The sequence below is a fragment of the Mesorhizobium sp. P2_C4 genome (assembly GCF_056404575.1).
The window spans coordinates 1,185,871-1,301,213 of the sequence record NZ_JBFUDT010000001.1 but is presented as its reverse complement, the minus strand read 5'-3'; the positions used below and the strand labels follow the sequence as shown (position 1 = coordinate 1,301,213).

The 115,343-nt window shown below is 61.4% G+C and carries 100 protein-coding genes, 1 tRNA gene and 2 pseudogenes (2 of these 103 only partly in view); 50 read left to right on the top strand and 53 right to left on the bottom strand.

Features of this window, described 5'->3' with window-relative positions; all coding sequences use genetic code 11:
* The 10 genes from AC1DX6_RS06185 to AC1DX6_RS06140 all read left to right on the top strand — a co-directional run.
* Positions 1-525, top strand: the 3' portion of a protein-coding gene (locus AC1DX6_RS06185) for an ROK family transcriptional regulator (RefSeq protein ID WP_477311820.1). 657 nt of this gene lie to the left of the window's left edge; 525 of the gene's 1,182 nt are visible here — the last part of the coding sequence; the start codon falls outside the window, past its left edge; its stop codon occupies positions 523-525.
* 110 nt (positions 526-635) lie between these two features.
* On the top strand, positions 636-770 hold the full coding sequence (locus AC1DX6_RS06180) for a twin-arginine translocation signal domain-containing protein (protein WP_477311819.1): 135 nt from the start codon (positions 636-638) through the stop codon (positions 768-770).
* Between the two features lie 197 nt (positions 771-967).
* Complete coding sequence (locus AC1DX6_RS06175; RefSeq protein WP_477311818.1) at positions 968-2,032, top strand: ABC transporter permease; 1,065 nt, start codon at positions 968-970, stop codon at positions 2,030-2,032.
* Positions 2,029-2,814, top strand: coding sequence for an ATP-binding cassette domain-containing protein (locus tag AC1DX6_RS06170; RefSeq protein WP_477311817.1), 786 nt, complete (start codon positions 2,029-2,031; stop codon positions 2,812-2,814). The genes AC1DX6_RS06175 and AC1DX6_RS06170 overlap by 4 nt, the downstream gene beginning before the upstream one ends.
* An 85-nt stretch (positions 2,815-2,899) precedes the next feature.
* Complete coding sequence (locus AC1DX6_RS06165; protein WP_477311816.1) at positions 2,900-3,838, top strand: sugar ABC transporter substrate-binding protein; 939 nt, start codon at positions 2,900-2,902, stop codon at positions 3,836-3,838.
* 281 nt (positions 3,839-4,119) lie between these two features.
* Positions 4,120-4,329, top strand: a complete 210-nt coding sequence (locus AC1DX6_RS06160) for a hypothetical protein (RefSeq protein ID WP_477311815.1) — start codon at positions 4,120-4,122, stop codon at positions 4,327-4,329.
* Positions 4,330-4,439: 110 nt separating this feature from the next.
* Positions 4,440-5,750, top strand: a complete 1,311-nt coding sequence (locus tag AC1DX6_RS06155) for an ABC transporter substrate-binding protein (RefSeq protein ID WP_477311814.1) — start codon at positions 4,440-4,442, stop codon at positions 5,748-5,750.
* A 79-nt stretch (positions 5,751-5,829) separates the two neighbouring features.
* Complete coding sequence (locus AC1DX6_RS06150) at positions 5,830-6,750, top strand: carbohydrate ABC transporter permease (protein ID WP_477311813.1); 921 nt, start codon at positions 5,830-5,832, stop codon at positions 6,748-6,750.
* Complete coding sequence (locus tag AC1DX6_RS06145; RefSeq protein WP_477311812.1) at positions 6,750-7,652, top strand: carbohydrate ABC transporter permease; 903 nt, start codon at positions 6,750-6,752, stop codon at positions 7,650-7,652. The genes AC1DX6_RS06150 and AC1DX6_RS06145 overlap by 1 nt, the downstream gene beginning before the upstream one ends.
* Positions 7,653-7,676: 24 nt before the next feature.
* Positions 7,677-9,818: a beta-galactosidase gene (locus AC1DX6_RS06140; RefSeq protein ID WP_477311811.1), complete on the top strand. Its 2,142-nt coding sequence runs from the start codon at positions 7,677-7,679 to the stop codon at positions 9,816-9,818.
* Positions 9,819-10,108: 290 nt separating this feature from the next.
* Here the strand turns inward: AC1DX6_RS06140 and xylA are convergent, their stop codons facing one another.
* The 6 genes from xylA to AC1DX6_RS06110 all read right to left on the bottom strand — a co-directional run bounded on the left by xylA (position 10,109) and on the right by AC1DX6_RS06110 (position 16,897).
* Positions 10,109-11,434: a xylose isomerase gene (gene xylA / locus AC1DX6_RS06135; protein WP_477311810.1), complete on the bottom strand. Its 1,326-nt coding sequence runs from the start codon at positions 11,432-11,434 to the stop codon at positions 10,109-10,111.
* Positions 11,435-11,543: 109 nt separating this feature from the next.
* A complete protein-coding gene (locus AC1DX6_RS06130; RefSeq protein WP_477311809.1) occupies positions 11,544-12,548 on the bottom strand; it encodes an ABC transporter ATP-binding protein in 1,005 nt (334 codons plus the stop codon).
* Between the two features lie 39 nt (positions 12,549-12,587).
* Positions 12,588-13,418 (bottom strand): carbohydrate ABC transporter permease, encoded by an 831-nt coding sequence (locus AC1DX6_RS06125; RefSeq protein ID WP_027030997.1) that lies wholly within the window; start codon positions 13,416-13,418, stop codon positions 12,588-12,590.
* The gene (locus tag AC1DX6_RS06120) at positions 13,415-14,335 is read right to left on the bottom strand and encodes a carbohydrate ABC transporter permease (RefSeq protein ID WP_477311808.1); all 921 of its coding nucleotides are present in this window, start codon (positions 14,333-14,335) and stop codon (positions 13,415-13,417) included. The genes AC1DX6_RS06125 and AC1DX6_RS06120 overlap by 4 nt, the downstream gene beginning before the upstream one ends.
* Positions 14,336-14,395: 60 nt before the next feature.
* The gene (locus AC1DX6_RS06115; protein ID WP_477311807.1) at positions 14,396-15,664 is read right to left on the bottom strand and encodes an ABC transporter substrate-binding protein; all 1,269 of its coding nucleotides are present in this window, start codon (positions 15,662-15,664) and stop codon (positions 14,396-14,398) included.
* A gap of 45 nt (positions 15,665-15,709) precedes the next feature.
* Entirely contained in the window at positions 15,710-16,897 is a 1,188-nt protein-coding gene (locus tag AC1DX6_RS06110) for a glycoside hydrolase family 30 protein (protein WP_477311806.1), read from the bottom strand.
* A gap of 345 nt (positions 16,898-17,242) precedes the next feature.
* On the opposite strand from AC1DX6_RS06110, the gene AC1DX6_RS06105 reads away from it, so the two are divergent.
* Positions 17,243-18,436, top strand: coding sequence for an ROK family transcriptional regulator (locus AC1DX6_RS06105; protein WP_477311805.1), 1,194 nt, complete (start codon positions 17,243-17,245; stop codon positions 18,434-18,436).
* A 232-nt stretch (positions 18,437-18,668) separates the two neighbouring features.
* Here AC1DX6_RS06105 and AC1DX6_RS06100 read toward each other — a convergent pair whose 3' ends face one another.
* The 3 genes from AC1DX6_RS06100 to AC1DX6_RS06090 all read right to left on the bottom strand — a co-directional run bounded on the left by AC1DX6_RS06100 (position 18,669) and on the right by AC1DX6_RS06090 (position 20,800).
* Positions 18,669-19,301: a class I SAM-dependent methyltransferase gene (locus AC1DX6_RS06100; RefSeq protein ID WP_477311804.1), complete on the bottom strand. Its 633-nt coding sequence runs from the start codon at positions 19,299-19,301 to the stop codon at positions 18,669-18,671.
* Between the two features lie 115 nt (positions 19,302-19,416).
* Positions 19,417-20,016 carry an NADPH-dependent F420 reductase gene (locus AC1DX6_RS06095; RefSeq protein WP_477311803.1) on the bottom strand — a complete coding sequence of 200 codons (600 nt, stop codon included), beginning with the start codon at positions 20,014-20,016 and terminating at the stop codon, positions 19,417-19,419.
* Between the two features lie 31 nt (positions 20,017-20,047).
* Entirely contained in the window at positions 20,048-20,800 is a 753-nt protein-coding gene (locus tag AC1DX6_RS06090) for an SDR family NAD(P)-dependent oxidoreductase (RefSeq protein WP_477311802.1), read from the bottom strand.
* A 219-nt stretch (positions 20,801-21,019) separates the two neighbouring features.
* On the opposite strand from AC1DX6_RS06090, the gene AC1DX6_RS06085 reads away from it, so the two are divergent.
* A complete protein-coding gene (locus tag AC1DX6_RS06085) occupies positions 21,020-21,943 on the top strand; it encodes a LysR family transcriptional regulator (protein WP_477311801.1) in 924 nt (307 codons plus the stop codon).
* 268 nt (positions 21,944-22,211) lie between these two features.
* Here the strand turns inward: AC1DX6_RS06085 and eutC are convergent, their stop codons facing one another.
* The 12 genes from eutC to AC1DX6_RS06025 all read right to left on the bottom strand — a co-directional run bounded on the left by eutC (position 22,212) and on the right by AC1DX6_RS06025 (position 34,533).
* A complete protein-coding gene (gene eutC / locus AC1DX6_RS06080) occupies positions 22,212-23,210 on the bottom strand; it encodes an ectoine utilization protein EutC (RefSeq protein ID WP_477311800.1) in 999 nt (332 codons plus the stop codon).
* The gene (eutB, locus tag AC1DX6_RS06075) at positions 23,207-24,163 is read right to left on the bottom strand and encodes a hydroxyectoine utilization dehydratase EutB (RefSeq protein ID WP_477311914.1); all 957 of its coding nucleotides are present in this window, start codon (positions 24,161-24,163) and stop codon (positions 23,207-23,209) included. The genes eutC and eutB overlap by 4 nt, the downstream gene beginning before the upstream one ends.
* 163 nt (positions 24,164-24,326) lie before the next feature.
* Positions 24,327-25,799, bottom strand: a complete 1,473-nt coding sequence (locus AC1DX6_RS06070) for an NAD-dependent succinate-semialdehyde dehydrogenase (protein ID WP_477311799.1) — start codon at positions 25,797-25,799, stop codon at positions 24,327-24,329.
* Positions 25,800-25,816: 17 nt separating this feature from the next.
* Positions 25,817-26,767 (bottom strand): 2-hydroxyacid dehydrogenase, encoded by a 951-nt coding sequence (locus AC1DX6_RS06065; protein ID WP_477311798.1) that lies wholly within the window; start codon positions 26,765-26,767, stop codon positions 25,817-25,819.
* Positions 26,768-26,773: 6 nt separating this feature from the next.
* The gene (locus AC1DX6_RS06060; RefSeq protein ID WP_477311797.1) at positions 26,774-27,991 is read right to left on the bottom strand and encodes an NAD(P)/FAD-dependent oxidoreductase; all 1,218 of its coding nucleotides are present in this window, start codon (positions 27,989-27,991) and stop codon (positions 26,774-26,776) included.
* 147 nt (positions 27,992-28,138) lie between these two features.
* Positions 28,139-28,492, bottom strand: coding sequence for a cupin domain-containing protein (locus AC1DX6_RS06055; RefSeq protein WP_477311796.1), 354 nt, complete (start codon positions 28,490-28,492; stop codon positions 28,139-28,141).
* An 11-nt stretch (positions 28,493-28,503) separates the two neighbouring features.
* Positions 28,504-29,196, bottom strand: coding sequence for an ABC transporter permease (locus AC1DX6_RS06050; RefSeq protein ID WP_477311795.1), 693 nt, complete (start codon positions 29,194-29,196; stop codon positions 28,504-28,506).
* Position 29,197: 1 nt separating this feature from the next.
* Entirely contained in the window at positions 29,198-29,908 is a 711-nt protein-coding gene (locus AC1DX6_RS06045; protein ID WP_477311794.1) for an ABC transporter permease subunit, read from the bottom strand.
* Between the two features lie 59 nt (positions 29,909-29,967).
* Entirely contained in the window at positions 29,968-30,786 is an 819-nt protein-coding gene (locus tag AC1DX6_RS06040) for a transporter substrate-binding domain-containing protein (protein WP_477311793.1), read from the bottom strand.
* A 44-nt stretch (positions 30,787-30,830) separates the two neighbouring features.
* Entirely contained in the window at positions 30,831-31,631 is an 801-nt protein-coding gene (locus AC1DX6_RS06035; protein ID WP_477311792.1) for an amino acid ABC transporter ATP-binding protein, read from the bottom strand.
* Position 31,632: 1 nt separating this feature from the next.
* Entirely contained in the window at positions 31,633-33,033 is a 1,401-nt protein-coding gene (locus tag AC1DX6_RS06030) for an aminotransferase (protein ID WP_477311791.1), read from the bottom strand.
* Between the two features lie 12 nt (positions 33,034-33,045).
* Positions 33,046-34,533, bottom strand: a complete 1,488-nt coding sequence (locus AC1DX6_RS06025) for an NAD-dependent succinate-semialdehyde dehydrogenase (RefSeq protein ID WP_477311790.1) — start codon at positions 34,531-34,533, stop codon at positions 33,046-33,048.
* A 133-nt stretch (positions 34,534-34,666) separates the two neighbouring features.
* Here AC1DX6_RS06025 and AC1DX6_RS06020 point away from each other — a divergent pair, with 133 nt between their 5' ends.
* The 12 genes and pseudogenes from AC1DX6_RS06020 (at position 34,667) to AC1DX6_RS05965 (ending at position 47,144) form a co-directional block, all read left to right on the top strand.
* Positions 34,667-35,143: an Lrp/AsnC family transcriptional regulator gene (locus AC1DX6_RS06020; RefSeq protein WP_477311789.1), complete on the top strand. Its 477-nt coding sequence runs from the start codon at positions 34,667-34,669 to the stop codon at positions 35,141-35,143.
* Between the two features lie 672 nt (positions 35,144-35,815).
* Positions 35,816-36,241, top strand: a pseudogene (locus AC1DX6_RS06015) (VOC family protein); the annotation flags it as partial.
* Between the two features lie 99 nt (positions 36,242-36,340).
* Positions 36,341-37,216 (top strand): fumarylacetoacetate hydrolase family protein, encoded by an 876-nt coding sequence (locus AC1DX6_RS06010; protein ID WP_477311788.1) that lies wholly within the window; start codon positions 36,341-36,343, stop codon positions 37,214-37,216.
* Positions 37,213-38,013 (top strand): 2-oxo-hept-4-ene-1,7-dioate hydratase, encoded by an 801-nt coding sequence (hpaH, locus tag AC1DX6_RS06005; RefSeq protein ID WP_477311787.1) that lies wholly within the window; start codon positions 37,213-37,215, stop codon positions 38,011-38,013. The genes AC1DX6_RS06010 and hpaH overlap by 4 nt, the downstream gene beginning before the upstream one ends.
* A gap of 362 nt (positions 38,014-38,375) precedes the next feature.
* Positions 38,376-39,341, top strand: a complete 966-nt coding sequence (locus tag AC1DX6_RS06000) for a helix-turn-helix domain-containing protein (RefSeq protein WP_477311786.1) — start codon at positions 38,376-38,378, stop codon at positions 39,339-39,341.
* 104 nt (positions 39,342-39,445) lie between these two features.
* A complete protein-coding gene (locus AC1DX6_RS05995; RefSeq protein WP_477311785.1) occupies positions 39,446-40,852 on the top strand; it encodes an aldehyde dehydrogenase family protein in 1,407 nt (468 codons plus the stop codon).
* Positions 40,853-40,898: 46 nt separating this feature from the next.
* Positions 40,899-42,494, top strand: a complete 1,596-nt coding sequence (locus AC1DX6_RS05990) for a GMC family oxidoreductase (protein ID WP_477311784.1) — start codon at positions 40,899-40,901, stop codon at positions 42,492-42,494.
* A gap of 59 nt (positions 42,495-42,553) precedes the next feature.
* The gene (locus AC1DX6_RS05985) at positions 42,554-43,807 is read left to right on the top strand and encodes an ABC transporter substrate-binding protein (RefSeq protein WP_477311783.1); all 1,254 of its coding nucleotides are present in this window, start codon (positions 42,554-42,556) and stop codon (positions 43,805-43,807) included.
* An 11-nt stretch (positions 43,808-43,818) separates the two neighbouring features.
* On the top strand, positions 43,819-44,691 hold the full coding sequence (locus tag AC1DX6_RS05980) for a branched-chain amino acid ABC transporter permease (protein WP_477311782.1): 873 nt from the start codon (positions 43,819-43,821) through the stop codon (positions 44,689-44,691).
* 4 nt (positions 44,692-44,695) lie between these two features.
* On the top strand, positions 44,696-45,727 hold the full coding sequence (locus AC1DX6_RS05975) for a branched-chain amino acid ABC transporter permease (protein ID WP_477311781.1): 1,032 nt from the start codon (positions 44,696-44,698) through the stop codon (positions 45,725-45,727).
* Positions 45,724-46,440, top strand: a complete 717-nt coding sequence (locus AC1DX6_RS05970) for an ABC transporter ATP-binding protein (protein ID WP_477311780.1) — start codon at positions 45,724-45,726, stop codon at positions 46,438-46,440. The genes AC1DX6_RS05975 and AC1DX6_RS05970 overlap by 4 nt, the downstream gene beginning before the upstream one ends.
* Positions 46,437-47,144, top strand: a complete 708-nt coding sequence (locus AC1DX6_RS05965; protein WP_477311779.1) for an ABC transporter ATP-binding protein — start codon at positions 46,437-46,439, stop codon at positions 47,142-47,144. Before AC1DX6_RS05970 ends, AC1DX6_RS05965 begins: the two co-directional genes overlap by 4 nt.
* Positions 47,145-47,787: 643 nt before the next feature.
* On the opposite strand, the gene AC1DX6_RS05960 is transcribed toward AC1DX6_RS05965, so the two are convergent.
* A complete protein-coding gene (locus tag AC1DX6_RS05960) occupies positions 47,788-48,966 on the bottom strand; it encodes an ROK family protein (RefSeq protein ID WP_477311778.1) in 1,179 nt (392 codons plus the stop codon).
* Between the two features lie 21 nt (positions 48,967-48,987).
* Between AC1DX6_RS05960 and AC1DX6_RS05955 the strand changes: the two genes are divergently transcribed.
* Positions 48,988-49,392, top strand: a complete 405-nt coding sequence (locus tag AC1DX6_RS05955; RefSeq protein WP_477311777.1) for a bacterial transcriptional activator domain-containing protein — start codon at positions 48,988-48,990, stop codon at positions 49,390-49,392.
* On the opposite strand, the gene AC1DX6_RS05950 is transcribed toward AC1DX6_RS05955, so the two are convergent.
* The 8 genes from AC1DX6_RS05950 to AC1DX6_RS05915 form a co-directional block, all read right to left on the bottom strand.
* Positions 49,277-50,266 carry a bile acid:sodium symporter family protein gene (locus AC1DX6_RS05950; protein WP_477311776.1) on the bottom strand — a complete coding sequence of 330 codons (990 nt, stop codon included), beginning with the start codon at positions 50,264-50,266 and terminating at the stop codon, positions 49,277-49,279. The two genes, AC1DX6_RS05955 and AC1DX6_RS05950, sit on opposite strands and share 116 nt — an antisense overlap.
* Before the next feature lie 29 nt (positions 50,267-50,295).
* A complete protein-coding gene (gene ggt, locus AC1DX6_RS05945; protein WP_477311775.1) occupies positions 50,296-51,888 on the bottom strand; it encodes a gamma-glutamyltransferase in 1,593 nt (530 codons plus the stop codon).
* Positions 51,889-51,909: 21 nt separating this feature from the next.
* On the bottom strand, positions 51,910-52,632 hold the full coding sequence (locus tag AC1DX6_RS05940; protein ID WP_477311913.1) for an ABC transporter permease: 723 nt from the start codon (positions 52,630-52,632) through the stop codon (positions 51,910-51,912).
* Positions 52,629-53,342, bottom strand: coding sequence for an ABC transporter permease (locus AC1DX6_RS05935; RefSeq protein ID WP_477311774.1), 714 nt, complete (start codon positions 53,340-53,342; stop codon positions 52,629-52,631). Before AC1DX6_RS05935 ends, AC1DX6_RS05940 begins: the two co-directional genes overlap by 4 nt.
* Before the next feature lie 65 nt (positions 53,343-53,407).
* Positions 53,408-54,253 (bottom strand): transporter substrate-binding domain-containing protein, encoded by an 846-nt coding sequence (locus AC1DX6_RS05930; RefSeq protein WP_477311773.1) that lies wholly within the window; start codon positions 54,251-54,253, stop codon positions 53,408-53,410.
* A gap of 81 nt (positions 54,254-54,334) precedes the next feature.
* A complete protein-coding gene (locus tag AC1DX6_RS05925; protein ID WP_477311772.1) occupies positions 54,335-55,006 on the bottom strand; it encodes a GntR family transcriptional regulator in 672 nt (223 codons plus the stop codon).
* Between the two features lie 54 nt (positions 55,007-55,060).
* Positions 55,061-55,276 (bottom strand): hypothetical protein, encoded by a 216-nt coding sequence (locus AC1DX6_RS05920; RefSeq protein WP_477311771.1) that lies wholly within the window; start codon positions 55,274-55,276, stop codon positions 55,061-55,063.
* 110 nt (positions 55,277-55,386) lie between these two features.
* Positions 55,387-56,145: an SDR family NAD(P)-dependent oxidoreductase gene (locus tag AC1DX6_RS05915; RefSeq protein ID WP_477311770.1), complete on the bottom strand. Its 759-nt coding sequence runs from the start codon at positions 56,143-56,145 to the stop codon at positions 55,387-55,389.
* 198 nt (positions 56,146-56,343) lie between these two features.
* Between AC1DX6_RS05915 and AC1DX6_RS05910 the strand changes: the two genes are divergently transcribed.
* The 6 genes from AC1DX6_RS05910 (at position 56,344) to AC1DX6_RS05885 (ending at position 63,217) form a co-directional block, all read left to right on the top strand.
* Positions 56,344-57,414 carry a substrate-binding domain-containing protein gene (locus tag AC1DX6_RS05910; protein WP_477311769.1) on the top strand — a complete coding sequence of 357 codons (1,071 nt, stop codon included), beginning with the start codon at positions 56,344-56,346 and terminating at the stop codon, positions 57,412-57,414.
* A gap of 345 nt (positions 57,415-57,759) precedes the next feature.
* Positions 57,760-58,752, top strand: coding sequence for a substrate-binding domain-containing protein (locus tag AC1DX6_RS05905; protein WP_477272464.1), 993 nt, complete (start codon positions 57,760-57,762; stop codon positions 58,750-58,752).
* Between the two features lie 80 nt (positions 58,753-58,832).
* Positions 58,833-60,347, top strand: a complete 1,515-nt coding sequence (locus tag AC1DX6_RS05900; RefSeq protein ID WP_477311768.1) for a sugar ABC transporter ATP-binding protein — start codon at positions 58,833-58,835, stop codon at positions 60,345-60,347.
* On the top strand, positions 60,340-61,347 hold the full coding sequence (locus AC1DX6_RS05895; protein ID WP_477311767.1) for an ABC transporter permease: 1,008 nt from the start codon (positions 60,340-60,342) through the stop codon (positions 61,345-61,347). Before AC1DX6_RS05900 ends, AC1DX6_RS05895 begins: the two co-directional genes overlap by 8 nt.
* Positions 61,344-62,369, top strand: coding sequence for an ABC transporter permease (locus AC1DX6_RS05890; RefSeq protein ID WP_477311766.1), 1,026 nt, complete (start codon positions 61,344-61,346; stop codon positions 62,367-62,369). The genes AC1DX6_RS05895 and AC1DX6_RS05890 overlap by 4 nt, the downstream gene beginning before the upstream one ends.
* On the top strand, positions 62,366-63,217 hold the full coding sequence (locus tag AC1DX6_RS05885) for a sugar phosphate isomerase/epimerase family protein (protein WP_477311765.1): 852 nt from the start codon (positions 62,366-62,368) through the stop codon (positions 63,215-63,217). Before AC1DX6_RS05890 ends, AC1DX6_RS05885 begins: the two co-directional genes overlap by 4 nt.
* A gap of 369 nt (positions 63,218-63,586) precedes the next feature.
* On the opposite strand, the pseudogene AC1DX6_RS05880 reads toward AC1DX6_RS05885, so the two are convergent.
* Positions 63,587-64,547 (bottom strand): annotated as a pseudogene (locus tag AC1DX6_RS05880) (DMT family transporter).
* A gap of 305 nt (positions 64,548-64,852) precedes the next feature.
* On the opposite strand from AC1DX6_RS05880, the gene AC1DX6_RS05875 reads away from it, so the two are divergent.
* Positions 64,853-65,801, top strand: a protein-coding gene (locus AC1DX6_RS05875; RefSeq protein ID WP_477311764.1) for an IS630 family transposase whose coding sequence is annotated in 2 segments (ribosomal slippage) — positions 64,853-65,188 and positions 65,190-65,801 — 948 coding nt in all. Because the reading frame shifts where the segments join, the coding sequence is not laid out codon by codon here.
* Between the two features lie 302 nt (positions 65,802-66,103).
* Here AC1DX6_RS05875 and AC1DX6_RS05870 read toward each other — a convergent pair.
* A tRNA-His gene (locus AC1DX6_RS05870) sits at positions 66,104-66,180 on the bottom strand.
* Positions 66,181-66,543: 363 nt separating this feature from the next.
* Positions 66,544-67,002: a phasin gene (locus tag AC1DX6_RS05865; RefSeq protein ID WP_477311763.1), complete on the bottom strand. Its 459-nt coding sequence runs from the start codon at positions 67,000-67,002 to the stop codon at positions 66,544-66,546.
* A gap of 247 nt (positions 67,003-67,249) precedes the next feature.
* Between AC1DX6_RS05865 and AC1DX6_RS05860 the strand changes: the two genes are divergently transcribed.
* The gene (locus tag AC1DX6_RS05860; protein WP_477311762.1) at positions 67,250-71,113 is read left to right on the top strand and encodes a PAS domain S-box protein; all 3,864 of its coding nucleotides are present in this window, start codon (positions 67,250-67,252) and stop codon (positions 71,111-71,113) included.
* Between the two features lie 345 nt (positions 71,114-71,458).
* The gene (locus AC1DX6_RS05855) at positions 71,459-72,274 is read left to right on the top strand and encodes an SDR family NAD(P)-dependent oxidoreductase (RefSeq protein WP_477311761.1); all 816 of its coding nucleotides are present in this window, start codon (positions 71,459-71,461) and stop codon (positions 72,272-72,274) included.
* A 55-nt stretch (positions 72,275-72,329) separates the two neighbouring features.
* Here AC1DX6_RS05855 and AC1DX6_RS05850 read toward each other — a convergent pair whose 3' ends face one another.
* Positions 72,330-74,288 carry an acetoacetate--CoA ligase gene (locus AC1DX6_RS05850; RefSeq protein WP_477311760.1) on the bottom strand — a complete coding sequence of 653 codons (1,959 nt, stop codon included), beginning with the start codon at positions 74,286-74,288 and terminating at the stop codon, positions 72,330-72,332.
* Between the two features lie 307 nt (positions 74,289-74,595).
* On the opposite strand from AC1DX6_RS05850, the gene AC1DX6_RS05845 reads away from it, so the two are divergent.
* Positions 74,596-76,446, top strand: a complete 1,851-nt coding sequence (locus AC1DX6_RS05845; protein WP_477311759.1) for an AsmA family protein — start codon at positions 74,596-74,598, stop codon at positions 76,444-76,446.
* A gap of 26 nt (positions 76,447-76,472) precedes the next feature.
* On the opposite strand, the gene AC1DX6_RS05840 is transcribed toward AC1DX6_RS05845, so the two are convergent.
* The 8 genes from AC1DX6_RS05840 to AC1DX6_RS05805 form a co-directional block, all read right to left on the bottom strand.
* Complete coding sequence (locus AC1DX6_RS05840; RefSeq protein ID WP_056583301.1) at positions 76,473-77,291, bottom strand: ABC transporter permease; 819 nt, start codon at positions 77,289-77,291, stop codon at positions 76,473-76,475.
* Between the two features lie 4 nt (positions 77,292-77,295).
* Positions 77,296-78,264, bottom strand: coding sequence for an ABC transporter permease subunit (locus AC1DX6_RS05835; RefSeq protein WP_477311758.1), 969 nt, complete (start codon positions 78,262-78,264; stop codon positions 77,296-77,298).
* Positions 78,265-78,273: 9 nt separating this feature from the next.
* Complete coding sequence (locus AC1DX6_RS05830; protein WP_477311757.1) at positions 78,274-79,413, bottom strand: ABC transporter ATP-binding protein; 1,140 nt, start codon at positions 79,411-79,413, stop codon at positions 78,274-78,276.
* 201 nt (positions 79,414-79,614) lie between these two features.
* Complete coding sequence (locus tag AC1DX6_RS05825) at positions 79,615-80,712, bottom strand: polyamine ABC transporter substrate-binding protein (RefSeq protein ID WP_477311756.1); 1,098 nt, start codon at positions 80,710-80,712, stop codon at positions 79,615-79,617.
* A gap of 348 nt (positions 80,713-81,060) precedes the next feature.
* Complete coding sequence (locus AC1DX6_RS05820; protein WP_477311755.1) at positions 81,061-81,999, bottom strand: DMT family transporter; 939 nt, start codon at positions 81,997-81,999, stop codon at positions 81,061-81,063.
* 160 nt (positions 82,000-82,159) lie between these two features.
* Positions 82,160-82,366, bottom strand: coding sequence for a hypothetical protein (locus tag AC1DX6_RS05815; RefSeq protein WP_477311754.1), 207 nt, complete (start codon positions 82,364-82,366; stop codon positions 82,160-82,162).
* 72 nt (positions 82,367-82,438) lie between these two features.
* On the bottom strand, positions 82,439-82,735 hold the full coding sequence (locus tag AC1DX6_RS05810; protein ID WP_477311753.1) for a DUF1360 domain-containing protein: 297 nt from the start codon (positions 82,733-82,735) through the stop codon (positions 82,439-82,441).
* Between the two features lie 49 nt (positions 82,736-82,784).
* Positions 82,785-84,329, bottom strand: a complete 1,545-nt coding sequence (locus AC1DX6_RS05805; RefSeq protein WP_477311752.1) for a hypothetical protein — start codon at positions 84,327-84,329, stop codon at positions 82,785-82,787.
* Positions 84,330-84,380: 51 nt separating this feature from the next.
* Here AC1DX6_RS05805 and AC1DX6_RS05800 point away from each other — a divergent pair, with 51 nt between their 5' ends.
* Together AC1DX6_RS05800 and AC1DX6_RS05795 are read left to right on the top strand one after the other, a co-directional pair.
* Positions 84,381-84,740, top strand: coding sequence for a hypothetical protein (locus AC1DX6_RS05800; protein ID WP_477311751.1), 360 nt, complete (start codon positions 84,381-84,383; stop codon positions 84,738-84,740).
* 368 nt (positions 84,741-85,108) lie between these two features.
* Positions 85,109-86,632 (top strand): tyrosinase family protein, encoded by a 1,524-nt coding sequence (locus AC1DX6_RS05795; protein ID WP_477311750.1) that lies wholly within the window; start codon positions 85,109-85,111, stop codon positions 86,630-86,632.
* Between the two features lie 14 nt (positions 86,633-86,646).
* On the opposite strand, the gene AC1DX6_RS05790 is transcribed toward AC1DX6_RS05795, so the two are convergent.
* A complete protein-coding gene (locus AC1DX6_RS05790; RefSeq protein ID WP_477311749.1) occupies positions 86,647-88,089 on the bottom strand; it encodes a helix-turn-helix domain-containing protein in 1,443 nt (480 codons plus the stop codon).
* Positions 88,090-88,335: 246 nt separating this feature from the next.
* Between AC1DX6_RS05790 and aceA the strand changes: the two genes are divergently transcribed.
* From aceA to AC1DX6_RS05775, 3 genes are all read left to right on the top strand, one after another.
* Positions 88,336-89,625 carry an isocitrate lyase gene (gene aceA / locus AC1DX6_RS05785; protein ID WP_477311748.1) on the top strand — a complete coding sequence of 430 codons (1,290 nt, stop codon included), beginning with the start codon at positions 88,336-88,338 and terminating at the stop codon, positions 89,623-89,625.
* A gap of 51 nt (positions 89,626-89,676) precedes the next feature.
* Complete coding sequence (locus AC1DX6_RS05780) at positions 89,677-89,919, top strand: SMc00767 family acetate metabolism repressor (RefSeq protein WP_006202762.1); 243 nt, start codon at positions 89,677-89,679, stop codon at positions 89,917-89,919.
* Between the two features lie 315 nt (positions 89,920-90,234).
* Positions 90,235-90,630: a PleD family two-component system response regulator gene (locus tag AC1DX6_RS05775; RefSeq protein ID WP_477311747.1), complete on the top strand. Its 396-nt coding sequence runs from the start codon at positions 90,235-90,237 to the stop codon at positions 90,628-90,630.
* A 32-nt stretch (positions 90,631-90,662) separates the two neighbouring features.
* Here the strand turns inward: AC1DX6_RS05775 and AC1DX6_RS05770 are convergent, their stop codons facing one another.
* The gene (locus tag AC1DX6_RS05770; protein WP_477311746.1) at positions 90,663-91,379 is read right to left on the bottom strand and encodes an HAD family hydrolase; all 717 of its coding nucleotides are present in this window, start codon (positions 91,377-91,379) and stop codon (positions 90,663-90,665) included.
* Between the two features lie 153 nt (positions 91,380-91,532).
* On the opposite strand from AC1DX6_RS05770, the gene AC1DX6_RS05765 reads away from it, so the two are divergent.
* The 3 genes from AC1DX6_RS05765 to AC1DX6_RS05755 all read left to right on the top strand — a co-directional run bounded on the left by AC1DX6_RS05765 (position 91,533) and on the right by AC1DX6_RS05755 (position 95,575).
* Entirely contained in the window at positions 91,533-92,969 is a 1,437-nt protein-coding gene (locus AC1DX6_RS05765) for a glutamine synthetase family protein (protein WP_477274678.1), read from the top strand.
* Positions 92,970-93,097: 128 nt separating this feature from the next.
* The gene (locus AC1DX6_RS05760; protein ID WP_477311745.1) at positions 93,098-94,384 is read left to right on the top strand and encodes an NAD(P)/FAD-dependent oxidoreductase; all 1,287 of its coding nucleotides are present in this window, start codon (positions 93,098-93,100) and stop codon (positions 94,382-94,384) included.
* Positions 94,385-94,735: 351 nt separating this feature from the next.
* Positions 94,736-95,575 (top strand): SH3 domain-containing protein, encoded by an 840-nt coding sequence (locus AC1DX6_RS05755; protein WP_477311744.1) that lies wholly within the window; start codon positions 94,736-94,738, stop codon positions 95,573-95,575.
* A 38-nt stretch (positions 95,576-95,613) separates the two neighbouring features.
* On the opposite strand, the gene AC1DX6_RS05750 is transcribed toward AC1DX6_RS05755, so the two are convergent.
* Entirely contained in the window at positions 95,614-96,360 is a 747-nt protein-coding gene (locus AC1DX6_RS05750) for an SDR family oxidoreductase (RefSeq protein WP_477311912.1), read from the bottom strand.
* Positions 96,361-96,657: 297 nt separating this feature from the next.
* Here AC1DX6_RS05750 and zwf point away from each other — a divergent pair, with 297 nt between their 5' ends.
* From zwf to edd, 3 genes are all read left to right on the top strand, one after another.
* Positions 96,658-98,127: a glucose-6-phosphate dehydrogenase gene (zwf, locus tag AC1DX6_RS05745; protein ID WP_477311743.1), complete on the top strand. Its 1,470-nt coding sequence runs from the start codon at positions 96,658-96,660 to the stop codon at positions 98,125-98,127.
* On the top strand, positions 98,109-98,825 hold the full coding sequence (gene pgl, locus AC1DX6_RS05740; RefSeq protein ID WP_477311742.1) for a 6-phosphogluconolactonase: 717 nt from the start codon (positions 98,109-98,111) through the stop codon (positions 98,823-98,825). Before zwf ends, pgl begins: the two co-directional genes overlap by 19 nt.
* A 72-nt stretch (positions 98,826-98,897) precedes the next feature.
* Positions 98,898-100,721 (top strand): phosphogluconate dehydratase, encoded by a 1,824-nt coding sequence (edd, locus tag AC1DX6_RS05735; protein ID WP_477311741.1) that lies wholly within the window; start codon positions 98,898-98,900, stop codon positions 100,719-100,721.
* A 68-nt stretch (positions 100,722-100,789) separates the two neighbouring features.
* On the opposite strand, the gene AC1DX6_RS05730 is transcribed toward edd, so the two are convergent.
* The 4 genes from AC1DX6_RS05730 to AC1DX6_RS05715 form a co-directional block, all read right to left on the bottom strand.
* The gene (locus tag AC1DX6_RS05730; RefSeq protein ID WP_477311740.1) at positions 100,790-102,454 is read right to left on the bottom strand and encodes a vWA domain-containing protein; all 1,665 of its coding nucleotides are present in this window, start codon (positions 102,452-102,454) and stop codon (positions 100,790-100,792) included.
* Positions 102,455-102,578: 124 nt separating this feature from the next.
* Positions 102,579-103,580, bottom strand: coding sequence for a GlxA family transcriptional regulator (locus AC1DX6_RS05725; protein WP_477311739.1), 1,002 nt, complete (start codon positions 103,578-103,580; stop codon positions 102,579-102,581).
* A 17-nt stretch (positions 103,581-103,597) separates the two neighbouring features.
* Entirely contained in the window at positions 103,598-104,497 is a 900-nt protein-coding gene (gene folD / locus AC1DX6_RS05720; protein WP_477311738.1) for a bifunctional methylenetetrahydrofolate dehydrogenase/methenyltetrahydrofolate cyclohydrolase FolD, read from the bottom strand.
* Between the two features lie 187 nt (positions 104,498-104,684).
* Positions 104,685-107,093 (bottom strand): GumC family protein, encoded by a 2,409-nt coding sequence (locus AC1DX6_RS05715; protein WP_477311737.1) that lies wholly within the window; start codon positions 107,091-107,093, stop codon positions 104,685-104,687.
* A 200-nt stretch (positions 107,094-107,293) separates the two neighbouring features.
* Here AC1DX6_RS05715 and AC1DX6_RS05710 point away from each other — a divergent pair, with 200 nt between their 5' ends.
* Entirely contained in the window at positions 107,294-108,589 is a 1,296-nt protein-coding gene (locus tag AC1DX6_RS05710) for a lipopolysaccharide biosynthesis protein (RefSeq protein WP_477311736.1), read from the top strand.
* A 106-nt stretch (positions 108,590-108,695) separates the two neighbouring features.
* Here AC1DX6_RS05710 and AC1DX6_RS05705 read toward each other — a convergent pair whose 3' ends face one another.
* The 3 genes from AC1DX6_RS05705 to AC1DX6_RS05695 are packed head-to-tail and all read right to left on the bottom strand — an operon-like array spanning position 108,696 to position 111,582.
* Positions 108,696-109,622: a DUF6492 family protein gene (locus AC1DX6_RS05705; protein ID WP_477311735.1), complete on the bottom strand. Its 927-nt coding sequence runs from the start codon at positions 109,620-109,622 to the stop codon at positions 108,696-108,698.
* Complete coding sequence (locus tag AC1DX6_RS05700; RefSeq protein ID WP_477311734.1) at positions 109,619-110,413, bottom strand: WecB/TagA/CpsF family glycosyltransferase; 795 nt, start codon at positions 110,411-110,413, stop codon at positions 109,619-109,621. Before AC1DX6_RS05700 ends, AC1DX6_RS05705 begins: the two co-directional genes overlap by 4 nt.
* Positions 110,410-111,582: a glycosyltransferase gene (locus tag AC1DX6_RS05695; protein ID WP_477311733.1), complete on the bottom strand. Its 1,173-nt coding sequence runs from the start codon at positions 111,580-111,582 to the stop codon at positions 110,410-110,412. Before AC1DX6_RS05695 ends, AC1DX6_RS05700 begins: the two co-directional genes overlap by 4 nt.
* Positions 111,583-111,756: 174 nt before the next feature.
* On the opposite strand from AC1DX6_RS05695, the gene AC1DX6_RS05690 reads away from it, so the two are divergent.
* From AC1DX6_RS05690 to proC, 3 genes are read left to right on the top strand one after another with little or no spacing between them, the layout of a single operon-like run.
* The gene (locus tag AC1DX6_RS05690; protein ID WP_477311732.1) at positions 111,757-112,755 is read left to right on the top strand and encodes a glycosyltransferase family 2 protein; all 999 of its coding nucleotides are present in this window, start codon (positions 111,757-111,759) and stop codon (positions 112,753-112,755) included.
* Entirely contained in the window at positions 112,724-114,049 is a 1,326-nt protein-coding gene (locus AC1DX6_RS05685; RefSeq protein ID WP_477311731.1) for an O-antigen ligase family protein, read from the top strand. Before AC1DX6_RS05690 ends, AC1DX6_RS05685 begins: the two co-directional genes overlap by 32 nt.
* 59 nt (positions 114,050-114,108) lie before the next feature.
* Positions 114,109-114,924, top strand: coding sequence for a pyrroline-5-carboxylate reductase (gene proC, locus AC1DX6_RS05680; RefSeq protein WP_477311730.1), 816 nt, complete (start codon positions 114,109-114,111; stop codon positions 114,922-114,924).
* A 4-nt stretch (positions 114,925-114,928) separates the two neighbouring features.
* Here the strand turns inward: proC and AC1DX6_RS05675 are convergent, their stop codons facing one another.
* Positions 114,929-115,343, bottom strand: the 3' portion of a protein-coding gene (locus AC1DX6_RS05675; protein WP_477311729.1) for an NAD(P)H-dependent oxidoreductase. The gene runs 902 nt beyond the window's last position; only the last 415 of its 1,317 coding nucleotides appear in the window; the start codon falls outside the window, past its right edge — the gene reads right to left on this strand; its stop codon occupies positions 114,929-114,931.

The window sequence follows — 115,343 nt, the reverse complement described above, 5'->3', positions numbered from 1 at the left end:
GGCGCCGGCGTCGTCATCGACGGCAAGCTCTATGGCGGGCACTCGCATGCGGCGGGCGAGCTCGGCTGGTATCTCGATGACCCCCTTCTCACCGGGCGGCCGTTCGAACATTTGGGCGACAAGCAATCGCTGCGCTTTCTAGGCATCCCCGAACAGGCGACCAAGATGCTCGAAGAGGCCAACACCCGGTATGCGGCGGGAAAGCTCACCCTGGCCGCCGTCACCGACCGGCAGGCGGACAAAATCGCGCCGGTTGTCAGCGAGTTGCTCGACTATGCGACGATGGCGGTGGGCAGTGTTGCTGCCTTCATGAACCCGGAAATCATCGTACTGGCGGGCCGGATCGTCGGCGGCGGTGATCTGGTGCTCGATGTGCTGCGGCACCGCCTCAAAGGCAATGTGTATGACCCGCCAAGCCTCGTGATGGGCGCGCTCGGCCACCGCGATATCGTCTTGGGCGCAGTGCGCCTGGTGCTCGATGCGACGACCCTCAACCCTGCCGACAGCCTCGTGATGGCCGACTAAGATCAAACGATCCCGATTGACAGCGACTGAATCTCGGCATTAAGTTTCTAACTGAAAGAAAAACCGCGCCCTGCGTCGTTTGGGAGCGTATCTTTCGTGGGAGGACTTCAATGACGAAGATTTTCAATCCGCTTGGGCGGATGATGCAGCGTCGTGACTTCTTGAAAGTTGCGGGTGCGAGCGTTGCGGTAGCGGCCCTGCCAATGGCAGTTCGCGCCGCGGACCCCGGCAAGGTGGTGCTGTGATCGTGGCTGCTGGTCGGCGCTTCCGCGAGGTGACCGCGTCGATGCGGCCGCGCCTGTGAGCCCGCACGCGTAGACCGCTCTACATGCTGAACCGCTAATCCGGATTACCGAGACGCTCTGCGCTCGGACGAATGTTAAACGCCAACATTGCCGTCTGGTACTTGCGCGGCACCCGACTCCAAGGAGCAATTGCTCGAATGGAACCACTGACGCCGAGCCCGGACGAGGGTGCCGTCGACGACGAACAGGCGCTGCGACCGAGCAGCCAATTGCTCCTGCTCTCGCTTGGCTTGGGCGCGCTGCGCATTGGGCCGCTCCTCATCCTAATCATCATGGTCATCGTCGTCAGCATCGCAACACCGCTGTTCCTGATACCGCGCAATCTCGGCAACGTGCTGGCACAGACCGCCGTGATCGCGACGCTCGCCCTCGGACAGTACGTCGTGATCGTGGCTCGCGGCATCGATCTGTCGGTCGGCTCCTGCATTGCTCTGTGTACGGTTATCGGCGCCACGGTTTATCACGCGCTGCCAGGTCTCGATTCGGCCGCCGCGTCAATTGTCACCATGTTCGCCATGTTGCTGACCGGCGCGACGGTGGGCCTGATCAACGGCTCGGTGTTCGTTTATGGCCGCCTGCCGCATCCATTCATCATCACGCTGGCGACACTCTCGATCTGCAAAGGCCTCGCTTACGAAATCTCGCATGGCCAGAACATCACCGGCGTGGCACCGGCGGTTCGCTGGATCGGCGCCACGCAGATCTTCGGCCTGCCCTTCTCGGCCTTCATCGTTGCGACGATCGCGCTGATCCTTCTGGCCGGGCGGCAACTGATCTGGGGCCGCTGGGTCTACGCTGTGGGCGGTAACCCTGATGCCGCCGTTCGCTCGGGCATCCCCGTCAACGGCGTTCTCGTGTCGACCTATGTGATCTCCGGCATCTGCGCGGCAATCGGCGCAATCATTGTTGCCGGCCGCACGAACTCCGGTTCGGGTCTGCTCGGCGACCTCGGCGAGCTCGACTCGATCGCTTCGGTGATCATCGGCGGCGCGAGCTTCCTCGGCGGCCGCGGCAATGTCGGCCAGGCCATCGTCGGCGCGCTGATGATCGGCGTGATGCGCAACGGCCTGAACCTGCTCAATGTCAGCATCTTCTTCCAGCTCATCGTCATCGGCGTCATCATCGTACTCGCCGTCGAGTCCGACGTGCTCCGCGCTCATCTCGAAAATCGCTTCCGCGTGCTTCAGGCAGCGAGGGCATGATGGGCGTGGACACCGCCCGGATGACTGACGCCGCCAGGGCCACGCCGGTGTTGCAAGTGCGCAATGCGACGAAGCGCTTCGGCGCCGTGCAGGCACTCGACAATGTCTCGATCTCGGCCTACGCCAGCGAAGTGCTGGCGCTGCTCGGCGACAATGGCGCCGGCAAATCGACGCTCATCAAATGCATCAGCGGCGTGCACCGGCTCGATGCCGGGATCGTCGAGATCGATGGCCTCGCGCACCAGATCCACACGCCGGCAGAAGCCCGCCGCGCCGGTATCGAGACGGTCTACCAGGACCTTGCGCTCTTCGACAACATGGACGCGACCGGCAATTTCTACGCCGGCCGCGAGCTCTCCAAACCCAAATGGCTGCCGCGGAGCATTCAGGCGCTGGATACCCAGCGCATGGAGCGCGAGACGCAGCAATTGCTCGACAGGTTGAAGGTCGTTCTGCCCAAGTTCAATGCTCAGGTCGGCCTCATGTCGGGCGGTCAGCGTCAGGCGGTCGCTGTGGCCCGCGCCGCCGCGTTCGCCCGCAAGGTCGTGATCCTCGACGAGCCCACGGCCGCGCTCGGCGTGCGGGAGTCGCGACAGGTGATGAGCCTCGTCCAGCGCCTGCGCGAAGAGGGGAACGCCGTCATCCTCATTACGCACAACATGGATCAGGTCGTCGAATACGCCGATCGCGCTGTGGTGATGCGCCGTGGCCGAAAGGTTGGTGAGGTTCGTCCCTCCCCCGACACCAAGCAGCACATTGTTTCAATGATCGTCGGCGCCTGACGCGCCGAGGAACAATGGCGGCCGCCGTTCGCGAGGCCGCTGTGATGTTCAGTAACGCGAACAATATCTTGGGGAGGTTTCTACCGTGCTGAAAAACACACTACGTACCGTGCTCGTCACCGCCATGCTGGCCGGTGTCGGTGCCATGACGCTCTCGGGCGCGATGGCCGCCGACAAGGTCAAGATCGGCTTCATCCTGAAGTTCCCGGGCGGCTTCTTCGACATCCTCAAGGGCGGTGGGAAAACGTTCGCCGACGCGCATCCCGACGTCGAGATGTTCTACGCGGAATCGAAGTCGGGCACCGACATCGAAGGCCAGATAGCGCTGATCGAATCCATGATCACCCAGGGTGTCCAGGGCATCGCGATAACGCCGGTCGATCCTGCCGTCGCGACCGCGCTCGATAAAGCTGTCGCCGCTGGGATCAAGGTCGTCCTCATGGACAACGACATCCCGACCTGGGCCGGCAAAACCGCCCTCGTCGCCACCGACAACTTCGCGGGCGGCAAGCTCGCCGGTGAATATCTCAAGGCCCACATTCCGGCCGGCGCCACTGTCGGACAGATCGCCGGCGTGCCGGGTGTGCCCTCGCTCGATGATCGTCTGAAGGGCATGGCCGAGGGTCTCGGGAATGGCTACAAAATTGTCGGTGGCAACGTCTCGACCGGCTGCGGCGCTGAAAAGGCTGTGGGCGCTGCCGAAGACATCTTGACTGCGAACCCAGACGTCGCCGCCTTCTACGGCGCCTGCCAGGGCCCGACCGAAGGCGCCATCTCGGCTCTCGCCAACGCCAACATCGACCCGAAGTCGGTGATCGTCGTCGGCTTTGACGGCGCCGACTCCGAACTCGTCGCTATCAAGGGCGGCACGGAAGCGGCAACCGTCATGCAGTTCCCGTCCAAGATCGGCGAAATCGGTGCCGAGACCACCTACAAGGCGATCAAGGGCGAAAACGTGCCCAAGTTCGTCGACACGGGCACCGCGCTCATCACCGTCGACAACCTTGTCCAATACATGAAGTAAGCGAATAAGGCGGGGTTCGTCTCCCTTCCCGGCCTTGTGGGGTCACATCGAGCATGCTTACGTCTGCCCGCTGCGACTTCAATTGGACCCGGGTCGCGACAGCGATCCGGGTCCCGCCTTTTGGGGTTATACGCCGATCTTGCCGCCGAGTTCGTCCTTGGTGTGAGCGCACTATGCGGCGGGGAAGCTCACCCTGGCTGCCGTCACCGACCGGCAGGCCGGCAAAATCGCGCCGGTCGTGACCGAACTGCTCGACTATGCGACGATGGCGGTGGGCCTTCATGAACCCCGAAATCATCGTACTGACGGGCCGGGTCGTCGGCGGCGGTGATCTGGTGCTCGATGTGCTGCGGCATCGCCTCAAGGGCAATGACCCACCCCGCCTCGTGATCGGCGCGCTGGGGCACCGCGATATCGTCCTTGGAGCGGTGCGCCTGGTGCTCGATGCGACGACCCTCAACCCTGCCGACAGCCTCGTGATGGCCGACTAAGATCAAACGATCGCGATTGACAGCGACTGAATCTCGGCATTAAGTTTCTAACTGAAAGAAAAACCGCGCCCTGCGTCGTGTGGGAGCGTATCTTTCGTGGGAGGACTTCAATGACGAAGATTTTCAATCCGCTTGGGCGGACGATGCAGCGTCGTGACTTCTTGAAAGTTGCGGGTGCGAGCGTTGCGGTAGCGGGTCTGCCTGCGGCAGTTCGCGGTGCCGAGCCCGTCAAGGTGCTTGTGTGGTCGTGGGTGCCGAATCTCCAGCTTGAGGTAGACATGTTCAACGCCGCGCATCCGGGCATCCAGATCGAACTCGTGAATCCCGGCCAGGGGGACCCGTTGTATAACGCGCTCCGCGCGGGCCTGCAGGCGGGCAGCGGCCTGCCGGACGTCGCCCAGATCGAATACCAGCACCTCGAGAGCTTCCGCCAGGTCGACGCCCTCGCAGACATCGGCCAGTACGCCAATGCCCATAAGGGCGAGTTCCCCGAAGGCCTATGGGCGCAGGTCGCCATGGGCGATGTGGTCAACGCCACGCCGCAGGATTACGGTCCGATGGCGATGCTCTATCGCAAGGACATCTTCGACAAGCATGGGATCACGCCGCCCACCACCTGGGCCGAGTTTGCCGATGCGGGCAAGAAGATCCATGCGGCCGATCCGACTGTGTTCATGACCGACGCGCCGTTCGGAGCCAACGCCGATTGGGTCTTGGGTCTGTTGTGGCCGATGGGCTGGAAGCCGGTCAGCCGCGATGGCGACAAGCTCGTGATCAGGATCAACGACAAGATTGCTAAGGACTTCGCCGCCTATTGGCAGGACCTTATCACCGCGGGTGTTATCGAGACCAAGCCGGGCTTCAACAATGAGTGGTACACCGGTCTCGACACGGGTCGCTATGCCACCTGGCTCGCTGCGGGCTGGGGTCCGCTGTTCCTGACCTCGGTCGCCAAGACCAGCGTGGGCAAGTGGCGTGCCGCCGATCTGCCGCAGTGGGACGCGAGCAAGTTCGTGACTGGCGCTTGGGGTGGCTCATCGCTGGCCGTGATGAAAGCGACCCAGCATCTGCCCGAGGCCGCCGAAGTCGCGATCTGGCTGAACACGAATCCCGAAGCCACAAAGCTCTACACCACCAAGCAAAACTTCTTCCCCTGCACCAACGCGCTGCTGTCGAGCCCGGAATGGGCGAGCGCCAAGCCGGAATTCTTCGGCGGCCAGGAGGTGAACAAAGTGTTTGCCAAATCGGCGAGTGCCGTGGCGCCGTTTGAGTGGAGCCCGTTCCAGGGCTTCCTCTACCAGTCGATGTCCGATGAATTCGGCGCCTCGATCAGCGGCAAGGGCACGCTGTCGGATGCGTTCGACCGCGTCCAGGACGCCGTGGTCACCTACGCGAAGGACCAAGGCTTCACCGTGGCCTAGCTCCTCCCGGGCACCGGCCGGGCGCGCCTTGATCGGCGCGCCCGATCTCTTCATCTTGCCGGACGGGGGACCCATGGCAATGTCGAATTCGCCAACCGCAGCGACGCGCCCAGCTCGATTGGGCGGTTTTACGTCACGAAAGCTCGCGCCCTATCTGTTCCTGGCGCCCTTCATGCTGCTGTTTATGGCCTTCATCGTCGCGCCGCTGGTCTATGCGTCCTACATGAGCCTCTACCGCGACACGCTGGTGGGCGGACGGCAGTTCGCGGGTGCAGCCAGCTACATCAAGGTCGCGGATGACGCCAAATTCTGGGGCGGCGTGTGGAACCTCGTTCTCTTCGGCATCGTGCAGGTGCCGATCATGCTGGCCCTGGCGTTGTTGTTCGCCATCGTGCTCGATCGTGGCGAGGTCTATGCCAAGGGCGTCTTCCGGCTCGGCTTCTTCCTCCCCTACGCTGTGCCGAGCGTGATCGCGACGATCATCTGGGGTTATCTCTACGGCCCCACCTTCGGCCCATTCACGCAGATGGCCAAGGCGTTCAACCTGCCGCCGCCGGACTTCCTGTCGCCGGGCGCGATGATCTTCTCATTGGCCAATATCGTGACGTGGGAATATGTCGGCTACAATATGGTGATCTACTACGCCGCGCTGAAGGCGATCCCGTCGGACCTCGCCGAGGCCGCGCGGATGGACGGCGCCTCGCCCTGGCAATTTGCCCGGATGATCCAGCTGCCGCTGCTGTGGCCGGCGATCCTGCTCACCATCATCTTTTCGATCAACGGCACACTGCAGCTGTTCAATGAGCCGTACTTGATGCGCGCGCTCGCCAGTAACACCATCAATTCGAGCTACACGCCGAACCTCTATGCCTATTCTCTGGCGACTAAGAACCAGCAGTATGGCTATGCGGCCGCCGTTTCGTTCGTGCTTGGCATCGTGATCGCCAGTGCCTCCTACATCTTCACCCTGATTGCCAACCGCCGTCGGCCGGAGCAATGATGACTGCGACCACCGACATCGCCATTTTCGAGGCTGCCAGGCGCCGGCCCGGCGAAAGGCGGCGCTCGCGGATCATGCTCACGCTGCTGCTGTCACTGTTCCTCCTCTACAGCTTCATGCCGCTGGTCTATCTGGTCCTGTCGGCAACGAAGACGAATGGTGACCTGTTCACCACGTTCGGCTTCGGCTTCGGCACCGAGTTCAACCTCTGGCAGAATCTGAGCGATCTTCTGGCGCGCGACAACGGCGTCTTCATGCGCTGGATGTTCAACAGCCTGCTCTATTCGACCGTCGCCGGGCTCGGTGCCGCGATCTTGGCTACCGCGGCAGGCTATGCGTTAGCTAAATTCAAATTCGTCGGCCGCAATCTGCTGTTTGCGCTGGTCTTGGGCGCTGTGATGATCCCGCAGACGGCCCTCGTCGTGCCGACCTTCCTGCTGCTGGCGCTTTCGGGTCTGAGCGACAATCCGCTGGGCGTGATCCTGCCCTCGATGATCTCGCCGATCGGCGTCTATCTGATGCGGGTCTATATCGAGCAGGGCGTCGACGACGAACTGCTCGACGCAGCGCGTCTCGATGGCGCCGGCGAGTTCGTGATCTTCCGCGCCATCGTGCTGCGGCTGGTGGCACCGGGCATGGTGACCGTGGCGCTGCTCTCGTTCGTCGGGACCTGGAACAATTACTTCCTGCCGCTCATCGTACTGCGCACGCCGGAATATCAGCCGATCACGGTGGGCCTTGCGACCTGGTATCAGCTCGCGCAGCAAGGTGGTGGCGGCGGACAGGTGCTGTTCTCGATCATCATCACCGGCGCTCTGGTCAGCATCATCCCGGTCATCGTGGTATTCCTGCTGCTGCAGCGGTTCTGGCAGGGCGGCCTCACCGCCGGCGCCATCAAGTAGACTATCGCCTGGAGTTTTCCGACTATGACGACCGCCTCGAAATCCACGCCGCTCTCTGTCTGGCGGCCGATCGCGACCGACACTTTCCTCGTCGGTACCCCGCATTACCCGGAGCATGTCGATGAGAGCTATTGGCAGCGCGACGTCGACCGCATGGCCGCCGCGGGCTTCAACGCGGTGCGACTTGCGGAATTCGCCTGGCATATTATCGAGCCGCATGAGGGGACGTTCGACTTCGATTTGTTCGACCGCGCCATAGATGTGCTGGGCAAGGCTGGCATCAAGACCATCATGTGCACGCCGACGGCGACGCCGCCGCGCTGGCTGACGGCGCGTTATCCCGAAGTGTTGCGCGTCGATGCCAATGGCCGCGCCATGAGCCATGGCTCGCGCCAGCACGCCAATCTTGCGAGCGGCGTGTTCCGCGAGCATTCGAAGCGCATCACTAAAGCGATGGCCGAGCATTATCGCGGCAATTCGCACATCATCGGCTGGCAGACGGACAATGAGTTCAATACCTCTGGATCGCTGTCCTACGGTCCGGTGACTCTGGCCGAGTTCCAGGCCTTCCTGAAGGACAAGTACAAGACCATCGCCGCGCTCAACGATGCTTGGGGTGGGCATTTCTGGGCCACCGCCTACGACGATTTCGATCAAGTGGTGCTGCCGCTCGACTACGCCCCTGCGCCGGTCGGGCCGACCCATGTGGTCGACTATCACCGCTTCCTCGCCTTCGTCACGGCGCGGTTCCAGCACGATCAGGTACTGATCCTGCGCGCCACCAATCCAGACTGGTTCGTCTTCCACAATCTGGGGCGGATCGACGACATCGACTTCCGCGGCGAGTTCTCGACCGATCTCGATTTTCTCGGCTTCGACATCTACCCGCATCTCGATGACGAGATGCAGCGGGTCGGAAGCGTCGGCGAGGCGCAGGCGCTGCGTCTCGACATCTGCCGCGGCTTCACCGGCAATTTCATCGTGCCCGAGCAGCAATCGGGCTTCGGTGCGCAGCCGAACTTCTCGACGCTGACACCCGAACCCGGCGAGATGCGCCGCATGGCCTATACCTCGGTGGCGCGCGGCGCCGATGGCGTGATGTTCTTCCGCTGGCGGCCGGCGCATTTCGGCGCCGAGATCTATTGGATGGGCATCATCGATCACGACGACATCCCGCGACGGCGCTATGACGAGGCCAAGCAGTTTGCGGGTGAGGTCACGGCACTCAAGGACAAGATCCTCGGCACGCATGTGCGCATGGATTTGGGCATCGCCGGATCAGATTTCGACAATCAGGAGATGCACCGCTCCTGCCCCATCGGCATGCCGAGCCCGCAGGACGATGCGACGCTGCTGCACCGCTATTGCTACCGCCACAACATCGCCTGCGGCTTCATCCATCCCGAGGATGATCTCAGCAAGCTCAAGGCGCTCTACGTGCCGCATTGGCTGAAATGGACCGATGCGTGGACGGCGCGGATCGAGGCCTTCGCTAAGGCGGGTGGAACGGTAATCCTGGGCGGCCGCACCGGATCACGCGACGTCAACAACCACGTCATCCGCGACACCTCGCCGGGCAAGAGGCTGTCGGCGCTGGCCGGGATCACGGTCGAGGAGTTCGGGTTGCTGACGCCGATCGGCGGCGACGGAATGTTCGAGCATGGCGGCCGCTTCGGCGCCAACACGGTGCGCAAGAAGCTGCCGGCAACGTCGGCGAGCCGCCAATACGAGCTCAAGATCGGGAATGCGCAGGTGACGGCGGCGCATCTTTATGAGCTGCTTAACGTCGCGCCCGGCACGGAGGTTATCGGCAGCTGGGCCAGCCGCTTCGCCGAGGGCCAAGCCGCGATGACTTCGCGCAAAGTCGGCAAGGGCAATGTGATCTACCTCGGCACGTACCTCAGCGATGCTCTGGTCGAGGTGCTGGCCGATCAGGTGCTCGCGCCCGCCGGTATCGTGCCACTCATCGCCGACATGCCGGCCGGCGTCGAAGCGACCATCCGCGAGAGCAAGGACCGCCGCCTGCTGTTCATCCTCAACACGCTGGGCGAGCCGGCAAGCATCGGCAATGTCCCCGCGGGCAAGGATTTGCTCGGCGATGGCAAAGTACGCGGCGGTAAGCTGTCGCTCCCGGCCTATGGCTGCAGCATCATCGAACTCGACTAGGATGTTGTCGCGAGGCTTTGGGAAACGCTCAATATCTTCTGCCCCAGTGATCTTAGATTGGGCAGCAATCTCCACTCTAAGCATCTTTGTGCTGCCACGTGCCACGACTTTCGGTGCGATCGTCACGAACACGCTTTTCGTACGTCCCTCGATCCTTTCGATGAGAAGCCGTGCCGCGTTTGCGCCAAGTTCGGGCCCCGACTGATCGAAACTTGTCATGGAGGCGATACCCAGATCGCAAAAGGTGACCCATTATTGCCGGCTACCATAGCTGGCTGGCGTTCCATTTCTCACACATACCTGTTGACGATGTTTTCCAGCAGTTCCTGGCGGCCGGACTTTGGCTGCGGCTCGATCTTCTTCTTGACGACGCGCTCGGCGATCTCCTCCAGCGTGCGCTTGCCCGACAGCATCGCCTTGGCCTCGGCCGTGTTCCAGCCGGCATAACGCTCGGCCAGCGGACCCGACAGCGCCTTGTCCTCGACCATGCGAGCAGCGGCCTTCAGCCCGCGTGCGCAGCAATCCATGCCGCCGATATGGCCGATCAGCAGGTCCTGCGGGTCGAGCGACTGGCGGCGCAGCTTGGCGTCGAAATTGGTGCCGCCGGTCTTGAAGCCGCCGGCCAGCAGAACCTGGTAATAGGCCAGCGCCATCTCCGGCACATTGTTGGGGAACTGGTCGGTGTCCCAGCCCGACTGGTAGTCGTTGCGGTTCATGTCGATCGACCCGAACACGCCGAGCGCATTGGCCAGCGCCAGCTCGTGCTCGAAGGAATGGCCGGCCAGGATCGCATGGCCCTGCTCGATGTTGAGCTTCACTTCCTTCTCCAGCCCAAACCGCTTGAGGAAGCCGTAGACCGTCGCGACGTCATAGTCGTACTGGTGCTTGGTCGGCTCCTGCGGCTTCGGCTCGATCAGGATGGTGCCTTTGAAGCCGATCCTGTGCTTGTAGTCGACGACCAGGTTGAGGAAGCGCCCGGCCTGTTCCTGCTCGCGGGCAAGGTCTGTGTTGAGCAGCGTCTCATAGCCCTCGCGGCCGCCCCACAGCACATAGTTCTCGCCCTTCAGCCGCTTGGTGACATCGAGGCAGCTCTTCACCGTCGCCGCCGAATAGGCAAACACATCCGGATCGGGATTGGTGGCCGCGCCCGACATGAAGCGGCGATTGGAGAACAGATTGGCCGTGCCCCAAAGCAGCTTGACCCCGGTCTGCTTCATCTTGCCGGCGAAATAGTCGGCGATCTCGTCGAGGCGGGCAGCACTTTCGGAAAAGTCGCGACCTTCCGGCCGCACATCGGCATCATGGAAGCAGAAATACGGCGCGCCAAGCAGCGAAAACATCTCGAAGGCGACATCGGCCTTCAGCTTGGCCAGTTCCATCGTGTCGGTGCCGCCCGCCTTGGGGAACCACGGCCGGTCAAAGGTCTGGCCGCCGAACGGGTCGCCGCCCGGCCAGGCGAAGGAATGCCAGTAGGCAACGGCAAAGCGCAGATGGTCCTCCAGCCGCTTGCCGGCGACGACTTCGTCGGGATTGTAGAACCGGTAGGCCAGCGGATTGGTCGAATCCGGCCCTTCATAGCGAATGGACTCGATTCCCCCGAAGAAATCGGTGGTCATTGGAAAACTCCTTTAAATGGCGCGAGATATCGCACGGTAGCGCCGGTAGCCTTTGGAAAGAGCGGACCGTCCTCGGGGCCAGCTGCAGTTTCTACATTGCGGGACAAAGTCAGTTTACAGCTGAAATTCGTCGGCCGTTCTCATCGAAGCGATGCAGCTGCAGTCGGTCAGGTGTCATGCGCAGCGTCCCTTCCTTGAGGCCATGGTGCCCTGCGATGCGTACGATGATTTCGCCCACATCCGACTCCACATAGGCGATCGTCTCGTTACCGAGATGCTCTGCGAAACGCAGCCTCCCCGCCCAGATGCCATTGACGCTGTCTATCGCGACATGTTCGGGACGCACGCCGATCGTGGTGGCGCCTTCCGCTTTTGCGGCATCTCCCGATACCAGATTCATGCGTGGGGACCCGATGAAGGTGGCGACAAACAAGGTGTTCGGCGTGTCGTAGAGTTCCATCGGCGACCCGACTTGCTCGATACGCCCGGCATTCATCACGACGATCTGGTCTGCCAGCGTCATCGCCTCGACCTGGTCGTGGGTGACATAGATCATCGTCGCATCAAGCCGCTTGTGCAAATCGGCGAGTTCGACGCGCATTTGGGTACGCAGTGCCGCGTCGAGATTGGAAAGCGGTTCATCGAACAGGAAAACCTCCGGGTTTCGGACGATCGAGCGCCCGATGGCGACGCGCTGGCGCTGGCCGCCGGAGAGTGCCGCCGGCTTGCGTTGCAGTAGAGGCTTGAGGTGCAGCACCTCAGCAGCCGCCGCGACGCGCGCTTCGCGTTCCGCCTGCGGAACCTTTGCAAGCCGCAAACCGAAGTCGATGTTCCGTTCCACGGTCATGTGAGGAAACAACGCATAGGACTGGAAGACCATTGAGATGCCCCGCTTTGACGGTTCCTCGTGGGTGACGTCCCGGTTGCCGATGGCGATCGATCCCTTCGTCGGTTTTTCCAAACCGGCGACCATCCTGAGCAGAGTGGACTTGCCGCAGCCGGACGGACCGACCAGCACGGTGAAAGAGCCGTGAGGAATTGAGAGCGTCAGGTTGGGTATGGTCTCGACAGCTCCAAAGGTCTTGTTGATGCTTGAAAGTTCGACAGCGGCCATGAATTCCTCCCTAAGTTTCTTGGTATCCGACAGAAACGGTCAGCCTTTGACCGCCCCTCCCGTCAATCCGGCAACGATGTATTTCTGGGCCGCGATGAAGAAGGCGACCGCAGGCAGAATTGTCAGGGATATGAAAGCCAGGGTGCGGTTCCACTCCGAGAGATATTCGCCTCGAAACTGCATCATTCCGAGTGGCCAGGTGAACAGTTCCCGCGAGTTGATGACGACGAGCGGCAGCAGGAAATTGTTCCAGCTCTGGACAAAGACAAACACCCCGACGGTCGCCAGGATCGGCGTTGAGAGGGGTAGTGTGAATTGCCAGAAGAACCTGACATATCCGCAGCCTTCGACATGCGCCGCCTCGAAGAGATCCTTCGGCAACTGTTCGAAGAATGTCTTGAACAGCATGATCGAAAGCGAGAGGCCAAAAGCGGTCTGGGGCAGGATAACGGCCCAGTAGCTGTCGAGCAGCCCGAGGTCGCGCACCTTGATGAACAGCGGTAGGATCGCCGTGGCGAACGGAAAGACAAGGCCCGCCAGCAGATAGGCTTGCATCATTCTCGACCCAAGAAAGCGGATCTGAGCGAACACATAAGCCGCCGCCGCTGAGACGATCAGGGTCAAAAACACGGTCAACAGCGATATAATCAGCGAGTTTCCCATGTAGCGCCAGAAGGCCGGATCGCCCAGCATGGCGGCGTAGAACTCGAAGTCCCATTGCTGCGGGATGCCGAAAGGATTGACGCGCAGTTCGCCATTGGTCTTGAAGCCGCCAAAGACGGCGACCGTTAACGGCCCCAGCACGAAACCGGTGAAGACAAGCAGGACGGCGGCTTTTCCAAGCGCTGGAAGAAATCTGAACGCATTCATGACCGGCTCCCCTTGCTTATCTGGCGTTGGTAGAGGACGGCGACAGCGACTGCGGCGACGAACAGCATGACACCGACAGCACTGCCGAAGCCGATACGCGTTCGGGTGAGACCAAACGAGTAGAGATAGGTGACAATCGTATGCGTGGAGTTCGACGGGCCACCGTTGGTGAGCGGGATCACAACGTCGAAGAGTTGCAAGGAGCCGACGATGGAGAAAAACACCGACACACCGATGGCCGAGGCGATCATCGGCACCTGAACATGGCGCACGATCGCCCAGCGCCCGGCACCTTCCAGCCGTGCCGCCTCGAGCATTTCCTTCGGTACGCCCTGCAGGGCGGCGATGTAGATCATCATGTGAAACCCGAAGTATTTCCAGACGACGACCAGCGTAATGGCCGCGAATGCCCAGTGGCGATCCGCGAGAATGAAGACGGGCTCCATTCCCAGCGCATGGAAGAGAGCGGCGGCCACCCCGGTGTTGCCGTCAAATACGAAACTCCAGATCAGGCCCGAAGCTACCTCGGCCAGGATGAAGGGCAGAAAGAAGATGAGGCGAAACAGCGTATTGGCGGGGGTCTTTTCGTAGATCAGCAGGGCGAGACCCAGCGCGATGGGCAGCTGAACGAAAACGGAAACCGCAAGTACGATCAGCGTATTGCGCACCGCTTGCCAGAAGACGGCATGGCCCAGGGCCTGCTTGAAATTGTCCAGGCCTATGAAATCGGTCGGCGTGCCGTAGCCGTTCCATTTGAACAGGCTGTAGTACGCGGCGTCGAACAGAGGTAACGCCACGAACAATGTGAAAAGTACCAGCGCGGGCGGCAACATCAGAAGCAGTGCGCTGGTTTGGCTGGTGAAGCGCCCTCGACTACGTATGCTCGGAGCCAATCCGGGCGCAGCAAGCTCGGTCATTTTCATCCTCCCTGGATGGATTGAAGGGCCGGGCGCGTAGTTCACGCCCGGCCGAAGCCATCAGCGCATGGACCAGGCGTCCTGCACGGTCTTTGCCGCCGCCTCTGGCGTCACGACGCCTTGGGCCAGATCCGCGGCTACGTCTGTAACCGTGGCGCCGACATCGGATCCGAGCGCTTGATCGAGAAAGATCTGATGGAATTTCGAGACAGCGAGCGTCTCGGACATCTTGCGGAAGAAGGGATTTGCAATGCTCTCTTCCACGCCCTTGGCAATGGGAATGAAGAGGCCCTGTGCGCCCGCAAGCTTCTGATTTTCGGCGTCGGTCATGTATTTCAGGAATTCGACCGCCTCCGGTGGTGCTCCGGCAATGACCGCATAGCCGTTGATGCCGCCAAAGGTGTCGGTCGGCTGGCCTGCTCCACCTTGAACCGCTGGGAAGCGGATCGTGCCGAGCTTGTCGTCCGGAATGCCCTTGCCGCTGACCGAATTCTGCTTCTCGGTCCCGTACTCCCAATCACCCATGAGATGAAACAGGGCCTTGCCGTCGCCGAACTGGCCAGTTGCCTGCTCGAACGTGGTATCCATGAAGCCCGGCTCGAAGGGCTGCAGATCGACGAGTTTCTTGAAGTCCTCGCCAGCTTTCACGAAGGGGGCCGAAGCGAAACCGTCGCCTTCCCCACCAATGGCCGCGGCCATTCCGTCCTTGCCGGCCTCGCGCACCCACAGATAGCCGTAGTAGAAATGCAGGGGCCATTTGTCCTTGCCGCCAACCATGATCGGCGTGACACCGGCCTCCTTTGCCTTCTTGACCGCCGCCAGAAAATCGTCCCAGGTCTTGATGCTTTCGGGGTCGACACCGGCCTTCTTTGCGAGATCGAGATTGGTCCAAAACACCACATCGCTCGCATTGACCGGCATGCCATAGACTTTTCCGTTGATAGTGAACGCCGACAATCCGGCGTCCGATATCGTCGCCGCCCAATCGCTGGTGACGGATGCGGAGAGGTCTTGCAGAACGCCGGCTTCGGCCTGCTGCGTGAGCACGCCTCCCGCCCAACTGAAAATGAGGTCCGGCTTTTGATCCGACTGCAGCAGCGTTGTGAGCTTCTGCTTGTAGGCCTCGTTGGCGATGTATTCGAAAGCGACATCGACACCTGGATGCGACTTCTCGAAGTCTGCGACCATTTTTTCGTGGTAGGCTTTTTCGGTATTCGGTACCTCCGGCCGAAGAACGTGGACCGTCACATCCGCGAACGCCGTAGATGCAAAAAGCGTGGCCAAAAGCGATGCTGCCCCCAGCGTGGGCAAGCCTGAAAGTCTCTTCATTTCGGTTTCCTCCCTAGAGGGCGGACGCTCCGCCCGCCCTTGGTTTCAAAGAGTGAGCGTACTTATGGAAAAGGGGGCAAGGTTCAAAGTTGCCGATTCACGGCCGCCCCGGACCGTGATCGTCCTCTCGGTATCCTGCGCGTTCTGCACGACGAAGATTTCGCCGCCGTCGAGGTTGCGAAAAGCCAATGTGTTTGCGGCCATCGGGCCACCAGTCTTCAATACGGCCGCGCCCGGTCGCACGAAGCCGGCGAAATGCTTCATTACATAGAATTCGGGGTTGAAAGTGGCGTTGCGCGTGACCGGATCGACCGTCACCATAGCGTTCTGACGCCAGCCCCAGGTGCTGACCCCTCCGGGCTCCAGCACCATGTTCCAGTACAGGTAGGCCTCGGCCCCATTGCTCAGGTAATGCTGAATCAGGTCGAAGACGTAGTGGGCTTGATCCCAACTGTTGGCGCCGTCACCGCATTCGTTCTCGGTCTGAATAATCGGCAGATCCGGAAAGGCCTGGCGCGTTCGCTGCACGCCGTGCTTGCCCGCCCATTGGAATCCTATCCCCTTGACGACGGCGGCCGCGGCAGAATCGGACAGAATGGTTCCCGCCCAGTCATTGAACTCGCCGCGTTCGATCGTGCCCGCCCAAATCTCGGCATCAAGGCCGGCAGACCTGAAGGCTGGTCCCAAATCGTCGCGGATGAAGTCGCGCATCTTCGCGCCGGTCCAGATGCAGGACGGAAATTTCTGATCCGAGTTCGGCTCGTTCTGGACGTGCACTGCATTGATCGGGATGCCCTCGTCCTCGTAGGCCTTGACGAAGCGGACGAAGTAGTTCGCATAGGCGTGGCGATAGGGCGGTTCCCAGATCAGCGTTCCGTGGTTGTGCGCCCGCGGGAACTTCATCCACGTCGGCGGGCTCCAGGGCGAGGCAAAGAGGTAGAAGTCGTCCCCGCGCACCGCGCGCGCGGCTCTGATGTAAGGGATCAGATATTGCCGGTCGCGCGCTATCGAGAAGGCCTCCATGGCGAAGTCCCCCTCGGTCTCGTTGTGGCTGTACCAGTCCTCCGCATAGTCGTTGGCACCGATCGGCAGCCGGCAATAGTTGAAGGCGCAGCCATCGGCGGAGAACAGCGCACCAAGCACCTCGCCGCGCTCGTTTTCGTCAAGATGCGAAAGGGCCTTCCATCCAAGTTCGTTGAAGCAGCCGCCAAATCCCTTGAAGTCGGGGGTCACCACACCATCCGCCCAAACTGACGGACTGCTCGACGCCTGGTGCGCGTCAACGCGGACCGTAGCCCATTGGGCGCCTGGCGAAGACGACCTCAGTTGTGGTGCCATTCCTGTCTGTCCTCCGCGCGCGGCTCCGCCGTCGGGGCAAACTGGTGCCCTCGGAGGACGAGGCGTGCATTGCAAAACCGCCTGCCATTGCCGCCCGTAGGCGCCAACAGTTGCTTCAACTCGGCCCGGAACTCCTCCCGGGGAAAGACCAGCCCGATCGCGGCGCGGCTTGATCTCGTCAGCCTTCATAGGGCATCATGCGCGCTAATGCAATACTTAATTCACAGAATGAAGTAAGTCATGAAACTCAAGGCGGATCAAAATACGACACGGGCGATGAACCGACGCCTGATACTCAACTGCCTCCGGCGTGAAGGTGATCTAAGCCGGGTCGAGATAGCTGCGATGACGGAGCTAAGCCCAGCTGCGGTGACAGGCGTCACGGCTGCACTGATCGACGAAGGCATCGTCGTGGAAGGCAAGAGCACCCAAAGCAGCGGCGGCCGCCGGCCGATACCACTCAGCATCGACTATGCCAGACATTGGTCCATCGGGTTCAAGCTGACGGAGGGTCGGCTGGAGGGCACGCTCACGGATCTTTCCACCCGCGCGATAGGCGCCTGCGAACTACCGCTTCCCGACCACGGCCCCGTGGCCGTCGCCCATGCCGTCAAAGAGGGCGTGGCCATGCTTATGCGCGATCGGCGCGAGGGCCGGCAGAAACTTGTCGGTATCGGTATGGCGATGCCGGGCATGGTCGACGTCAATCGTGGCGTCTGTCTGGTCTCGCAGCGCCTGGGATGGAGGAACGTGCCGATCGCGGAAATGATCGCGTCGCAGATCAGCGTGCCCGTCTGGGTCGACAACGACGTCAATGCGTTCGCAATAGCCCAGCAGCTCTTCGGACACGGGCGGCGACGCAGTTCGGTGCTGGTGTTGATCATAGGCACGGGCGTCGGGGCGGCGCTGATTTTCAACGGCCAGATCCATCGTGGGGCGCGATCCGCGGCCGGCGAGATCGGTTTCCCCGTCGAGGACGGCGATGACTCGATTGCGACGCAGGACCGCTTGGGTTGGGATCGGCGTCTCTCCGAGCCGGCCATGGTCAGCGCGTGGAATGAAATCCGCAAGCGCTCCCGCAAGGCCCCTGCGGACCTGCAGCAGGCCGTCGAAGCAGGCGAAGGGCTGGCGCTCGACTATTTGGGAGATGTCGGTCGTGAGATCGGTCAACGCCTCACCGGCTTGATCGATCTCATCGACCCCGAAGTCGTCATCGTCGGCGGAGAAGCGGTCCGCTTTGGCCCGGCACTGTTCGAGCCCCTCATTGCCGCCGTCAAGGAATCGTCGTTCGCGACACCACCGCCGATCGAAATTGACTGGGACAACAACGTCTGGTCCCGTGGCGCGTCGGCACTTGCGATCCAGCAGTTCTTCGACTTCGAGAGCACGGCCGGGTTTGAGCGCGGGGGCGGAACCCGCCCGGCCAGGCTGTGACCGCAAGACGCCGGTAGACATACCTCGGGCGACTAAATCCGTAAGGCATGCCTGCGACAATTCGCAGACGGCATGCTACGGCCAAGAAGGATCGCCCGCTCTCGTGGGCCAAAATCAGAAATCTTCCCGTATCGTTCCGCATGGTCCCGTGACGCCACACCGACTGAACCTCGTTTTCGAACACTCGCCTCCCGTACGAGTGCCGACCTCATCGTTGGCGAATAGCTCAGTGTTAGATCTTTACAAACCGATAGACGAAGCGATCGGTCTCGCCCTTGATCGAGGGATCGAACACCTTGGTCGAGTGCGCATCATCCTTGTTCGCGAGTATGGTGCTTTCCGCGTCCAATACGAAGCCGGCCGCCTCCACCTCCTCGCGGACGGACGCCGGGTCTATCCGATGCAGCGCCTGGGCATCGCTCGTGCCCGCCCCTGCGGCGGCGGCGTGGTCGACAATAACGTAGAACCCACCGGGCTTCAGCCGCTCGTGGACAACTCGATTGAACTGGGCCGCCGTCGCGCCCCTGGCCTGGATCAGCGCGGTGTGGAGATCATGGTAGAACAGGTGCAGCCACACGATATCCGCAGGTTGCCTGGCTTCCGGCAGCGCGACGAGGTCAGCTGAAACGGCTTCGACGTTCTCTCGGCCGGACTCCTTCGCAAGCGTCCGCATGCGGCCGACCGGATCGTTCTTGAAGTGGGCGACTTCGGCCGGCACGAAGCTGTAGACCCGCCCCTCTGGTCCGACGGAGTCGGAGAAGAGGCGCGTCCAGTCGCCGTCGCCTGGGTAAACGTCGATGACAGTGGAGCCCGCATCTACACGTGCGAACCCGATCAACTCGGATAACTTGGATTGGTCGTACATCGGAATCTCCTTTACGGTTGGGAAGAGCGCGCGGCGTACAATGGGGCGATTTCGGCTGATCTACCGTCTACCCGATCCGTGCATCGTGGCCCTGCCGGTTGGCACGTCGTGTGCATCAGTCGAACTTGACCAGGTCCTTAAAGATCAGATGCCCCCAGCTATTTCCGCGCGCCTGGACCAGCAATCCGCCTTCCGAAAGCCCGCCAAGTTTGATCGGCGCGAAACCGAGCTTTTCCGCAAGCACAGCAATCTCCGCTGCGGCGTTTTCATCGTCGCTCGCCAGCAACACGACCCTCCTGCCACCATGAACGGCCGGATCCTGATCAAGGACGGCAGCGACCAGATGGTTGAAGCCCTTGACTAGTTTTGCGCCAGAGAAAGCCTGCGCGATGAACCCGGAAGAAGGCTGTCCTCCCAGTTCCTCAGGGGGCACGCCGTAGGCATTGGTTACATCGACGATGGTCTTCCCCTGCCAGGTGGCGAGCGCCTTCGCGACCTCCGGGTGCGACTCGAAACGGACAGCCAAAAACATGATGTCCGCCTTGAGGGCGTCCGCCAGCTTCTTGGGGATGATCGTAGGCCCGATCGCGGCCGCATCGGCTGCAAAGCTTTCCGGGTCGCGCGTGGTTGCAACGGACACGTCGATGCCCTTGCGGGCAAACGCCTTGGCCAGTGCTCGGCCGATATTGCCGAAGCCGATGATTGCGTAGCTCATGATGCTTCTCCGATCCTGTGTTAACGCCGGGTCAGACCTGCGCCCAACCACCATCGACGGCGAGATCTATACCGGTGATGTAGGAGCTTTCATCGGAGGCGAGGAACGTGACAGCAGCCGCGATTTCCTCCGGTTTGCCCCTGCGACCCATTGGGATCTGTGAAGCAAACTGCGCGACCGCTTGCTCGGCTTGCTCAGCGGTAAGGCCGGTCGTTGTCGCCAAGGCGGGAGTCTCGATCGCGCCAGGGCTCATCGTATTGACGCGGATATTGCGGTCCTTCAGCTCCTGGGTCCAAGACCGCGAGAAGCTGCGAACAGCCGCCTTGCTTGCTGCGTAGGTGCTGAACGCTGGCAGCCCCATCACATTCGAGACCGAAGAGTTCAGAATGATCGATCCGCCATCTTTCAAGATGGGAAGCGCCTTCTGCACCGTAAAGAACAACCCCTTCACGTTCACATCGAAGGTCTGGTCAAAATGGGCCTCGGTAGCTGCCGCGAGCGGAGCGATTGTCCCGGCGCCCGCGTTCGCGAAGAGAATGTCGATGTGACCATGTTTCTCTTTCACGGTGGCGTAGAGCCTATCCAGATCTTCCAGGCGCGAGACGTCGCCCACGACTGTTGTGACGTTTCTGCCAATAAGGGCTGCGGCCTCCTGTAGGACTTTCTCGCGTCGCCCAACGATCACGACCTGCGCACCTTCTTCCACGAAGCGCTTGGCTGTGGCCAACCCGATCCCGCTGCTTCCGCCCGTGATGACTGCGATTTTACCTTCGAGTGCTTTCATAATCTTTTGTCTTTCGCTGATTGGCTGTACGGTGAGGTTTCATCGAGATGCTCAAAATGGGTTCGCCGAAGTCAGGCGGTGAGTGCGGAATCGCGCACATCGGTGGTGCGAAAACGATCCAGCCGGACGAATGAACGCCGCGATATCGTGCGCACTATTGCAGATCAGTGTATTAGATATGGGGTTTGGAAGGCGCACCACGTGGTGCTGGATTGCACCATGATCGACTGGGATGACGTTCGCTATTTTCTTGCCGTCGCGCGCGGTGGCTCGGTGCGGGCCGCCGCCAAGCGCCTGGGCGTGAACCACGCGACCGTGCTGCGACGCATCGCTCAGCTCGAGGAGAGCCTGGGGGCGCAGATGTTCGAAAAGCTGCCTTCGGGGTACCGCCTGACGGCTGCGGGGGAAGAGGTCCTCGATCTCGCACACCAGATGGAAGCGTCGTCGCATTTGCTGGAGACGCGCGTCTTCGGTCGCGACCAGAGCGCGCGCGGGCTCTTGCGGGTGACGCTTCCACCGTTCCTCGCCACACACTTGCTGATGCCGGATCTCGCCGACTTCGCGCATTTGCATCCGGACATCGAGATGGAAATCTTGACTACCGGCGAGGTGGCAAATCTGACCAACCGAGAGGCCGACGTCGCGATCCGTATTGTCGCCGACCGCAAGACCCTGCCTCTCAATCTTCACGGCCTGAAGGGACCGCAGTTGTTCAGCGGCGTCTATATGTCTCGCGATCGACTAGCCGCGTTGAGTGCGGGCAAGCCTGGTCCCATCCGGTGGATCGTCATAGACAATCATGGAATTCCGGACTGGGCGCGCGAGGGAGAAGTTCATCCCACGGGAGCTCCGTTCCGGACTCCGGACGCCGAGACGCAGATCATCGCGGCGCAGCAAGGGATCGGGATGACGAAACTCCCATGCTTCGTCGGCGATACCGACCCCCTGCTGGTGAGGGTGCCGGGCACCAACCTGCCCATGCATGGGACACTCTGGCTTCTCACACAGGGGGAGACACGCAAGACGAAGCGTGTGCGGCTCTTCACCGAGTTCGTATCCCGCAGGCTCGCCGCGTACGCGCCGCTTCTCGCGGGACTGTCCCTATCGCGCGAGGCGACGGTGCACCCGTCGCCGGCCGGATGACCGAATGGCGGCTTTAGGAACAAAGAGACTTTGGCACGAATGACCGAATACAGGCGCAAAGCGGATGCCATGAAACGCCTGGAAGGGGCCGGGGAACGAACCCGCTGGCGCTGGCCTTGACGATCTAACAGCCAACTTAGACTAAGAATGACATTTGGCTTGATGCTGCTCTGCTAATTTCCGATGGGCGTTGTTAGCTCCCGATAATGGCAGCAGGCCGTCGGCTGGCGTCTCCTCGAGTAGGAACACGTCAATCAAAGAACGGCTGTCAGTGCTCGGCGGCCTTTCCCTCCATCAGTTGCCGTGACCGTGCGAATGCGAAGTTGGCGATGGCGGTGTCTTGTATCCCCGTTCCGGTAAGGTCCGCGACCGTGATCTGGTCGGCACTTGCCCGCCCCGCTACCTGACCGGCTATGATCTGACCGAGCTCGACGAAAGGCGCGTGCTCGTCGACGACACCCGCTTTGATGGCGTGATGCAGTTCGCCGAGACGTCTCGTCTGTGCCAAGCTGTCGGCCACATAGATGTCGGCACTGGCGATCACCTGAGGCTCGATTTCATTCTTGTGTTCAGCATCCGAGCCCATTGCTGTTATGTGCTGTCCGGGTGCAAGCCAGCGCGATAAAAAGATCGGGCTCACAGCTGGCGTCGTCGTTACAATGATATGCGCGCCTGCAACGGCCTGTTCCTGGGTTGGGCAAGCGACAACTTCGATCCCCAACTCGTCGGACAGTTCTCGCGCGGCGAGGTGGGCTTTGGCTCCCACGCGTGCCCATATGCGGGCCGAACGGATCGGGCGGACAAGCATGAGTGCTTGCAACTGAAGACGGGCTTGCAGTCCCGCGCCCAGGATGGCCGCAATCGAGGCGTCTTTGCGGGCGAGGTACTTGGCGGCGACCGCGCCGGCAGCGGCCGTGCGCAGATCGGTCAGATAACCGTTGTCCAGCAGCAGCGCCTGCACCAAACCCGTCGTGCTAGAGAGCAATATCATCAAGCCATTTGTGCTCGCCAAGCCGATCTCGGGATTGCCGAAGAAACCCGGACTGATCTTGATGGCGAAGCCGTCCAGGCCTGGCACATACGCCGTCTTGACGTCGACTTCCCCGCGATGCTCGGGAATATCGAGCCGCAGGATGGGCGGCATGACAACCTTTCCAGTGGCCAAGGTGCGAAATGCCTCCTCCACGCAGCGGACGATGTCGAGATCTAACTTCACCAAGCCCTTCAGTTGAGGCTCGGTCAAGATCTTCGGTTTTGCGAAATTCATTTGGAGCTCGTTTCGTCTGTTATGATACGGCGATGCAGTTGCATATCTATGTTGCGGCCTGACAGAACGGTCACGGTGGGACCTCGGAGGCTGCTGACCTTGTTCGCCAATAAAGCTGCTATCCCAACGGCACCAGCGCCTTCGACAATCTCGCGCTCTTGCAGGTAGGCGTGTCGGATACCGGCGGCGATCTCGGCCTCGCTCAAAAGAATGACATCGTCCAGGAGATCTCCGCACATGGCGAAGGTCAGCCTGTTGTGAAGACCAATGCCGCCACCCAGGGAATCCGCGAGGCTCTCGAATTCTTCCACTTGGATCGGGTGACCAGCATCCAGGCTGGCTTTCATCGCCGCGCCACGCTCCATCGTGACCCCAATAACGCGCGCTTTGGGCCGCTTGGATTTGATCGCGCGTGCGACACCCGAGGCGAGGCCACCACCGGAAAGCTGAACGAGTACGGTCGCGACATCCGGCAGGGCATCAATGATTTCCAACCCCAACGTCCCTTGGCCGGCGATGATCGCTGGATGATCGAAGGGCGGAATCGGATACAATCCCTGGCTCAAGACCAGCCGCTCGGCCTCTTCCTGCGCCTCGTCCTGTGACCGTCCTACAATATGGACATCGGCGCCAAGCCGGCGAATCTCGACGACCTTGTTGTCCGGCACCAGGCTCGACATACATATCGTCGCCTTCACGCCACACGCTTGCGCTGCGAATGACAACGCTCTTCCATGATTACCTGTAGAAGCAGCAACGACGCCTCGCGCGCGCTCGTCGTCGGTCAATTGAAGAAGCGCATTGAAGGCGCCTCGCAGCTTGAAGCTTCCCGTGGCCTGAAGATGTTCGAGCTTGAGGTGAACGGGCACACCGCAGAATTCCGATAGCGAAGGGGATGATACGAGCGGGGTCGGACGAATGCTGCCGCTGATCCGATCGCGGGCCTTTTCGATGTGTTCTAATCAACCATTCAATCGTACCTCGATCGACATCGATGCAGCGAAGTCGCCTGCGCTATTTGAGAGGCCCATAGGTCAAAGGTCCTCGATGATTTTTTCGAGGGCTCCCCGGGCGTGTTACCTGGCCGCCCCAGCCCTGACCCTCAGGTCGACCTCCCTACCAAGTGACCGCGATGTACTTTGTCTCGCAGAACTCGAGAATCCCAACGTGGGCGCCCTCGCGGCCGAGCCCGCTCTGCTTCGTTCCGCCGAATGGCGCTGCGGGATCAGACACGAGACCGCGATTCAGCCCGACCATGCCGCTGTCCATCTGTTCCGACACGCGCATGCCGCGCGCCAGATCTCGGGTGTAGACATACGATATGAGACCGTACTCCGTGGCATTGGCCAGCTCGATAACCTCGTCTTCGGTATCGAAAGTTGTGAGGGCGGCAATCGGACCGAAAATCTCCTCCGCCGAAATCCTCGAATCCGGCGAGACGCCGGACAGCACCGTTGGAGCGAAGAAGTATCCTTGACCGTCGAGCGGTCCGCCGCCGACCAGCACCTTGGCGCCTCTCGTCGTGGCGTCGGTTACCAAGGCGGTCAGCCGCTCGACGGCCTTCCTGTTGATCAACGGACCGCATTGCGATTTGGGATCGTATCCAGCCCCGACCTTCATCGACTTCATGCGCTCGACAAGCCCGGCGGAGAATGCTTCGGCAATACCGGACTGGACGTAGAAGCGGTTCGCCGCCGTACAGGCTTCCCCGCCGTTGCGCATCTTCGCCACCATTGCACCATCGATGGCCGCATCCAGGTCGGCATCGTCGAAGATGATGAAGGGGGCATTTCCGCCGAGTTCCATAGAGCACGAGATGACGGTGCCAGCTGCCTCGCGCAGGAGTGTCCTGCCGACCTCGGTGGAACCGGTAAACGAGAGTTTGCGCACGCGGGGATCGTTCAGCATGGCGCTGACGACTGGGCCGGACTGCGAGGTGGTTACGACATTGACCACGCCGTCAGGCACTCCCGCTTGCTTGTAAAGGTTGGCCAGAACGAGCGCTGTCAGCGGCGTCTCCGTTGCAGGCTTCAACACGCATGTGCAGCCCGCCGCCAGCGCCGGCCCGATCTTGCGGGTGGCCATGGCAGCCGGGAAATTCCAGGGAGTGACGAGAACAGCCACGCCGATTGGCTGGTGTTGAACGATGATCTTGTTTGCCCCGCTTGGCGCCGTCGATATCTCGCCATTGAGACGAACCGCCTCCTCGGCAAACCAGCGAAAGAACTCCGCAGCATAGGCCACCTCTCCCTGCGCGTCGTTCAAGGTCTTGCCGTTTTCCAGGCTGATGAGCTCGGCCAACATATCCTTGTTTTCGATCATCAGCTCGAAGCAGCGGCGCAGGATCTCTGAACGCTTGCGCGGAGCGGTGGCCGCCCAGCCCTTCGCTGCTCTGTGTGCGCTCGCAATCGCCTCCATCGCGTCATCGACAGTCGCATCCGCAACTGACACGATCACGTCTCCGTTCGATGGATCAATGACGTCTATGTTCTTCCCCTCCGTGCCGGCTCTCCACTGTCCGTCAATGAACAGGCCGGTGGGCAGTGAAGCGACACTTAGATGCGTAGATGGTTTTGCAGCAACGTTCATGTCCTGCCAGCCTTTCGTTATCTTTGATCGGAAGAAATGGATCCGGAAAGTCCCGCATGATCCACCAGTCCCGTTGGATCAGCGCCGACGAGAAGACGCTTTACGTTCTGCACGGTCGTTAACGCCGCGCTTTGCGCCTGCGTGCTTGCCGCGACATGCGGTGTGATAATCACGCGCGGATGCGCCCACAGAGGATGCTCTGGTGGCAGCGGCTCGGGATCGGTCACGTCTAGGAACGCGCCCGACAGCCTGCCGCTATCCAACGACGACAGAAGCGCGTCGGCGTCGAGCTGACGTCCCCTGCCGGCGTGGACGAGACAGGCGCCGCGCGGAAGGGCGCCGAACAGGTCGTCGTTTAGAATTCCGATCGTATCCTCGGTTAGCGGCAACAAGCAGACGAGTATGTCCGTCCCTGCAAGCATCTCCCGCAACCCGGCTTGGCCCTTGTGGCAAGTCACGCCGTCTATGGATCGCTGCGACCGGCTCCATCCCGAGAGGTGGAAACCGAAGGGCTGTAGCCCGGGAAGTGCGGCTTCACCCAGCACGCCCATGCCGAGCACGGACACCCTTCGGTCAACCGCCTGCGAACGTTGCTCGAGCTCCTTCCAGACCCGGCGCCGCTGCTGATCGATATAGAGATGCAGATTTCGATGGAGCGAAAGAACAGCCATAGCGACATATTCGACGACCATCCTGGTGATGCCCCCATCCACCATGCGAACGAGCTTCACACCTGGAGGAATGGAGGCCCCGGCAAACTGATCGACTCCCGCGCCGATACAGAACAGGGCCTCAAGGTTGGGATATCGCCGAAGGTTTTCCGGCACGTTCCAGGTCATGATGAAGCGGACGTCGTCGTCGCCGATGGCGTCCGGGTCCATGCAGAACCGAACATCCGGCAAGTGCTCCGAGAACACCTCGGCAAACACGGCCCCTCGGGTTGCATCACAGAGGAACAGAAATGCCATGCCGCCTCACGCATCCTTGCGACGGCGCAGCGTCTTCCGGTCATGGCGCTCATACATCCAGTACACAAGCGGAATGAACCATGGACGGCCGCGGTAAAACGGTACGGCCTTGGGAGCCTGATCGAAGTCGAAAGCCGAGCGCGGCTGCTCGGCGTCTTCGAGGATCTTGAGCGCCGCCTTCTTGCCAAGCCACCGCGCCCACACGATGCCGGAACCGCAATAGCCAGTCGCGTAAATTGTGTTGCCGCGCGAAAAGATACGCGGGATCATATCCCGGTGCATGGCGACATTCCCAAACCAGCTGTGCGTGATGCCGATAGTGTCCAGTTCCGGGAAAAGTCTGGCGAGTTCCGTCCGCAGATTGACAGTCGGCGTGAGCGGATCGCCTGCGGTCGTGCCGTCGCGTCCGCCAAACAGGATACGAGACCCGTCGGGCGACGGCCGGTAGTAGTAGCTCAGCTTGCGCATGTCGCCGTACATCATGCGGGTGGGCATCAGCCGGTCCATGACCTGCTTGTCTAGCGGTTCTGTGGCTATGATCCGGCTGCGAACCGGCACCAAGCGGCGGCGTAGCCATGGATCGAACCCGTCGGTGTATCCGTCGGTGCATACAAGGAGTTTCTTCGCCAGGACGTCGCCGCGCTCGGTGGTGACCCGCACGCCAGCGGCATCGCCGGTCGAACCCAGGACCGCGGTGTTCTCGTGCAGAATGGCGTCGGTCTCGCGCGCGACGCGGATCATGCCGGCGAGCAGTTTCGCGGGCTGAAGACCGCCGATGTCCATACGGACCATGCCACCGACATAGAGGTCGGTTCCGATATGGTTGCGGACGTCCGATCCTTTGACGTCGAAGGCTTCGATGCCAAGGCTGTCGCGAAGAAACTCTGCATGACGGCCGAGCTCTTCTGTCTCGTCGACGGTCATCGCGCCCTCGAACAACCCGGAAAGCATGAAGTCGGCGTCAATACCCTCGGCGTCGAGAAACCGCCAAAGATCCTGCCGCGCGATCTGGCCTTCCAGGAGGATGCCGTTCGCCCTATCCAAACCGAAGCGACAGATCAGTTCCTTGCGGCTAGGCCTGATGCTACCGCTTGCCATGCCACCGTTACGGCTGGAAGCCGCCTGGCCGAGCGACTGGCGATCGAAAAGCTGAACGTGCTTGCCTGCCCGCGCCAACTCGATTGCGGCGGAGATACCCGTATAACCGCCGCCGACGATCGCCACGTCGCAGCTCCGATCGAGTTCGCGCCTAGGCAAAGGCGGAAAGGCACAATCGTCCCACCAGTATGGCGTCGATTTGATCGTTGTGGAAAGCGTCTGTGTCATGAACCGGTACTGCTGCTGGGTTGCAAAGAAAAGCTCGGGAGCCGACTAGTCGCGACTAACCCAGAGCTTGCGCGTGGTTTCGATGACCTTCCAGACGCCGGTGAACCCCGGATGCATGACAAAGGCGTCGCCGGCCGTGATGCGACGTGGCTCCTTCCCGTCCTCGGTCAGCTCGGAGACTCCTGACAGGATAACGCAGACCTCGAAAGTGTTGCCTTTGATCGAGCGATAGGCTCCCGGGGTCGCCTCCCATACGCCGGATTGGACCACTCCGTCGGCGGTCTGTGCCAGGTCCCAGCTCAGGAAGCGCGGATCGCCTTCGATCAGCCTGTCTGGAGCAGGCTTGCCTTCGCGGGGTTTGGGCAGGTTGTTCTGGTCGATGAAAGTGAGGTTGGACATGGTCTTTCCTTTCAGGACTGGTTCAAGCCGGGGATGGCTAACCGGCGTTCAAGAAGTTTCATCGCCATCAGCGCAATGACGCTGATCACGAGGTAGAAGGCGGCGGTTATGACGAAGATATCCATCACTGCGAACGTCTCGCTCATCAGCCGCTTGGCGTAGCCGGTGACCTCCAGGACCGTGATCGCGGAAGCCAGGCTCGATTCCTTGACAATAATGGCCACCTCGGAGCTGTAGGCGGGAAGTGCCTGTCGCAGCGCCAGCGGGAACTTGATACGAAGGAAAATGTGCCATGGTTTCATACCGCAAGCTTGGGCGGCTTCGATCAGCCCCTTGGGAAGCGAGTTGAAGGCTGAGCGGAAGGTCTCGGCGGTGTAAGCGCCCGAGTTCAGTACGACGGCCAGGATGGCTGCATGGAGCCCATCGCCAATCATCCACCACAGAACCGGGTTGTGCCGGATGAAACTTACCTGGGCCAGGCCGTAGTAGATCACGAAGATCTGCACCAGCATTGGCGTTCCGCGAAATATCGCGCAATAGGCGTCGCAAAAACCGTGAAGCACCCGGTTTTTCGATCCGCGTGCAAGTCCGACCAGGACTCCTAGCGGCAGACCAAGAACGATGCCGAAGACTGCGATGAGAAGCGTGATCTTGACGCCCTCGAGCAGAAACGGGAACGCATACGCCATGATGCCCAAATCCATGTCACATCCCTCCGAAGCCGCGGTTGAGCACCCGTTCGATCCTCGAGAATGCGGTTTGGCTGGCGAGCGTCATGGCGAAGAACAAGGCTGCGGCAATGCAGTAGAAGAACAGCGGCGACCGCGTAATGCCGGCGGCGATTGCAGCGGTCCGCATCAATTCCTGCAGGCCAACGACCGAGATCAGCGACGTATCCTTGATCGTCATCTGCCACACATTGTTGATGCCGCCGAGCGCGAGCCGCAAAGCGAGCGGGAAGGTGATGCGAAAGAATGTCACCATTGGCGGAAGCGCCAAGGACCGGGCAGCTTCCAGCATCCCCACGGGCACGGCCTGTAGAGCGCCGCGGATGACCTCGATTGAGTAGGCACACGAGATCGAGGCAATCGCTATGACGCCGACGATCATCGGATAGGCATTCTCTGCAGCCTGCTCATAGCCGAACGTCCCCGCGACGGTTCTCACCCAGCCCAAGGAGCCGTAGAACAGCAGGTAGATCACCAGCAGTCCCGGAATGCCGCGGATCAAGATGCTGTAGGCGTCCACCATCTGTGAGACGACCAGGACCTTCCGCCAGCGCAGGACGGCCAGTGGCGTCGCCACCGCGAAACCAAGCAGCATGCCGAGCAGCCCGATCGCAATTGTCACTGCGCTGCCGCGCAGGAGAGCCAGCGCCCAGCCATGCTCCACCATCAGAACCCAGAAATCCTGCATAGACTCCTCCCATCCGCCTGCCTTGGGCGACACCAAGGCAGGCCACTACTATCGAAGGATCACTGCTTGCAGGGAATGGTGTAGTCGTCCTGGAACCACTGCATGGACGCTTTCTTGACCGTGCCGTCGTTGATCATCTTGCACAGGGCCACGTCGATCTTCGTCTTGAGATCGGTGTTGCCTTTGCGCATCCCGACGCCCATGCCTCGGCCGAGGACTTCCGGATCATCCATGGAAATGATCCTGACATCGATTTTCGCGAAGTTTGCGCCGTCCGGCGTTGCCAGGAAGTCGACCCAGGTCGGTGAATCTCCGAAAGCCACGTCGATGCGACCGCTAGCGAGGTCGGCAGTCAACTGGGTGACAGCATCGTAGGTTTTCAGGTCGACCCCCGTCATCCGCTTCTCTATGAACCTGGCGTAGGTCGTGCCTGTGGCGACACCGACAGTCTTGCCGGGGATCGCATTCTTGATTTCATCAAGGGTTTTCAGGCCGGCCAGCGGCGAATCCTTTGCGACCACGAAGTACAGCGGCGTCGTCGCATAGGGGATCGAATAGTCGATCTTCTTTTCCCGCTCGGCTGTGATGCCAAGACCTGAGATGATGACGTCAAATCGGTCGCTGTCCATTGACGGCACAAGCGAACTGAACGTCTGGACGACGAACTTACACTGGACCTTCAGTTCGGCGCAGATGCCATTGGCGATGTCGGCGTCGAAGCCTGTGACGTTGCCGCTCGGGTCGGCCATGCTGAACTTCGGTGCATCGCCTTCGGTGCCGATTCGCAAAACACCTTCCTCGGCCGAGGCCATGGTCGCCGTCGCGGCGACGAGCAGCCCGGACGCGAATGCGGACTTGATTAGCTTGCTGATGTTCATCTCAGTTCCCCTTGTTTGGTTCTTGATTGTCCCAGTGCCTGCCTTCAGGCATTGGCCGGCATAACGCTCGAAAGAAACCGCTTCACCGCTTCGCTCGCGGGGTTTCGAAACAGTTCATCCGGCGTGTCATCCTGCTCGAGGCGGCCCTTTTGCAGGAATAACATTCGGTTCGACAGTTCCCTTGCGAACCGCATTTCGTGCGTCACGAGGAGGATTGTCGCACCTTCCTCCGCGAGTTTGCGTATGATCTTCAAGACCTCTCCGACCAGTTCCGGATCGAGCGCGGAGGTCGGTTCATCGCACAGCATCAATTTCGGGCGCATCGCCAAGACGCGCGCGAAAGCGACACGCTGTTGCTGGCCGCCCGAAAGCTGTTGCGGGTAGCGGTCGCGGAAGGTTTCCATGCCGACCTTCGACAACGCCCACAGCGCAGTCTCTTCTGCCTCCTTCCGAGACTGGTTGAGCACGTAAACGAGCGCCTCGGTCACGTTGCCGAGAACGGTGCGATGCGGCCAGAGATTGAAGTTCTGGAATACCATTCCGACGTGGCGTCGAAGCCCTCTGACCGCGGCTGCGTTGGCAATCTTCGGCTCTCCGCGCGCTTCAGTGGTTACCGAGATGGCCTCTCCCATGAATTCAATCTGCCCTGAAGTCGGCGTTTCCAAAAAATTGGTGCAGCGAAGCGCGGTGCTTTTCCCGCACCCCGACGACCCGATAAGCGAGACGACCTCGCCCTGCCTTATGCTGAAGCTAACTCCGTCCAGCACCTTGGTGGAGCCGAATACCTTGGCGAGATCTTTGACCTTCAGGACTTCGCCGGCGCGTGAGATCTTGCGATGCAGCATGCTAACCGGCCACCGCGCCTTGCGCATCCATGTCTACGAGCACGCTATCTACAGCCGCCTTGGCAATGCCGACCATCTCATCGATCTCCGCCTCCGTCATGACCAGCGGGGGCGCAAACCCCAGAATGTCCCCATGCGGCATGGCGCGGGCAATGAGGCCTCGGTCGCGGGCTGCTTGCGAGATGCGTGCACCGACCTTCAGGCCCGGATCGAAACTGGCCTTTGTTCCGCGGTCGGCGACGAACTCCAAGGCTGCCAGCATGCCTATGCCCCGAACCTCGCCTACGATAGGATTCTGTGCGAATTCCGCCTTCAACCGGGCAAGAAGATAAGCACCTTTCCTGGCGGACTGACCGGCCAGATCCTCGCGTTCAACGATGTCGAGGACGGCGTTCGCCGCAGCAGCGCTGATGGGATGTCCAGAATAGGTATAGCCGTGCGAGAAGGCGCCGACGCGCGGCGTTGCCTCCTCCATGACCTCGTAGACTTTCTGTGACACGATAGACGCCGAAAGAGGCGCATAACCCGATGTCAGGCCCTTGGCGACGGTTACAAGGTCGGGCTCGATGCCGTAGAGGTCCGACCCGAACATGGCGCCGGTGCGCCCGAAGCCGCAGATCACCTCGTCGGCGATCAACAGGACATCGTATTTGCGAAGCACAGCCTGGATCTTCGGCCAGTACCCGATCGGCGGCGGCGTGATGCCGCCGGTGCCCAGCACCGGTTCGGCGATAAACGCGCCCACGGTATCGGGGCCTTCACTCAGGATGAGCGCCTCCAGTTCATCGGCGCGTCGCGCCGAAAAGTCCTCCTCGGTTTCTCCCGGATGCGCACCGCGATAGAAATGCGGCACGCCAGTGCGGAGAATGCCGGAGACCGGCAGATCCATGTGGTCGTGATAGAAACTCATTCCTGTCATCGAGCCGGAAACCACGGAACATCCATGATATCCGCGCTCGCGCGCGATTATCTTCTTCTTCCGCGTTTTGCCCCGAAGGTTATTGTAATACCAAACGATCTTCGCCTGGGTCTCATTCGCATCCGAGCCGGACAACCCGTAGAAGACTTTGGACATGTTGCCCGGTGCCATCCTGACCAGCCGGTCCGAAAGCCGCGCAAGTTCTTCCGTCGTGTGCGCCGCATAGGAATGATAGTAGGCGAGCTTGTAGGCCTGTCGCGCGATCGCCTCGGCAACCTCGGTACGGCCATAGCCGATGTTGACGCAGTAAAGGCCGGCAAAACCATCGATATATTCCCGGCCGGTGGCGTCTTGAATCCTGACGCCCTTTCCAGTCTCGACGATCGTCGGATCGACGTTGCCGGATGCATAATCCTTCAAATAGGTGAAGGGATGAAGCACCGTCCTGCGGTCCATCTCCGCGATTTCAGCAATATTTACCATCTTCGTTCGCCCTTACGCGGCCAAGCCGCCGAAGCAGACATATTTAAGTTCCATAAATTCCTGCAGCCCGTGGCGCGATCCTTCCCGCCCGAGCCCCGACTGCTTCCACCCGCCGAAGGGGATGGGCGCACCGGTAAACGACGCCGTGTTGATCCCGACCATGCCGTATTCGAGCGCATCCGAAAGGCGCATCGCGCGCTTCAGGTCCTGGGTATAGACATAGGCGGCCAGGCCCATCTCGCTGGCGTTGGCCGCGGTGCGGACGTCGTCCTCATCGACGAAGCGCAGGACGGGCGCGACCGGACCGAAAGTCTCTTCCGAGGTAATAAGCATGTCGTGGCGGACATCGACCAAAAGAGCGGGCGCGACGAAGTTTCCGGCCTCCGGTCCGGGGATCGAACCTGTCAGCAACCGGGCGCCTTTGCTGACCGCGTCTGCAATATGGACACGGCACTTCTCGACGATGCTCGTCTTCGTCATCGGCCCGATGTCGACCCCATGCTGGAAGCCGGAGCCCAGGCGCAGCGCTTCGATCCGAGTCTTCAGTCTTGCCACGAAGACATCGTGGATGCCTTCCTGGACATAGATCCGGTTGGCAGCAAGGCAGTCCTGGCCCGAGGTGGTGAATTTGGCGGCGACGCAGCCTTCCACCGCCTCGTCCAGGTCGGCATCGTCGAACACGATGAAGGGTGCGTGCCCGCCGAGTTCCATAGAAACCTTCTTGATCCTCGCCGCGGCCTTGGCGAGCAGAAGCCTGCCGACCTCGGTGGAACCCGTGAAGGAGAACGCACGCACGCGTGCATCGGCGAGCAGGCTGTCCGTCACACGTTCCGGGTCGCCGGTCACCACCTGGAAGACACCCCGTGGCACGCCTGCACGATGCGCTAGTTCCGCCAAGGCGAGTGCCGAGAGCGGCGTTTCAACGGCCGGCTTGACTATGACCGGGCAGCCCGCTGCAAGGGCGGCGGCTGCCTTCCGGGCGATCATGGCGCTCGGAAAATTCCACGGCGTGACCGCGGCGCTGACGCCGATCGGCTGCATGGAAACGAACAGGCGGCTCCCCGGCTTGTGCCCGGGTATCGTCTCGCCGTAGGCGCGCTCGCCTTCGGCGGCAAACCATTCGATAAAGCCGACGCCATAAATAATCTCGGCCTCGGCTTCGGCCAATGGCTTGCCCTGCTCGGCCGTCAGGATGATGGAAAGGTCATGGCTATGGCGTCTGATCAGCTCCGCCCACGACAAGAGTATTTTTCCGCGATCGCGTGCGAGCCTGTCGCGCCAACCGCCAAAGGCGGTATCGGCGGCATCGATCGCCCGATTGACGAGCGCCGCGTCACAATCTCCTACATGGGCTATGACATCGCCAGTCGCCGGATCGGTGACTGCGCTAACGCTGCCATACGCTTGCCATTCCCCATCGACATAGGACCCTTCACGCAGCAACGCCGTATCGCTGAGACCAGCGATGGCCTGCCGTGCCGTCATGATCGTGTTCAACATATCGGACCCGTGCCGTTGTTATTTCAACGAAGCCTAATGGAGCAGCTGCGCAGATTTTATGATGAAACGATTGCGTCGGCGCAGGATTCCTGTCTTATTTTGGCTCGATCAAAGAAATTATGCGGGAAGCCTTATGCGACTTGATCGATTAGACGCGCGTCTGATGAGCATCGTGCAGGCGCACAACCGCCACACGAGCGAAGAACTCGGTGAGATGGTCGGCCTTTCCGCCACTGCGGTGCAGAGGCGCGTCAAGCGCTTGCGAGACGAGGGCGTGATCGAGGCCGACATCTCCATCGTGAAGCCGAAGGCCATCGGCCGCCCAATCGCCATGCTGGTTTCGGTGTCCTTGGAACGCGAGCGGGTGGATATTGTAGACCGCTTCAAGCAGTCCATCCGCCAGACGCCGGAGGTGATGAACGGATACTATGTGACCGGGGATGCGGACTTCGTTCTAATCGTTACGGCCAAGAGCATGGAAGATTACGAGAGCTTTACCCGTAAATTCTTTTATGAGAACCCCGATATTAAGGGGTTCAAGACAATGGTGATCATGGACCGCGTCAAGGTCGGCTTTTCGGTTCCGATCGACCCCGATGACTTCTCATGACCTCTGATGAAGGGTGCTGTTTGGGTTGAGAAGAATCCTATGCCGTCACGGTTCTATTCCTACCCACTGCGGATGCCCAACCAGTGATCTGATCGTTACTGGACAGGACATCACGCGCAGGCGTTGCGATCTCCTGCAGCCTTTTAGGCGCGCTCACCTTTTTGCTGATACCGTTCTTGCGGTCAGATCCTGCAATCCTGACAGCATTTGCGATAATCGGAGCGGCGACATTTGCCCTCTACACCTGCGCCCTGACCATTTTGGGCGAGCGCTTCAGCGGTGGCATGCTGGTTGCTGGCACTGCCAGCTTCTCACTCGCTTATTCAGTCGGATCAGCTTCTTGAATCAATTTAGGCGAACTGCTTCGTAACCCACTGACAAATAACGATTATGTTAGTCGCTGAGGGACGCCGCCTTTTCAACAAGAACAAACAGTTAGCGGGTGGTTCGCCAAGCCATATCCTTCGTATGTTCTCAAATGGTCCGGCGAACCCGAGGACAATAGGGAGGGATGAACCTGTCGATCGGCTCGACACAGTGACAAGATGGTAAGTCCCAATGGCACCGTCTCGACAATGCAGCGCGCGAGTTCCGTGCGCAACAGTAATGAGGTCGGGGGCCAATCCCCCACTCCTACGGCTTGTATTAACATGTCAACAAAGTTCGGAAAACTGGGCGGCCTGGACGCACCGCAAGGGCGGCGTGCACGACATCGCCTTCACCAACGGCCTTGGCCCGCGCCTGCACCACGTCGCCTTCTGGGTGCCGACGCCGCTCAACATCATCGACCTGCTCGATTTGATGGCGACCACCGGCTGGCTGCCGAACATCGAACGCGGCCCCGGCCGGCACGGCATTTCCAACGCCTTCTTCCTGTATATCCGCGACCCCGACAATCATCGCATCGAGATCTACTGCTCGGACTACCAGACGGTCGATCCCGATCTCGAGCCGATCAAATGGGACCTCAAGGACCCGCAGCGCCAGACGCTGTGGGGCGCGCCGGCGCCCAAAAGCTGGTTCGAGGAAGGCAGCGTCTTTGCCGGCATCGACCCGCGCCAGCCCGATCTCTCGGCCTCGCCGATCATCGCGCCATAGTGGATTTCTGTTCGATGACCGCGTTCCTTCGCGCCCCCTCTGTCCTGCCGGACATCTCCCTTACTTGGGGGGAGATCGGCTATTCTCCGGAGTCTCAGCATGAGCGCGACACGGCTGGCCACCTTCACCATCGGCGGCAAGACACGCTACGGCGCGATCACCGGCAAGGGCGTCGTCGACCTGTCGTCCCGCCACGGTCAATGGCCGACTTTGCGCGAAGTCATCGAGGCCGGCGCCTTGCAGCATCTGGCGGAAGAAGCCGACGCCTTCGCGGCCGATTTTCCGCTCGACGCCATCGCCTACGAAATCCCGGTCCCCTCGCCCGAGAAGATCATCTGCGTCGGCGTCAACTTTCCCGACCGCAACGAGGAGTACAAGGACGGCCAGGCGGCACCCTCCAACCCGTCCCTATTCATCCGCTTCCCGCGCTCCTTCGTCGGCCATGGCGCGCCCATGGTGCGGCCACCCGAATCGCCGCAGCTCGACTATGAGGGCGAGATCGTCATCGTCATCGGCAAGGCCGGACGGCGGATCGCCGAGAAGGATGCGCTGGACCACATCGCAGCACTGTCGCTCTGCAACGAAGGCACGATCCGCGACTGGGTGCGCCACGCAAAATTCAACGTCACCCAGGGCAAGAATTTCGACCGCACCGGTTCGATCGGACCATGGCTGGTGCCGTTCACCGACGAGGCGCAGATCGCCGACATCGCGCTCACCACCCGCGTCAATGGCGAACTGCGCCAGCAGGACCGCACCAGCCGCATGATCTTTTCGTTCCGCAAGATCATCAACTACGTCTCGACCTTCACCACGCTTGTGCCCGGCGACATCATCGTCACCGGCACGCCGACTGGTGCCGGCGCCCGTTTCGACCCGCCGATCTGGCTGAAGCCCGGCGACATCATCGAGGTCGAGGCCGACGGCATCGGCCTGCTGCGCAATGGCGTCGTCGACGAAGGTACAGCACAATGACCCCCGACCAAGTCGAGGCCGCCGCCGCGCGGCTGTTCGAGGCCGAACGCGACCGCCGCCAGATCAGGTTGCTCAGTCTCGATTTTCCCGATGCAACGATGGACGACGCCTACCTGGTGCAGGCAGCGCTAGTGAAGCGGAAGGTCGCGTCCGGCCTGACGATCAAAGGCTGGAAGATCGGCCTGACCTCCAAGGCCATGCAATCGGCGCTTGCCATCGACATTCCCGATTCCGGCGTGCTGTTCGACGATATGTTCTTCGATGATGGCGGAACCGTTCCCGCCGGCCGCTTCATCCAGCCGCGCATCGAGGCCGAGATCGCCTTCGTCATCAAGGCGCCGCTCGCTGGCCCGGACCTGTCGATCGACGACGTGCTCGACGCCACCGACTACATCACCCCTGCCCTTGAAATCCTGGACACCCGCATCGAGCGGGCGAACAAGGAAACCGGTAAGGTCAGGACCTTTTTCGACACCATATCCGACAATGCCGCCAATGCCGGCATCGTCATCGGTGGCCGCGCAGCCGGGCCGCGCGAAGCCGATTTACGCTGGATCGGCGCCATCCTCTCGCGCAATGGCGAGGTCGAGGAGACCGGCCTTGGCGCCGGCGTGCTCGACCATCCGGCCAGGGGCATCGTCTGGCTGGCCAACCGGCTGCACCAATACGGCATGCAGATTTCGGCCGGACAGGTGGTTTTGTCAGGCTCCTTCGTGCGCCCGGTCGAAGCGCGCCACGGCGACAGCATAGTCGCCGATTTCGGTCAATACGGGACGATAAGCATCGCCTTCGCCTAATGGTCTTTGGTGCGCGAGCAACTGACCCGGTGTACTGCGGTGTTCGAATTGATCAGGTTTCGATCGTATGCCCGGCTTGTCACCACGGAGTGATCGCAGCTTTGCCCGCTGCGGGCGCGACATCGTCATGACCACGGCAATGGCAAGGTACTTGCCGGTCGGCTGGTGGGACCGATATCAGGAGGCTGCTGTTTCCGTTCGCGCCACTACGCCATCCCATCAGTCTCAAGCAGACCAGCTTCCAACCCTTGCCACGCAAAAAAACGAGTTGACAAAAGCGAATATGAGGAATCGCTTAACATAGAAACTATCTTGTTTTGCCAATAGACAAGAAAGCTCGACGGTCTTTGGGAGGAGACGCCATGCAGCACATGCAGCACCTAGCGGAATTCGGCGGGATGACCGCCACGCAATGGCCTATACATTCCCTGGAGGAGTGGACTGCGGAACTGAAATCGATCTGCGGAAATTTCAACACACAACGGGCCGAGCACACCCTCGTAACCGGCAATGCCACCATACTGGATGCAGGCGGGCTCGACCTGGCGCAGGTGGCGAACGATCTCGACGTGATCCGCCGTGACGTCGCCGATATCAGGATCGACTATAGCGAAAATCTCTTCCTGCTGCTGCAACTCGAAGGGACTTGCGGTATCGAACAGAACGGCAGGCAATCGTTCATTGCCCCGGGCGACTGCATTCTCGTCGATAGCTCCAGCCCGTCGATCTTCCATTTCGGCGGCCGTTTTTCCAACCACCTCTCGGTGCATCTGCCGCGCCAGCTGATCTTGGCCGACAAGTCCACACGGGTCGAAGTTTCGCGCAGGATCGAAGCAGAGGACCCGATGTCGGCGATGCTGCGAGCGGTCGTTGCCAAGCTTCTGAAAACAGACGCAAGCGACAAGCGAGCACCGCATTTACGCGAGCTCCTTTTCAGCGCGACACGCCAGGCTTTCGCGACCGACAGTGAGATGGATGAACCTGTGGTATCGGACAGTTCCGGCGGCAGGTTGGAAGTCGTGCAGATACTCATCGACAGGTATCTCACCGACGAGCATCTGACGCCGCAGTGGCTTGCCGACAAGGTTGGCATTTCGCTGCGGACGCTACAGGAGGACTTCAACGCGCTTGGCACCACGGCGACATCGCTCATACGAATGCGGCGCCTGCATCTCGCTCACGAACAACTGGCTCGGATGAAGAACAACACCAAGGCGACCACGATCGCCGAGGTCGCCTATTCCGCCGGTTTCAACGATATCTCATATTTCAACCGCTGCTTCCGAAAGGCTTTCGACTGCTCGCCGAAGGATGTTCTTCAGCAGTGATAGCGCTGCGCTTTTGTCCTATTCGGGCCGCGTCCGAATCCAAGACAGAAATGGCAGCTTCGATTTGAATGCTCCTCACAGATTGCTTTGGGAGGAGCTCGCATATGAAGCGCTACACGCTGTTCATCGGCGGCAAGCCGGTGGAAACCGCACGCCACGCCGATATCCTTAATCCTTCAACCGGAGAAGTTGTCGGCGCAATGCCGCTGGCCACGGTTGGGGACCTCGACGCAGCTGTTACCGCGGCAGCGGCTGCGTTCGAAAGGTGGCAGTTGAAATCGAGTTCGGAGCTTGCCGACGCCTGCCGCGCCATTGCCGCCAAGATAGAAGAAAATTCGGAAGATCTTGCGCGCCTGTTGACGCTCGAACAGGGAAAGCCGCTCAATGGTCTCGGCTCTCGCTTCGAGATCGGTGGTGCTGTCGCGTGGACCCGCCACACGGCGGAAATCGAGCTGCCCGTCGAAGTCCTGCAGGATACGCCTGAAGGTCGGGTAGAGTTACATCGCAAGCCCATCGGCGTCGTCGGCTCGATCACACCATGGAACTGGCCGGTGATGATTGCCTGCTGGCACATCATTCCCGCAATCCGCGCCGGTAACACCGTTATCATCAAGCCGTCCCCCCAGACGCCATTGTCGACCATTCGCCTTGTTGAGCTGATGAATGAGGTACTGCCGGCGGGCGTCGTCAACGTCGTCACCGGCGAGAACGAGATTGGCGCGGCCATGTCCGCCCATCCAGGCATCGCCAAGCTGACCTTCACCGGCTCCGCCTCCACTGGCAAGAAGGTCATGGCCAATGCCGTCGATACGCTGAAGCGGCTCACGCTGGAACTAGGCGGCAACGACGCCGGCATCGTACTCCCCGACGCCGATCCCCAGGAAATCGCCGAGGGGCTGTTCTGGGGCGCCTTCATCAACAACGGCCAGACCTGCGCCTGCCTCAAGCGGCTCTATGTCCATGACAGCCTGTATGACGCCGTTTGCGAAAGTCTCGTCGCCTATGCAGCCAAAATCCCGGTTGGCGACGGTCTGCTGGAGCAATCAATCCTTGGTCCCGTACAGAACCGTATTCAACTCGACATCGTCGCTTCTTATGTCGAGGATGCACGCGCCAAGGGCGGCCGTGTTCTGATCGGCGGAAAAAGCAACGGTGGGGTCGGCCACTTCTATCCGATCACGATCGTTGCCGATGTCGACCATGGCTGCAAACTCGTCGATCGCGAGCAGTTTGGCCCTGCCCTGCCAATCATCCGCTACACCGACCTCGCTGATGTGATCGCAAAGGCGAACGACAATCCGGCAGGCCTCGGCGGCTCGGTCTGGGGCCGGGATACAGCAAAAGCCAAACAGGTGGCCGGCCAACTCGAATGCGGCACCGTGTGGATCAACAAACATGGAGCAATCCAGCCAAATGCGCCCTTTGGTGGGGTGAAGCAGTCAGGGATAGGAGTTGAATTTGGCGTCGACGGGCTCAAGGAATTCACCACCATTCAGACGATCTTTTGCTGACACCAACGCTGTCGCAAGCGTCTGCCCGCCCGCATCGGAGCAACCCATGAGCGAATTCGACTATATCATCGTCGGTGGCGGCTCGTCCGGCTGCGTAGTTGCGGCCCGGCTGTCGGAAAACCCGCAAAACAAGGTCCTGCTAATTGAAAGCGGCGCACGCGACACCGACAAGTTCATCCATATCCCGGCGACTTTCTTCAAGGTGATCGAGAAGGGCAAGGATGTGCACTTCTACGTGTCCGAACCGGACAAGGGGTTGAATGGCAAGCCCAATATCGTGCCACAGGGCAATGTGATCGGCGGCGGCAGTTCCTTGAACGCCATGATCTATATTCGTGGCCAGCAGCAGGACTACGACACCTGGGCGCAAATGGGGTGCCTCAACTGGTCCTATGACAAGGTTCTTCCGGTGTTTCGCGACGTTGAGGCCAACCAGCGCCTTTCGGGCGAATTCCATGGAGCAACCGGCGAACTCAAGGTCTCCGATCGCCGCTTTGGACATCCTTTGTCCTGGGCCTTCATCCGGGCAGCCCAGGAGGCCGGCCTTCCGTATAACGAAGACTTCAACGGCAAGGTGCAGCAAGGCGTCGGCTTCTACCAGACAACAACACACAACGGCCGGCGCTGGAGCGCTGCGCAAGCCTTCTTGCGCGATGCCGAGAAGCGCTCGAACCTGACCATATTGACCGAAACCCGCGTTCATAAAGTCCTGTTTGAAGGCAGGAAAGCGGTCGGTGTGCTGACCGAGAACGGCGTCACCTATAAGGCCCGGCGCGAGATTGTTCTAACGGCAGGCGCCCTCGCCACACCCAAAATCCTGCAACTCTCGGGCATCGGCGAGGCCAAACATCTGAAGAGCCATGGCATCGATGTGATCATGGATCTGCCGGGGGTCGGGGAAAACTATCAGGATCACCTCGAGGCCACGGTTCAGGCGGAGGTCAAGGATCCGATCTCGCTCTTCACCCAGGACAAGGGGCTGAAGGCAGCGGGCCACATGCTGCAATATCTTCTCACCAAGACCGGCCTCCTCACATCCAATGTTGTGGAGTCGGGCGGCTTCGTCGACACGGCCGGGACCGGCCAGCCGGACATCCAGTTTCATGTCCTGCCAACCTTCATCGGCTTTGCCGACCGCGCCGCGGAACCAGGCCACGGCATTGCCATCGGTCCCTGTTTCCTGAGGCCGCAATCGCGGGGCACGGTCAAGCTGCGTTCGGCCAATCCTAGGGATAGTGCCCTGTTCAACGCCAATTCCTTCTCCAGTCCTGCCGATCTGGACACGCTCGTACGCGGGGTGGAATGGGCGATCCGGATCATTGAAGCCCCTTCGCTCGCCCGCATCGTGAAGCGGCGTGTTCTGCCCACGCCCGGACTGGAGCGAGATCCCGAAGCCCTGCGGCGCTACATCCGCTCGATTTCGAAGACGGTTTTTCATCCTTCGGGCACGGCCAAGATGGGCAGGCCGGACGACCGCATGGCCGTGGTTGGCGAGGATCTCGCGGTCCGCGGCGTAGAGGGGCTACGCGTGGCGGACGCCTCCATCATGCCAACCCTTGTCTCGGGCAACACCAATGCACCGGTCATCATGATCGGCGAGCGGGCCGCCCGCTTCATACTCGGCAAGGACGTCGTCGCTTGAAGGACGGGACCTTTCGGGACGACCTACTGATTTCAACGGTTCTTTGGGAGGAGACAGTAATGAAACGGATAACGATATTTCTCGCGGCCTCAACGGTCGCGCTCATCCTGGCCAGTGGCTCTGCCATGGCCGCACCACGATGTGGGCTGAACACCGGGGAAAAGGCCACCGGCGAGCCGATCAGGGTTGGGGCCGTGGTTGGTCAAACGGGGCCTGATGACTTCTCGTCTTCGGCCGACGCCGCACGCGCCTATTTCAACTGCGTCAATGCCAATGGCGGTATCAATGGCCGCCCGATCGAATATCTGGTCGAAGACGACCAATGGAACCCGGAAGTCGCGAGCCAGGTTGCGACCAAACTGGTAAAGGACAAGGGTGTCGTCGCGCTGGTCGCCAACGGCTCTTTTGTTGAGATGGGCGTCAACGCCAAGCTCTACGCAGAGGAGGATGTCATGGCGATGGCGGCAGCTTGCGCCGTCGCCGAATGCTTTGAGTCGAAGAACATCGTTTCGACCAATGAGGGACCCCTGCCCTCGAGCGTCGGAGCGGCGCAGTGGGCGGTTGCCAATCTGGGTTCGAAGAACGTTGTTTGCATCGGGCTCACCATCCCCTCGGTCGGTCCTTATTCCTGTGGCTGGACCGAGAAGTACATGCAGTCCAAAGGACTCGCTGGCTCCAGCCTTTTGCTCGATCCAGGCGCGGCAGATATGAACGCCTCCGTTCTGGAAACCGTCGCAAGCGGCGCCGACACGGTTCTCGTCAACCTGCCCAGCGGAATGGCCGCGGCCTACCTCAAGGCAGTCGAGGAACAGAACCTGCGTGATAACTTCAAGTGGATCTCCTCGACACCACTTTATGATGCCGACGTCCCCGCTATGCTCGGCGCCTATTGGAATGGCGTCATGAACGTCAATATCGAGCTCACGCCAATCGATGGCACCGGTCCAGATGCCAGCAATTGGCGCGCCATCATGGACAAGTATGCTCGCCCGGAGGATCCGCGCGACACCTTCAGCCAGTCGGGCTATCTCTCCGCTCGCTTCTTCACCGATGCCCTCCTGAAGCTCGATCCGGCGACCATTGATCGCAAGTCGGTTTCAGAGGCGATCCGGGGGATCAAGAACGAGACCTCGGATCTGCTCTGCGGCCCTTACTACGTGGGTAATGGCGACCGACACATGCCTAACCATGCGAATATGATGGTTCAGATTTCGGGCAACGGCTTCAAGGTGGTCGGCGGCTGCGCCGACGTGGACAGCGCGTATCTCGATCCCATCCGAGCCGCGGAAAAAACCCTCGGTATTGCCAACTGAGCGGTGACGACATGAACGTCCTTGGCCTGTTTCTCGTATCCGGCCTTGCCGTCGGCGCACTCTATGCACTCGGCGGCGTTGGACTGGTGCTGCTCAATCGGGCCACTGGCGTGCTCAATTTTGCCTACGGCGCCATCGGCGCCGTGGGTGCCATGGTCGCATGGCAACTTCTTGAATGGCAATGGCCCGAGCCCGTTGCCTGGGTTGCCTGCATCGGCATCGCCCTCGCCCTGTCCGTCTCCTATGGCCGGCTGATCGCGCCGGGTCTCGCGCATCGCGAACCCATCGTCAAGGCGGTCGCCACGCTCGGGTTTGCTCTCGCTTTGCTCGGCGCCATGAACCTCCTGTGGGTGGTTACACCGCGCAAGCTGACACTCGCCCTCGACGGTGCCTCCATGTCGATCCTGGGTCTGAGGATCACCGGAATCCGGATTCTGTCACTGCTCGCGGCTTTCGGCATTACCATCGGAATGGGTGTCTTCCTGCTACGCACCCGTATTGGTTTGATGATGCGTGCGCTCGCCGACAACCGTGAGGTCGCATCGATCCTGGGTACGCCGGTAATCAGGGTGGAGACGATCGCCTGGGGCATTTCAGGCGTGCTCGCTGGTTTCACCGGCTTGATGTTTGCATCCCTGGTGCGACTTGACCCTGCGGTGCTGACCTTCCTCGTCATTCCCATCATCGCGACCACCATCCTCGGTCGCCTTACATCCATACCCGCGACTTTTGCCGGCGGCCTTGCCATCGGCGTCCTTGAAAGCGTGGTCACGCTCTACAAGCCGTTCGCGCCGTTCCGTGTCGCAACACCCTTTATCGTGGCTATCCTTGCCATGATGTGGCTCCAGCGCGGCCGCAGGCTGACCTTTGCCGGACAGGACTGAGAGCATGCAAGCAGCGCAAAAGCCTCTTTCCGGAATTCTGGCACCGTCTGGCATGAGCCCAGCCGGCTTTTCCTCCGGCCGCTATGCACCGCAGCTTTTTTTCGTCGGCGCGGCCATCGTGGTGCCGTTTGTCGCCAGCGCTTTATGGCTCAAAGTCTTGACTGCCGTGGCGATCTACACACTGACCTCCGCCAGCATCGCGGTCCTTTACCGGCGTCTCGGCCTTGTGTCTCTGGCCCAGGTCTCGCTGATGGGATGCGGCGGCTGGGTGGCGCTCCGTTTCGGCCATGGCTTCAAACTGCCATTCGAACTGAACCTTCTTGCCGGCGGCCTCTTTGCCGGGATGATCGGCATGATCCTGGCCTATCCGGCGCTACGAATGCGCGGCCTTTATCTGGCGCTCATCACGTTGATGGCGGCGGGAGGCTTCGGTATCCTCATCAATGTCATTCAGTTCCCCAATGGGGGTGGCGGCTTTACCGGTTTCGAAGTCAAGGCGATCGGTTATCTGCCACGGCCGGCGATCGCACACTCGGACGCGGCCTTCTTCAGCTATTGTCTGATCGTGGTGGCCGTAGGCTTCCTGTTGATAGACATCCATGAACGCAGCCGCGCCGGCCGTGGTTGGGCGCTCATTCGCAAAAGCGAGGCCGCCGCCATGGCCGCGGGTGTCAATGTGACCCTCTACAAAGTATGGGGCTTTGCCCTTTCCGGGTTTCTCGCCGGCATTGCGGGTGCCTTGCTCGCGGGCAATCTCCAACTGCTTGATGCACGCTCTTTCCCGCCCGCGGAATCGGTCATGATCTTCGCGCTGACGGTCGTCGGCGGCGCCTGGCACTGGTATGGCGCTGTGATCGCCGCACTGCTCTATCGGCTCCTCCCGGCCTTCCTCAACAACCTCGGCGTGGACGGCAACGCGGCCTACATCATCTTCGGATTTGCCCTTATTCACGCGCTTTCCACGGCTCCCAGGGGTCTGGCCGGACAACTGGCGGATGGTTTGAAGCGGTTGCGCAAGACGGACCGCAGCGCATGATCTCGATCGAGAATCTATCCGTTGCCTTCGGGGGAGTTACCGCGCTCAATGCGGTCACTGTCGAACTCACACAGCCGGTCTGCGGTATCATCGGGCCAAACGGGGCCGGCAAAACGACCTTTCTCAACGTATTGTCCGGCTTCGTTCTGCCCCAAAGCGGCTCAATCCACATGATGGACACCGACATACTGCCGATGAAACCACATCGGCGGGCTCGCTGGGGCCTGCGCCGTTCCTTTCAGAAGGAACAGGTGGTGGACGAACTGACGGTGGAGGACAACGTCCTCGTCTTGCTTGACCAACTCGGACTGTCGGCGGCCGAACGGCTGAATGCGACGGCTGCCGCGCTGGACTTCGTTGGGCTCTCGGCGCTACGCCGAGCCTCGGCTGGAGGGTTGAATGCTTTTGAGCGTCGGATGATCGAAATCGCGCGCTGCGTCGTGGGACGCCCGCGGGTGATCCTTCTGGATGAACCGGGAGCAGGCTTCTCCCAGGGCGAGGTCGAGAAATTGCGGCAAGTCATCTCCAGTATTTACGACGCAACCAGATCCATCACGCTGCTGATTGATCATGATGTCGACTTGATCCAGGCGGTTTGTCGGGAAACCATGGTGCTCGATTTTGGCTCGTTGATCGCCGTTGGCGACACCGCCAGCGTGCTGACCGATGAGAGAGTCCGCGCCGTCTATCTCGGCATGGAAGACGCCGCATGAGCACCCTGACAGTTCGTGATCTGGCGGTTGATCGGGGCGGCAAGCGTGTCGTCAAGGACCTGTCCTTCACGCTGGTAAGCGGCCAGATCACTGCCCTTCTCGGCCCGAACGGCGCCGGCAAGAGCTCACTCGTTCTGGCGCTCGCCGGTGCGATCCCGATCGCGGCAGGGACTGTCGAAATCGACGGCAAACCGCTCACCGGCAAATCGCCCGAAGCCATCCGCGCGGCTGGCGTCGCCGCCGTGCCGGAGGGACACAGGGTACTCAACGGCCTCAGCGTCGACGACAATCTGAACGCAGCCGGGTTTCAGCTGTCTGCAAGAGGTGCCGCCGAAGCCGTCGCGGAAGTCTACACGATCTTCCCTGAACTGGGCGAGCGAAAGCAACAGCGGGCGGGTACGCTCTCTGGTGGCCAGCAACAGATGCTGTCGCTCGGCCAAGGTCTGGTCGCGCAACCAAAATTCATTCTCGCCGACGAGATGTCGCTCGGCCTTGCACCGCTGATCGTCAAACGGCTGATGGATGTGCTGAGCAGACTGGCCCAGCACGGTACCGGCATACTCCTGATCGAGCAGTTTACCACACTCGCGCTGAAAAATGCTCAGGCGGCCCACGTGATGTCGCGTGGCCGTTTCAGTTTCAGCGGCACGCCCGCGAATCTTCAACAGCAACCGGATATCCTTCATCGGGCCTATCTCGGTTGATGAGCAACCTTTTGCTATCGATGCGTAATGCTCCACGGCGTTCCAGAGGCCGGCCAAACCCTGCAATGTTCTGGGCGATGGTGCCGGCGAAGAGCCTATCATTCTGTAGAACGCAAGCCACCACCTCGTGCTCCTCAGTTGGCTTGATTTCCATGCAATACCCGTTGGACGGCCGTCTGTTCAAGGTCGGAATCCGAATGCCCTGTTCATCAAAGCGATGAAGGTGCAGCCGGTCAGGTGTCATGCGTAGCGTTCCTTCCTTGAGGCCATGGTGCCCTGCGAGGCGTATGATAATTTCTCCGGCATCGGATTCCACATGGGCGATTGTCTCCGGGTTTGAACGCGGGGGGCGGAACCCGCCCGACCGGGCTGTGACCGCAAGACGCCGGTAGGCATACCTCGGACGACTAAATCGGTAAGGCATGCCTGCGACAATTCGCAAACGGCATGCTTCGGCCAAGAAGGATCGCCCGCTCTCGTGAGCCAAGATCAGAAATCTTCCCGTATCGTTCCGTATGGTCTCGCCGTTATCAAGCAATCCGCGTGTCTGTGGCGGGACAGTAGCAGGGCGCGCGTCTGGGCTCCTCGCGCGCAGGAGCTTGTCGGCACTAATTTTCCTCACAGCGGGAACTACGCCGTTGTCCTACACAACGCCCCTGATTTCGCCGGGCCGGCTTTCGAAGTCGAAAAGCCTCTGGGTAGCGAGGGCAGCGGCGCCCCGCGCCCAGGAATCGTGGGCCCAGTCCGGCGTGATCGGCGGCGGCGCCCACATGGCATAGCGCCCCAGCGCGTTGCGCATAGGCTCGAAGAGATAGTCGCCGAAGCTGACCGCTTCACCACCCCCGACGATGACCTCCGGATCGATGATGTTGCAGAAGCCGCCCAGGAACCTGCCGATGCCTTCGCCCGCTTCACGCAACAAATTCACCGCCGCCTCGTCGCCGGCCTTGGCCGCTTCGAGCATGTCGTAGCGGTCAACCTCGCGTGAGAGGCCTTTCGCCTCACGCCACCGTTTGACCAATGCCGGCTCGGAGAAAAACGTTTGAAGGCAGCCATGGCGGCCGCACTCGCACAATGGCCCATTCGGATCGTAGATGGAGTGCCCCATCTTGCCCGCGGCCCCATTCGCGCCGTGATGCACGGCGCCGTCGACCACCACAGCGCAACTGATGCCGGCGCCGATCGCCAGCGCGCCGACAGTGCGGTGATGTCGGCCGAGGCCGAACAATTGCTGCGCCAGCGCGAATGCGTTGGTGTCGTCGTCGGCCCAGACGGGCACATTCACGAGGTCGGCGAGCATGGCCGCGATCGGCACGTCGGTCCAGTTGAACCGGTGACTGAGCCGGCAAACGCCATTGTCGATGACGCCAGGCACCGCGATGCCGATGCCGCTGAGCTGCGCGCCGATCGGCGCATCGCGATCCGCAAGCAATACCTTGACGGCAGCGGCACAGGCAGCGACCACGCCCTGCGGTGACTGATCCGGCACTGCGACCTGCTTGGAAACAAGGGGTGTCGTGGCGAGGTCAGTCAGCACGCAATCGATCGCACCCACCATCAGCTTGAACCCGACAACGAGGCGACCCGCATAGTTGATGTTGATCGGGATGGGCCGCCGCCCCGGCGCTCCGACGCTGGCTTCTCCCTCGACCAGGATGTTCTCGGTCAACAGGTCGGAAACGACGAACGTCACCGCCGCCGGGCTCAATCCGGTGATCGCGGCGATCTCGGCGCGGCTGATCGCCCCTTCCCTTCGCAGCAGGTTGAGGATCAGTCGGCGATTGATCGAACGCGACGTCTGCTGGTCACCTTTGAGTTTCATTTCTGCCTTCGCCTGCTGGCCATGGAATTGACGTGGGAAGAATCGTCTCGTCTGAAGATGGAACTTCTCATCTCACGAGGCCAACGCGACAGGGCGATCACGACATACGAGACCTGCAGAAGCATGCTGAAGAGGGAGTTCGGCGTCGAACCTACCCTGAAAACAACGCGCTTTTGGCAATCCCTGGTCGTTGCTGCCGACACCGCTTCAAATGTTTACTCAGCAGGTGGTATTTCGATTGGCCAACGCCTTGAGCGACCGCCCACATGCATGTCGGAGCGCAATTGTGCCATTGAACCCGACCCCTGCCTTAAACGGACACTTTTGCTGGCTTTGAAGGCGCCGCAAAGCTGGCGGCATAGCGCTGGGCGATGGTCGCGCATACGAACAGCTGGAATTGGTGGTAGAGCATCAGCGGCAGGATGATGAAGCCTGTCGAATGGCCTGCGAACAAGATGTTGGCCATCGGCACGCCACTGGCTAGGCTCTTTTGCGATCCGCAAAACAACAGGCTGACTTCATCCTCACGGGTCAGCCCGATTGCGCCGGCCGTGTTCTTCAGGATGAGCAGGACAAGTATCAGAAGGCTGAGGTCGAGCGCTATCACAAGAGCCAGCGTCGACGCATCAACTTTGCCCCAGATGCCGGCGACGACACCCGCGCTGAAGGCTGAATAGACGATCAAAAGGATCGAACCCCGATCGACGATCATGCTCAGCAGCGCGTTCTTTTCGATCCACGCACCGATCAGCGGGCGCATGATTTGACCGGCGATAAACGGCAAAAGCAATTGCACGCAAATTGCGATCACGGCGTTGGCGTCGAGCTTCATGCCATTGATCGACAACAGAAGCGCTGCGAGGGCCGGCGTGAACATCACGCCGAGGATGTTGGACAGCGACGCCGCGCAGATCGCCGCGGGCACGTTGCCACGCGCCAGCGCTGTCAGCGCGATAGAGGACTGCACCGTTGACGGCAAGATGCTGAGATAGACGAGGCCGAAGACAAGTTCGTCCGGTAGCCAGGGTTTTGCAATCGTTACCAGCGCAAAACCCAGCATGGGGAACACCAGGAAGGTAGCGGCGACGACCAATAGTTGCAGGCGCCAGTTGGCGATGCCGGCCATGATCGCCTGGGTCTTGAGTTTTGCGCCGTAGAGGAAGAACAGAATTGCCACTGCGGCTGAACTCAGCTGCGAGACGAACTTGGCCGCCGGACCTGATGCGGGAAGCACGGTGGCCAGCAAAACCGTTGCCAGTAGCAAAAGCATATAGGTGTCGATGGGAAGTTTCTTCAGCATCTTGGAATTCGCTCCAGTCGTGGGCCGCTCTAGAGTCCGAGAGCACAACCGTCCTTGCGTGGCTCTGACCCGCCGAGCAGCGTCCCGTTAGCCCAATCGATGCGGACTGCCTGCGCACCGCCGATAGGATCTATTGCAGGAATAATCTCGAAACCGCGTCGGCTAAGTTCCGCTGCAGTGGTACGGTCGAGGCCGTGTTCGGCCTGGACGTTCATCGTACCACTGACGGGAACGACCCTTGGCAGATCGATCGCCTCCTGGAGATCCATGCCAAAGTCGAGCGTTTTCGAAAGCAAGTGGGCGTGACCCATCGCCTGGTAATAGCCACCCATCACGCCGAAAGGCATTTCGGCCCGACCGTTCTTGACAAGCAAGCCGGGGATAATGGTGTGCAAAGGGCGCTTGTTTGGCCCCACTGCATTGGGATGCCCGGGTTCCAGCGAAAAGCTTTCCCCGCGATTGTGCAGAACGACGCCGGATTTGGGGGAAACCAGGCCCGAGCCAAAGCTGTCAAAAATCGAATTGATGAAGCTGACAGCGTTGCGGTCCCTGTCCACGACCGAGATGTAGACGGTGTCGCTGTGCAGGGGCATATCGAATGCGGGCAGATCCGTGCGCGCGCGCTTCAGGTCTATCATACCGGCCAGGCGGTCGGCCCAAGCGTCAGACAGCATGTCGTCCACGGGGATTTGGGAATGGTCCGGATCCGCGACGAGCAGGTCACGCGCGGCGTAAGCGAGGCGCGTCGCCTCGATTTCCAAATGAAGCCTGTCTGCGGATTGGGGATCACCCTTGGCGTCGAAGCGGGAAAGAATGTTCAGGATCATCAGGGCTATGACGCCCTGGCCGTTTGGCGGGCACTCATACACCTGATAGCCTCGAAACTCGGTGCTTATCGGGGTTACATATTCGCCCTTTGCCGTGGCGAAATCTTCGAGTGTGTGCACCCCTCCGATGCCTTGAAGATACATGACCATGTCTTCGGCCACAGGACCGGTGTAGAATGCGTCTCGTCCCTGCCTGGCTACAAGCCGCAGGGTGGCCGCCAATTCCGGCTGGCGATGCACCTCTCCGACGCGTGGCGCTCGACCGCTTGGCAGGAAGATCCGTCTGGCCGTCACATCGCAGGCCAGAAGTTCTTCTTCCAGCGCCCAGTCTCTGTGGACACGTGGCGAAATGGCGTAGCCTTCCTCGGCAAAACGGATGGCTGGCGCCAGGATGCGGTCGAAGGGCAGATGACCGTGATCTGTGTGCAATCTAGTCCAGGCATCGATTGCTCCGGGTACGGTAACCGAGCCGGGAGAGTTGCGGTCTACCTTCGTCATGCCGCGATCAAGAAACCAGTCGACGGTCAGCGCCGAGGGTGTCCTGCCCGATCCATTGTAGGCGATGACCTTGTCTGAACCGTTTTGCGACAAAAGCGCAAAGCAATCGCCGCCGATGCCGGTAGAGGCCGGTTCGACCACACACTGTACCGCGCAGGCTGCGATGGCAGCATCCATGGCGTTGCCGCCTGCTGCCATGATCTCGATCGCCGTCAGGGTTGCTGAGGGATGAGAGGTTGCAGCCATGGCCTCGCGGGAGACGACGACTGAGCGCGTGGGTTTCTCAAAATTTCGCATGCTATGCCCTTCCGATCGTGCTCAAGAGGCCACGCCGCCGCTCATCATTGAGGGGATGCGCCGCAGATGCCGCGACATCGCGTATTCGAGTGCGGCCAAGGCACGGATGACGGCGAAGTTTAGGGTGAGATAGATTGCGCCGGCGCACATGAAGACCTCAAAGGCGCGGTAGGTTTGCGAAATGAGACCCTGGGCAATCCCTGTCACCTCCATCAGCGTCACGATGGAGGCAAGAGAGGTTCCTTTGACCATCAGGACGATTTCATTGCCGTAACTTGGCAAGGCCTGGCGAAACGCTAGTGGCAAAATGACATGGCGGTACGTTTGGTACCTGGACAAGCCTAAGGAACGAGCTGCCTCAACAAGGCCGCGCGGAACAGATTGAATGCCACCCCGCAGAATCTCACTGCCGTAAGCGGTGGTGTTCAGTGTCAACGCGATTACAGCGCACCAATAGGGTTCGCGGAACACACCCCAAAGGCCAATTGCGGCCAATTGCGGACGGAACTGGCCGATGCCGTAGTAGGTCAGAAATATCTGCACCAGAAGCGGCGTTCCCCGGAACAGCGCGACGAAACCGCGGATGGGCAAAACGACGATGCGAGATGCAGACTGTTGGGCGAGTGCCAATGTCAGAGCGAGAACAAAGCCGACCAGAATGGACGTAAGGGCGAGTTCCAACGTCAGCGGCAGGCCGCTGAGCAGCTTGGGCAGGATCTCCGCAAAGAAACCGAAATCAATCATGCCGAACGCACCCGCCATGGCGTCTTTCGCTCCAAGCGGTAAAAGGCATTACCTGTCACGGAAGCAATAACCAGGTAGAGCAAAGCAGCTGCGATGTAGAAGACAAACGGTTCGCGAGTCGACCCAGCGCCGATCTGCGCCTGTCGCATCAGTTCGACCAGACCAATTACGGATATTAGCGAGGAGTCCTTCAGAACCAGTTGCCACACATTGCCAAGACCCGGCAGCGCGTATCGCAGGAGCTGGGGGAAAGTGACATGACGCAGACGCTGAAACCGGTTGAGACCAAGCGAGCAAGCGGCATCGTGCTGGCCTTGATCTATCGCAAGGTAAGCGCCTCGATAAACCTCGGCCTGATAGGCACCCGAAATGATTGCGATGGCCAATGTGCCGGTCGCGAAGGCTGGTACGCCGACGAAGCCGGCTCCACCCAGGAGATGACCTATCGAGGTCAGGACAACACTTCCCCCATAGTAGAGCAGATAAATGGTCAGCAGGTCGGGCACGCCTCTGAAAACCGTGCAGTAGCCGAGAGCCAGAGCCCTCGACACACGAGACTTGTGCAAACGTCCTGCCGCCGCCAGTGCGCCAAATACTGCGCCCAGAGCAAAGCCCAGAACCGATAGAAGCGTGGTAACCGAGGCAGCCATCAGAAGAGCAGGCCCCCAGCCTCCATGCGCGAAGCCAAGCAGCCGGATTGCGTCAATCATCAATGCCTCCGCGAGGCGGGCGGCTCAGTCCGCAGTGCAAGGAATGGCCGCTCGCTGACACGCGTTTACTTTACGGGCGTGACGTCGCTCTTGAGCCATTTCAGAGACAGAGTTTTGATCGTGCCGTCCGCGATGGCGGCATCGATCGCACCGTTGAACATTTCTTTGAGCTTGCTGTCCTCCTTGCGGATGCCGGCACCGGATCCAAGGCCGAAGAAGCCTCCGACAAATCCCGGTCCTGCGAGCGTATAGTCGCCGTACTCCGGTTTGCTGAGTGTGGCGGCAAGAGCTGTCTGTTGCGCGAAGAGTGCATCGATGCGACCGGCGGCAAGGTCGAGGTCGTGTTGCTCAGTGGTTTTGTACTCACGAATCTCGGCAACGTCGGAAAAGTATTTCTTCAGGAATTCAAGGTTCGCCGTTGCGGCCTGGACGCCGATGATCTTTCCTTTCAGCAACGGCTTGAGCTTGTCGATTTCGGCTTGCGCCGCGGCCTGATCTTCGAGCTTGAATCTCTGGCTGGAAACCCCCAGCTTGCCCAACTCGCTATCCTTGGCGACCGCGAAGCCCGAGGGGTCCACGGCATAAGGCTGAGTGAAATCGATGACCTTCAGACGCTTTTCGGTGATGAACATGCTGGCCATGATGACGTCGAATTTGCCGACGGTCAGTGCCGGGATCATGCCGTCCCAATCCTGTGCAACGATCTTGCATTCGATCTTCATGCGCCCGCACAAATCATTGGCGAGATCGACCTCGAAGCCGTCCAGTTTGCCGTCGGCCGTTATGAAATTCCAAGGAGCGTAGGCTCCTTCCGTGGCGATGGTAATCGCCTTGGGAGCGTCTTGTGCCGCGACGCTGTGGATGAGCCCCAGCAAGGCCGTTGCAATGGCTGCAATGCGAATCACTTTCATGTCATTCTCCTCATTGTGTGGTAGTTCCCTTTGGTCGTGCCGGTTATGTCTCGGCTTCGACCCGTTGCTGATGGTATTGATCTAGCGGCGGCCAGGACTTGCGAAGTCAGCCAACAGCGGCGCGGTCTCGACAATATGGTCGCGCATGACGATCTCAGCCTTTTGGGCATCACCTGACCGCAGCACCTCAATCAGAATCTCGTGCTCGGCGCGCGCGCTGACAGGCTTGTCGACATAGTCGAACCAGATGCGCAGGTAGGGCTCGATCCCGACGTGCAGGCTGGCAATTTGCCTGACCAGCTTGGGTCGGTTGCTCAACTGGCAAATCTGCAGATGGAAGGCCTGATGGCGCACGACCCAGTCGCTGCCCCCGGTCTGGCTGGCACGCTCCATACGGTCCAGATGGCGCTCCAGCTCTTCAAGCACCTCGGCATCGATATGCGGCATGGCAAGCCTTACCGCCAGCCCTTCAAGGACCGATCGTATTTCGAACGTTTCGTAGATTTCGTCGACCGTAAGGCCGGCTACGATGCATCCCCTGTTAGGGCGAATGACCACAAGACCTTCGGAAGCGAGTCGACGGAAGGCTTCTCGAACCGGCATGCGGCTCATCCCGATTTCCGTCGCGATCTCCTCAGGGATAAGCCGGTCTCCGGCCCGGTAGCGTCCCGTCCTGAGGCCGTACTGAATGTGGCGATACGCCTCTTCCTCGGCAGTAGCGGCACCCAGCGGCTCAATCGAGTTTACTACCATGTCTTTTGTTCACCTGAATTTGTGTATCCACTTATCCACTTGCCCGTAAGCGTGTCAAGCGCGCGAGCTGGAGGAGTCCTTGACCAAGCCGCGAAGCATTTTCACTTCATCAAGGGTGGTACGGGAGATCGCCAAAGTCGTCGCATAGGAGTCCAACTCTGCCCGGATGTCGAACACGTTCCGCGGTATCGTTTCGTCAAATTGAACCACCGCAAATCCCGTGCGGGGACGTTCGACCACGCTTGCCTGTTCTCCAAACGCATCGATCAAGGACGGTTTGAGTGGCCGCGCCTGGCCGAGCCAGGCGGCACGGTTGGCGATGCTGTTTCCAATGCTTTGCGTAACCCGCGAACCGATCCTGATGACCGGTCGTTCCGGATTCAGCCCTTGCGCTCCTGAAGGCTGTTGCCGCCGTCGACCACCAGCAGGGCGCCGTTGACGTAGCTGGCGCCTTCCGATGCCAGGAACACCACCGCTGCGGCAACCTCGTCCGGTCGCCCGGCCCGCGCCGGTGGCGTGTTGAGGGCAGCTTGCCGCTCCATTGCGCTCGACGAGCCTGTTTCGATCCAGCCGGGGGCCACGGCATTGGCGGTGATACCGCTTTTTGCCACTTCGAGTGCCAGCGTGCGCGTCAGGCCGACCATGCCGGCCTTGGCGGCGGAATAGGCAGCGGTGCCTTCGAAAGACACCAGCGGCCCGGTAACCGACGCCACATTGACGATGCGCCCATAGCCTGCCTCTACCATCGCCGGCAGAAACGCCCGGGTGACCAGGAACGCGGTCTTCAGGCTGACGTCGATCCCTTGGTCCCAGTCGGCCTCGGTCATGGCGAGAAACGCCTTGTCGACCGAGGGCGATGCCAGCGAGCCCATGCCGGCATTGTTGACCAGGATGTCGACAGCGCCGATATCCGCGCGCAGCCGCGCGACTTCGGCTGCGATGGTGAGATCGGCGACCACGGCCTTGGCATCGATGCCTTCGGCGCAAAGCGCGGCGGCGCGATCGAGTACGCGCGCGCTGGCACCGTTCAGGAAAACGGCATGACCGGCCAGGCCGAGCTGCCGCGCAATGGCAAAGCCGATGCCGTCGGCAGCACCCGCCCCGGTGATCAGCGCACGCTTGGTGATAGAAGAAGGCATGGTCAAATCAGACTCCGCGGGTTCCGCCGCCGCGGTCTTACCACGCACGTTGGGCGACGATACTGCGAAGATTTCCTTTGCAACATCCAGCGCCGCTTTGCGTTCTCGAAATGCCGAAGCCGGCGGCTGACGCAATTTAGAGATGTTGCCTTGACCCCGCACTAGCGTCTACTGCATCTGCCAGTGGGAGCGTCACAAATGGCGAGAAAGTCTGTCCGACGCAAGTCAACGATTTATGATATCGCGGTGGCGGCTAATTCGTCTCCGACAGCGGTCAGTCTCGTCCTCAATGGCTCGTGGCAACAGCACCGGATCAAGGCGGAAACCGCAGCGACGATCCTCGACTGGGCTGAGCGCCTCGGCTATGCCGTCAACCTCAAGGCACGAGGATTGCGGCTTTCCCGATCCGGGCTCGCCGGAATGATCTTGCCACACTATCGCAATCGCTTCTTCGCCGGATTGGCCGAAGCCTTTGAAGCGGAGTCGCGCGTCCGCCGCTTGTGTCCGATCGTCGTCAGCACGCATCGCAATCCTGATAACGAGTTGAGCGTGACGGAAACCCTATTGGCTCAGCAGGTCGAGTTTCTGTTCCTTGCAGGCGTTCGCGACCCCGATCCACTGAATGATCTGTGCCGGGCAGCGGGTGTCCGGTGCATCAACATCGACCTTCCTGGCCGCCGCGCTCCCTCAGTTGTTTCTGACAACTACGGAGGCGCCAGGGCGCTCACCGAGACCATTGTTCAGAAGCTGAAAGAACGAGGGGGCTCCACCGAAGATCTCTTCTTCTTTGGCGGAGTTGCCGATGATGACGCAACACGAAGCCGTTTGCTGGGTTTTCACGATGTCCTGGCAGCCCACGGGATTGTTGCGGGCCCGGGCACGATTGACTGCTGCGGGTATGCACCGACAAATGCTGCCCGGTCTCTCGCTGCACGATACGCTCAGCTTGGGCACCTGCCCTCAGGTATGTTCGTCAACGGCGTCACGGCTCTTGAAGGAACATTGCGGTTCACTTCGACACTGGCCTCAAGTGAGCTTGGACGCATTGTTGTCGGAAGCTTCGATTGGGATCCGTTCGCGGCGCATTTGCCCTTCGACGTGACCATGGTCCGGCAGAATGTCGAGGTGATGATTGCTGAAGGATTTTCGCTGCTCGAGAATTATTCAATAGACCATTTTCCGCTGGTGACCGTACCGACCAGCTTTGGGCGAACCGGAGAGCATGACGGCGCCCAGGAAGATTGGGATTCGGCATCCATCGACCACTAGCAATTCCTTGTCACAAGACATCGTTGCAGAAGTTCAACTCCGTTCATCAGTGCTTCGGATCTGGCAGCACCGCCTCTACCCAAGGCTCGCGGGCATCGCAGGTCGTTTCCGCGGGTGCAGCCTGATTGCGGTAGGGCAGATCGTTTACATCAATCGAGAAATGTTTTTTTGACGCTGGTGGTCGGATAGCCCTTGCTAAATCTATTTAGCACCTTGACCGGCCGGCATTCAGGGTCTTTTATGGCGCGTTCTGGGAGGAATGCGGCGCCGAGTGCGTCAATGCCGTCGGGCACAAAGCGGCGGGCCAAACAAAGCCCAAAAACTCGTCAATCAGGGAGGAACTAAATGTTCGCAAAAACTATACTCGTGGCAGCGTTCGGCGCAGCCCTTTCGGTCGTCGCAATGGATGCTGCGCTGGCAAAGGACGTCAAGGTTGGAGTCGTCGTGAAGATCGGCGGTATTCCTTGGTTCAATGCTATGGAAACGGGAATAAAGGAAAAGTCGAAAGAGCTTGGTGACGACGGCTTCATGGTCGGGCCGACCAGCGCCGATCCGGCACTTCAGGTCCGCGCGATCGAAGACCTGATAGCTCAGGGCGTCAACGTAATTGGCGTTGTGCCGAATGATGCAAACGTTCTCGAGCCAGTGCTAAAAAAGGCGCGCGACACGGGCATCAAGGTCATAACTCATGAATCGCCAGACCAGGTGAACGCTGATTGGGACTTCGAGATGGTCTCGTCCGTTGGCTTCGGTGAGGCTCATGCCAAGCTGTTTGCCGAGAAAATGGGCGGCAAGGGCAAGTATGTCGTGTACGTAGGTTCTCTTACCGTACCCGCACACAATGCCTGGGCCGATGCTGCAATCGCCTATCTGAAGAAGAACTTTCCCGACATGCAAATGGTTGGCGACAGATACGGCGTCGCCGAAAGCGCCGATGACAGCCGGAAGACGGCTCTGGACGTGCTTGCCGCCAACCCGGATCTCGGCGGCTTCCTGACGTTCGGCAGCCAGGGACCGATCGGCGCCGGACGCGCGATCGAGGAGCAGAAGCTGGGTGACAAGGTTGTTCTTGTCGGATCATTCTCGCCTAGCCAAGGCAGCGCCATGCTCAAGTCCGGCATTATCGATGGCGGCTATATGTGGAATCCTCTGGAAGCAGGCAAAGTATTCGTAACGATGGCTGATTTTCTGGCGGGCGGCGGTGAAATCACCGACGGCATGACGATCGAGGGTCTGGGTGTCGTTCACCCTGACTTCAAAACCGGCACCATCATCGTGGACGCTGTGCAGCCTATCACGGTCGAAACGGTCGATGGTCTTGCGGCCCTAGGGCTTTAGATGGCGGACCATGGCTGGCGTGCCGGGGTGGCAGATCGATCCCGGCACGCCCCATCCTTGTCATTTCAGAAGGGCCTGCCGTGAGCCTTGTCGCATCTACGACGCAGGACCTCCCATCGGTTCTGTCGTTTAGCAACATAAGCGTTACATTTGGTGGCGTTAGAGCCCTCCAGAATGTCGCCTTCGAGGTTCTCCCGGGCGAAGTGCAATGCATCGCCGGTGAGAACGGCAGCGGCAAGAGCACCCTGATCAAGGTAATCACCGGCGTTTGTCAGCCGCTAGCCGGCGCAAACATGTCGATCGCCGGCAAGTCCGTCGACATCATGTCGCCGGCTGCGGCGCGCAGCGCCGGGGTGGAGGTCATCTGGCAGGACCTCGCACTGTTTCCTGAAATGACAGTCGCTGAAAATATCGGGATCAGAACTGTGCTCGGCAACATGCCTCGGCTCGTCGATCATTCGCGCATTCGCGAGGTGGCGCGAGGGCTGTTGGCGCGGCTTGGGGCCGACCTCAATGTCGACGCGCCCCTGCGTAGCTTCGCCATCGCCCAACGTCAGATCGTCGCCATCGCCCGGGCGCTGGCCGGCGATGCGAAGGTCATCTTCATGGATGAGCCGACATCGTCGCTTACTCAATCGGAAACAGACCGGTTGCTCGCCATCGTTCGAACCCTCTGCGACGAAGGCATGGCCATCGTCTTTGTCAGCCACCGCCTCGCAGAAGTTCTGGAGATTTCGAGCCGCGTCACCGTTCTGCGCGACGGAAAGGTCGTCGGGGTGTTTGCGACCGCCGGAATGACCCAGTCACGCCTCACGGAACTGATGACCGGCAAGACGTTTGACCGAACCGTGAGCACAAGAAACCTGAGCGGTTCACCGGTTGTATTGAAGATCGATCGATTGACCCGCGCAGGCGACTATGACGACGTGTCTCTGACAATACGGCGCGGTGAAACGCTTGGCCTGACCGGACTACTCGGCGCCGGTCGCACAGAACTCGCGCTTTCGATTTTCGGCATGCTGCGCCCGGATCGCGGCAGCATCTCACTCAACGGGGCGGTTCTTCATCTGAACTCCAACCGCGACGCAATCCGCGCAGGGATTGGCTACCTCTCCGAAGACCGGCTGTCCCTTGGTCTCATCCAGCCGCAGTCGATCGCCGACAACGCCGTTATCCCGGTGCTCGACAAGATCCTTGATCGCGGGCTGATCTCCTCAGAGAAGAAGGATGCGCTCGTCAATCATTGGATCGAGGAACTGGCGATAAAAATCGGGCGGCAGACCGATGCGATTTCCACGCTCTCGGGCGGCAATCAGCAACGGGTGGCCATCGCCAAATGGCTGGCGGTCGGCCTGAAGCTGATCATTCTTGATTCGCCAACCGTGGGGGTAGACGTTGGCGCGCGTGCCGGCATCTTCGAGATTGTCGCCAAGCTCGCTGCCAAAGGCCTGGCTATTCTGCTGATATCCGATGAAGTACCGGAAGTCTATTTCAACGCCGATCGTATCCTTCATATGGCCGCGGGCAAGATAGTCGCCGAATACGATCCGCACGCCGTCTCGCTCGGTGACCTGGAAGCTGCCGTCTATGCATAACCGCGGCAAGCTCTTCCGGGCTCATCCCACCGAGACATGGCTCATTGTGGTTCTTCTCATCATGAGCGCAGGTCTCTCCCTTGCGAGCGACAAATTCTTCACCATCGCCAATCTCTTCAACCTGCTCAACACAAGCTCGACAAACCTGATCTTCGCGGTTGGGCTGCTGGTGGTGTTGATCGCGGGGGGCATCGACATTTCCTTCGCTGTGGCCGCGTCAGTGGTTCAATACGTCGTGGCGCTGGCTCTTGCCCAAATAGGCGGTGGCGATTGGTTCATCGGCCTCACCTTGGCGGCAATTGTCGGGATAGCCCTGGGTGCGATAAACGCCGCCCTCATCTACTATTTCCAGATCATTTCCATCGTTGTCACCATCGCTACCTTCAATATCTTTTTCGGCCTGCTGATGTTCTTCACGCATGGTGTATCGATCTACAATCTGCCGGCCTGGTGGACGCATCGCACTGTGCTTTTCGAGTTCCAACAGGCGAATGGCAATTGGGCCGAGCTAACCCTGCCGGTTGCGATCATGGCGGTCTGCGTCGCCGCGACCTGGGGGCTTATCCGGTATACGACCACCGGACGGCAGCTATACGCCTTTGGCGACAACCCGGAGGGCGCCCGTCGCCTCGGTATCAACATCGCGGCAATGCACTTCATTGCCTTCGGCTGGCTTGGTTTGATGGCAGGAATCGCTGGACTTGTGCAGGTGCACTATTCCCAGGAAGTCGTGCCCAACGCGCTGGTGGGTCGCGAACTGGACGTGCTCGCAGCCGTAGTCCTCGGCGGTGCCAGACTGGGTGGCGGGCGCGGCACCGTGCTTGGTTGCATCCTTGGGGTGTTTCTTGTGTCAGTGACGCAAAACGGGCTGAACCTCCTCGGCATCTCGCCCTATGCTTTCAAGATGATCGTCGGGGCGATCATTCTGATCGCCATCACGCTGTCCAATGCGCCGCTCGGGCACATTCTGGCCAGCCTGCGGCAGAGAATGGGCACATGACCCAGCGCGTGCTCGAAACTGCAGCGCTACGGCATGGATTCTTGCGCCGTCTCGCCGGCAAGCTGGGCGCCGAGAATATTGGACTTTTGCTAGCATTGATTTTGGTGATTGGATTCTTCGGGTCTCTCTCTCCGCGGTTCCTGTCCAAAGCTACTTTTGAATCGGTAGCCTTCCAGTTGCCTGAACTTGGACTGCTTACGCTCGCTATGTTGATGCCAATCATCTCGGGCGGCATCAATCTCGCCGTGACGTTTACGGCCAATCTCTGCGGCCTCACGCTCGCCTGGGTCCTTCAGGCCAACGGAGGACCTGACGCAAGCATCTATGCCTTTCTACTCGGTTCGGTGCTTGCAGTCGGTGTTGGCACCGCAAGCGGCTTGGTCATGGGTCCGGTGATCGCCTATACCGGCGCGCACCCCATCCTCGTTTCGCTCTCGGTGATGATTTTCCTGCGCGGCCTTGGCGAGTTCCTGACCCGCGGCGCAGATATTTCGGGCTTTCCCGAATTCATCCAGCCGCTCGGTCACGGCAGCGTCGTCGGCATTCCTGTCCCGCTGCTGATACTGCTCGGCGCAGTCGTCGTCTGGCATATCTTGATGACCCGAACCAAGCTTGGTTTTGCAAACTACATGGTCGGGTCCAACATCGAAGCGACGCGCTATTCCGGCATCTCGACGCGACGGGTCATCATTCTGATCTACGCGCTGTCTGGCGCCATGTGTGCGCTGGCCGGAATTATCATGATGGCACGGTTCAATTCAGTCCGAGTCGGCCATGGCGAGTCCTACGTGCTGATTACTGTGCTTGCCTGCTTCTTGGGCGGGGTGAACCCGTTCGGCGGCTTCGGCAAGGTCGTTTCGGTCTTCCTCGCCCTCATCGTTTTGCAGTTGCTTTCTTCGGGACTGAATCTCTTGGGCGCCAGTCAGCATCTGGCCACGGCCATTTGGGGCATCATGCTGATCGGCGTCATGATCTTGCGGTGGGCTGCCGGGCAGCTCAATTTCATGAGGATAACACGATGAAGGGTTTTGGCGTTCATACGAGCATGTGGACGAGCGGTTGGTCCGTAGAGGGCGCCGAGCACACTGTAGCGGCGGTCAAGAAATACGATCTCGATTTCATCGAAATTTCACTGGCCGATCCATTTTCTTGCGATGCCGATCACACCCGCAAGCTGCTGGCGGCAAATGGCATGCAGGCAGTGTGCTCGCTCGGGCTTCCCGAATATGCGTGGGCATCTCGCCATCCGCAGGAAGCGATCGACTTTCTCAAGGTGGCTATCGACAAGACGGCCGATATCGGAGCCCAGGCGCTATGCGGCGTAATCTATGGCGGCATCGGCGAGCGCACCGGCGTGCCACCGACGCAAGACGAACTGGATAACATCGCGAAAGTGATGACGGTCGCGGCCGCGCAAGCCAAGTCTCGAGGGATCGAACTCGGTGTCGAAGCCGTGAACCGCTATGAGAACCACATCATCAATACTGCGGCGCAGGCGGTGGCTCTAATCGAACGAGTCGGCGCCGACAATATGTTCGTGCACCTTGACACCTACCACATGAATATCGAGGAAAAGGGTATGGGCAACGGTATTATCGTAGCCCGCGATTATCTCAAATATATCCATCTCTCCGAGTCTGATCGCGGCACCCCGGGTGAGGGTAATTGCAATTGGGATGAAACGTTCGCGACGCTGGCGGCGATCGGTTTCAAGGGGGGGCTCGCGATGGAGAGCTTCATCAACATGGATCCGCTTCTGGCGTTTGGTCTCAGCGTGTGGCGTCCAGTGGCCGAGAGTGAAGCGGTGGTGATGGGCAATGGTCTGCCGTTCTTGCGGAACAAGGCACGGCAGTACGGGCTGATCGCATAAGTTACTTATTCGCGAATTTTCGCCGTGGGGCGATCCGGTGGCGCCCGCGCTTCGGCCGAGTCAGCATAGCGACGCAAGCCGCTGATTGGCGAACCTCGTGGCGAACCGGTCGGTAAGCCATTGATAAATAACGATAATGGTGGGCCCGGAGGGACGTCGACTTCTCAACAAAAACAAACAGTTAGCGGGTGGTTCGCCAAGCCATATCCTTCGTATGATCTCGTACGGTCTGGCGAACCCGATAACAATGACTCCAGTTGAATGTCAGCTCAGCGCCCTATCCCGGCCATTCGATCGGCTATCGCCGTCCACCAAAAGCCGACATCGGTCAGCCAAGCGCTAACGGCCCCGCCGTCACTCGCAAGATCTCTATGCGACGCGTGGTTGAGCTGGCCTGGGTTTGACCACGGTGGCGAGTACGATGCCGGCGACGATGAAGGCCGCACCGACCAGATCGTAATCGTGCAAGTCCTCGGCGAGCAGCAGATAGGCGAGCATAGCCACGAACACCGTCTGCAGGTAGAGCAGCATGCTCGCCCGGCTCGCGCCGAGCGTTTCCACGCTTTTGTTGTAGAGATAGTACATCAAGGCGCCGCCGGGACCTGCCAGATAGGCGAGCGCGAGAATGCTGTGGACGTCCATGGCGGAGCGTTCGTCGTTGAACAATTCCCACAAATGGAAAGGCAAGGCGACCAGCGCACCGGCGCCGAGCAGCAGCACGACCATTGGCAGGAGTTCGATGCCGAATTTGGCACGGCGCAAAAGCACGGTGTACAGGCCCCAGCAGAACGCGCTGCCGACGATCCACAGTTCGCCGGCGTTGAACTTGAGTTGCAGCAGCGCCGTCAGGTTCCCATGGGCAACGATGAAAATCATCCCGGCGAGCGCAACCAGCGCGCCAATCGACTTCCACAGGCCGAGCGGCTCGCCAAGCACGAAACGGGCGAGCACCATCGTCATGACAGGCGACAGCGCCATGATGATGCCGGCCGTGGTGGCGTCGGTGTCGTTGAGGCCATGGTAGATCATACCTTGGCACAGCGTGAGGCCGATCGCCCCCACGGCGACGACCTCCACGGCGCGCGTTCGCAAAAGCCCGATCATCGCGTCGTGATGACGGTGCACAATTGGCAACAGGATGGCGCAAGCAAGCGTCAGCCGCCAGAAGCAGAGGCCCCAGGGCGGCATTTCAGGCGCCACCCATTTGGGCCGCGATGTAGACCCCAGCCGAAAGCAGCCAGCACAGGACGGCGGCCGGATAGCCGGTCACGGCGGAAATGGGGGCGACCACGGGTTGCTCGGCTTGATGCACTATCGGCATTGCCTGCATGTCATGCCCTCCCCTTCGATGACGTAGGCCCGACGGGGCAACATAGCCTGCGTCGTTGGGTTCTGCATCCGTTTTTGAAAGGTGCTATCGAAAAGGAAACTGCGCTCGGCCGCCATATGTCTTTGATGGAACGAGGAGGTTCTTTCCCGTGAGGGGATCCGACGACCGGATCGGGTCAACTCACGATTTCGGACATTGGAAGCTCAACGTCCGCTAGAGCGTTTCCTTTTTTGAGAGAATCGTAGGATTCCCAAAGAAGGTTGTTTGTGATTCAAGATGCTGGCTGGATTGGAGGCCAGCATCTGATGACGCGAGCCCTTTCAAACGATCTTCGTGAGCGTGTTGTTGAGGCAGTTGGCGCTGGTGAGAACTGCCGAGCAGTGGCATCGCGCTTTGGTGTTGCAGTTTCCTCTGTGGTGAAGTGGTCGCAGCGCTATCGCGCGACTGGTTCGGTGGCACCGGGCAAGATGGGCGGACACCGCAAGCGTGTTCTGGAGCCGCATCGGGCCTTCATCGTTGAGCGGATCAATCAGACCTCTGATCTGACGCTGCATCGGCTGAAGGACGAGTTGGATGCGCGCGGGATCCAAGTCTCGCACAATACGGTCTGGATGTTCCTGCGCCGCGAGGGCCTGAGCTTCAAAAAAAACACTGTTCGCCCTTGAGCAGGCGCGCGCTGATATTGCCCGCAGGCGTCAGCGATGGCGATCTTGGCAGACCGGCCTCGATCCGCAGTGCCTGGTCTTCATCGACGAGACCTGGATCAAGACCAACATGGCTCCGCTGCGCGGTTGGGGGCCGAAAGGCAAGCGGCTGCGCGGCTTGGCTCCGCACGGTCACTGGCGCACGCTGACCTTCCTCGGCGCACTGCGCTGGGATCGGCTCGCGGCACCTTGCGTCTTCGACGGACCAATCAACGGCCAATGCTTCCGCGCTTATGTCGAGCAGCAGCTCATCACTGTGCTGAAGCCTGGCGACATCGTCGTCATGGATAATCTCGGAAGTCATAAGTCGGCGGCCATCAGGCAGATGATCAAGGCTGCCGGCGCCAGGCTCTGGTACCTGCCGCCCTACTCGCCGGATCTCAATCCGATCGAGCAGGCCTTCGCCAAGATCAAACACTGGATGCGCCAAGCTCAGAAGCGCACCGTCGAGGACACTTGGCGCCACATCGGCCACCTCGTCGAAACCATCGAGGCAGCCGAATGTAGGAACTACTTCGAAAACGCCGGCTACGCTTCCGTCAAAACGTGAACGGCTCTAGTACCATGCGGCGCATTACTGCCGTCAGCTTGTTGCGAAACGAGCGTCCGCTTCGGGTCACGACCCGCCCAATTACACGTCGTTGCCGCCGATTGCCGCACGCATCGTTGCAAGGTCTTTCGAAACCAGAAGGCTTGAGCTACGTGTGATGGGTGCCATCAAGGCGGAGAAGAGGCCGAACCTATTTGATAAGTATCACAATAGGTAACACACAGATGAGTAGAATGATGCGAGAAACACGGCGAGATATGTGAAATTCATTATAAAAATCAATGGCTTACAGGACAAGCCAATGGTACCGTTGGCTGGGATCGAACCAGCGACCTCCGGATCCACAATCCGGCGCTCTAACCATCTGAGCTACAACGGCACATTTGCCTGAGCCAGATCGTGGTGAAAAATTCATTCTCCGAGATCCGCTCTGTCGTTCGGCGATGCGTCCAATACGGTCTATCAGAGTCTAATTCAAGGCCTTTGATAAGGCAAAGCTGGTTCTGCGGACAGGCGGCGATTTTCATCACCCGCTTTTTCAGCAGGCAAAGAAAAAGGCCGGCGGGAGGAGGTGCCGGCCTTTTCCTGTTACGAGCCAGCGGGAGGAGGTGCTGGCTGGTCACCCCGGGGAGCAGAGGGAGGAGGTTCCACTCGCCGGGTATTCACTTGACCAAATTAATTGCACATCTATTTGTCTGACGAAATGCGACCTTTTGTTGCATCATCAGACCATGCGCAATTATTAGGCGGCCTTGATTTCCTTCAGCGCCTTCTCGAAGGCGGTCTTGACCGGCTTGGAGACGTCCTCGGCGGCCTTGGAAGCAACGGCCTGGAATTCCTTGGCCTGCTCGACGGTAGCCTCGACGCGCTTGCGCAGGAAGGCGGTCTGCAGCTCGACGACTTCCGACAGCGACTTGGCGCCGATCAGGGCTTCGAGATGCGAGAAGCCGGCTTCGGCGTTAGCGCGGAAAGCGGCGATGGTCTTGAGCGACAGGTCGCTGGAAACGGTCTTGGCGGTTTCGAAGGTGGACTCCAGTGCCTTCTGGGTCTCCTCGGCGCCGGTCTTCAGCTTGGCATAGGCTTCCTTCGACTGCTCGACGCCCTTTTCGGCGAAAGCGCGCATCTGGTCGGTGGCCTTGGAAGCGTCAAAGCTCGGGAATTCAACGTTTTCGATCGTGTCGGCAGTCTTGGTCCTGGACATTTTCCATCCTTTTCGGCAGCGGCGGCTTTGACAGAAAGCCGTCTCGTTCATGTATGATGGCAATATATAGGTTTTTTTGTGCGTTGCAATATCTTTGTTGCAGTGCACCATAAAATTCTTCGGGGCGTTAACCAAACGCCCAGATTCCGAGCGCTGCACGTTATGGCTTGTGGACCTTCGCCCCGCCGGCTTTTATTAACAAAGCGTTAACTGCAAATTGCCCGCTCTGTAAGGGTCCGCCAAGCGCATGCCGTCCGAAAACTACTCTTTCCTCGACGTCGCGGTGCTCGACGCGGTGCGCCAGCGCTTTGCCGCCGGCGACGCGATCGCCATATTGTCGGCAGACCTCGAACAGGTGATCTGGGCCAACGGACCGGGCGCTGCGGTGTTCGGCTATCCCGACATTGAGGCCATCATCGGCGCCTCGGCGCGGCTGCCGCTGATTGCCCGGCGCCAGATCATGGCGACCAGCGGTTTTCCAGAGATCGGCCACGATCGTTCGATCACAGTCCGGCTGGCGACAGGCATGACCAGCAACGCCGTAGGCTTCCTCGCCAGTGCGGCGACGATGCCGGATGGCGAAAGCGCGATCATGCTGGTGGTGCCGGTGGCGCAGACCGGCTCACGCAGCGCGGCCGAGACTGCCGCGCGCGCCATCAGTGGCTTTACCGAACACGGACACTTCATCGCCTTTGTCGATGCTTCGGGCGCCGTCGAGGCGGCTTCGGATGGGTTCTCTGCACTCGGGATTCTGCCGCAGACGCTGGCCGCGCTTGTCGCCGACGTGACCGCTGAGAACGACCGCATCGTCAAGCGCCTGGTTCCAGGCGGCGCTGGTTCCTATCCGGCCGGCTTCGCCAAGCTGACCGATACGCGGCACTTGCTGGTGGTGATCGACGAAGACCAGCTTGATGACGAAAGCCCTGTCGAGCCTGCCACTGAGGCGGAAGCCATCACCGGTGGGGTGGCGGACGATGTCGTTGGTCAGCCGGAAACAGCTCAGGACAATGAGCCGACAGCCCCGACGGTGGAGGTGGCAACAGAGGCTGCCCCTGAAGTCGCCGAACTGATCCCGGCATCGTCGGAAACCGCCGATTCGACCGGACCGCAAGCGGCGGCAAGTGACCCGGTGGCCAGCCCGGCGCAACATGATCATTGGTATTTCAACGCCGGCGAGGACGACGCGAAGCAGCCGAGCCGACCTCTTGAAACTGTGGCTGCGCCGGTAGGCGCGAAACAGGACGCCCCTCAGGCCGCCGCCCCGGCGGAACGTCCCGCCCGGTCGATTGACCGTTCGGCGCCGCCGCTGCGCTTTGTCTGGCGCACCGATGCCGAAGGCAAGTTCAGCACCCTGTCGCCCGAATTCGCCGACATCGTCGGCAAGCCCGCCGCCGACGTGATCGGCCGCCGCTTCAAGGATGTGGCGACGACCTTCGGCCTCGATGCCTCCGGCGAGATCGCCGGCCTGCTCGAACGGCGGGACACCTGGTCCGGGCGCTCGGTGCTATGGCCGGTTGCCGGCACCGATCTGAAGATACCGGTCGATCTGGCGGCGCTGCCCGTCTACGGCCGCAGCCGCGCCTTTGAAGGTTTTCGCGGTTTCGGCGTCGCCCGCGCCAGTGACGCGGTGATCGATCCGGAAGCCATCGGCATGGCGCTGGTCCCCAATGGCGAGACAAAAGCAGCGACGGAGCCTGCGGTCGAAGAGACCGTGGCTGAGGTGTCCCAGCCAGCCGACCCGTTCAAAGGCGAGGTGCCGGCGCTAACCATCGTGCCGAAACAGGAACGCCGCTTCGCCGACAAGGTGATCCGGTTGGCCGAGCATCGGCAACCGGCCAATGACAAGCAGCCGGCAAGTGAGAGGGGCCTGTCGACGCTGGAGCGCAGCGCGTTCCGCGAGATCGGTGAGCGGCTCAAGAAAGACAGCTCAGCCGAGGCCGAGCAGCCTGTGGCTGAACAGCCAGCTGCCGAGAAGCCCTATGCCGGAAGGCCGGCTGAAGCGGCTGTCGAAGATGTGGCCTCTGCGGCCGCCAAGGCTGACGAGCCGACGTTGAAACACACCGCCAAGGTCGATACCGGTAAAAGGCCGGCAACCGGCCCTGAAAGCGAAGTAGCCGCAGCCGAGCCGCCTGAAACCGATGCCGAAGACGAGAAGGATCTGGCGCGGCTCGATGGCGAGCAGCCAGACAAGCCTGTTCAAGAGAGCCCTGCCAAGCAATCTGTGTCTGCGGTCTCGGGCTCCCTGCTCAACTATGCCGACCGGACAGACGAAGCCACCAAAGATGGCAACCGGGCGCCGGTTTCCGAACCGGGCGAAGCGGCGGTGACGCAAGCGAGTGCCGACCCCGTCGCGGCGGACGCGCAGCCCACCGAGGCATCCGCGACAGCCGATGCGGGCAAAACAGCCGGCGCTGCCGAAGACGACGATAGCATGACTTCAGCCGACTTCCGCGACGCGGAAGATGACGAGGATTGGGCGCAACCCGACGACGAAGCCGCTTCAGGCGCTGCGGCTGGGACTATGGAAACTGCTCCCGTCGAGCGGCCGCGCCTCAAAGTGCCGCCGCTCAGGCTTGAAGGGTTCATGCCCTCGGCGTTTTCGGCGGGAGACGAGACCAAGGCCCCGGATACCTCGATCCTTGGCAAACTGCCCGTCCCCTTGCTCATCCATTCCGGCGACGAGCTGCATTATGCGAATGAGGAATTCCTCAGCCTGACCGACTACGACACGATCGAGGACCTCAGCGATGCCGGTGGCCTCGGCGCATTGTTTGCCGATCCCTACACCGACGACAGCGCTACCGAGGGAAGCGATCACGCGCTGCGGCTGAAGACGCGCGACGGGCAGGAGTTTCCGATCGAGGCCATCCTGCGCTCGGTTCCGTGGCGCGGCGGCAAGGCGCTGATGCTGGTCGTGCGCCGCTCCGGCGATGACGATGCGGCGGTTGCGCATGGTGTTGACGACGCGCCGACACAGCCCGACATTTCGGAGCTGAAGTCGCGCATTGCCGAAATGCGCACCATTATCGACACCGCCACCGACGGCGTCGTGCTGATCGGCCGCGACGGCACGATCCGCTCGATCAGCCGCCCGGCGGAAGCGCTGTTCGGCTTCGACAGCGACGAGGTGACCGGCAAGCCCTTCGCCTCGCTGTTTGCCATCGAAAGCCAGCGCGCGGCGCGCGACTATCTCAGCGGGCTTTCTGAGCCCGGCGTGGCGAGCGTCATGAATGACGGCCGCGAGGTGATCGGACGCGAGGCGCAGGGGCGCTTCATTCCCCTGTTCATGACCATCGGCAGGCTGCCCAACGACAGCGGCTTCTGCGCCGTGGTGCGCGACATCACGCAGTGGAAGCGAGCCGAAGAGGATTTGACCCAGGCGCGCGCGGTGGCCGAGCGCGCCTCGTCGCAGAAGACTGATTTTCTGGCGCGCATCAGCCACGAGATTCGCACGCCGCTCAACGCCATCATCGGCTTTTCCGAACTGATGGTGGACGAGAAATTCGGGCCGGTGGCCAATGACCGCTACCGCGATTATCTGCGCGACATCAACCGGTCGGGCAACCATGTGCTCGACCTGGTCAACGACCTGCTCGACATCTCGAAGATCGAGGCTGGCCAGCAGGAGATGGATTACGAAGCGGTGTCGCTCAACGACACGCTGGGCGAAACGGTGGCGATGATGCAGCCGCAGGCCAACCGCGAACGCGTCATCATCCGCTCCAGCTTCGCGTCGCGACTGCCGGAAGTGGTGGCTGATCTGCGCAGCGTGCGCCAGATCGCCCTCAACATCCTGTCGAACGCCATCCGCTACACGCAAGCCGGCGGCCAGGTGATCGTCTCGACCGCCTATGAGACCTCCGGCGATGTCGTCATGCGCGTGCGCGACACCGGCATCGGCATGAGCCAGGCCGAGATCGAGCAGGCGCTGAAGCCGTTCAAGCAGATCAACGCGCTGAAGCGCGGGCGCGGCGACGGCACGGGTCTCGGACTGCCGCTGACCAAGGCGATGGTCGAGGCGAACCGGGCCCGCTTCACCATCACCTCGACGCCTGGCGAAGGAACCCTGGTCGAAGTCGGCTTTCCCTCAACCCGCGTGCTCGCGGACTAGAGCCCTGCGCTTGCGCAGCCCGGTCCGGCAAAAGAAAAGGCGTCCAAGAGGACGCCTTAAGTAATTGGATTGCTGTCACAACGGGGGCTTGAGCGAATTCAGATCCTCAGGGGATTTTGAGGAACGGGATTTCTCCCTCAAGTTACGTGCGACTATCGACGCCGGCCCTTAACAACTCCTTACCAGCGCGATGGAAAGTTTACGAAAGTGTACCACTCGTGAAATCTAGGTAAATTCCACCGACATATTTTGTTAACCATGCCCGTGCTGTACTCGGCCTGCCGCCGCCGCTCGTGCTGGTCCTGCTGTTTCAGCGAAAGATGGCATCACCGCAGGAGCTGTGAAGTGTCCACGCAATCACTTTCCAGCAAGATTATCGTCGTTACCGGCGCTGGTGCCGGTATCGGTCTCGGCATCGCGCAGGCCTGTGTCGAAGCCGGCGCCACAGTGGTCGGAGCGACCCTGCTCGCCGAGCACCGCGACGCTGTCGAACGCGCCGGCGCCGAATTCCTGCAGGTCGATGTCGCATCGCCGGAGAGCATCGCCGCGATGGCGGATGTGATCGCGCAGCGATACGGTTCTCCGGATGGGGTGGTGAACAATGCCGGCGTCACCATACAGACGCCGTTTCTCGATATGCCGCTTGGCGACCTGGACCGGCTCTGGCAGGTCAACCAGCGCTCTGTCTTCCTTGTCTCGCAGCACGTCGCCCGGCTGATGATCAAGGCCCGGCGCGGCGGCTCGATTGTCAACATCGCCTCGAACCACGCAGGCGCCACGCTTGCCGGCTATGAGATGTATGCGGCTACCAAAGGCGCCGTTGTTTCGATGACGAGAGCCATGGCCTGGAGCCTTGGTACGCACCAGATCCGCGTCAATGCGCTCTGTCCCGGCCTGACCCGGACTGAAGCCATCGCCGAGATATCGGCGAAGGATCCCGCGGCCGAACGCCATTTCAACGCGGGGCAAGCGACAGGGACATACAACACCGTGCCGCAGGTCGCGGCGACTGCTGTTTTCCTGCTGTCGGATCAAAGTGCGGCGTTCAGTGGAGCCGAACTCGTCGCCGACCAGGGCATGTCGGCGCGCTTGGGTTTTGGCCATCATCCAGAACCGAAGGTAAGGGCAGCAAAACGCGGTATCCGGTCCTGGCTGCGCTGATCTTCGGGTCGGGAAAGATCGGGGCAAATAAGAAACTTCGGCTCGGGATGCCTTCTCAGTCGGCAAGCTGCGGCAGGTTCTTGAACAGCTCCAGCGCTTCGGGATTGGCGAGCGCCTCTTTGTTCTTGATGGCGCGGCCATGCACGACGTCGCGCACCGCAAGCTCGGTGATCTTACCCGATTTGGTGCGTGGAATGTCTGACACAGTGACGATCTTTGCCGGCACGTGACGGGGGCTCGCTCCGGTGCGGATTTTCGCGCGGATGCGTTTTTCCAGTTCGGCATCCAGCTGCACGCCGGCGGCCAGCCGCACGAACAGCACGACCCGGACGTCATTGTCGAAATCCTGGCCGATGCAAAGCGCCTCCAGAATCTCGGGCATCTGCTCGACCTGGTTGTAGATCTCCGCCGTGCCGATGCGCACGCCGCCCGGATTGAGCGTCGCATCGGAACGGCCGTGAATGATCATGCCGCCATGGCCGGTCCATTCGGCGAAATCGCCATGACACCAGACATTGTCGAAGCGCTCGAAATAGGCCGCGCTGTACTTCTTGCCTTCGGGGTCGTTCCAGAAGCCGATCGGCATCGCGGGAAACGCCTTTGCGCAGACCAGCTCGCCCTTCTCTTGCCTGACCGGCTTGCCGTCATCGTCCCAGACATCGACGGCAAGGCCGAGACCCGGTCCCTGGATCTCGCCGGTCCACACCGGTTCAATCGGCACGCCGAGCACGAAACAGGAGACGATATCGGTGCCGCCGGAGACCGAGGCCAGGTGGACATCCTTCTTGATGCCGTCATAGACGAAGCGGAAATCCTCGGGCGACAAGGGTGACCCGGTGGAGGAAATCGCCCGAACTGTGGACAGATCATGGGTGCGGATCGGCTTGAGACCGGCCTTGCGCACGGAATCGATGAACTTGGCCGAGGTGCCGAAGAAATTCATCTTCTCGGCATCGGCGAAGTCGAACAGCACGTTGCCGTCGGGGTAGAAGGGTGAGCCATCATAGAGCAGCAGCGTCGCTCCTGAAGCCAGCCCAGACACCAGCCAGTTCCACATCATCCAGCCGCAAGTGGTGAAGTAGAAGAAGCGATCGCCGTCGGTGAGACCGGCGTGCAGCCGGTGTTCCTTGACATGCTGGATCAGCGTGCCGCCGGCCGAATGAACGATGCATTTGGGAATGCCGGTCGTGCCAGACGAAAACAGGATGTAGAGCGGGTGCGCAAACGGCAATCGTTCGAAAGTAACGGGCTTTGCGGCGAAGGGAGACAAAGCCTCATCGAGAGCATCCGCCTTGTCGATCGTCGCGGCGACATCGGCAGAGGTGCCGAGATAGTCGACGATCAGGATCTTGCGAACGGTGCCAAGTTTCGTCGCCACAGCAGCGACCTTGTCGGCGACTTCGATGGCCTTGCCATTGTACCAGTAGCCGTCCGGGGCGATGAAGACGACCGGCTCGATCTGGCCAAAACGGTCGAGAACGCCCTGCTCGCCGAAATCGGGGGAGCATGACGACCAGACCGCGCCAATCGAGGCTGTCGCCAGCATGGCGGCGACGGCTTCCGGCATATTGGGTATCATGGCGGCGACGCGGTCGCCCTTTTTGACGCCGAGCGACAGGAAAAGCTGTTGCAGGCGCGACGTCAGCGCATGCAGTTCGTTCCAGGACAGCCGGCGCTCGACCTTGTCCTCGCCGTGAAAGACGATTGCGTCGCCCGAGCCGGTCTTCTTCAGAAGGTTCTCGGCGAAGTTCAGGGTGGCGTCGGGAAAGAACGAAGCGCCGGGCATCTTGTCGCCATCGACGACCACGCGCTCGCCCTTTTCGCCGACAATGCCGCAGAAGTCCCAGACCAGGCTCCAGAAACTCTCGCGGTCCTCGACCGACCAGCGGTGGAGTTCGGCGTAGGAAGCGAAATCCGCGCCTGACCTGGTCGCCGCTGACTTCATGAAGGCGGTTAACGGCGCCGCATCAATCCGGTCTTGTGTAGGGGCCCAGAGGGGGGCGTCGGCAACCATGATCGTTCCTCCTTAAAGCACGCCGCATTTGAAGGGATTTACGCCACGCGCTTTAAACTCTGCTTCATGCAAATCGCTGTCCCAAAACCGTCGCGCAGCCTCGTATCAGGTCTGAGATGAAGACTTTTGATAGGCGCAAGGCTCGCACCGCTTATGCATATTGCGGTGCAGCAGAGCAAGATTTTGTTCGGTTGGCTGAGTTGGATGTGCGCAAATGCCATCGCCGGGCCATAAAGACTTGAAATGCGTCAGCCGTGGGTTACACCCGTCGGGCGATTTTTGTCGGAATGGAAGCATACGGGGCGATATGCCAACACCTTTGATCCGGCGCGGGGTATGGGCGATCGGCGTTGCCGTGCTCGTCATCGCGCTGGTCGTCGCCGCCCTGCCGCTCATTGCCTCGACCCGTATCGTGCGCGACCGCATCGCCTGGGAGATGAGCGCGTGGAGCGGGTTCAGGGTCACCATCGATGGCGCGCCGCGCATCGAAGTGTGGCCGAAATTCCGCGCCATCCTGACCGACGTGACGCTGTCGCAATGGACGGAGACCGACGCGCCGCCGGTGATCGAGGCCGAGCGAGTCGAGGTCGACCTTTCCGCCATGGCGGCACTGCGCGGCGACGTGGTGTTTTCAACGGCGCGGCTGGTGCGGCCGACGATCAGGGTTCAGCGCATGGCAAACGGATTCTTCCTGCCTGCCATACCGTCCGGCGGGCGTATCACGCGCTCAATCGACACCGCTCGCGGCGTGGTCAACGCCGATCCGGCGACGCCGGATCTGAGCAAGCTGCCGACCGATCCGTTCGGCATCGTGGAGTTCAGGGACGGCCGCATGGTGGCCTCCGTTGGCGGCAAGGACGATGAAATCCTGAGCAGCCTGACCGGCCAGGCGAGCTGGGCGGCGATGAACAGCAATGCGACGCTGACGGCAACCGGGATCTGGCGCGGCGAAAGCGTCGCGGTCGATGTCGCCTCACCCAAGCCCCTGGTGCTGTTTGCCGGGGGCGCTGCGCCGATCACGCTTTCCTTCAAGGCAGCACCTGTCAGCTTTTCGTTCGATGGCGTCGCCAGCATGTCCGAAAATGGCTATTTCGACGGCCAGGCCAAATTTTCAGCCCCGTCGCTCAGGCGTGTGCTGGAATGGTCGCAGGCCGGCATCGCGCCGGGTGCCGCAATTGGCTCCGTCTCGGTCTCGAGCAAGGTGACGGCGACGGCCGGCCGCATCAAATTCGAAAACACCGCGGTGGCGCTGGACAACAATCCAGGCATGGGCGCGCTGGATTTCTCCTTCGGCGAAGCGCTGCCCGTGATCTCCGGTACACTCGCCTTCGATACGCTGGACCTCAGGTCGTTTCTCTCCGCCTTCACGCCGCTGGCGCCGGCCGGAGAAACCGGTCCTGGCGAAATCGACAGCAGCTTTGCCGACCGGATCAATCTCGATCTCAGACTGTCTGCGGCGCACGCCACCGCGGGTTCCATCCAGCTTGCCGACGTCGCCGCCACCGCCCAGGTCAAGAACGGCCTTGCAGTCTTCGACATCTCCGATGCGTCGGCTTTTGGCGGCAACATCCAGAGTAGCCTTCGTTTCGACCGCAAGCCTGAGGGCACACAGGTCGAGATCCGGCTTTTGGCTTCCGATATCGATGGCGGCGCTTTCGGCACCGCGGCGGGGATGACGCGGCTGGTGCCGGCCAGCACCGGAACCGTCTCGGTCATCCTCAAGGGGCCGGGCAAATCCTGGAGCTCCATCTTCGAAAACGCCGACGGCTCGGTCTCGGCAACGTTCGGTCCGGGTGCCCTCAGCGGCCTCAACCTTCAGGCTTTTCTCAAACACTCGGAGCAAGGCGGGTTCTTCGCGCTCGACGATGTCGCCGACGGAACGCTGCCGATCGACGGCGCCGAGCTCAAGGCCAGCATCTCCAAGGGCGTTGCCAGGCTCGACAAGGCCGAGGCCAATTCGGCGAAGTACAAGATCTGGCTTTCCGGCATCGCCTCCTATGCCGGCCGCGGACTGGCGCTCTCCGGCGGCATCACCCAGGCCGACAAGGCCGCGACGCCGACAAATGCACAAGGCCCCAACCAGTCCTCGTTCTTCGTCGGGGGCACCTGGAGCACGCCGTTCATCTCGCCGATCAGCCGCGGCGTTTCAGGCGAGTAGGCAACCACCTCTCAGGGACTTACCCATCAGCCACGCTGTGCGGCCTGTTCGTCGAGTTGGCGCTGAACCTCACGGCGCTTGTTGGCGAGCGAGGCGATGATGACGCCAATGGCAACAACAGCAATCAGAATGGTGCAGGCGGCGTTGATCTCCGGCGTCACACCGAGACGGACCTGGCTGTAGATCTTCATTGGCAAGGTGGTGGCGCCAGGCCCGGAGGTGAAGCTGGCGATGACCAGATCGTCGAGCGACAGAGTGAAGGCCAGCATCCAGCCTGACACGATCGCCGGCATGATGACCGGCAGCGTGATCTGGAAGAAGGTCTTCACCGGCGTCGCGCCCAGATCCATCGCCGCTTCTTCCAGCGAGCGATCGAAGGTGATCAGGCGCGACTGAACGACAACGGCAACGAAGCACATGGTCAGCGTGATGTGGGCAAGCGTCACGGTGAGGAAGCCGCGGTCGAGACCGACGGCGACGAAGAGCAGGAGCAGCGACAGGCCGGTGATGACTTCCGGCATGACCAGCGGCGCAAACACCATGCCGGAAAACAGCACCCTGCCCCTGAAGCGCGTGTAGCGCGTCAGGGTAAGTGCCGCCAGCGTGCCGAGCACGGTTGCCACGGTGGCCGAGATCAGGCCAACGCGCGCCGTAACCCAGGTCGCATCCATGAGGCCCTGGTTGTGGAACAGCGAAACGTACCATTTGGTCGAGAAGCCGCCCCAGACGGTGACCAGTTTGGACTCGTTGAAAGAGAAGACGATGAGCAGGACGATCGGCAGGTAAAGAAAGGCAAAACCGAGCACGATCGAGGTGATGTTGAAGCGGCTCCAGGTGGTGTTCATGATGTCACCGATCCATTTCCTGAGCGCGCGCCTGCGCTCGCTGGAAGAGCATGATCGGCACGATCAGCAGCAAGAGCAGGATGACGGCGACGGCGGACGACACCGGCCAGTCGCGGTTGGCGAAGAACTCGTTCCACAGCGTCTTGCCGATCATCAGCGTCTGCGAGCCGCCGAGCAGGTCGGGAATGACGAACTCGCCAACGGCGGGAATGAACACCAGCAGGCAACCGGCGATGACGCCGGGCAGCGACAGCGGGAAGGTGATTTTCCAGAAGGCGCTGGTCGGCGGACAGCCGAGATCCTTTGCCGCCTCGATCAGCGAATAATCCATCTTCTCAAGGGCCGAATAGAGCGGCAGCACCATGAACGGCAAATAGGAATAGACGATGCCGATGAAGATCGCCGTGTAGGTGTTGAGAATGATCAGCGGCTGGTGGATGACGCCGGTGGCGAGCAGCAACTGATTGAGCAGCCCTTCGGGCTTCAGGATGCCGATCCAGGCGTAGACGCGGATCAGGAAGGAGGTCCAGAACGGCAGGATCACCAGCATCAGCAAGGTTGGGCGGATCGTTGCCGGGGCACGCGCCATGCCATAGGCGATCGGATAGCCGACGACCAATGTCAGGACCGTCGAGATTGCGGCGATGATGACGCTGGTCACATAGGCGTTGAAGTAGAGCGCGTCCTGCGTCAGCCAGGTGTAGTTGTCGACGCTGAGCTGTTTCAGCTGTGCAAGAAACCCAGAAATGCCGCCGCTGAAATCCAGTGCCGGCGTATAGGGCGGAATGGCGATCGCCGTCTGCGACAGCGAGATCTTGAAGACGATGACGAACGGAATGAGGAAGAAAAACAGCAGCCAGACATACGGAATGATGATGACCAGGCGGCCAACGAAGGCAGCGCCCAGCCGGGCCAGGAAAGATTTGCTGGTGTCTGAAGAGGCTGTTGCGACAGTGACAGCGGCATTCGACATGACTGCCCCCTACCGCGTCAGCACAACGCCGGCATCGGGCCGGAAAGAAACCCAGGCCCGATCGTTCCAGCTCAGCGGGTCCTCGGTGATGCGTGCCGCGTTCATCGTGCTGGCCCGCACCATCTGCCCGTCGTCCAGCCTGACATGATAAACGGTCATGTCGCCGAGATAGGCGATGTCGTAGACTTCGCCTTCAAGCGCATTGACCGCATCGGCGGGCTTCTTCGACGAAATCCTGATCTTCTCCGGCCGGATGGCGAAGACGATGTTGGCGCCCGCGGTGGTATTGACGGCATTGTCAACGACGATCTGGGCTCCGGTAGCGCCCGCGATGCGGGTCGTCCTGGCAGTCTGCTCGGCAACCTTGCCCTCGAACATGTTCACGTTGCCGACGAAGTGAGCGACAAAGCGCGAGCTGGGTGATTCATAGACCTCGGCCGGCGTTGCCACCTGCATCACCTCGCCCTTGTCGATGATGGCGATGCGGTCGGCCATGGTCATCGCCTCTTCCTGGTCGTGGGTGACGACGACAAAGGTGAGACCGAGATTCTGCTGCAGGTCCATCAGCTCGAACTGGGTCTCCTCGCGTAGCTTCTTGTCGAGCGCGCCGAGCGGCTCATCGAGCAGCAGCACCTTCGGCCGCTTGGCGACCGAGCGGGCAAGCGCGACGCGCTGGCGCTGGCCGCCGGACAATTGGTGCGGCTTGCGCTTGGCGAACTGCTCGAGCTTGACCAGCTTCAGCATCTCGGCAACGCGCGACTCGATCTCGGGCTTCGGCATGCCGTCCTGCTTGAGGCCGAAGGCGATGTTGTTCTCGACCGTCATATGCGGGAACAACGCATAGGACTGGAACATCATGTTGACGGGCCGCCGGTAGGGCGGGATGCCACGCAGATCCTGGCCGTCGAGCAAGATGCGACCGGCGGTCGGCTCCTCGAAGCCGGCCAGCATTCGCAGCAAGGTCGACTTGCCGCAACCCGAGGCGCCGAGCAGTGCGAAAAACTCGCGCTCGAAGATGGTCAGCGACAGATTGTTGACGGCGGTAAAGTCGCCAAACTTCTTGGTGACATTGTCGAATTGAATATATGGCTTGGCGTTCGGATCATTCCATGGCGCGAAATCCCTGCGGATGCTGCCAAGCGATTTCATGTCCCACTCCGTCTTGCTTTTTTTGCCCCTGGACCGGTTCATCGTTTCACGGAAACGCAGAACCGCTCCATCTCTTTGTTTGACGCAATTCCCAGGGAAAGCGCTATGTGCTTCCCCCGGGAAAACCGCCCACACTTTTCCTGCAATTGCGCTAAAGAAAAACGATCCCGGCAGATTGCTGCCGGGATCGTCGCAGATTGCTTATTGGCCGGTGACGATCTTGGTCCAGGTGCGCGTGATGACGCGCTGGGTCTTGGGATCGTAAGGGGCGACTGTGTAGAGCTTCTTTATGGTCTCGGCATCGGGATAGACCGAAGGATCTTCCAGCAATGCCTTGTCGACGAACTGCTGCGAAGCCTTGTTACCGTTGGCGTAGAGCACGTAGTTCGACGATTTGGCGATCACTTCCGGCTTCATCATGTAGTTGAGGAATTCGTGCGCCTCGGCGACATGCGGCGCATCGGCTGGGATCGCCATCTGATCGAACCACATCTGGGCGCCTTCCTTGGGCACCGAATAGCCGATTTCAACGCCTTGCTTGGCCTCGACCGCGCGGTTGCGGGCCTGGAACACGTCACCTGACCAGCCGACGGCCAGACAGATATCGCCATTGGCGAGGGCGTTGATGTATTCGGAAGAGTGGAACTTGCGGATAAAGGGCCGGACCTTCAGCAGAGTCTCCTCGGCCTTGGCAATATCGTCGGGCGACGTGCTGTTCGGGTCGAGACCGAGATATTTCAGCGCCGCCGGGATGATGTCGGCCGGCGAGTCCAGCACATAGACGCCGCAGTCCTTCAGCTTGGCCAAGCTGTCGGGATTGAAGAACACGTCCCAGCTGTCGATCTTGTCGGTGCCAAATGCTGCCTGCACCTTCTTGATGTTGTAGCCGATACCGACCGTGCCCCACATGTAGTTGATCGAGTATTCGTTGCCGGGGTCGTATTTGGCGGTTCGCTCCGAAACCGTGTCCCACATGTTGGAAATGTTGGGTAGTTTCGATTTGTCGAGCTTCTGGAACACACCCGCCTGGATCTGGCGTGCAAGGAAGTTGCCGCTGGGCACGACAACGTCGTAGCCGCTGCCGCCGGCAAGCAGTTTGGTTTCCAGGATTTCGTTGGAATCAAAGGTGTCGTAGACGACCTTGATGCCGGTTTCCTTGGTGAAGTCGTCGATGATCGAAGCGTCGATATAGTCCGACCAGTTGAAGACGTTGATGACGCGATCCTCGGCATGGCCGCCGACGGTGAAAAGCGTCAGAAATGCTGAGGTCGCCGAAAGCCAGAGCGCTTTGCGGATCATGCTATTCTCCTTTGATGAGTGTTCCGTCGCCGGCTCGTCGCGGCGTAGCGCGGCCGGGCATTTGCTTCAGACTATTGAGCTTTCCAGGACGCGACAAGCACGAACTGCCGACACCGTGGGAGTGGTTCGATGTGCTGATGTCGGGAGCTTGGTAACCGTGGTGTGGCCTGGATGGCACTGCTGCGCCGTCAGCGGCTCTCGCCATGGCGCGGGCAGGGATACGACGATTTGGTCCGGTCTCGATTGGACCGGCGGGGAGACTTGGCAAGATACGCCTGTCTTGTTGTTGCCGTAGCCACAGCCTGCCCGCCCGGCAGCAGCATTGTCAATGGCAAACCGTGCACTGCATCAATTAGGGGACGGCACGCCGGCGACGCCCGGTCGCGCCGGCCGGGCCTGGCGCTTGAATTCAAGCCCGATATGGACAAGCAGCGCCGTGACCACGACCGCGCCGCCGACGACGGTGCGCAGCGACGGCACCTCGGAATGGACGAGCCAGACCCAGATGGGCCCGAGGATCGGTTCAAAAGTGCCAATTAACGCCGCGACCGCCGCCGGGACAAGCCGGGCGCCGGTGGTGAAGAAGGCCAGGCCGAGGCCCAGATTGACCACGCCGAAGACGAAGAGAAAGCGCATGTCGTGGCCGGAAACGGCAAGCTCCGATGCCTGGGACGCCGCGAATGTGGCAGCGAGCATCGCGCCAAGGCAAGTGGCCGGCGTCATGCGTACATGAGCGAAGCGCCGGGTGACGACAGTTGCGATCGAGAACATGACGGCAATCAGCAGCGCCAGGCCGTCGCCGATGGGAGAGACGGCGCCATCGAGCGATTCCGAGACCATGATGGCAACGCCGGCGATGACCGCAGCGATAGCCATCCAGGTCGCGACAGTCACCCGTTCGCGAAACAACGCCCAGGCAAGCAGCGCCGCCAGCAGTGGCACGCCGGCCTGCATCAAGAGGATGTTGGCGACGGTGGTGTAGGAGAGCGCGACGACGAACGAGGTCGAGGCTGTGGCAAAGCAAATGGCCACGGCAAGGCCGGGCAAGCCCATGTCACGAAACAATTTCAGCGTGCCGCGCCAGCCGTCGCGCCAGACCATGAAGCCAAGCAGAAAGGCGACCGCCCAGAGCGAGCGCCAGAAGATCACCGCCCAGTTGTCACCGGTATCGATGAAACGGGCGATGGTGCCGCCAAAGCTCCAAACCAGCGCCGACAGGAATATCAGGAGGTAGCCGACGCGCTCCTCGCGCGGCGAGACGACACTTGGTGATGCGATATCGGTCATGGGTGCGACTGTCGGCGATTTCCGGGCGGCACGATGCGCAGTGGACGACAGAAACGTGCTTCATTCGCGTAGCGCAAAGTTGATGGCCGGGCGTGGTCCAGCGCAATGTTCCGCTTAGGGCACCTTGCTTTGGCCTGGCGCGGCGCATCAAGCGTTGGCGCTAGATCGGGCGTGCACTGGCAATGACAAAGTCGCCCAGGGAAAGAAGCCAGGCGACGTCGCGGCCATCGACGTCGAGATGTTCCCCGGCTTTCGGGAAGACATAGGTAAAGCCCGATGCCGGCGCGGCGACCACGATCGAAGTGTCGCCGCGATACTCGATCGCGACAGCGCCGGTCAGCGCCGGCGGCTGCGGTGTCCCGGACATCCGGGTTCGGCGTGGCGGCGACTGCCACACCTGGCGATTTTGACCACAGCATCCCATCATCGTCTCCTGTTGTTATGTCGTCTTCGACCCGGTCGCCTGCTCGAACAGGCAAGCAGCACCCGAGGCCCCGAGCCAGACCAGCACGAACTCAATCCAGCCGTGGCTGACGAGCGGTGCGAACAAGGCCGACGGCCACAGGCTCAGGCAATAGAAACAGTCCATCAGATGCCCCAGCACATGATCGCCGGCCCTGGCCCTGACCTTGACGACGATGTTGAAGGGTCCGTCCTCGGCGGCGACGAAATGCGCGATCCGCCAGGTGGCGAGGCTGATGAGGATGAAAACAAGTTCGCTCGACATGATATCCATCGGAAATTCCCGCGCGGCGGAAAAGATGCCGCCGCGCGGGAGACAGGGTTCATCCGTTGATGACGGCGATATCCACATCGGGATCCACCCGGATGTCGATTGGGTCATAGTTCCAGTCCAACAGATGCCCATTGTCAGCGCCGGCAGGGTTCATTGCACGGCTGAACGCACTGCAGCCGAGCCCGTAGGAGCCCTCGAGCGAAGTCGCCGCGACCAGGCGATAAGTGCCGGACAGAAGGCATGAGTTGTCGCTGGTCGTCTCATGCCAGTGAGAGGTATCGGCCGGCGATGTCTGCAGCGAGAAGGATCCGCTGCCGCAGCCATGCGACGTCAGCACGGCACTACGCAGATGATGCGCGCTGACCGAGACGACGATGCGCACGTCGATGTCTTGCGGCACGACGCCACGCCGGATGGTCGGGCATGGCACCAGCAGGTTGCGCCCGGGCAGAGCGAACGCGCTGTCGGATTCCGACGCGAACTTCCAGGCCAGCGTGTCGAAATGCACCGTTGGCGCAGTGTTGTCCGTCTGGATGGCGACGACGCCGGAATATTGCAGGTGGTTCTTCGCCGCCCCTCCGACCTCGACCTTGAGCAGTGTTCTCTGCAGTGTCGGCGTTGGCCATTCGAGCACGAGGTTGTCCGGGTGGAACGCCGTCGGATTGGGCAGCACCGGATACCAGCCATCGGCGTCCGGCGTGACAAGGTGCGGCGATCCCGATGGTATCGGATAGATGTTCCAGGACAGCCCGGTGATGGCGTTGAACGTCACGCCATTGTCGGTGCTGGCGAGCACCCGGTAGAATTGCGCCTTCGGCACGTTGACGCAGCCGTAGAGCTGCAGCGTACCGTGGAACGGTGTCCGCGCCAGCGGGCGAGGCCCTATGGGCGGAACCGGACGGTTCGGACGCACGGCATAGCCGGTGACGGCATTGAAGTAGGACGCATTGTTGAGCGGCATCAGGCCGGCGAACAGGATTTCCGGCACGTCCTTGCAGGGCACGACGGGCGTTTCGCAGACACGCGATTCACGCGCCTGGCTGGAAGCGACGAGCGTGACCGGAGGAATGACGCCGGCATTCCAGCGGACGTCGAAATAGCCTTCGGAATAGATGACTTCCTCGATGCCGTCGCCATTGGTGTCCTGGGTGACCCGGAAGGTGATATCGGGCACATCCACAATGCGCTGCCACTGCGGCAGATAAATATCGAAGCAGCGGTGGAACGGGCCGATGTAGCGGTTGAGGTCGAAGCCGTCGATTTCCGCGTGATGCACGCCCAGTTGCCTGGCGACCGCGGCGCGGATGGCCTCGCCTGGGTCGGTCGGTTTCTTGCCGACGATGTCGTCATCGCCGCTCAGCAGCTTCTGGAATTCCGGAGGAATAGGCGCCTGCATTTCCATCGGGAAAGCACGTGCTCCCTCAAGCTCGGCGGACAGCGTTTCCCGCCCGCTCGGCGAACTCACTTCTCGGCTCAGGCTTGCTGCATGAGACAAGGCGCCAAGTGCGGCCTCGAGATGGCGCTTCAGCCCGGGCAATTCCTCCACCGGACCTGGACGCGGCGGCACCGGCAGATCCAGTTCCGGAATCGCCACCAGATCCTTGATCGAAGGCCTGATGAAAATATACGGAAAGCAGATCCGGCGATGGCGCCAGCGCAGGATCCAGTCGATATCGAAGCGCGGGACGTAGACGCAGAAGCGGCCGCATTCGTCGGTCTTGACGGTGGCGATGACCTCGCGCCGGCAATGGAAGGGATAGAACCATCCCCAGCGCCAGTTGGTGGGGAAATAGCTGACAAAACTGCAATCGGTGTCCTGGACCTCGACGGTGGCGAACGGAACGGGATATTCGACCCCGGTGACCGGATCCTTCTTGACGACGCGTCCGCAGATACGCCGAAAGAAGAACAGTTCGGGATCGATACGCCACTTCAGTCTTTCGGCAAGGTCGGCAACGCTGTGGCCGATCAGTTCCTTGGCGTCGATCTTGGCCAGCGACGCTAAGCGTTCGGCCTGGATCCCGGTGATGATGCGCTTGTCAGGGGGTATTCGGCCGTCTGTGCGGCCGGCTTTTCAGGCGACTTCATGGCTGTGGCCTCCTCTTGGCTTGGCTGCGGGATTGGAAAATTCATCCGCAGGCCAGCATCGATACCAGCAACCACCGAGTGGTTATGTAATAGATGTCACATATTACTGCACAAATTTCAATTGTATATATGCGGACAACACAACAATGCGAATGAATATTATCTATTCTACAAAATTTACTAAATATGTCGACAATCATGTGTGAACTATTTCATATACGCTCAGACATTTCCGGATTATCTCCAAACCCGAACTTCCGAAACCCTTTGAGCGGAGTAATCGCCATGCAACGCAGGGATTTCCTGAGGGGTATTCTGGCAGCCGGCACCGTCGCCATCACCCACCCGGCGACAGCTCAGACGAAGCTGCTGAATTTGAAGGATTATATCCGCTTTCGGTTCTGCCGGCCGTCGGTGCACCTGCGCAGCGACATCTACACGCTGATGAACCATGACCCCAATCATCCGATCATCGCGTCGTACCGCTCAGGTGTCGCGGCGATGAAGGCGCTGCCCGACAGCAATCCCACGTCCTGGGCGTATCAGGCCAACATTCACGGCACGAGCCTGCCGTTCGCCCAATGGCCGGCGGGCGCGCCGTTCGCAACCTGCGAACACGGCAGCGACTATTTCTTGTCCTGGCACCGCATCTATCTGTATTTTTTCGAAAAGATCGTGCGCAAGCATTCGGGCAACAATAACTTCGCCCTTCCCTATTGGAACTATTCGAAGGCGGGACAGGCCGCCCTGCCGCTTCCCTTCCGCAGCCCCACGGGCGCCGGAAATGCACTTTACAACGGCACGCGAGCGAATTCGGTCAACGCCGGCAATCCGCTGGCGGCCGGGACGGTCAACATCGCAACCGCCCTGTCGAAGGCGAGCCTGCTTGGCGGCGGACAATTCCAGTCGTCGCTCGAAGGCACGCCGCATGGCGCAGTCCACGTCGCCATCGGCGGCAATATGGGGGCTTTCAGCACCGCCGGCCGGGATCCGATCTTCTGGCTGCATCACTGCAACATCGATCGCCTGTGGGAGAAATGGCTGTCACTCGGCAATGGCCACGCCAACCCGATCGGCGATGCCGCCTGGATGGCTGAAACGGCCGAATTCGTGGACGAGAACGGCAATTTCGTCACCATGGTGAATTCGGATATTCTGGATACTGCCGCGCAGCTCAAGTACCAGTATGAGGACCCGCGCGAATGCATCCCGCTGCTGGTCGCCAATGCCCATCTGAGCGATCTCATTCGCCGCATAAGCATCAAGGCCAAATTGAAGTACATCTTGCGCAAGGACTGGAAGATCGACCTGGCAGGCAAGGCCACCCGGCTCGACCTGTCGGAAAGCGACCAACGCGGCGAAGTGACGGCGTTCCTGCGCGCGGGCAAACTGCGCGACATCGCCAAATCGAACCGGATCATGCTCCGGTTCGGCGGCTTGCGGCTGCGCGTACCGATGAACGGTTACTTCGAAGCCTATCTGACCGTCGGACCGAAGGAGACGTTTGCCGCCAGCAAGCCAGTCTTTATCGGCAACATCAATACTTTCGGCGCCGATGCGGAGTCGCAGGCATCGATGATGCAATCGCCGAAGATGCAGGAAAAGAAGGACCACGAGATGGGCGTGTCGACCAGCATCGACGTGACCGATGTGCTCCTCAAGCAGGTCAGAGGCAAAGGCGATACCCTGCTGGCCGTGACATTGAACCCGGTCAGCGGCGTCGAAAAGGACGAACAGGGCGTCAATCGGGAAGCCGAACCGGTTTTCGGCGAAGTGGCTCTGGATGTGCTGCCGATCGAGGCAAAGTAGGATCGCGTTTGGCTCTACTGAAAGTCGAACGCGCTCAAGCCCGTTACCATCTCATCGAGGCCGAGCGGGCGCGTCACCGGCGGTTCGGCACGCGCCAGGCAGCCGACGCGCTCGCACAGTCGGCAGGCGGGGCCGACCGGCGTGGCCGGAGCGGCACCGTGCCCAGCTTTTGCGGTCGCCCCTGGCAGCGCCGCGCCATAGACGATCTCGTCGCGAAAGCCGATGTCGCAGCCCAGCAGCAGCGCCGTGCGGCGCGGGCGCTCCGAAAACGAACCTTGCGGGCCTTCGAGCGTGCGGGCGACACAGAGGAACTCGGCGCCATCGGGCATCTCCACCGCCTCGACAAAAATCTGACCGGGCTGGGTGAAGGCGGCATGGACAGGCAGCTTCGGGCAGCCGCCGCCGAAGCGGCTGTGCGGAAAGCCCAGGCTGCCCGCCTTGCGGAAACGGTTGCCGGCATTGTCGACCTCAAGCATGAAGAACGGCACGCCCAACATGCCAGGCCGCTGCAACATGGTCAGCCGGTTCGCTGCCTGCTCGAAAGAGACGTTGAAGCGTGAACGCAGCACGTCGATGTCGTAATGGGCGCGAATGGCGGCAGCGTGAAAGGCCTGGTAGGGCATCATCAGCGCGTGCGCCGCATAGCGGCCGAGTTCGAAGCGCGCCAGCCGGCGGGCTTCGTCGGTGGTCAGCTTCAGCGCTTGAATCTCGCCGGCCACCGCAACCGTCATCCGGATCAGGCAGGCTTCCATCGCCACTTCGCGCAACTGGTCGAATGGCGACAGGCGTTCGGATAAAAACAGACGCTGCGAGTGGCGGTCATAGCGGCGGCGCCAGTTCGGCATGGTGGCCACCGGCAGTACCTTGACGACGATGCCGTATTCGCGCTTCAGCCAGGCTTTTAGCGCGCCAAACAGATCGTCGCCGGGGTCGAGCACCGAGGTGAAGGCTTCGGCCTCTTCCTCGAGCGCTGCAAAATGGTTTGGCCGGCGCTCGAAAATCTCGTGCACCTCGTCGATCGGCAGCCGCGCGCCGGACAGTGCCGTGCCCCTGCCCTCGCGCGCCAGAAGCTCGTTGAGATCGGAAAGCCGTTCGGCCTGCTCGCGATAGGCGCGAAACAGTTTTATCATCGCGGCCGACGCATTGGGGGCGGCCTCGGCGAGTTCGATCAATTCCTGGTCGCCGGGCAATTCACCGACCAGCAGCGGATCGGCAAACACTTCCTTCAGGGCGGATATCGACCCCCTTGCCTCACCCTGCAGCTCATGCGGGTCGACCTTGTAGACGGACGCCAATTTCAGGATCAGCTGCACCGTCAGCGGCCGCTGGTTGCGCTCGATGAGGTTGAGATAGGACGGCGAGATGCCAAGCCCTTCGGCCATCGCCGTCTGGGTCAGGCCCTTGGCGTTGCGGATGCGGCGGATGCGCGGTCCGGCGAAGATCTTCTGATCGGCCAATCGGCTATCCTTCACAGAAATTTACACGATCTCGGTGCAGCGGCGCACCATCGGTCTTTACAATCGTGACAAATTTACAGCGCTCGGCAGTCAAACACAACACAGGTTTTCTCTTATTTTCTGGCCAATTTCATGGTTTCCCTCGCCTATTCCGCGTTGCAATGTAAATGATGTCACACATGAGCGGCGCGAAACCCTCCTGGAAGCAGCGCTTTGAACCCGGCATCGAATTTTCTGGAGTGACCAATGACCGATTTTTACAACCTCGTTCCCTCGGCGCCCGAAGGCCGCTTCGACGGCATCGAACGGCCCTATTCGCCGGCGGACGTGAAGCGGCTGCGCGGCTCGGTCCAGATCCGGCAGAGCCTGGCCGAAATGGGCGCGAACCGGCTGTGGCAGCTGATCCACGAGGAGGATTTCGTCAACGCGCTCGGCGCCATGTCGGGCAACCAGGCCATGCAGCAGGTCCGCGCCGGACTGAAGGCGATCTATTTGTCGGGATGGCAGGTCGCGGCGGACGCCAACACCGCGTCGGCCATGTATCCGGACCAGTCGCTCTACCCCGCCAATGCGGCGCCCGAGCTGGTCAAGCGGATCAACCGCACCTTGCAGCGCGCCGACCAGATCGAGACGTCCGAGGGCAACGGCCTCTCGGTCGACACATGGTTCGCGCCGATCGTCGCCGATGCCGAGGCCGGCTTCGGCGGGCCGCTCAACGCCTTCGAGATCATGAAGGCGTTCATCGAGGCCGGTGCGGCCGGCGTTCACTATGAGGACCAGCTGGCATCGGAGAAGAAGTGCGGCCATCTCGGCGGCAAGGTGCTGATCCCGACCGCGGCGCATATCCGCAACCTCAACGCGGCACGCCTGGCGGCCGACGTGATGGGCACGCCGACTTTGGTCGTGGCGCGTACCGACGCGGAAGCGGCAAAGCTTTTGACCTCCGACATTGACGAGCGCGACCAGCCCTTCGTCGACTATGATGCCGGCCGCACGGTGGAAGGCTTCTATCAGGTCAGGAATGGCATCGAGCCCTGCATCGCTCGCGCCATCGCCTATGCGCCATACGCCGACCTGATCTGGTGCGAGACCTCGAAGCCCGATTTGGCGCAGGCCAAGAAATTCGCCGAGGGCGTGCGCAAGCATCATCCGGGCAAGCTGCTCGCTTACAATTGCTCGCCGTCGTTCAACTGGAAGAAGAACCTCGACGACGCGACGATCGCAAAGTTCCAGAGGGAGCTTGGCGCCATGGGTTACAAGTTCCAGTTCATCACGCTGGCCGGTTTCCACCAGCTCAATTTCGGCATGTTCGAACTCGCCCGCGGCTACAAGGCGCGGCAGATGACGGCCTATTCCGAATTGCAGGAAGCCGAGTTCGCGGCGGAAGCGCACGGCTACACCGCGACCAAACACCAGCGCGAAGTCGGCACCGGCTATTTCGATGCGGTGTCGATGGCGATCACCGGCGGCCGGTCTTCGACCACCGCCATGCATGAATCGACCGAGCACGCCCAGTTCAAGCCGGCGGCCGAATAGCAGCAACACGACCAGAGGAAACGCCCAAAGGGCATAAAAGGGAGAAGACCAATGGCTTCGATAAGCCGCGTCAAGGAACGGGCCGAAGAGCAGTCCACCACGATGAGCGTGGACCAGCAGGCGACCATCCGCATGCTGGCCAACGATCTGCACAGGCTCAACCAGTCGGTGATGAAGGCGGTCGAGGCGGGCGTCTCGGTGGAGCTCGTGCGCTCGGCACGCCACCATGGCGGCGACGGCAATTGGGGCGACCTGCTGATCCCGGTGATCGTCACCCAACAGAGCCACGGCTGACCGCACTCGAGGTCCATGCCCCGGCCGAATTCGATGTCACCCGCGCGGATTGCGCGCGGGTGACTTTGCTTTTGCACGACCAATTCACTACTGTGAAGAACAAAACTTGCCTTAAATTGTAATGCTTCCGGCTATATTGCAGATGACTGCCATTTCAGCTTGACATGGGTGGCGATCTCACGCCATTTGGCTCTCAGATTTCAACCCTGCATTGAAACAGAGACGAGCGGCCAGCCCCTGCCCATGTGTCCAGTAGATCGCGAGACAGAGACCACAATTCTCCCGAGTTTGATGGGCCGGAAGGCGAACGCCGAGATGATCATGGATCTCTCCCAGGTGCTCGTTGTCGGGAAATCGCCAATCAATCGGGTTGTGGTGTCGAAGATCGTCGAAAAATCCGGACTGAAGCCGATCTCGGAGACGCCTGAAATGGCGGCGAAGACGCTGAGAACCCTTGTTCCCGGCGCGGTTGTCCTCGATGGCGGAGCCGACAACAAGGACTGCGACGCGCTGATGTCCGGCATCGATGCTATGCGGCGGGCGTCCGGCAGATCGCTGCCCTCGGTCATCCTGCTTTCAACCAGGATTGGCACACCGGAGAGCCTCGGCCTGTCGAGCATCGTCGACGTGGTGGTCACCAAGCCGATCACCACCGAAAGGCTGCAACCGGTTATCGATCGGCTGATCCGACTTGGGCGCGGCTGTTCGTAGTCCGGGTCGAGCGGTTCAAGGCCGGGACGCGCTCAACCGATTTTGCCGATGCTTTCGATCAGCGCGGGCAGTTCGCCAAGATCAGCGATCTCACGGAAACGTGGGGCTGCGACCGGCGGCTCGACATGTTCCAGCACCCAGGTCAGTTCGTGCGGCACATGGACGCCCCAGCTGCCGGCCTCGATGGCCGGCACCACGTCGGACTTCAGCGAATTGCCGACCATCATGCTTTTCTCCGGCCCGTCGCCATGGCGGCTGAAGATCCTGTTGTAGGTGGCGGCGCTCTTGTCGCTGACGATCTCGACGGCATCGAACAGGTCGCCCAGACCGGACCCGGCCAGCTTGCGCTCCTGGTCGAAGAGGTCGCCTTTGGTGATCAGCAGCAGGCGATAGTCGCTGGCGAGCTTTTCCACGGTTTGCCGTGCATGCGGCAACGCCTCGATCGGATGGGCAAGCATGTCGCGGCCGGCGGCAAGGATTTCAGCGATGGCTGAAGCCGGCACGCGGCCTTCGGTGACCTCGATCGCCGTCTCGATCATCGACAGGGTGAATCCCTTTATGCCGAAACCATAGATTGCGAGGTTGCGCTTCTCGGCCTCGAGCAGTCGCGCTGAAATGTGTTCCTCCTCGGCATGATCGGTGAGGAGTGCTGCAAAGCGCTTCTCGGTCATGCGAAAAAACTGCTCGTTCTGCCAGAGCGTGTCATCGGCGTCGAAGCCGATGGTCGTCAATTTGCGGCTGTCTTGCATGCGACGCCTTCAATCCGGTGACTGCGTTTGTGGAAATCTGAACCTAAGCTGGCTGGAGCGAATTTCAACCGTGGCGGCGAAGCCAGCCGGCTTGCCCTTCCCTTCCATCACCGCGCACGGCTATACTCCAAAATCCGCAACCCAATCTGGTGAATGATGCCGCCTGCAAAAAAGGAAGTCCGTCCGTCGACCCGCGGAGGACGCGTCCGCACGCCCGCTTTCGTGAAAAATCAACGTGGCGTGAAAAACTGGAAGGAAGTCAGCGCCTGGCTGGAATGGCGCGGCATCGAGGATATCGAATGCATCACGCCGGACCAGGCGGGCGTTGCGCGCGGCAAGATGATGCCGTCGAAGAAATTCACCTCCAACACCTCGCTGGCGCTGCCTTCGGCGGTGTTCATGACGACGATCTCCGGCGGTTATCCGGAGGACGGCAACGGCTTCCACTACCCTGAGGACGATGGCGATCTCAAGCTGATGCCGGACCTTTCGACCCTGACCGTGGTGCCGTGGGAAGAAGATCCGACGGCAGCCGTCATCTGCGATCTCGTCCACCAGGACGGCCGCTCGGTCGAATTCACGCCGCGCAATGTGCTCAAGCGCGTGGTTGCGGCTTACGACAAGCGCGGGCTGAAGCCGGTGGTGGCGCCCGAGATCGAATTCTACCTCGTGCGCAAGAATCCCGATCCGGACTATCCGCTGACCCCGCCGGTCGGGCGTTCGGGGCGCGCCATAGGCGGCGGCGCCGGTTATTCGATCGCCGGCGTCAACGAGTTCGACGAACTGATCGACGACATCTACCACTTCTCCGAGAGCCAGGGCCTGGAGATCGACACGCTGATCCACGAGGAGGGCGCCGGCCAGCTCGAGATCAATCTGCGCCATGGCGACCCGATCGAACTCGCCGACCAGGTGTTCATGTTCAAGCGCACCATTCGCGAGGCGGCGCTGAAGCACGAGATATACGCCACCTTCATGGCCAAGCCGATCCAGGGCCAGCCGGGCTCGGCGATGCACATCCATCAGTCGATCATCGACAAGAAGACCGGGCGGAATATCTTTTCGGCCGAGGACGGCTCGGAAACCGACGAATTCTTCCACTTCATCGGCGGCATGCAGACGCATGTGCCGAACGCGCTGGTGATGTTTGCGCCCTATGTCAATTCCTACCGCCGGCTGACGCAAGCGGCCTCGGCGCCGGTCAACAACAAATGGGGTTATGACAACCGCACCACGGCGTTCCGAGTGCCGCGCTCGGATCCAGCGGCCAGACGCGTCGAAAACCGCATCCCGTCTTCCGATGCCAATCCCTATCTGGCCCTGGCCGCGTCGCTGGCCTGCGGGCTGATCGGCATGACCAACAAGATCAAGGCCGAGCCTCCTGTGCTGACCACAGCCAACGCCGACGAGATCGACCTGCCGCGCGGCCTGCTCGAAGCCGTCGACCTGTTCGAGGGCGACGAGGAGCTCTGCGCGCTGCTCGGCAAGTCGTTTGCCGCGACCTACGCGGCGATCAAGCGGGCGGAATTCGAGACCTTCATGGAAGTGATCAGCCCGTGGGAGCGGGAATATCTGCTGCTCAATGTGTGAGCGGCGACTTCGTCGCGTGAATGGTGAACAGAGAATGGTGAGTAGTTTCATATTGGATGGATGAGCGCGGGCGACTCGTCTCTCGCAGCCATTCACCATTCGCGCTATTCACCATTCAAGGCCTTCCTATGCCCTACCAATCCCCTATTTCCCCCGGCCGTTCCTGGTACGAGGATACTGCCGGACCGCGACCCGAGTATCCTTCGCTCGACGGCGACAGGTCGTGCGATGTCGTCATCGTCGGCGGCGGCTTCACCGGCCTGTCGGCGGCGGCTCACCTGGCCAAGGCGGGTACGAACGTCGTGCTGATCGAAGCGTATCGCTTTGGCGACGGCGCATCGGGCCGCAATGGCGGCCAGCTCGGCACCGGCCAGCGCGCCTGGGCCGAAGAGCTGGAGGCCGAATACGGGTTCTCCCGCGCCAAGGCGCTGTTTGACCTCGCCGAAGAGGCCAAGACGCATTTGCTCGAATTCGCCGCCGTCAACAATATCGAGATCGACTATATGCCCGGGCAGATGTCGGTGGCGCACAAGCAGCGCTATGTCGACGACTACAAGGCGCATGCCGAGATCATGACGAGCCGGTTCGGCTATCAGCACATCTCTTTCATGGACGCCAGGGAGACGGCGGAGCGGTTGGGCTCGACGCATTATTTCGGCGGCACCCGCGACACCGGCACCGGCCATATCCAGCCGATGAAGCTGGTCATCGGCACGGCGAAAGTGGCAGCGCAGGCGGGCGCGCAACTGTTCGAGCAAACGCCGTCGACCGGCATCACCTCCAGTGGCGGCAAGGTCCGGGTGACCACGCCGAAAGGCGTCATTACAGCCGAGAAATGCCTGATCGGCGTCAACGCCTATGGCGGCACGCTCGAGCCGGTGAGTGCCGCGCATATCATGCCGATCGGCTCCTTCATCGGCGCGACAGTGCCGTTGGGCACCGCTTCCAAAGTGCTGCCGGGCGGCGAGGCGGTCGACGATTCCCGCTTCGTGGTGCGGTATTTCCGTAAATCGAAAGACGGGCGCCTGCTGTTCGGCGGGCGTGAGATCTACGGTGTCAACGACCCGAAGGACATCCACATCCATATCCGCCGGCAGATCTCCGAGCTTTATCCGGACTTGAAGGACGTCGAGATCACCCATGGCTGGGGCGGCTATGTCGGCATCACGGTGCCGCGAAAGCCATTCGTGCGCGAGGTGATGCCCAATGTGATCTCGGCCGGCGGCTATTCGGGTCACGGCGTCATGCTGTCGAACTTTTTCGGCAAGCTCTATGCCGAGACCGTCTCCGGCAACCGCGACAGGCTCAAGCTGATCGAGGATTTGAACATCCCTGCCTTCCCCGGCGGCCGGCGCTTTCGCACGCCGCTGCTGTTCCTGGCGCTGAACTGGTTTGCGCTGCGCGACAGGATCTAATGCGTGTCGCCCAAAAGTGCGCAGCGGTTTTGGGACAACGACATGCATAAAAACAAAGGCTCAAAGCACGTCGACTGAATCCGTTTCAACGCGACGTGCTTACAGCAACAAACGATTCCGTCTGAAATATTCGGTGTTTAGCGACACATTGCAGAATCCTTAACAAGGGTGCAGAATCTCCCGTTAGGGCGCACTGATGCCACAATCGCGGGTAAAAGGTGCCGGTTCTGGGCGATTGAACGGGGACTTTTGCGGGCTTGCCCGCTTTGTTTTTGGGACCGATGCCGATCGAATGCCGGCCTTCCGGCACTGATCGAAAGAACATCGGCCCGCATGTTGGAGGTGGCGAACGTGAATGAGCCCTTCAGTTTCGGCGCGCCGGAACGACGGCGCTTTGCCATGCAGTTCGGTTACGATATGCGGCCCTCTTTCTGGCAGGAAGTCCGGTCGAACTCGCATCTGGTGATTGCCGCGGTCGGCACCGCAGCGCTGCTCGGCGTGGCGGCGGTGGCGCTGTGGCTGGCTTTGCCGGCGAATGACAGGCAAGCGAGCGCGAGCCAACAGCAGACCGTTCCGGCCATTCCGGTGAAGACAACGAAAATCGTTCCCGCGGCCGCGAAGGTCGCCGCGGTCGTGCCGCCAGCGGCGGCGCGCAAGGGCGACGCGGTTTCACGGACGGTGGCTGCCAATGAGGCGGCGGTATCGGCGCTGGAGCCCAACGATCCACGCTGGACCGCGCCCGACTCGAAGGCCGCATCCGGCCCAGAAGCGAAGTCGCCCGATCAGGCGGCGAGCCAGCCGACGCAAGACGAGAAGCCGTCTTCGGCATTCGCCGAATCGGCAGCGCAAACCGACGCCACGACAGAGCTTGCCAAGGTCGCCGCTCCCGGCGATCCGGCGATGAACGCCGATCCTGACGGCGCGCAAACCGCCGCTATTCCCACCCCGAAACCGGAACTGCCGCAGCCCGCCCAGGCCAACGCGAAACCCCAGAAGGTTGCTGCCGCCGGCAACGGACGCACGCTGAGGGCGGTTACCATGCGAAGCGGCCCGAAGAAGAATGCAGCCGCCATCGGCACCGTGCCCGCCAAGACATCGGTGCAGGTGATGGGCTGCAAGCAATGGTGCGAGGTCGTCTACAACGGCAAACGCGGCTGGATCTACAAGAGCTACATCAAGACCGGCGCTTAGAGGCTATTCATCGCCATGTATCTGGGATGGGTCCCATCTCAGATGCAGCGCCCGCCATCGACCTCAAGCGCCACGCCGGTGATGAAGGCGGCTTCGTCGGAAGCAAGCCAGAGCGCGGCATTGGCGATGTCGAGCGGCGTCGAGAGACGACCGAGCGGGATCGAGGCGCGGAACTTGTCGCGGATTTCGGGCGTATCGGCGCCCATGAATTTCTCCAGCATACCGGTCTCGCCGGCGACCGGGCAGAGGCAGTTGACGCGGATGTTCTTCGGCGCCAGTTCCACCGCCATCGACTTGGTCGCGGTGATCGCCCAGCCTTTCGACGCATTGTACCAGGTGAGGCCGGGCCGTGGCCGAAGGCCTGCGGTAGAGGCCGTGGTCAGGATGACGCCGCCGCCTTGCCGCTCCATGATCGGCACCACGGCGCGCGCGGCGTGGTAGATCGCCTTCATGTTGACGGCGGTGATCAGGTCGAAGGTCTCCTCGCTGACATCGAGCATGTCGCCGTTGCGATGGGTGTAGCCAGCATTGTTGACCATGATATCGATGCGGCCGAAGGCGCTTTTGGCGGCATAGACCATCTCGTCGAATTCGGAGCGCAACGACACGTCCGTCTGGGTCCAGATCGCCGGTTCGCCAATCTCATTGGCGACCCGTTCGGCGCCCTTGGCATTGAGGTCGGCGACCACGACCCGGGCGCCCTCCTCGGCAAAACGCCTGGCCATGCCTTCGCCAAATCCGGACGCCGCGCCGGTGATGATGGCCACCTTGTTTTCCAGGCGCATGCTTTTCTCACCCATGATTGAGGATCATTGTCCCGCAAGCCGGCGTATCAAACAGGCCACGACCGTCGAAAGATGTGCATCCATCCTCGATTTCTCCTTTGGCTTTCGCGTCGATCCCGCTCTATGCTGCATCTGCGAAGGCTTCCCGGAACCATCGCCCGCCGACAAGCCTCCGGGTTGTGCCAGTGTCAAGGGTCAGGTTCCGACACTTAGATGTGACACCGTGGCACTGGAAAATTTAAATCGATTAGATTATATCAGCCGCGTACTCGTGACCGGCGTCAAAGCGGACAGACCATGACCAGCCAGATCATCCCCGTCGATCCTTTCGACTTCATCATTTTCGGCGGCACCGGCGATCTGTCGGAACGCAAGCTCCTGCCATCGCTCTACCATCGCCAGCGCGACCACCAGTTTTCCGAGCCGACGCGGATCATCGGCACGTCGCGCTCGAAAATGACCGACGAGGAATTCCAGGCTTTCGCCAAACAGGCGATTTCCGACCATGTCAAACCGGCCGATATCGACCCAAAGGAATTGAAGACGTTCCTGGCCCGGCTTTCCTATGTCTCGGCCGACGCCACCACAGGGGCCGGTTTCGACAAACTGAAAAAGGCGATCGGCGACAGCGACCGCATCCGCGCCTTCTACCTGGCGGTGGCGCCGGCGCTGTTCGGCGACATCTCGCACAAGCTCAAAGAGCACAAGCTGATCACGCCGAACTCGCGCATCGTGCTGGAGAAGCCGATCGGGCGCGACCTTGCCTCGGCACGCGCGCTCAACGATCTGGTCGGCGATGATTTCCATGAAAGCCAGATCTTCCGCATCGACCACTATCTCGGCAAGGAGACAGTGCAGAACCTGATGGCGCTGCGCTTTGCCAACGCGCTCTACGAGCCGCTGTGGAACTCCGCCAATGTCGACCATGTGCAGATCACCGTGGCCGAGACTGTCGGCCTCGAAGATCGCGTCACCTACTACGACAAGGCTGGCGCACTGCGCGACATGGTGCAGAACCACATGCTGCAGCTCCTGTGCCTGGTCGCCATGGAGGCGCCGTCGTCGATGGACGCCGATGCCGTTCGCGACGAAAAGCTGAAGGTGCTGAGGGCGCTGAAGCGTATCAACGGCAACGAGGCGCCGAAGCAAACGGTGCGTGGCCAATACCGCGCCGGAGCCTCGGCCGGCGGACCAGTGAAAGGCTATGTCGAGGAACTCGGCAAGGAGAGCAGCACCGAGACTTTCGTCGCCATCAAGGCCGAGATCGGCAACTGGCGCTGGTCGGGCGTGCCGTTCTACCTAAGGACCGGCAAGCGACTGGCGACCCGCGTGTCGGAAATCGTCATCGAGTTCAGGCCGATCCCGCATTCGATCTTCGGCGACAGCGCCGGGCCGATCTTCGCCAACCAGCTGGTCATCCGGCTGCAACCTGACGAGGGCGTCAAGCAGTTCATCATGATCAAGGATCCGGGACCGGGCGGCATGCGGCTGCGCCAGATTCCGCTCGACATGAGCTTCGCGCAATCCTTCGACGGCCGCGCGCCCGATGCCTATGAGCGGCTGATCATGGATGTCATCCGTGGCAACCAGACGCTGTTCATGCGCCGCGACGAGGTCGAGGCGGCATGGAAATGGATCGATCCGATCCAGAACGCCTGGGAGAGCGCCAGGCAGGAGGCGCAAGGCTATACCGCCGGCACATGGGGCCCTTCGGCTTCCATTGCGCTAATCGAACGCGACGGGCGGACATGGCACGAGAGCAACTAAACGGCGCGCCCTACAACTGGCACGCCTTTTCGGCACGCCCGGACCTGGCGGCAGCCCTTGCCGGCCGCGTTGCAGGCCGCCTGAGCGAGGCTATCGAAGAGCGCGGCACGGCGCTGCTTGCCGTTTCCGGCGGCACGACACCGGCGAAGTTTTTCGCAGCACTTTCGAACATCCCGATCGCCTGGAGCAAGGTCACGGTGACGCTGGTCGACGAGCGTTTCGTGCCGGCCTCCTCGCCGCGCTCGAACGCCGGACTGGTTGCCGCCAATCTGTTGCAGAACGCGGCTGCCGCCGCACGTTTCGTGCCGCTCTATCACGAGGCCGCAAGCATCGAGGATGCGGCGGCGTCCGACACAAGGGTGTTGCGCGCGCTGCCCTGGCCGCTCGATGCCGTCGTGCTCGGCATGGGAGCCGATGGCCACACCGCTTCGTTCTTTCCCGACGCCGACGAGCTGGAAAAGCTGCTCGACCCGTCTTCGGAAAGGATCGTGCTGCCGGTTCACGCAAGGAGTGCCGGCGAACCGCGGCTGACATTGTCGCTGGCGCGGATCGTCAGTGCCGGCTTCATCGCACTGCACATCGAAAGCGAGGACAAGCGTACCGCATTCGAGAGCGCGATGGGACCGGGAACGCAAAAACCCATTCGCGCCGTGCTCGACGCAGCTGAAAGGCCCGTAGAGGTCTTCTGGGCACCCTGATTTCAACTTGCTGAGGGTCCCGGCGAACAGCCGGAGGGTGTTTCCGGGACCTCGCCTGAAAGGACCTGTAACATGACCGCCAGACGCGACATCGAAGCCATCACCGAGCGCATCCGCCAGCGCTCCAAACCGGGCCGCGAGCGCTATCTGAGCCGCATCGCCGAGGCGTCGAACCGCACCGCCAACCGGGCCGTGCTGTCCTGCGGCAACCTCGCCCACGGTTTTGCGGTCTGCAGCCCGTCGGAGAAGGTTGCACTCGGCGGCGATCGGGTGCCCAACCTCGGCATCATCACCTCCTACAACGACATGCTGTCGGCGCATCAGCCGTTCGAGACATATCCGGCGCTGATCAAGGACGCGGCGCGCGAGGCCGGCGGCATTGCCCAGGTGGCCGGCGGCGTGCCGGCAATGTGCGACGGCGTCACGCAAGGCCAGCCCGGCATGGAGCTGTCGCTGTTTTCGCGCGACGTGATCGCCATGGCGGCCGCCATCGGCCTGTCGCACAACATGTTCGACGCCGCCGTCTATCTCGGCGTCTGCGACAAGATCGTGCCGGGGCTGGTGATCGCAGCACTTACCTTCGGCCACCTGCCGGCGGTGTTCATCCCAGCCGGGCCGATGACGACAGGCTTGCCCAATGACGAGAAGGCCAAGGTCCGCCAGCTCTATGCCGAGGGCAAGGCGGGACGGGTCGAGTTGCTCGAGGCCGAGTCCAAGTCCTATCACGGGCCTGGCACCTGCACCTTCTACGGCACAGCGAACTCTAACCAGATGCTGATGGAGATCATGGGCCTGCACACGCCGGGTGGCTCCTTCGTCAACCCCGGCACGCCGCTGCGCGAAGCGCTGACCCGGGAGGCGACGAAGCGGGCGCTGGCGATCACCGCGCTCGGTAACGCCTACACGCCGGCCGGCCGCATGATCGACGAGCGTTCGATCGTCAACGGCGTCGTCGGCCTGCACGCCACGGGCGGCTCGACCAACCACACCATCCACCTGATCGCCATGGCGGCCGCGGCCGGCATTGCCATCACCTGGCAGGATATTTCGGACCTGTCGGAAGCTGTGCCGCTGCTGGCGCGGGTCTATCCGAATGGCCTTGCCGACGTGAACCATTTCAACGCCGCCGGCGGGCTCGGCTTCCTGATCCGCGAGCTGCTCGACGAAGGCATCCTCCATGAGGACGTGCAGACGGTGTGGAGCGAAGGCTTGCGGCCATACGCGGTCGAGGCCAAGCTCGGCGCCGATGGCACAGTGGTACGCGAAGCTTCGCCCCGCGTGAGTGGCGACGAGAAGGTGCTGGCGCCGTTCAGCAAGGCGTTCCAGCCGACAGGCGGGCTGAAAGTGCTGTCGGGCAATCTCGGCCACGCCGTCATCAAGACTTCGGCGGTGAAGCCGGAGCGGCGCATCGTCGAAGCGCCGGCCAAGGTTTTCGATAGCCAGCAGGGACTGAACGAAGCGTTCAAGGCCGGCACGCTGACCGGCGACTTTATCGCCGTCATCCGCTTCCAGGGACCGAAGGCCAACGGCATGCCGGAACTGCACAAGCTGACCACCGTGCTCGGCATCCTGCAGGATCGCGGCCAGCATGTCGCGCTGGTGACCGATGGGCGCATGTCGGGCGCTTCCGGCAAGGTGCCGGCGGCGATCCATGTGACGCCGGAAGCGGTCGAGGACGGGCCGATCGCCAGGATCCACGAGGGCGACATCATCAGGCTCGACGCCGAAGCCGGCACGCTGGAAGTGCTGGTGCCGGCTGGAGATTTCGCCCTGCGCCGGACGGCGGACGCCGACCTGATCGGCAATGAGTTCGGTTTCGGCCGCGAACTGTTTGCTGGCTTCAGGCAATTGGTGGGCCGCGCCGACCATGGCGCCAGCGCCTTCGGAACGGCCTGACGAACCGCCATCTCACCCATGAAAAAGGGCGGCTCGTGGCCGCCCTTTTTGCGTTGGTCCATACGGTGCTATTGCACCGTTAGCTCGGCCCGCTCGCCGGCCTTGACCGTTACGGTGCCTTCCTTCGAGCTGTTGTCCGACTTCTCCGAGACGACCACATAGTCACCGGCCACTATCGCCGCCTGATACTTCTGGTCGTAGGCGTAGCCAAGCGACTTGCGATTGCCGTTGATGTCCTTCTTCGCTTCGAAAATCTCGATCTTCGAGGCGCCGGGCGCGGTGATTGCCAGAACACCAGCGTTCATGGCGACTTTCACATCCTGGAATTCGCCGGTCTTGACGGTGAATGGCTGTTCGACGACGGCGAGATCGACGGTTGCGATCAATACATAATCGTCCGGCGGCAGATCGAACTTGCTGTCGGGACCATAGGCGTAGGTCACCTCTTCCCTGGTCCCGTCGATCTTCTTTTTCGCCCTGAACACCTTGAAGCCGATGCCCGAACCGTCGGCCTTGTCGCCGCCGGCGGTATAGTAGGCGTTGGCAACGACATGGCCGACGCCAACGATGATGTCCTTTTCGACCGTCTTGCCGGCAGCGAGCGGGATCGTCTCCGTGGCCACGCCCTGGCCGATCGTGACCGTCACCTTCTCGTCGCCAGCCGGCAACACCGTCTTGGTGGTGCCATAGTAGGTCGCCGGATTGTCGGCGCCCGGATAGTCGATCACGACCGCCGCGCCATCGACGACATCCGCCCCCGCGCTTGGCCGCGGATGAATGATGAGCGTGCCGGCATTCAAGGTGAACAGCGGCTTGTAGACCTGGCCGGCCTCGATCTTGAGCTCCTGTTCAGTCTTGGCCTCGCCGTCGCGCGCGACGATGATGTAGTCGCCCGGCTCCAGATTGCCCTTGTAGGCGCCGTATTCGGTGGTGACGTTGTCGCCGCGCGTGCCGTCGGACTTTGCCTTGTAGATTTCCCAGGCATTGCCGTCGGTGACGGGATCGCCGCCTTCGGCAAGCACCAAGGTCGGCAGCAGATTGAATTCCGGCTTTTCCGGCTCGGACGCCGGGGCTGGCGCGGGAGCAGGCGCTGGTTCGGGCGCCGGCGCCGGTGCAGCGACGGTTTCGACCAGCGCTTCCTGCAACGCTTTCTCATCCGAAGCCTGGATGTATTTGCCGCCGGTGTTTTCGGCGAGACAGGCGATCTGCTTGCCTTCGTCGGCGGTCAGGCCAAAGCCGACGACATCGGCGGTAAAGTCGATGCCGGACGCTTCCAGCTCCTTGCCAAGCGCGCAAGGGTCGCCGCCGCAGGTTTCAAGTCCGTCGGTGATGAGAACGACGGTCGCCTTGTCCTCGGTGTATTTCAATGCCTCGGCCGCCTGCTTGACGGCCGATGTCAGCGGCGTCTTGCCGAGAAATTTCAAACTGTCGGCGGCTGCCGAGATCGCACTAGCCGAACCCGCCTGCGGCGGCACGATCAGCTCGATGTCGTCGCAACTGCCCTTCTCGCGATGGCCATAGGCCATGAAGCCTATCTCGTCGTCGGCGGGGACCGACTGCAGCACCGTCCTGAGCGATTCGCGGGCGATTTCGAGCTTGGGCTTGCCGTCGATCTGCGCCCACATGGAACCCGAGGCGTCGAGAATGATGATGACCTTGTTTGCCGCAAAGCCGAACGTCGTCATCGACAAAAGGAGAATCGCCGCAGCGACGCTCCGTGCAAATCCCGCCATGAAAGTCTCCTCAAGTCCGCCCTGATCCGGGCCGGAAAGCTATTTGACGCCGCGTCAGGACACAAGCCCGAACGCGGCTGCGAGGGGGCCGAATGCCGAACTTTTGAGAGGAGGCGAAACCCGCTCAGTAGGTCGTGCGCCGCTCTTCCGAAGGCGGCCGGCCGAACTGCAGCCGGTAGCTTTGGGCAAAATAGGAGTGCGAGGTGAAGCCGGTGGCGATCGCCACATCGAGGATCGGCATGTTGGTCTGGCGCAGCAATTCACGCGCCCGCTCCAGTCGCAGCCGCATGTAGTAGCGGCCGGGGGTGACAGTGAGGTGACGCAGGAACAGGCGCTCGACCTGGCGCACCGACAGGCCCGCCGATTTGGCGAGCTGTACCGCCGACAGCGGCTCGTCGAGATGGTCGGCCATCAGTTCGACGATGCGCCTGAGCTTCTCCGACTTGCCGGTCAAGTCGCGTTCCGGTCCGACACGCTGGCGGTCGCCGGCGGAACGGATACGTTCGTGCTGGAACTGGTTGGCGACGCCATTGGCGAGATTGGAGCCGAAATCGCCGCGCACGATCTCCAGCATCAGGTCGATCGAGGTGGTGCCGCCGGCGCAGGTGTAGCGCTTGCGGTCGATCTCAAAGACGTTGCCGGTGCAGTTGATGTCGGGAAAGCGCTCGACGAAGCCGGCGCGGTTTTCCCAATGGATGGTGCAGCGATAGCCGTCGAGCTGGCCTGCTTCGGCGAGCAGATAGGAACCGACTGACAATGCGCCGAGCGCGTTGCCGCGCCGGCCCCAGCTGCGCAGCGCCGCCAGCACCTTGCTCTTGCCGGGGAATTCGGTGGTCAAGCCGACCGAGACGAACAGGATGTCGACCGGCGGCAGATCGGCGACGGCGTAGTCGATCTTGAGCGGCAGGCCGTTGGAGGCCATGACGGAATCGCCGTCGGCCGATACCGTCGTCCAGCCATAGAAATCGCGGCCGAGCAGCCGATTCGCCGAGCGGAACGTATCGATTGCCGCCGCCAGCGAAAACATCGAAAACTTGTCGACCAGCAGGAACGCGAACTGCCGGCCACCGCCTTGAACGGGATCAGTTATGACCGGCCGTTCCGGGGGAATAGTGAGGTTCGGCAAGGCTGGCGGCTTTCTGGTCAGAAGGACGGCCGTTTCAATCCGGCCGCAAGATAGGCGGAGGCTACTGTGTTGGCCATCAGCATGGCAATGGTCATCGGTCCGACGCCGCCCGGCACCGGAGTGATGGCGCCGGCCGCCTTCGCCGCCTCGGCATAGGCGACGTCGCCGACCAGGCGGGTCTTGCCTTCGCCCTTCTCGGGCGCGGCAATGCGGTTGATGCCGACATCGATGACGGTGGCGCCGGGCTTGACCCAATCGCCCTTGACCATTTCGGGCCGGCCGACAGCGGCGACCAGGATGTCGGCGGTGCGGGCGAGCGCCGGCAGGTCTTTCGTGCGGCTGTGGGCGATGGTGACGGTGCAGTTGGCGGCAAGCAGAAGGTTGGCCATCGGCTTGCCGACAATGTTGGAGCGGCCAACGACGACCGCATTGAGACCGGATAGGTCCTTGCCGCGCACGCGTTCGATCAAAAGCATCGAACCGGCAGGCGTGCAGGGGACGAAGGCGGTCTCGAGTTCGCCGGTGCCGAGCTTGCCGACATTGATGAAATGGAAGCCATCGACATCCTTTTCCGGCGCGATGGTCTGGATAACCTTGCCGGCATCGATGTGGCCGGGCAGCGGAAGCTGCACCAGGATGCCGTTGATGGCCGGATCGGCGTTGAGGGCGCCGATGATGCTGAGCAGTTCCTGTTCGGAGGTCTGCGCCGACAAGGTGTGCTGGACCGAATGGAACCCGCATTCCTTGGCGGTGCGGGATTTGGAGGCGACGTAGACCTGGCTCGCGGGATCTTCGCCAACGATGACCACGGCAAGACCGGGCTGCCTGGCGCCCGTGGCCGTCAATTCGGCGGTCAATGCCTTGACCGTGCGCACCACGTCTTCGGCGACGCTTTTTCCGTCAATCAACTCGGCCATGAACTATCCTTCGACACCGTTCCACCCAAAGGGCGGCACTGCGCGCTTTGGCACTTGTTCGTGCATGTCGTTTGGGCGACATGCAATTTGTGCGGCATTTTCACGAAAATTCGACCGGGCAATCCCGTCAGAGCGCCGTCAGATGCCGTAAACTCGAAACCGGCATGTTTTATTCGCTGCTGGCGTTTTAGAAATAGCGACGGCGCGAGCGGTTTTCGGTGAGTTCGCGGACCGCTTCGCGGAATTCGCGCAGGCTGCTGCGGATTTCCTCGACCTGGGTTTGCTGTTCGGCGGGATCGGCGACAGGCGGTGCTGCGGCCATCGGGGGCTGCCGATATTGTGTCTGTCCCGCATAGGGCTCCATCGGCTGCGGATAGGGGGGGCCGGCTGGCGGCTGCATCTGCCCGGCTTGCACCGGCGGGTAGCCAGGCTGCGTCCCGTAGGGATAGGTCTGGCCATGCGGGGCCGGGTACATCGGCGGTTGCGGCATCATGTGAGCGCGCAATGGCTGTTGCGGGTGGGCAGCGTAGGCGTCTTGCCGGAAGTCAGGCGGCGGATAGCCGGCTGCCCCTTGCCTCGGATAGCTTTCGACCATCGCGGGAGAGACGGGTTCAGCGGGGCGGATATCAGAAGACTTTTGCGCCGACGCCTTGCCAGGCATGATCTTGCCCACGGCCGAGAACAGTCCACTGAACAGACCAGACCGTTCAGCGCGAGCGCTCTCGACCGGAAGCGCAGGCGGCGGTGCCTGATATGCCTTGTCTTCGACAGCTATCCGCCGTTCGTCCGGCCTGCGGCGCGACCGGGAATTGGCGGTCTCGCGCAGGCTCTCATAGGCGCCGCGCATGGCGCCGAGGCCGATACCCGCGGCAAGGCCGAGGAACAGACCCGCCAGTGAAATCACGGCGCGCGATGGCCCGGTGGATTCGAGCGGCGGGCGAGCCACGGTCATCACATTGATGTTGGTGCTGTCGATTTTTTCCTGCTCGCCAGTCTCCTTGGCGCGCAGAAGATATTGTTCGTAGACGGAACGCTTGGCGGTGGCATCACGCTCATATTCTCGCAAGCTGACGAGGTCGCTGTTGACGTTGCCGCTCTGAATCTTTGCCTGCGCCAGGCGCGAAGCCAGATCCTGCTCGAGCTGGATCGCGCGCTTGAGATCGACCTGCAGCGACGATGCGATGCGGCGCAGTTCCCCGGCGATACGCTCGCGAGCACCTTCGAGCTGGGCATTGAGCGCCTGGAATTCAGGATGACGCGGTCCAAGCCGCACGGAGGCGCGATCAGCGTCCTGCTTCAATGTCGCATATTGTGAGCGCAATTCGCTCATCGTGTTGGAGTTGATTTCCTCGGGCAAGGTGCCGTTGATAACCGAATTGACGTCCAGCGAACGCGCCGACGCCGCCCGGGCATTGAGTTCCAGCGTGCGGGCACGGGCGATGGAGAGCTGCTCGTTGAGCTTCAGCATCTGGTCGTCGCTGATCAGATGACCCTGGGCGTCGACAAGGTCATGAGTGGCCCTGAAATCCTCGACCTTGCGCTCGGCCCTCTCGACGTCCTGCCGCAAATTGTCAAGCTTAGCCGTCAGTTGGTTTGTCGCGCGTCCGGCCGTGTCGAACTGGTAACTGGCGGTCTCCTCCTGGAAGAAATCCCTGGTCTTGTTGGCGATGTCCGCCGACGTCTTAGGATTCTGGGTGGTGGCGCTGATGGAAACGACAAAGGTCTTGCCACTGCGCTCCACCGACAAGCTCTCGGCCAGATTGCGAACGGCCAGCGCCTGGCGGTGATCGTCTACAGCGCCGCCAGGTCCATCTTGGCGCGACAGGATCGAGCGGATGAGCGACATGACGCCGAGACCGCCGGAACCTTGCCCGTTGAATTCCGGATTGTCGACGAGATGGAGATCCGCGACGACCTTGTCGAGGACATTGCCGGACGTCACCATCTTGATCCGGGTTTCAACGACGGCCAGCGCCGCGTCGGGCTGCCCGACCGGTTGGGTGAGATCGGTGTTGGAAAGCTTCAGGTCGCCCGGGTTGATGACCATCAGGGTGGTGGCCTCGTATTTCTTCGGCGTCGACAGGGCGAAGGCGACGCCGAGCACCGTTCCCAATATCGTCGTCGTGAGGATCAGCAGCTTGGACCGGGTGATGCCGCGGACGACCTGCACCGGATCGATCAGCGGCTTCCATTCCTGGCTGTCGGCATCGTCGCGGGGAGACCGGGGCTCGCCACCGGCGTATCGGGGCTCATATGAGGCGGCACGAGGACGGTAGGCCTCGGAGACGCCGGCAGGCTCGTCGCGCAGCCTGGCTTGCGGGTAGGCCTTGTCCGCTTGCAGCCGTGCCTCAGCCTCCGAACCAGCCTGAAATTGGGATGTCGCAGCAGCCACAGCAGGCGATGGAGTCGCGCGCGCCTCGCGTTGCGAGCGGGCGACGCGATGGCGCGTGGCGGCATCCTCGCGCCATGACGAGTCAGCGCGGTCGCCGAGCGAAACCAGCGAAGCGTCGGCCTCTTCCTCGCCGCGCACAGCCTGGCCAAGTGCGAGCAAGGAGCGCTCACGCTTCCAGTCTTCACGGTTTTGCCTGTCGACCATTGTCTTGGAGCTTACTCTCTGGCGGCTTGGAAGCGGCAGTCAGCCAATCGTTAAGCCACGCTAAACAGGCATAGGAAACAAAAGGTTAATTTCGGCGATTTGAGGACGCAGTTTCTCTCTTTGGTTGTATGTTTGCGGAGGCTAATCTAGAGGCTCAGAACCGCACGTTAAGCTTTCCGAGCTATGCCTTTGCGCGAGACATGACGCAGGCCAATCACATACCGCAAAGGCGGCCCCTCGCCCGGATCAGCGCCTTTCTGGCCGAACGACGGGGGCTGGTTCGCGACTATCTTTCAGCCATCAGCGGCGCCGGCGGGCGACTGGTGTTTTCGCTCGCCTATTTCATCGCCCTGGCCAACACGCTGTCCATCGCCGAGTTCGGTATGTTCGCCACCGCGTCGGCGGCCGGCGTCATGCTGTCGCGCATCCTCGCTTTCGGCTTCATCTCGGCGCTTTACCGCACGGCTACCATCCGCCCCAATCTGATCGGCACCTTTACCGCCGGCTTCCTGCTGCTTGGCGCCGTATCCTTGCCGCTGCTGGCCGCGGCCTCCTACGGCGTCTACCTGATCTTCTTTGCCAGCAATGTGCCGCTGACGGTCTTCGCCGCAATCGTGTTTGCCGAAGCACTCTTGTGGCGGCCGGTCGAGGTGGTGCTGATCGTCAACAATGGGCTCGGCAAATTCGGCCGCGCCGCCGTGCTGGCAATCGTGACCACGGCCTTCCGCGCACTCGGCGCGGTGCTGTTCATGCTTTCGGGACAGCACAGCGTCTGGGTCTGGTCGTGGTTCTATATTGGCGCCAACGCCGCCTCGCTGCTGCTCGCCTTCGGCTTCTACTATCCACGCCAGCGGCTCAGGCTGCGCACCGAGCTCTATCTCAGGCGCCTCGCCGATTCGATCTATGTCGCCGGCGCCGAAGTGCTGTTTTACCTGCAGTCGGAATTCGACAAGCTCTTGGTGCTGGCGATCGGCGGGCCGCATCTGGCCGGTATCTATGCCATCATCATGCGGCTGGTCGACCTGACGGCGATCCCGATCCGCACCTTCTCGATGATGCTGGTGCAGCGCATGATGCGGGCGCCGGAACTGCTGTCGCGCCTGGTGGTCAAGAGCGGCATCGAGGGCGGCGTCTTCCTGGTCTCGACACTGGCACTGGCGACGCTTGGCGTCGTGCTGCATTTCTTCCCCAACGCGCTGGGCAAGAATGTCGCCGAGGCCGCCCCACTGGTGGCGCTGGCGATCTGCGTGCCGGGACTGCGCAATCTGGTCGAATACCAGGCCGAACTTCTGTTCGCGCGCGGCCAGACGCTGGTGCGGGCGCTCAATCTCGGCCTGCTGGCCGGGCTGAAGGCGGTGCTGCTGACCTATGTGCTGACCACCATCACCGACACACCCAATCTGGTGCTGTCGCTCAACGTCGTCTTCCTGCTGCTCTATCTCGCCTCGGCGCTGCTCACCTATTCGGCGATGCGCCAACCGGCAAAGCCGGTCTAGGCCTCTAGAGCGTTTCACCATTTCACGGAAATGGCAAACCGCTCTATCTCTTTGATTCAACGCAATTCCGGACGGAAAACCGCTTCGCACTTTTCCTGGAATTGCTCTAAGCGTCCAGGCCAATCAGGCGGCGAATGCGGCCGATATCCGTGCCGATGAAAGACTGCATGCCGATCGCCACCTGCTCGGGCGCCATGGCGGCGACGAAACTGCGAAACTCGTCATCCGACAGCGCTTCGCCGGTCCAGTGGACGCGGCAGAACTCTTCCGAACCGTGGAAATGGCCGGCACCCTCCAGCAGATCGTCGACATAGCGGCCGTAGATCATGCATTCGGAGAATTTGCGCGCCGAGCCGATGACCTGAACCCAGTTTCGGCCATGCACCTTCTCGATCTCGGCGCACATCGCCGTCACGGTTTGGCGGCGCCAGGCAATCAGTGTCGAAACATAGTCGTGGGTCGAGACCCTCGATGCGTCAATGCCGAGCGCCGAGCCCGCATTGCGCGACCAGATGCGATGCTCGTCATGACCGTCATTGGCGAGCACGCCGTCACGCCGGAACAACCGCACCTTGCCGTCGCGCCAAAAAGCGTTTGTGTCGAACGGCTTGAGGAAGGCGACATCGGAATCGCAAAAGATCAGCACGTCCTCTTGCGCCTGCGCTGATATGGCGATGCGGCGCAGCTGCTGCACGTGCCAGCCGCGCAACGGCATGGTCTTCAGGCTGAGCCAGATGCGGCGGCGAAACAGACTAAGCGGGTCGTCAAACACATGCAGCCAGCGCGGCAGCAGATCACGCTCGTCGACGACGCTGCGGCGGCTGTTTTCCAGCTGGCGAAACAGCCCGACATCGCGATGCTCGACGAGAATATAGTGATGCGCCACGCCGGAGACGTGGCGGTCGAGGGTTTCGCACAACAGGCGGCAGCGTTCGAAATCCGGTGCATAGCTTGCGGTCACAATCGCTGCCGTCGGTGTCTGCCGAAGGGCGCTGGGCTCAGTAGCGGGGCTCGGTACGAACCGGTTGTTCACCGGATCTCTCCGGCAGCTTCAGGCTTGTGCGACAGTTTCTGCTTGATGACGCGCAGCAGGAACAGCGGGTTGCCGACGACGTAGCGGCGCCAGAGGCGGCCGGGTTCGACCCACAAGCGAAACAGCCATTCGAGGCGCAACTGGCGCATCCACAAAGGCGCCCGCGGCACCGTACCGCTGAGGAAATCAAGCAGTGCGCCAACCGCGATCGGCAGCGTGCAGTGGCGCGCATCGATATGGCGCGCAATCCAAAGTTCCTGGCGCGGTACGCCCATGGCGACAAGCAGCACGTCGGGTCGCAGCTTTTCGATCCGGTCGACGATGCCCTGTTCCTCGGCGGCCGAGAAATAGCCGTCATGGATGACCACGAAATTGTGCTGGACGGCCAACGCCGCCAGTTTGACCGATGCGGCTTCGGCGTTGACGCGCGTCGCTCCGAGCAGCCCCACGGTCAACGGCCGGGTTGAGGCCTGCAGGAAGGCAGGGACGAAATCGGTGCCGTTGAGATTGTCGGGGAACGGCGCGCCATAGAGCAGTTTTGCCGCGACATCGACACCGACGCCATCCGGCAGGACGAGAAAATCGTCGAGCGCCTTGGCGAAGACCGGGTCCGAATAGGCGATGTTGGCATTGTGGGCGTTGAGAAAGCTGACCTTGGTGAAGCGGCGCTCGGCAACCAGCCGTGCCAGGAGGGCGATCGCTTCGTCCCAGCCGATGGCCAGCACCGAAATGCCGAGGATCATCTTCAACGTGTCGAGACCGAATGCAGCACGGGCGGAATGCATATTCACGCAGCCACCTCCTGCCTGACCGGGCCGAGCCTTTCCAGGCCAAGCCTGATCGCGGCATCGAGCGCCTTGACCTGCCGGCGGTGGAAGGCGCTGCCATCGACGTCCCTGACGTCGGCTGCCGCCGCCTCGAGCGCGCCGGCGAATTCGGCCGCATCGTCGGTCACGACGCAATTGACCGGGCGGTGGTCGATGCCGCGCAGCGAGCGGCTGGTGGCAACGGCGGGCAGGCCGAGTTCGAAGGTCTCGATGGTTTTCAGCTGCACACCGCTGCCGGCGGTGCTGATCAGCGGGATGACGGCGCCGCCGCGCACGAAGGCCTGCGCGTCCGGCACGCGGCCGACGAATTCGACCCCCGGATGCGTCGAGGTGACGCCCGACGGCATGTTGCCAGCGATTCTGATGCGAAAATTTCGCCTGAGATGCGGCACGACTTCTTCCAGGAACCAGTCGAGGCCGATGCGGTTCGGCTGCCAGGTCCAGGTGCCGATCAGGGCTGCGTCGCAATCGATGCGGCGCGGGTCCTGCTTCGTCGGGGCTGAGGTGCGGATCACCAGCGGCAGCACCGCAGAGCGGTCGTCCGAGGCAACGCCGAGTGCTGATCGGTCTTCCTCGGCGAGCGTGAAGACGAAGCGAGCCCGGCGGCAGAGCCGTTCTTCCATGGTCTTGAGCAGCCTCGCCTCGCGGCGAAAGAGGAGACGCTGGAAGAGGCCGCCAGCGGCGGCGGCGTTCTCCTGCGCCGAGCGATGCTCGACATTGTGGGCGACGAAGATCGATGGCCGGTCGTCGAAGAGATTTTCGAAGGCGCCGGCGAACTGCACCGAGTTCAGGACATAACCGTCGAAGGGACCGGCGCGCTCGATGGCGGTGCGGACGTCGCTGTCTGAAAGCACGCGCAGTTTGACCGAGGCGAAGGTAAGGCCGGACAGCATCGCCTTGGCGACCCAGGCAAGTTTCTGAAGCGGCGAGGCATTTTCGGTACGCACATCGATGGCGCCAAGCACGATTGTGTTTTCAGGGTCGCTGGCCGCCTTGCCGGGCCAGATGAAGCCGGCCACGGTGACGCGCGCGCCAGCGCGCCGCAAGGCGTCGATGATGGCGGCGTTGGCAATCTCGTAGCCCGAAGCGAGAGCGCCGTCGGGCACGATCGATGTGGCGAACAGCAGATGCATCTCACCTATTCCTGTGGCCAACCGGATAGCAAAGGGGGGTGAACCCTTGATTAAGTGGCGGCAATCGGCGGTTGGAAGCCGTGCATTGAGAGGTGTCTCCGCGAAAGGTGATTAACGAAACGTTATCATCGCGATGCTATCGAGAAGCCAAACTCACCCTGCGGCTGGACACGGATGATCCCTTTGCCATCGGACGGTTCGGTATCGATCGTGGGACGGTCGGCGGGGCTTGCCGCCGAGACCGTCGAAGCGGTCGTCACGCTGCCGACCTTCAAGCGACCCGAGCAAGTGCTGGAAACGCTGGCATCGCTCAAGGCGCAGAAGACCGGCAGACGCTTCGCCGTCATCGTCATGGAAAACGACGCCGAGGCGCGCGCCGGCGCCAAAGCGGCGCTGCCGCTGTTCGAGCGCGGCGACCTTGCCGGCATGGTCATCGTCGCCCATGAACGCGGCAATTGCAGCGCCTACAATGCCGGCTGGCAAACGGCGATCCTGCATTTCCCCAACTTTAGACATCTGCTGGTTATCGACGATGACGAGATCGCCGACCCGGATTGGCTCGAGCGCATGTGCAAGGCGGCCGAGACGCTCGGCGCCGACATTGTCGGCGGCCCGCAAGTGCCGGTCTTTGCCGATCCGACGCATGCGAAATGGGCGCAACACCCTGTCTTTGCGCCGCCTTACCGCGAGACCGGGCGCGTGCCGGCGCTCTATTCGTCCGGAAACCTTTTGGTGGGACGAAACGTGCTGACCGCCATGGGGCCGCCCTTCCTCGATCTCAAATTCAACTTCATGGGCGGCGGCGATTCCGACTTTCTCAGCCGGTCTGCGCAACGAGGCTTTGTGCTCGGCTGGTGCGCCAAGGGACAAGTCCATGAAACGGTTCCGGCCCGGCGCGTCGAGGCCGACTGGATCCGCGCCCGCAGCCTGCGCAACGGCGTCATCTCGACGCTGGTCGAAAAGAAAAAGCGCGCCGGAACACCCTTTGCCGGCACCAAGGTCTTCCTGAAAAGCCTGGCGCTGCTTGCCGCCTCGCCGTTTCGCGGTGCAATCAGGCTGGCGCAAACAGGATCATCGGCAACCGCCTTGTATCCCATCCACGTCGCGCTCGGCCGCGTGCTTGCCGAATTCGGATATGCCAATGAGCAGTATCGACAGCCTGAGAAGAACTGAGCAGGCGCCGCTCAGCGCGGCGTTCACGCGCGACGGCGTTGCGACCGCGATCGCGGCGCTACTGTTCACCGTCATCCTGATATCCTTCCGGCCCTTCCAGCCGGCCGGCGCCGAAGTGATCGGCGAGGGCGGCGACATCGTCAACCAGCTCGGCTTCGGCTCGCTCGGCGCCATGTCGATCTTCTCGCTGATGGCTTTCGCCAATCCCAAAGTGGTGCGCTCGCTGCTCAGCCCGTCCTGGCTCTTGATGCTGGGTTTCTTCATGCTGTCGGTGGTGATGGCGAGCGACCCGCCGTCGGCGGCGCGCGCCGCCTCGTTCACACTGATCGGCATTTTGACGATGGCGACGATCCTGGCACTGCCGCGCGACGCCGATGCGTTCGCGAAGGTTATCATCTTCACCATCGTTGTCGTCATGGGCCTTTCCTACATCGGACTGATCGTCTTTCCGCATGAGGCCCTGCACACGGCCGACTCGCAGGAGCCGGAACATGCCGGCCTGTGGCGCGGCGTCTTCACCCACAAGAACATCGCCGGCCCGATCATGGCCTGCTTCAGCTTCGCCGGCCTCTATCTCTACCGGCGCGGGCAGCGGCTGTGGGGCGCCGGCATCTTCTGCGCGGCCATGATCTTCATGTTCCACACCGGTTCGAAAACAACCGCCGGACTGGTGCCGTTTTCCGTCCTGATCGTGGTGCTGCCAAGCCTCATCGGCATGAGGCTCGGCACCCCGATCCTGTTTGCACTGGCGATCATGGCGACCGCGGTCGGCACGCTGGGCATCGTCTTCCTGCCGCCCGTAAAGCACCTGGCGGCCATCTATTTCCCCGACATGACCTATACCGGGCGCACGACATTGTGGGAGTTCTCCGGCAGCATGCTGGCGAAGCGACCATGGACCGGTTACGGCTATGAGAGCTTCTGGGGCACGCCACTGCTGCTCAATCAGGACCAGCCCTTCGACCGGGCGTGGGACATCAGAACCATCGTGCATGGCCATGACGGCTATCTCGACATTGCCGTGCTGATGGGAATTCCGGCGCTCTGCGTAGCGGTCTACACCTTCCTCATCGCACCATTGCGCGACTACATGCGCATACCGGCGCGCAAGGAAAATATCTATCTCGGCGATTTCTTCATGATGGTGGTGCTGTTCACCGGGTTGAACGCTTTTCTCGAAAGCTTCTTCTTCCACCGCGCCGATCCGGTGTGGATGTTTTTCGTATTGGGCGTGCTTGGCCTCAGGCAAGTGTCGCTGCGGCCGATCCCGGTGCGCGATCCCCATCGCTCCTGACAGGGCTTTCCCGTTGCGCCGCTAGCGTCTACAGGAGAGCATCCTTCGGAGGGCTCTCAATGACGATCAGGCTTGTTCTCGCCGGCTGCGGCAATATGGGTTACGCCATGCTTTCGGGCTGGCTGAAATCCGGCAAGCTCGCCCCGGCGACGGTTTTCGTGGTCGAGCCCAACGCCGATTTGCGCCAGCGCGCCGAAGCGCTGGGCTGCGGCGTGGCGGCGGATGCCGGCGGCATTCCGGCTGAGGCCGTGCCGGCCCTCGTTGTCATCGCCGTCAAGCCGCAAGTGATCCGCGACGTGACTTCAGCCTACAAGCGCTTTGGCGATGGCCGCACCACCTTCGTCAGCATCGCGGCGGGAACGCCTGTCGCCGCCTTCGAGGCCATCCTCGGCAACCGCGCACCGATCGCGCGCTGCATGCCCAACACGCCGGCGGCCATCGGCAAGGGCATGATGGTGGTGTTTTCCAACCGGCTGGTGTCCGACGACAGCAAGCGATTCATCGCCGATCTGCTTTCGGCGAGCGGCGAGGTTGCAACCATCGACGACGAAGGCCTGATGGACGCGGTGACGGCAGTGTCCGGGTCGGGGCCGGCCTATATCTTCCACTTCATCGAAGCGCTGACCGTTGCCGCCGAAAAGGCCGGTCTGCCAAGCAAAACCGCCAAGCTGCTGGCCATGCAGACCGTCTACGGCGCGGCATCGCTCGCCGCTGAAAGCGGCGAGGAGCCGGGCGTGTTGCGGCAGCAAGTGACCAGCCCCAACGGCACCACGGCCGCCGCACTTGCCGTGCTGATGGGCGAGGACCGGCTGACGCATCTGCTGACCGAGGCGGTGGAAGCGGCGCGGTTGAGGTCGATAGAGCTGGGGAAGTAGGCGCTCAGCCTGCTCCGTACAGCATCTCGTCCTGCAGCCGCCGCAGAGCAAAAAGCCTCGTCGTCTGGTCGGGCGCGGCGTTGCCGGTGGTCAGCAATTCGCCCTTCCTGACCGGTTTCAGCACCTTGCCGCCTTCGAGCAGGCCGACCGGCACGGCGTGCTGGGCGCGGGCTTCGCCTACCGTCATGGTCCAGGAGCGGTAGCAGGTCTCGCCGATGGCATCGAAGGTTTCGCCGGCGGCCAGATCACGCTTGGCCACAGCGCAGACTTCGGCGACCGGCCGCGGCAGCGGCACCATGTCGGGCCTTCCGTAGAGCACGATGCGGGCGGCGGTCAGCGGCACTTCCAGCGAGGTCAAATGGTAGGGCCGGAAGAAGCTGTAATAGGGGCCGTGGCCGATATGCAGGTCGTCCATACGC

Coding starts and splice junctions, on each gene's coding strand:
- AC1DX6_RS06180 (WP_477311819.1), top strand. CDS start 636: ATGACGAAGATTTTCAATCCGCTTGGGCGGATGATGCAGCGTCGTGAC.
- AC1DX6_RS06175 (WP_477311818.1), top strand. CDS start 968: ATGGAACCACTGACGCCGAGCCCGGACGAGGGTGCCGTCGACGACGAA.
- AC1DX6_RS06170 (WP_477311817.1), top strand. CDS start 2,029: ATGATGGGCGTGGACACCGCCCGGATGACTGACGCCGCCAGGGCCACG.
- AC1DX6_RS06160 (WP_477311815.1), top strand. CDS start 4,120: ATGAACCCCGAAATCATCGTACTGACGGGCCGGGTCGTCGGCGGCGGT.
- AC1DX6_RS06155 (WP_477311814.1), top strand. CDS start 4,440: ATGACGAAGATTTTCAATCCGCTTGGGCGGACGATGCAGCGTCGTGAC.
- AC1DX6_RS06150 (WP_477311813.1), top strand. CDS start 5,830: ATGTCGAATTCGCCAACCGCAGCGACGCGCCCAGCTCGATTGGGCGGT.
- AC1DX6_RS06145 (WP_477311812.1), top strand. CDS start 6,750: ATGACTGCGACCACCGACATCGCCATTTTCGAGGCTGCCAGGCGCCGG.
- AC1DX6_RS06140 (WP_477311811.1), top strand. CDS start 7,677: ATGACGACCGCCTCGAAATCCACGCCGCTCTCTGTCTGGCGGCCGATC.
- xylA (WP_477311810.1), bottom strand. CDS start 11,434: ATGACCACCGATTTCTTCGGGGGAATCGAGTCCATTCGCTATGAAGGG.
- AC1DX6_RS06130 (WP_477311809.1), bottom strand. CDS start 12,548: ATGGCCGCTGTCGAACTTTCAAGCATCAACAAGACCTTTGGAGCTGTC.
- AC1DX6_RS06125 (WP_027030997.1), bottom strand. CDS start 13,418: ATGAATGCGTTCAGATTTCTTCCAGCGCTTGGAAAAGCCGCCGTCCTG.
- AC1DX6_RS06120 (WP_477311808.1), bottom strand. CDS start 14,335: ATGACCGAGCTTGCTGCGCCCGGATTGGCTCCGAGCATACGTAGTCGA.
- AC1DX6_RS06115 (WP_477311807.1), bottom strand. CDS start 15,664: ATGAAGAGACTTTCAGGCTTGCCCACGCTGGGGGCAGCATCGCTTTTG.
- AC1DX6_RS06105 (WP_477311805.1), top strand. CDS start 17,243: ATGAAACTCAAGGCGGATCAAAATACGACACGGGCGATGAACCGACGC.
- AC1DX6_RS06100 (WP_477311804.1), bottom strand. CDS start 19,301: ATGTACGACCAATCCAAGTTATCCGAGTTGATCGGGTTCGCACGTGTA.
- AC1DX6_RS06095 (WP_477311803.1), bottom strand. CDS start 20,016: ATGAGCTACGCAATCATCGGCTTCGGCAATATCGGCCGAGCACTGGCC.
- AC1DX6_RS06090 (WP_477311802.1), bottom strand. CDS start 20,800: ATGAAAGCACTCGAAGGTAAAATCGCAGTCATCACGGGCGGAAGCAGC.
- AC1DX6_RS06085 (WP_477311801.1), top strand. CDS start 21,020: ATGATCGACTGGGATGACGTTCGCTATTTTCTTGCCGTCGCGCGCGGT.
- eutC (WP_477311800.1), bottom strand. CDS start 23,210: ATGAATTTCGCAAAACCGAAGATCTTGACCGAGCCTCAACTGAAGGGC.
- AC1DX6_RS06070 (WP_477311799.1), bottom strand. CDS start 25,799: ATGAACGTTGCTGCAAAACCATCTACGCATCTAAGTGTCGCTTCACTG.
- AC1DX6_RS06065 (WP_477311798.1), bottom strand. CDS start 26,767: ATGGCATTTCTGTTCCTCTGTGATGCAACCCGAGGGGCCGTGTTTGCC.
- AC1DX6_RS06055 (WP_477311796.1), bottom strand. CDS start 28,492: ATGTCCAACCTCACTTTCATCGACCAGAACAACCTGCCCAAACCCCGC.
- AC1DX6_RS06050 (WP_477311795.1), bottom strand. CDS start 29,196: ATGGATTTGGGCATCATGGCGTATGCGTTCCCGTTTCTGCTCGAGGGC.
- AC1DX6_RS06045 (WP_477311794.1), bottom strand. CDS start 29,908: ATGCAGGATTTCTGGGTTCTGATGGTGGAGCATGGCTGGGCGCTGGCT.
- AC1DX6_RS06040 (WP_477311793.1), bottom strand. CDS start 30,786: ATGAACATCAGCAAGCTAATCAAGTCCGCATTCGCGTCCGGGCTGCTC.
- AC1DX6_RS06035 (WP_477311792.1), bottom strand. CDS start 31,631: ATGCTGCATCGCAAGATCTCACGCGCCGGCGAAGTCCTGAAGGTCAAA.
- AC1DX6_RS06030 (WP_477311791.1), bottom strand. CDS start 33,033: ATGGTAAATATTGCTGAAATCGCGGAGATGGACCGCAGGACGGTGCTT.
- AC1DX6_RS06025 (WP_477311790.1), bottom strand. CDS start 34,533: ATGTTGAACACGATCATGACGGCACGGCAGGCCATCGCTGGTCTCAGC.
- AC1DX6_RS06020 (WP_477311789.1), top strand. CDS start 34,667: ATGCGACTTGATCGATTAGACGCGCGTCTGATGAGCATCGTGCAGGCG.
- AC1DX6_RS06010 (WP_477311788.1), top strand. CDS start 36,341: ATGAGCGCGACACGGCTGGCCACCTTCACCATCGGCGGCAAGACACGC.
- hpaH (WP_477311787.1), top strand. CDS start 37,213: ATGACCCCCGACCAAGTCGAGGCCGCCGCCGCGCGGCTGTTCGAGGCC.
- AC1DX6_RS06000 (WP_477311786.1), top strand. CDS start 38,376: ATGCAGCACATGCAGCACCTAGCGGAATTCGGCGGGATGACCGCCACG.
- AC1DX6_RS05995 (WP_477311785.1), top strand. CDS start 39,446: ATGAAGCGCTACACGCTGTTCATCGGCGGCAAGCCGGTGGAAACCGCA.
- AC1DX6_RS05990 (WP_477311784.1), top strand. CDS start 40,899: ATGAGCGAATTCGACTATATCATCGTCGGTGGCGGCTCGTCCGGCTGC.
- AC1DX6_RS05985 (WP_477311783.1), top strand. CDS start 42,554: ATGAAACGGATAACGATATTTCTCGCGGCCTCAACGGTCGCGCTCATC.
- AC1DX6_RS05980 (WP_477311782.1), top strand. CDS start 43,819: ATGAACGTCCTTGGCCTGTTTCTCGTATCCGGCCTTGCCGTCGGCGCA.
- AC1DX6_RS05975 (WP_477311781.1), top strand. CDS start 44,696: ATGCAAGCAGCGCAAAAGCCTCTTTCCGGAATTCTGGCACCGTCTGGC.
- AC1DX6_RS05970 (WP_477311780.1), top strand. CDS start 45,724: ATGATCTCGATCGAGAATCTATCCGTTGCCTTCGGGGGAGTTACCGCG.
- AC1DX6_RS05965 (WP_477311779.1), top strand. CDS start 46,437: ATGAGCACCCTGACAGTTCGTGATCTGGCGGTTGATCGGGGCGGCAAG.
- AC1DX6_RS05960 (WP_477311778.1), bottom strand. CDS start 48,966: ATGAAACTCAAAGGTGACCAGCAGACGTCGCGTTCGATCAATCGCCGA.
- AC1DX6_RS05955 (WP_477311777.1), top strand. CDS start 48,988: ATGGAATTGACGTGGGAAGAATCGTCTCGTCTGAAGATGGAACTTCTC.
- AC1DX6_RS05950 (WP_477311776.1), bottom strand. CDS start 50,266: ATGCTGAAGAAACTTCCCATCGACACCTATATGCTTTTGCTACTGGCA.
- ggt (WP_477311775.1), bottom strand. CDS start 51,888: ATGCGAAATTTTGAGAAACCCACGCGCTCAGTCGTCGTCTCCCGCGAG.
- AC1DX6_RS05940 (WP_477311913.1), bottom strand. CDS start 52,632: ATGATTGATTTCGGTTTCTTTGCGGAGATCCTGCCCAAGCTGCTCAGC.
- AC1DX6_RS05935 (WP_477311774.1), bottom strand. CDS start 53,342: ATGATTGACGCAATCCGGCTGCTTGGCTTCGCGCATGGAGGCTGGGGG.
- AC1DX6_RS05930 (WP_477311773.1), bottom strand. CDS start 54,253: ATGAAAGTGATTCGCATTGCAGCCATTGCAACGGCCTTGCTGGGGCTC.
- AC1DX6_RS05925 (WP_477311772.1), bottom strand. CDS start 55,006: ATGGTAGTAAACTCGATTGAGCCGCTGGGTGCCGCTACTGCCGAGGAA.
- AC1DX6_RS05915 (WP_477311770.1), bottom strand. CDS start 56,145: ATGCCTTCTTCTATCACCAAGCGTGCGCTGATCACCGGGGCGGGTGCT.
- AC1DX6_RS05910 (WP_477311769.1), top strand. CDS start 56,344: ATGGCGAGAAAGTCTGTCCGACGCAAGTCAACGATTTATGATATCGCG.
- AC1DX6_RS05905 (WP_477272464.1), top strand. CDS start 57,760: ATGTTCGCAAAAACTATACTCGTGGCAGCGTTCGGCGCAGCCCTTTCG.
- AC1DX6_RS05895 (WP_477311767.1), top strand. CDS start 60,340: ATGCATAACCGCGGCAAGCTCTTCCGGGCTCATCCCACCGAGACATGG.
- AC1DX6_RS05890 (WP_477311766.1), top strand. CDS start 61,344: ATGACCCAGCGCGTGCTCGAAACTGCAGCGCTACGGCATGGATTCTTG.
- AC1DX6_RS05885 (WP_477311765.1), top strand. CDS start 62,366: ATGAAGGGTTTTGGCGTTCATACGAGCATGTGGACGAGCGGTTGGTCC.
- AC1DX6_RS05865 (WP_477311763.1), bottom strand. CDS start 67,002: ATGTCCAGGACCAAGACTGCCGACACGATCGAAAACGTTGAATTCCCG.
- AC1DX6_RS05860 (WP_477311762.1), top strand. CDS start 67,250: ATGCCGTCCGAAAACTACTCTTTCCTCGACGTCGCGGTGCTCGACGCG.
- AC1DX6_RS05850 (WP_477311760.1), bottom strand. CDS start 74,288: ATGGTTGCCGACGCCCCCCTCTGGGCCCCTACACAAGACCGGATTGAT.
- AC1DX6_RS05845 (WP_477311759.1), top strand. CDS start 74,596: ATGCCAACACCTTTGATCCGGCGCGGGGTATGGGCGATCGGCGTTGCC.
- AC1DX6_RS05840 (WP_056583301.1), bottom strand. CDS start 77,291: ATGAACACCACCTGGAGCCGCTTCAACATCACCTCGATCGTGCTCGGT.
- AC1DX6_RS05835 (WP_477311758.1), bottom strand. CDS start 78,264: ATGTCGAATGCCGCTGTCACTGTCGCAACAGCCTCTTCAGACACCAGC.
- AC1DX6_RS05830 (WP_477311757.1), bottom strand. CDS start 79,413: ATGAAATCGCTTGGCAGCATCCGCAGGGATTTCGCGCCATGGAATGAT.
- AC1DX6_RS05825 (WP_477311756.1), bottom strand. CDS start 80,712: ATGATCCGCAAAGCGCTCTGGCTTTCGGCGACCTCAGCATTTCTGACG.
- AC1DX6_RS05820 (WP_477311755.1), bottom strand. CDS start 81,999: ATGACCGATATCGCATCACCAAGTGTCGTCTCGCCGCGCGAGGAGCGC.
- AC1DX6_RS05815 (WP_477311754.1), bottom strand. CDS start 82,366: ATGTCCGGGACACCGCAGCCGCCGGCGCTGACCGGCGCTGTCGCGATC.
- AC1DX6_RS05810 (WP_477311753.1), bottom strand. CDS start 82,735: ATGGATATCATGTCGAGCGAACTTGTTTTCATCCTCATCAGCCTCGCC.
- AC1DX6_RS05800 (WP_477311751.1), top strand. CDS start 84,381: ATGGCGCCAGCGCAGGATCCAGTCGATATCGAAGCGCGGGACGTAGAC.
- AC1DX6_RS05795 (WP_477311750.1), top strand. CDS start 85,109: ATGCAACGCAGGGATTTCCTGAGGGGTATTCTGGCAGCCGGCACCGTC.
- aceA (WP_477311748.1), top strand. CDS start 88,336: ATGACCGATTTTTACAACCTCGTTCCCTCGGCGCCCGAAGGCCGCTTC.
- AC1DX6_RS05780 (WP_006202762.1), top strand. CDS start 89,677: ATGGCTTCGATAAGCCGCGTCAAGGAACGGGCCGAAGAGCAGTCCACC.
- AC1DX6_RS05775 (WP_477311747.1), top strand. CDS start 90,235: ATGATCATGGATCTCTCCCAGGTGCTCGTTGTCGGGAAATCGCCAATC.
- AC1DX6_RS05770 (WP_477311746.1), bottom strand. CDS start 91,379: ATGCAAGACAGCCGCAAATTGACGACCATCGGCTTCGACGCCGATGAC.
- AC1DX6_RS05765 (WP_477274678.1), top strand. CDS start 91,533: ATGATGCCGCCTGCAAAAAAGGAAGTCCGTCCGTCGACCCGCGGAGGA.
- AC1DX6_RS05760 (WP_477311745.1), top strand. CDS start 93,098: ATGCCCTACCAATCCCCTATTTCCCCCGGCCGTTCCTGGTACGAGGAT.
- AC1DX6_RS05750 (WP_477311912.1), bottom strand. CDS start 96,360: ATGCGCCTGGAAAACAAGGTGGCCATCATCACCGGCGCGGCGTCCGGA.
- zwf (WP_477311743.1), top strand. CDS start 96,658: ATGACCAGCCAGATCATCCCCGTCGATCCTTTCGACTTCATCATTTTC.
- pgl (WP_477311742.1), top strand. CDS start 98,109: ATGGCACGAGAGCAACTAAACGGCGCGCCCTACAACTGGCACGCCTTT.
- edd (WP_477311741.1), top strand. CDS start 98,898: ATGACCGCCAGACGCGACATCGAAGCCATCACCGAGCGCATCCGCCAG.
- AC1DX6_RS05730 (WP_477311740.1), bottom strand. CDS start 102,454: ATGGCGGGATTTGCACGGAGCGTCGCTGCGGCGATTCTCCTTTTGTCG.
- folD (WP_477311738.1), bottom strand. CDS start 104,497: ATGGCCGAGTTGATTGACGGAAAAAGCGTCGCCGAAGACGTGGTGCGC.
- AC1DX6_RS05715 (WP_477311737.1), bottom strand. CDS start 107,093: ATGGTCGACAGGCAAAACCGTGAAGACTGGAAGCGTGAGCGCTCCTTG.
- AC1DX6_RS05710 (WP_477311736.1), top strand. CDS start 107,294: ATGACGCAGGCCAATCACATACCGCAAAGGCGGCCCCTCGCCCGGATC.
- AC1DX6_RS05695 (WP_477311733.1), bottom strand. CDS start 111,582: ATGCATCTGCTGTTCGCCACATCGATCGTGCCCGACGGCGCTCTCGCT.
- AC1DX6_RS05690 (WP_477311732.1), top strand. CDS start 111,757: ATGATCCCTTTGCCATCGGACGGTTCGGTATCGATCGTGGGACGGTCG.
- AC1DX6_RS05685 (WP_477311731.1), top strand. CDS start 112,724: ATGAGCAGTATCGACAGCCTGAGAAGAACTGAGCAGGCGCCGCTCAGC.
- proC (WP_477311730.1), top strand. CDS start 114,109: ATGACGATCAGGCTTGTTCTCGCCGGCTGCGGCAATATGGGTTACGCC.